Origin of the sequence: Parasphingorhabdus sp. (assembly GCF_036963805.1) — a bacterium.
Taxonomy (GTDB): domain Bacteria; phylum Pseudomonadota; class Alphaproteobacteria; order Sphingomonadales; family Sphingomonadaceae; genus Parasphingorhabdus.
The window spans coordinates 113,613-228,955 of record NZ_JBALUN010000001.1; the positions used below are offsets into that span (position 1 = coordinate 113,613).

The following is a 115,343-nucleotide window of genomic DNA, read 5'->3' on the forward strand; positions in this document are numbered from 1 at the left end:
CCATCCCCCATAGGCTTTCGCGAGCATGGCAAAATCAGGATTTTTTAAGGAGGTGGCGGATAACCGCGCCGGATATTCGCGTTCTTGATGAAGGCGGATCGTCCCAAAGCTGCCATTGTCGATGACAAGGACAAGTAGGTCTGCTTCATATTGGACTGCGGTCGCCAGCTCCTGTCCGTTCATCATGAAGTCGCCATCACCGGCTAGCGCGACCACTGTCCGGTTTTGGAAGCGCAAGGCCGCCGCGACCGAGGCAGGCACACCGTATCCCATAGCGCCGGAAGTTGGCGCAAGCTGGCTCGGGAAATCGCCATAGGTCCAATAGCGATGCCACCAGCCAGAGAAATTGCCCGCCCCGTTACAGATAATCGCGTCGGCAGGTAGTAACTCCTGCATCACCGCCACACAGGGACCAAGGTCAAGCTTGGCCGCGGTCGGCCTAACCGTTGTCCACGCCTGATATTCCGCATGGGCTGCTTGACCGGCATCAAATTCCAGCAAATCATCGTCCCACAGAGCGGCCTGTTCGGCAAACTCGTGCATTTCTGCACAGATGGGCAGGTCAGTGCGATAGACATGGTTTAGCTCGTCGGGATCAGGATGGACGTGGACCAATATCTGGTTAGGGTGATCTGGCGTTATCAGCGTATAGCCATCGGTTGTGGCTTCCCCCAGCCGGGCACCGACAGCTATTATGAGATCAGCGGCCTTGACCCGCTCAATCAGCTTGGGATTGGGGCCATAGCCAAGATTTCCGGCATAGACCGGACTGCCATTAGGGAAATGATCCTGTCGGCGGAAAGCACAGGCCACGGGCAAGCCGATACGCTCTGCATATTGGGCGAAATTTTCGCGGGCACTGGCACCCCATCCCGCGCCGCCGATTATGGCCATCGGGTCGGTCGCGTCGCGCAGCAGGTCGGTGAGGGTGGTCATGGCATTGGCGCAGGCGGGTTGTACCGGCGCGATCACTTTCGGGCGATCCAACGCCTCGACTTCGTCGCGCAGCACATCTTCTGGTAATGCCAGCACGACCGGACCAGGGCGACCGCTGCTGGCGGTGTCAAAGGCGCGTGCAATATATTCGGGGATGCGGGCGGCATTGTCGATCCGCGCTGCCCATTTAGCGAGCGGCGTGAACATGGCGGTGAAATCGACTTCCTGAAAACCTTCGCGGTCGCGGTCACCGCGAGCAACATCGCCGATGAACAGGATCATCGGGCTGCTGTCCTGCATCGCGGTATGAACGCCGATGCTGGCGTTGGTTGCACCGGGGCCGCGCGTGACAAAGGCGATGCCGGGTGCGCCGGTCATCTTGCCATCAGCCTCCGCCATGAATGCGGCGCTGCCATCTTGTCGTGTGGCGACGGTTTGAATGGACCCGCAATCGTGCAGCGCGTCGAGAACGGAAAGAAAGCTTTCGCCCGGAACGGTGAAAATCCGGTCTGTTCCCTGAAGGACTAGTTGATCAACGAGAATTCGCGCGCCGGTTCTTTTCGTCATATTGCGTGTCCTCAACTCTGATGAATAGCTTTCGTTACCATATAGGCTTTCAAGCCGTCGGGGCCATCTTCCGACCCATGGCCTGATTGCTTGACCCCGCCAAAGGGAGCATCGCCGGGGCTGACGGTCAAATTGTTAATGGCGACCATGCCTGCTTCAATCTTGTCCCCAACAATATTGGCCGTGCGCAGGCTATCGGTAAAGGCATAGGCGGCAAGACCGAGGGGCAGGCGATTGGCTTGTTCGATGGCTTCATCCAGCGTATCAAATGGCCGCATTACAGCGACAGGGCCAAAGGGTTCGTTGTTCATAATATCCGCGTCGAGCGAGACATTGGTGAGCACAGTAGGCCGATAGAAATAGCCGTCACGGTCCATAGCTTCACCACCAAGGCGCACGTCCGCACCCTTGGCCTTGGCATCGCTGATCAGCCTTTCCATGGCTTCGGGACGGCGCGGATTGGCAAGCGGGCCCATGCCGATATTATCGATAAAGCCATCGCTCACCGTTATTCTTTCGGCGCGCTTGGTGAATTCCGTCGCGAATTTCTCATAGATACCGGACTGCACATAGAAGCGGGTAGGGGAGACACAGACTTGTCCGGCATTGCGATATTTTTGAGCGACCAACAGGTCGAGCGCCTTGTCCAAATCGCAATCTTCAAACACCAATACCGGCGCGTGACCACCCAGTTCCAAGGTGGTGCGTTTCAGACCTTCTGCGGCGAGTTTCATCAGATGCCTGCCAACAGGGACTGATCCGGTGAAGCTGATTTTGCGGATAACATCCGATGCGATTAAATGGCTGGATACTTGGGCGGGATCGCCAAAGACAATCTGTGCCACGCCGGACGGCAGGCCGGCATCAATTAAGCAGCGGACCATCTCGATCGGGCTGGCGGGTGTTTCTTCCGCTGGCTTCAGGATGATCGAGCAACCGGCTGCAAGAGCGGCTGCCAGCTTTCTAGCTGGTGTAAATACGGGAAAATTCCAAGGGCTAAATGCCGCAACCGGACCGACGGGCTGATATTTGACGAAGCTCTGTTGGCCGGTAGGGCGCACAAGGACGCGGCCATAGCAACGCTTTGCTTCTTCCGCCATCGTATCGAATAAATTAGCGGAACCGCTGACTTCGCCAATGGCTTGGGCAAGGGGTTTGCCTTGCTCGGCCGTCATCAAACGGCCGATTTCCGGCGCACGTTCGCGCATCAAGGCGGCTGCTTTGCGCAGGATGGTTGCGCGTTCGCCCACCGGCGTGTCGCGCCAGATCGGGAAGGATCTATCTGCTGCATTTAGCGCGCGGTCGAGATCGGCTATGCTTGCTTTAGGAAGATCGGAAATTGTCTTGCCGGTGGAGGGGTTGATGACATGACGAACATCGCGGTCTTCCACATCAAGCCATTCGCCATCAATATGAAGTTGTAGTGATTGAGGGTAGATGTTTGACATAGTTGCTCCTGTAACCGGTTTTATCAGCACTAGACTTGTCGCATCTTTCCCGCAATGATTGCAAAAAATAATAAGCGGAAAAAATGGAACTTGTCACCGATGGGCTGTGCCTTTCCGCATCGGGCAGACTTGTTAAAACCCGTTGGAAGCGTCCCGGCCTGAAACTGGAATATTTAAACAAATGAAATATGATACTGTAATTTTTGACTTTGGCGGTGTGATTACCAGCTCCCCTTTTGACGCGTTTAACCGGCTGGAGGCAGAAAGCGGCGTACCGATCCATAGCGTGCGTACAATCAATAGTGCCAATCCGCATGACAATGCTTGGGCCAAGTTTGAACGTTCCGAAATTGATGCGGCGGCTTTCGACATATTATTTGCTGAAGAAGCACAGGCTATCGGGATTGAACTTCAAGGGAGTGACGTGCTCGCGTGTTTGGCGGGTGATATCCGGCCCGCTATGGTCGCAATGCTCGACACACTGAAAGCCAAGGATTTCACGATAGGCTGCATTACCAACAATGTACCGTCCGGTAAAGGTTCCGGCATGGCGATGGATGACGAAAAGGCAGCGTCTGTCGCTGCGATCATGGCGCGGTTTGATCATATAATTGAAAGCAGCAAGGCTGGCATTCGTAAACCTGACCCGCGTATTTATCAGATGATGTGTGAGGCGCTAGATGTGCAGCCCGATCAATGTATTTATCTCGATGATCTGGGCATCAACTGCAAACCAGCCGCGGCGCTCGGCATGGCGGCGATTAAGGTAACGGGTGAGGCTCAGGCGTTGAAAGATTTGCACGAATTGCTGGAAATGCCGTTTGGATAAGCTTCCGTTTGGTGCATTTTTTTTCGACTATAACACATTGAAACTATGATATTTCTATCAGGAATGGCGGTTTTTCGGCCTATCTCAATGACTCTTTTATGAGATTATTATTACACTTATGTTGCAAGATTGGTCATAAAAGTGTAATAATAATAAAAATATATAGGAGAGAGAATATGAAAACGATAAAAAATATCGCGATTGCTGCAGGCCTGACGATTGCCGCTTTGCCTGCACTGGCGCAGGCGCAAGACGGCGAAATTGGTTATGCCAAGGGTAGTTTGGCTTATGATGCGTTGGTCGCTGGCGACAATGAGGCTGCCGTTCAAAAACTGGAAGGCGAGCGGCTCACAGATCCTGCGGTTATGATTAATCTGGGTCAGGCTTATGCCCGTACCGGCCGCCCCGGCGATGCTGCCAAAATGTTCATGGCCGCTATGAATAGCAATCGCAGCTTTGATCTCGTCTTGGCTGATGGTCAGGTGGTTAATTCCCGTAAAGCTGCAGAAATTGCCCTGAATAGTCTCAACGGACGGTTGGCTTCCCGCTAAACCCATATATCCGGTTTTATTAAGAGGCGGTCGTTTATGCGGCCGCCTTTTTGTTTTGTTAATATTTACCATCTGCATTGTTGCACTGCAGTATTGAAAACCGAGCGCTTCGGCGGCTCGCCAGCCTGTTGCAATATTTCTGAAATAATAATGACTCCAAAGAGTCACACCAACAGCATCGCGTCGTCATTTGCCGGGCCTAGTGCCCTTACCGAAGGCGATGGGGGCATCTGTGATTCGTTTCCACATCATCTGATCTGACGTTTTTTTAAATCAGTAATCTGCGGAGACTTTGATCCATGTTGAATAAGCAAATTCGTTCTGTACTATTCGCTGGCGTTGCAGCGCTTGCGGTTACCGCTTGCGGTGCCGATGACGTTGCATCCCCTGGTGAAGGCGTGATCGTACTGCCAGCACCGACACCCACTCCAACACCTACTCCAACACCAACGCCTACACCTACGGGTGGCCCAGCTGCTGATTGCCCAACAGGCACGGCTAATGTTGGAACGATTACAACGGGTACTAGTCAAGTGGTCCGCAATTGTCAGGTATCTGGCGTTATCACTGGAAATCTTGTTGTTCCAAAGCGTGATGGCACGATCTATTCGCTGTCCGGCGGTGTTCAAGTCGGCGTCGACGGCGGAACCAGCGGCATTTTGACCATTGAACCAGGTGTTGTGCTTTTCGGTTCATCAGGCGGTGACTTTCTTCTGGTCAACCGAGGATCGCAGATTTTTGCCGAAGGCACTGCTTCTGCTCCCATCATTATGACATCACGTCAGAATATTTTGGGAGATTCTACCGACAATAGCATCGGCCAATGGGGCGGCGTGGTTATACTCGGCCGTGCACCGATTTCGGATTGTTCCACAGGCGGTGCATCCAATCCGAATGGTGCGCGTACCGATTGTGAAGCCATTGTCGAAGGCCCCGCTAATGCCGTCTACGGGGGTGCTTTGCCAGCGGATTCCAGCGGGCGTCTGTCCTATGTTCAGGTCCGTTATCCCGGTTTTGAAGTTTCACCAGGTAACGAACTTAACGGCATCACCTTGGCGGGTGTGGGCAGCGGAACATTCTTCCAGAATATTCAGGTGCATAATAGTTCGGATGACGGCGTTGAATGGTTTGGTGGCCGTGTAAACGGTAAGAACCTTGCTTTTACCGGCATTGACGATGACTCGGTCGACTCTGACTCCGGTTTTCAGGGTGCAAACCAGTTCGTACTGGCCGTGCAGCGTGCCGGCGGCGGTGATAAAGTCATGGAAGCAGATTCCAATGGCGACGAAGATGCAGAACCACGTCAGCGTCATAAACTGGCCAATATTACTTTCGTATCCAATGGTGGCGATGAAGTTATCCATCTTCGTGGTGGCGGTGATTATGAAATTTATAACGCGGTTCTCACCGGCCCGGATCAATGCATCAATATTGATGTCGGTGCATTTGGTGAAGACTCGACAATTCAAGCTGCTGGCGCTGGACCTGACGAAAATGGCCCTCCCGTCTTTGAATCAACATTCTTGAGCTGTGGCACGCCGTTTAAAGCTGACTTCTTCAAGGATGCGAACGGCAATAATATTCCAGGCCAACCAAACATCACCGAAGCGCAAATTCGTACGATTTTTACTGCCGGTACGAATAACACCGAAGCTGGAACGTCAACATTGACGACAAGTGCATCGACGCTCGCATTCATCAACGGTGCGAACGAAAATGCGGTGACACCATTTGCAGCTAGCGGTGCCGATCCCTTCTTTGAAGATGTCAATTATATCGGTGCGGTCAAAGATGCCAATGACACGCGCTTCCAGGGCTGGACTTGCGGTCTTTATGCCAATGACTGCTTAGTCGCTCCCACAATTGGCTAAATGGAAAAATGAGTATGGGATGGCGGCCGGAATGGGCTGCTATCCCATTTTTTGAATAAAAAAAAGGAAAAATTCCGATGACGAAGCGGGCATCTTTGGTCACAAGTCTATTTTTGAGCACAGCATTATTTTCTCCTGCTGCATTGGCACAGGTGGCTGCTAATGATGCGGAAACCCAAGCGGATCAGTCTGATGATGCGTCAGAAAAGGATGTTGATATTTCCGCTCCGGGCGGCGATTTCGGCGGTGATATCATTGTTCGCGGCAAATTTATCCCCAATCCGATCCGTGCGACATCGGAAGTTGTTTCTGTTCTTGGTGCAGAGGAAATTGCCCGTGCGGCAGATGGTGATATTGCAGGTTCGTTGCAGCGCGTTACCGGTTTGAGCGTTGTTGGCGGACGCTTTGTTTTCGTCCGTGGTTTGGGTGAGCGCTATTCTTTGGCCCTCCTCAACGGTTTGCCTTTGCCATCGCCCGAGCCTCTTCGTCGTGTTGTTCCTCTCGACCTGTTCCCGACCAGCGTGATCGCTTCGACAGTCGTTCAAAAAAGCTATTCGGTCAATTATCCTGGTGAATTTGGCGGTGGTGTGATCAATCTGACAACGAAATCGACGCCGGAAGAGCCATTTTTGAAATTTAGCTTCAGCTTGAGTGGCGACACGGAAACGACAGCGGATCTGGGTTACACCTATGATGGTTCAGATTCTGATATTGTGGGCTATGATGATGGTACGCGCAAAATTCCCGGCGGCTTAGCTGCGGCTATTGGTAAAAATGTTCCAATTTCTGTCGGTAACGAATTTACCAGTCAAGACTTGCAAAATTTTGCAGCGAGCCTGACCAATTCGCAAACGGCTGTTATCCAACGCAACAATGATATCCCAGCGAACTTCTCGGCCGAAGTGACGGGCGGCACGACCATTGATGTTGGCGATGCTCTTGTCGGTATCATTGCCACCGCCGGTTATGAAAATAGCTGGAGGACGCGCAGCGGCGTTCAGCAAGCAGCGCAGGGTATCACAAATATCGATGGCGTTGACGGACTTGCCGCCGATCAGAATTTTAGATTTTTGACCACCGAAAACCGGATAGTTGTCAATGGCTTGCTCGCGTTATCGGCTGAGTTTGATGAGCATAAAATACGGTTCACAAATCTCTATATCCATGACACGGTTAAAGATGCCAGTATCAAACAGGGCATCGATGCGATTAATGTTGATGCAGGTACCTTGCTGAACCAGAGCCGCACCAGCTGGTTTGAACGACAGCTATTTACGACCCAATTTGTTGGCGAATTTAAATTTGATCAAATTTCTGTCGATCTGCGCGGGAGCTACGCCAATTCCAAGCGTGACGCGCCGTATGAGCGCACATCAAGCTATGCGTATGACGATCAATTTGCGAATGATTTTGTTAACGACCTAACATCACCGGGAGAGTCCGCCCGTATAAGATTTAGCGAATTAAACGACGATGTTTATGGGGCCGGACTGGACCTCGGTTATGAAACTAACATCGGTGTGCCGGTTAATTTAACAGCGGGTTACAGCTATTATCTGAATGATCGTAGCGCCCAGCGCCGCGATTTCCGCTTTGTACCAACCAACGGCATCGCAAGTCCCTATGACCAGCAGCGGATTGATTATCTGTTGTCCGACTTTAATATTTTTACGCAAGGCATAGAATTACGGGAAGTGGCGGCGCAGAGCTCGGTCCCTGCTTATACGGCGGAACTCGAAATTCATGGTGGTTATGGACAAATTGACGCGGAATTGGCTGATGGCCTTCGCCTCAATGTCGGTGTCCGCTACGAAACGGCCAAGCAGGAAGTTGTGCCCATCACTTTAGCTGGCGGCCAAGTTACCGTTCCAACCGGACTTGATAATGACTATTGGTTGCCTGCCGGTACGGTGACATGGAATTTTGCTGACGATATGCAATTCCGTTTGGCAGCGTCCAAAACTGTTGCCCGCCCGCAATTTCGTGAATTGGCACCGCAACAATTTCTTGATCTCGATACAGACAGAACCTTCATTGGTAACCCGCTGCTGGAAGATAGTGAGCTAGTTAATCTGGAAGGCCGTTTTGAATATTATATTGGCCGTGGTGAACGGATCACGCTGGCCGGTTTCTATAAGGATATCGATAATCCCATCGAAAATGTTGCCTTTGTTCAGGGCGGCGGTACTTTGTTTACCGGCTTTTCTAATGCGCCCAATGCGACGCTTTATGGAGCAGAAGTCGAACTGGTTAAATATTTCCCGCTGAATAATGTATTTGGGGGCAGTTTCTTTGAAGATCGTCGTCTGCTTCTGGCGGCGAACTACACCTATACTAAATCCGAGATTAATGTGGCTGACGGAGATGTTGCGGTCAACCCGGTGACACTCCTACCCACAGCGGCGGCGAACCTATTTGATGATGGCGATCGTTTGACTGGTCAATCATCCCATGTTGCCAACCTGCAATTGGGATTGGAATCAGAAGAAGGTCTGTCACAGCAGACATTCTTAGTTACCTATAACAGCCCCCGGGTTACGGCACGCGGGCCTCAAGGTCAGCCAGATCTTATCGAGCGCACCGGTTGGCGACTGGATTTTGTTATGCGCGAGCAACTGGAAATTTCCGGACAGGAATTTGAAGTGAAGTTTGAAGCCCGTAACCTTTTGGGTACGGACTATAGCGAGACCCAGACGCTCAATGATACGAAGATCATCAACAACGGCTATGACATTGGTACGCGTCTGTCGATGAGTATCGGCATCAACTTCTAAGTTCTAGTCGCGAATATATGAGAAATGACGGAGACCGCTTGACGGTTCCTGTCATTTTTTTGTCATCAATGAGTCGCGGGTTGGTCACCAAACCGTTATAGATACTGCACAGCAGCAGGGTGCGGGGATTCGTGGATATTCAACCATTTAACAGATTATTTGATAAAGGGCGGGCGTTGCGAATGCCCGGTCTTTATCCTGTCCTTCTGGCAATATTGCTGGTTTTACTGGTGATACAGGCGTTCAGGTTGATCTGGCTGGTTGCCACGCCGCTGGGGCCGGTTGGCGATTGGCATGGGCGGGAAGTGCAAGTGCTTTCGCCGCAATCCCGCTGGTCCTTGTTTAACAGTTTTGATCCGTTTTTCCGCGCGGGGCCAGCTGCGACTGCCAATGTCGTGACTTCGCTGCAACTCACATTATTTGGAATTAGAATGAATGAAGGCTCCGGCCTTGGCTCAGCCATATTGGCGGGACCGGACGGTGTGCAGGACAGCTATGCCGTGGGCGACGAGATTATGTCGGGTGTGAAGCTGGATGCGGTCCAATTCGATCATGTCGTGATTGATCGCGGCGGCGTTAAAGAAAGCCTGTATCTGGACCAATCGGTGCCAGCGGAAACTGTTGGTGCAGAGGATGATGTTGAAACGGCGGCGGGTTCTGGCTTGCCATCGAACGGCGCTCTCGCAGCAGCAGATATTACCAATGCGTTCGATCTGGCTCCGCGCAGCGCGAACGGCAAAGTGACGGGAATCGTCGTTTCCGGACGCGGCGATGGTGCATTATTTAAGGCTGCAGGTTTCAAGGACGGCGATATCATCGTGTCGGTAAACGGGCAGCCGGTCTCTTCGGCTGGCGATATTTCCACATTAAAAGGTCAGATCGCTCCCGGTGCGCGGTTATCAGTAGAAGTGGAGCGCGGTGCAAATACTGTTCCCATTGCGATTAACATGGGGTCTCAGTAATGACGCATATATTGACGAAAATGGCTGTTAAATGGACGGTCTCTCTGGCCATATTGGGTCCAGTGGCTATGGCTCCGGCCTTTGCGCAGCATAGCCTGAATGTTCGTGATGCTGATATCCGGGCATTTGTTCGCGATGCGGCCCGGGTCACTGGCAGTACCTTCATTGTCGATAGCCGGGTGCAGGGCAAAGTATCGGTCGTGACGGACCGTCCCTTGTCCCGATCCGAATATTTTGAGATTTTTCTGTCGACGTTGCGCGCCAATAATCTGGTCGCTATCCCGACAGCGCGCGGTGCCTATCGCATCCAGCCCGCCGACGGTGCCGCGACCCAGCCGACACGCATTGGTAATCGCCAGTCTGCTGCCAATCAATTTGTTACCGAGGTTGTGCGGCTTAAATCCATTGAAGCGACAGCCGCGTTGGAAACTTTACGTCCGTTGGTGAGTAAGCAGGGCTCGATCACGGGCAACCGCAATGCAAACAGCCTAGTGATTGTCGATTATGCAGATAATATCCGCCGAATTCGAGAATTAATCCGCCAGATTGACCGGGACAGTTCTGCCTCGACTATTGTGAACCTAAAAAATGCCGGCGCGCGGGAAATTGCGACTTCCTTGCAGACTCTAGCGCAACAGGGCGGGGAAGGTGCAGTTGCGCCAGTAACCGTCGTGTCGATTGACAGCAGTAATAGTATTGCGCTGCGCGGTGATCCGGGAGCAGTTGCCAAATTTGCGCAAATGGCGCGGGAGCTTGACCAGCGTGCAGAAGCTGGAACAGAAATCCGCGTGCATCAACTTGATTATGCCAATGCCGAACAATTATTGCCGGTGATCGAACAACTTATCGGGCAGGGTGGAGGCGGATCGGCGCCAACTGTCACGACATCGACCAGCACAGTGGGTGGTGGTAGCAGTGCCACGCCAGCTCCGGCGCCAGTATCCACCTCATCTAATTCAGGGGGCGGCATTTCTCGGCATGGGCCCGCTGTTGTGACCCGTTATGAAGGCACAAATGCCATTATCGTAGCCGCCAATCCGGACGTTCAGCGTATGGTTGGAGAATTGATCCGGCAGTTGGATACGCGGCAAGAGCAGGTATCGGTTGAAGCGATTATCGTGGAAATTTCCGACACTTTGGCGCGCGAACTGGGCGTCCAGTTTTTGCTTGGCGGCAAAGATACGCCCTTTGCGGTTACGAATTTTTCCAATGCGTCCCCGAATATCGTCGATCTTGCGGGCGGGTTGCTGGCCGATCAGTTTAATACATCGACCACAACCACCACAGACACGGCGACCACCACGAGCACCAATAGCGTCGTCGGAGACAAGCTGTTAGGAAATGCAGCAGATGCGGTGCTGGGCGCACGCGGTGCTTTTACCGGCTTCGCAACGACGCTGGGCGGTGATGTCATTCTAGGTTCCATCATCAACGCGGTGCAGCGCGATTCTGACTCGCATCTGCTTTCGACACCATCGCTGACGGTGAATAACAACCTGAAAGGCAGCATCCTTTTTGGTCAGGAAATACCTGTTTCCACCGGAGAGGCTTTGTCGGGTAATTTTGACAATGCGTTCCGCACGATCCAGCGGCAAAATGTCGGTATCGAACTGGAAGTCACGCCGCAAATTAACGCTGGCGATGAAGTGCGGCTGGAGCTTCGGCAGGAAGTCAGTTCCATTGCGGGTCCGGTTTCAAAAGATTTCAACGAGCTGATCATCAACAAGCGCGAGATTAAGACTACGGTGACCGTGGGGGATGGCGAGATTATCGCATTGGGCGGATTGCTGGACGATAATGAGCGTCGCACAATAGAAAAAATCCCCTTTTTGGGGGATATTCCAATATTGGGTGAGTTGTTTAAATCACGCGGAAAATCACGGATAAAAACCAATTTAATGGTCTTCATCCGGCCCAAAATAATGAGGAACCGTGCTGATGCACGCGCTTATGCGGCCCGCCGCTATGGCTATGTCCGGGACCGCCAGTTGCTCCGTGATCCAGAGCAGGAGCCTTCACTTGATGTGTTGGTCCGGGATTATATCGGCGGTGTTCCTCCGGTAGTTCAGGCGCGTCCGGATGACGAGATTATCTATGCTCCCGGAATGATTGGTGCACCGCCAAATGGCGGCCTTGTAGAAGATGTACCGGTCACGCCCAGCAACCTCGATACAGAGAGAAATGACTGATGAAAATCGCGAAAGGAACTGAAGTGGACCGTTCCGGCGATGATATTAAACCTGTTGAAGAACAGGCGTCATTTCCATCCCTTCTAGATATTCCTTACGCATTTGCGCGAGATCATGGCGTGTTGATGATGCGGACCGATGGCGAGCGGCAGACTGTTGCTATGCGCGAAGGATCCGATCCTCAGGCGCTGCTTGAATTACGCCGGTATCTGGCAATGCCATTTGATGTTGATCTATTGGCTCCAGAAGCATTTGAAAAAGCGCTTTCCGAACATTATGCCATGGACGGCAGCGCGGCGGCGATGGCCGGTGATATGAGCCTGAGCAACGACGCACTAGATGATATAGCCGGAAATATTCCAAGCGCAGAAGATTTGCTCGACAGCGCCGATGATGCCCCGACCATCCGGTTGATTAACGGAATTATTGCCGAAGCGGCGCGGCAGGGCGCTTCGGATATTCATATCGAACCCTATGAGACCGGTCTGGTTGTGCGCATGCGGGTGGATGGCGTGCTGATGGAAAAGCTGCGTATGCCGCCCCATGTCGCATCGGTTATCGTCAACCGGATCAAGGTCATGGCCAGACTGGACATTGCCGAACGGCGGATTCCACAAGATGGCCGGATCAGCTTGACCCTTGGCGGCAAGATGCTGGATGTGCGCGTTTCGACCTTGCCCAACCGGTCCAATGAACGGGTTGTGATGCGGATTTTAGATAAAGAGAGCGCGGCGATATCGCTGGATCTACTCGGCATGTCTGAAACGACCCATGAGATTTTGACCGAGGCCTTGGCTGAGCCCAATGGTATCATATTGGTCACCGGTCCCACCGGTTCGGGTAAGACAACTTCGCTTTATGCGGGTCTGAAACAGTTGAATGACGGCAGCCGCAATATCCTGACGATCGAAGATCCGGTGGAATATGCCATTGAAGGTATTGGCCAGACACAGGTAAATGCCAAAGTCGGATTGACGTTCGCCGCCGGATTGCGAGCGATTTTGCGCCAAGATCCTGATGTTGTGATGATCGGTGAAATTCGTGATCGGGAGACGGCGGAAATTGCCGTGCAGGCCTCTCTGACTGGTCATTTGGTGCTCTCCACTGTCCATACCAATGATGCAGTGGGTGCGATTACCCGTATGCGCGATATGAAGATCGAACCATTTCTGCTCGCCTCTACCTTACGGGCGGTGGTCGCCCAGCGGTTGGTGCGCAAGCTGTGTCCACATTGCCGTATTCCTATCCAGGCCGATGGAAGCCTCGCGTCGTTGCTCGGTTTTGACAATGGCACGGTGGTGTACCGCGAAGTGGGTTGTGACGAGTGCAATCATACCGGTTTTCAGGGCCGGATCGGGGTGTTCGAAGCGATCCGTGTCGATGAACAAATCCGCAAACTGATTAATGATGGAGGCGATGAAGGACGCATCACTTCCTATGCCTTCCTCAAAAAACCAAATCTGGGCTCTGCCGCACGCTCGCTGGTGCGCCAAGGGCTGACAACGGCGGAAGAATGTATCCGCATTTCGCGCCGCGAAACTGTGGATGAACAGGTCAATGCCTGAATTTTCATATACTGCTATAGACCCAAAAGGCCGGGAGAAAACCGGCCGGGTTGCGGCCGACAGCAATGAAGAGGCACGTGCCAAGCTGACCGAACGCAAATTTTATGTGGTGAAGGTCGAACATTCGCACAAGCCTTCGTCAAAGCGGGGCCGGTCACTTTTCGGACCCAAGAAACTCGGTTCGAAAGAATTGACTTTATTTACCCGCCAACTGTCGTCGCTGGTGCAAGTCAGTCCGCTCGAAGAAGCCTTGCGGACCATCGGTACCCAGAATGAGAAAGAATATGTCCGCGACCGGATCGCGTCTGTCCATTCCGGTGTCATTGAGGGGCAGCGGCTTGCCGAGGCGATGCGCCGCGAACCGGCGAGCTTTCCGCCGCTTTATCGCGCGATGATTTCGGCGGGCGAAAGTTCCGGTACATTGCCCGATATTACCGAGCGCCTGGCCGGGCTGTTAGAACGCCAGGCAGAGATGCGCGGCAAATTGATCAGCGCACTGGCCTATCCGATTGTACTCGCGCTGGTGGCGATATTGGTTGTCGCTTTGCTGATGATCGCGGTTGTCCCCAAAGTGGTCGAGCAATTTGATGATGTGAATCAGCAGCTTCCTTTTGTGACGCGGGTGGTAATAGGCATTTCCGATTTTCTGGCTAGCTGGTGGTGGGCCATAGCCGCCTTGTTGGTAATGCTGGCCGTTATCGGCTGGCGCGCTTTGAAAGAACCAAAATTCAAATATCGCTTTGACGGTTTCATGCTGCGCACCCCTTTTCTGGGGCGGCTTTTGCGGGATTTAAACGCGGCACGATTGGCCAGAACCCTGTCGACCATGGTGGCGAGCCGTTTGCCGATATTGGAAGGGCTGCGGTTGACGACGAGTACGATCAGCAATGCGGTACTACGCAAGGCGTCAGAAGATATGGTCGAAACTATTCGCGGCGGCGGAAGCCTGTCCAAGGCGCTTAAAAATACCGGCGTGTTTCCACCAATGCTGGTCTATCTTACGGCCAGCGGAGAGGCCTCGGGACAACTGGATGATATGCTGGCCCGCGCCGCAGATTATATGGAGCGGGAATTTGATAATTTCAGCTCGACCGCCTTGTCATTGTTGGAACCGTTGATCATCGTCCTGTTGGGGGGTGTGGTTGCTGTGGTGATCTTGGCGATATTATTACCGATATTACAGCTTCAGAATCTTGCTGGACTGTAGGGCGGGATTTACAGGAGAATATATGCTTAAAATTCTATTCAATCTCCTCACCGATATGGGGCGTCCACCGGTTCGCGATGACCGAAAGAAGCCTAAACCCAATGGTTTCACGCTGGTTGAACTGATGGTGGTGATTTTCATTCTTGGCCTGCTGACGACAATTGTCGTGATCAATGTACTCCCGAGTCAGGACCGCGCCATGGTTGAAAAAGCACGAGCGGATATTGCTACATTGGGGCAGGCGCTCGAAATGTACCGGCTTGATAATTTGAACTATCCGGCATCGTCCGATGGGTTGGCGGCGCTGTCGAGCGCTCCGGCAACCTTGTCGCCATCGGCCCGCTATCGGCAAGGGGGATATATCAAGAAGCTTCCTGAAGATCCGTGGGGACGCCCCTATCAATATGACAATCCAGGACGCAAGGGCCCCGGATTTGATCTTTACTCATTGGGGGCCGACGGTGCACCGGGCGGGGAAGAAGATAATGCAGATATTTACGCTGAATAGCCCGATTGCCATAGGTGACAAGAAGCCTAAAAGGCACTAGCAAACCGCTATAGTAGAATAATTATTTTAGCCGACTCGGGGAGGCCAAATTGGAACAAAATCCGTTACTGCCTCTTATCCTTTGTCTATTGAATCGGACCGCTGAGGGCTAATGTCGTCATTTCAATCCTTGATTACGGTTTTCCCGACGGTGGAGGCGCAGGCTCTGCAGTGGTGGCTTGTGACCGACGGTGCTGTAGAAGCCAAAGGCACCGACGCAGACCCGATGTTCGCCGCCGGGTTGAAACTGCTGTCGGCCGAGAATGAACCGGTAACCCATATTGCATTAATGCCGTCTGCGCTGACCACGGTGCGCTGGCATGCGCCGCTGGATGATATAACTCCGCAGCAAGCATTAGCAGCTGCGCGGATTGCGGCCCAAAAAAGCAGCCTTGGTCTGGAAAACCTCCATATTGCGGCAGTCGTTGATGCTTCGGGACAGGCGGCGACTGCAGGTGTTGGCAAAAACATTATGGCTAGCGGATTGGTGCAGCTCAAAGCGCTAGGCATAGATCCGGATAAAATTATTCCTGTGGGCTGGCTGATCGCGCCAGAGGATGACGGCGTTGTCGAGGCGGATTTCGGTTTCGAAACCGTGTTGCGGGGGGAACAAATGATCATCCCCGACGAGCCATCTTTGCGCGCGCATCTGATTGGTGAGAGCAGGGTGACCGTTTTGCCGGAATCTGTGGTTGATCGGGCGCTGGTCGATGCGGCGGACAATGAAAGTTTAAACTTGCGCTCGGGTGCCTTTGCTAAAAAGTCATATAAGCTCATGACCACCAAGCAAAAGCGGACATTGGGCTGGTTGGCGCTGGCCGCAATTGTGGTTTCGCTTTTGATTCCGGTCATTCAATTGGTGAAATATCATTGGGCAGCAAGAGATGCAGATGTTGCCGCTTTGGCCGCCGCGCAGCCGGTTATTGGTTCGGTGGATAACGTGGAAGAGGCCGATCGTCGGTTGAATGAACGATTGATCAGCGAAAATCGCGGCAATATTGCTTTTTCCGTACCTGCATCGGCGCTATTTTCTGCCCTTCAACAAACGCAAGGCGTGTCGATCGAACGGATAAGCTATCGCAAGGATGGCACAGTTTCTGCTGGTCTGACGGCTGCCCGGAACGAGGATATAAATCCGGCGTTGCTTGCCATCCAAAATGCTGGATTTGTAATCACAGCAACCCCCCGCACGGATGCAACCGGATCGTCCAAAGCTGATATAACGGTGCGCGCGCCATGATAGACATGATCAAAGACTGGTTTCTGGCGCTGAGTCAGCGTGAAAAAATATTAATTAGTGTGATGGGTGTGCTGATCGCTTTGCTGGTCGGGTATTTTGCAATTATTGCGCCGTTCATCGGGGCTTTTGACGCGGCCGAGAAGCGCTATGGGCAAGCGCTGGATAGTCAGGCGCGCATTGAAGCCAAGGTCGATGCGCTAAAGGCACCGAAGGACAAGACGGTAAAGCTGATGGCTGGCCCGCTCGATATCTTTATCAGTCAAAATGCCGGGGAAGCCGGCTTTGCTGTCGGACGGCTGGACCCACAGAGCAATGGCAGCGTTCGACTGGCGATTGATTCCGCAAAGCCAATGGCTTTGTTCGGCTGGTTGGCTACGCTGGAAAGACGCGGCATTTCGGTCGAAGAGCTTTCGGTTAATCCGGGCGCAAACGAAACGGTCACCGCGACGATGATATTGCGGTCAGCTAATAAATTAAACTAGGCTCTCAGCGCGCGTCGGCAGCGGCCGTTAAATCCTCTATTTCCGCATCTATCGTCTCTGCGGTCTTGGGGAACATGATCCCGCCATCGTCCTCAGACATGATTTCCGGACTGAGCGGTTCAATCGTTGATGCCAGCTTTTTCTCTTGCACCCATAAGCCTTGAGCATCGCGCACATATTTCGGTGCGCGCCGGACGTTCCAGACGAGGCCCATTTTCTCCCATAGTGAGATAATATAGCCGTTCACATCGACTTCCCACCACATCAGGCCTGCATAGGCCGAGCGGGGGTGCTGATGGTGGTTGTTGTGCCAACCATCGCCAAAGGTCATCCACGCCATGAACCAGTTATTGCGCGATCCGTCTTTGGTTTTGAAACGCTGTGACCCGAATACATGGCCGATGCTGTTCACACCCATGACGAAGTTGAGAAAGAAGAAATTGCGGAACAGCCCGCCGATCAGGATGGTTCCGATAATATGTTCAGGACCACCAAAAGCGAGCGCCCAGAGCGCAGGAAAGATAATGCTGGAGAAAATGGCAATAGCCCAGCGATGACGGTGACACCACAACACTTGCGGATCGTCGATCAGGCCTTTGCCATAGACGTTCATATCCGATGTTGTATTATCGAACAACCAACCGAAATGGGCGATTCCAAGCCCTTTTAGCCGCGACATTTTCTTGCCATGGCCGTCTATATAGGGGCTGTGGACATCACCGACATCATCCGAAAAAGCATGGTGACGGCGGTGGTCGGCGGCCCATTTCAGGACCGAAGCCTGACAAGCCATTTGCGCCATGATACCGATAGCAAGTCGCATTTTCGGGCCGGCTTGAAACGAGCGATGGGTATAAAAACGGTGATAGCCGATGCCAACGCCCATGTTGATCAGCACATAGCCAAACAGGAAAGCAGACCATTCGACCCAGCCAGTGGCATGGGTTAATGTCCAATAGAGCGCGCCGATTGAACCGAGCGTCATGGATGAAAGCAAAATCCCATATTCGATGCGCTTGGCACGCGCCGCAGGGCCGCCGATAATCACACCATGTTGTGGATGGATTTCTGCAGGTTCAAATTTTTCTGGTTGAATGTCCCGATAAGCCGTCGCCATAGTACAACCCCTGATACTAGTTACATCGTTGAAAGTACCGGCTTTGGAACATGATTACAATTCTCTTAACTATAATTAGTGGTGGATAGGCCCGATTTGGCTGCAATAGTTAAAAATTCGCCGGAAATCAGGTCAATATTACTGACGCAGCCATGGCTTTTATCGCATCAATGGTACGCCTTGTCCGACGATATCTCCTGTTCATGATCCCGAAAGCGAATCTCGTCTGTTCTGTGCAGGTCGAAATATCGATAAGGAGAATAACTATGAAGATCCGCAATATGATATTAACCGCCACCGGTGCGGCGATGATGATTTTACCGGCTGTCGGGGCAGCCGCCCATCCATCGCATGGCGGTGCGCAGCAAGAAATTCTGAGGCAGCCCATTGGCAATGTCGAGAATAATTACTGGTTCGACTATCTCACTGATATTCAGGAAGCCGAACACGAGTTGAAAAAGGATTTAGCCCGCGCGACGGATGATGAAGATCGCCGGGATGCGAAGGAAGAATATCGCAACGAAATCGCCGATGCGAACAAGGATTATAAGAAAGAAATGAAAGAAAAAGGCTATAATGTTGGCCGTGTGACCGTGGGACGGTAACGCTATCCGCACTTTATCCTGTTTGATCAAGCGGGGCCGCTCCATAAAATATGGGGCGGCCCCGTTTATATTTGTGAATCAGCCTTCGCCCCACGGGTACGTAGAACCGGACTTTTGCATATCGGTGAAGGATGATGTGATTAACATCATTGCCCAAGCGAAAATTTGTCCTAAACCCTTATAGGAGTTACGGAGAGGCCACCTGTATGTTTTTGCGCTTATCAATATTTTCCGCCGCCATTTTTATTCTGGGTCAAGTCGCTATCGCGCAAACCCTGCCCGATCAGGTGACGAAGGAGAATGGTGTCAGCGAGATTGCCCCACCTTCAAAAGCTACTGCTCCGGCTGAAAATATCCCCTATGATCTGACTGGATATTGGAAATATGGCGATAACCGGATATTATATCTCACCCAAAACGGTGTGAACCTTGAATCCCGTCATACAAAGCGAACAACGGATTTTGTCCATGAAGCTGACGAAGTAGACTTTACCGCGACCCTCCGCGGAAATCTTGTCTATGGGGCGCATCTCATCCGGCTATCATGGGCGATGCATAACATCTGTCCGGTCGATCTTTGGGTAGGCATGGGCCTTACCGTCAATGACGAGCAAACCAAGCTAACAGGATTCCGGGGGCACCGAACCGTCAATCTTAAAACCTGTAAGGTTGAGGATCAGCCGCCACGGGATTTTGTTTACACCAGAATGCTTGATGAAAAAGGCCATCCGCTAAAATAGCCAGCTCATCTTTCCGTCTTGATCAGTCCTTCTTGGCGTTGCGGCGCAATACTTCCATTCGAGAGTTGCCCTGAGCCGGACGTGATGTTGGTTGAGGGGCCGTGCGTGCGACGGGTTCTGGCCTTTGTTGTGCGGCTGGCTGGGCCGCGCTTTGGGGGCGTGCATCAGTGCCTTGACGGTTGCCGCGTCGGTTTTGCCGTGTTTCGCTATCGCGCTTGCCGCGTATGGCGCCATCGCGTAGCCCGACCCGACCGGTGCGCGCATCATTGGCTTGATTAGGAGTGGTTGCTCTTCGATCCGCACGATCAGACCGGCGATCCCGTCTGTCAGCGCGTTGAGCCGGAGTCAGGTCGCCGCGGCGTTCCCGCCTCTCAGCTCGCTGTGCCGGAGTTAGATCACGGCCGCGATCGCCGTTGCGCCAATCATTTCGTCTGTCATCGCGATCGCCCCGATGGGCATGGCGCGAACCATATTCGGCCCGCTGCCGCGCCCAATGTAGCCGGTGATTGCGCTGCATTGCATAACGTGATCCCCCGCGATCGAAAACGTAGAGGCCGTAGCCGGGATAATAGAAATTGTCATACCAGCCGCCGCCAAATCCGATATTGGCATAGCCATATCCGCTGTCGCAGGCATAATAATCATCAAAGGGGGCATAAGGATCGCAGGCATAGCCCGCGCCATTGACATAGCCGTCACCATAAGCGCCGCCATAGGCGCAGGCACTAAGGCTGAGCACCGCTCCGCCAAGCATTGCTGGCTTAATCAGCTTCTTCATCCAAAATTGCACCATGGTCTTACCCCTTGTTCAAGCCGGTCGCGCTGCATGGAGCCACGCCAATCGGTTGTATCGTTAATATAGACCTGCCTTTCTCGGCGAGTCCTGTTTCTTTCTATGTTGCTCTATTTTGTAACATTGATGGATTGAATTGAGAATGAACAGAGAAGCTTGCTGACATTAATGAAAGTAGCTACAAAGCATCAATAACATAAAGTTTTTCAGGAGTTTTTGTCTTGGCCAGCGCAGCACAATCCCACGGATACCCTTATACCGAGACCGCGAACCCGCATTGGGTGAAGCCACCAAGCAAGGCCGCGCTTGCCCATATTCCTGGCGAAGATGGGTTACCGATATTGGGTACAACCCTTCGGGTGATTAAGGATCCCATCAGTTTTAGTCGGCAGATGGTTGAGAAATATGGCTCGGTCTATCGGACTTATAATTTCGGCAAAGACAATGTCATGCTGCTCGGCGCGGATGCGACGGAACTGGTGATGTTCAATAAGGATAAGATTTTCTCCAATGAACAGGGCTGGGGGCCCGTGCTCAACAATCTGTTTCCTCGGGGGCTGATGCTGATGGATTTTGAGCGGCATCGGGCCGACCGCAAGGCGCTGTCGGTTGCGTTTAAGCCGGGACCGATGAAGCATCATTGCAAGGTTCTGAACGAAGGCATAGCGGAACGTGTGACCGAATGGAGCGGGACCAGCTTTGAATTTTATCCGGCGATTAAATCCCTGTCGCTCGATACCGCCGCAAGCGCGATTCTGGGCATTCCATGGGGACCAGAGGCGGATAAGATCAACAAGGCCTTTGTCGATGAGGTACAGGCTTCTGTCGGCATCGTGCGTTCACCGTTACCGTTCACCAAGATGTGGCGCGGCGTGAAGGCACGCGAATATCTGCTGAGCTATTTCACCCCGCAGGTGAAGGAGCGGCGCGAAAAAGGCGGCGAGGATATTTTTACCCAGATTTGTCTCGCGACCCACGAAGATGGCAGCTTGCTGACCGAGGATGAAGTCGTCGATCACATGAACTTCCTGATGATGGCGGCGCATGACACGATTACCTCTTCTGCGACCAGCATGATCTATTTGCTCGCCAAACACCCGGAATGGCAGGATAGGTTGCGCGAAGAGTGCCTCCGCGTTGCGCCTGCCGGCCAACCACTATCTTATGACGATCTCGGCAAGTTGGAACTGACCGAAATGGCATTTAAGGAATCCTTGCGCCTGATCCCGCCGGTTCCCAGCATCCCGCGCCGTGCGATCAAGCAATTCACCTTCCGCAACTATACGATTCCGGCTGGAACGAATATCGGGATTAGTCCGCAATTTGTGCACAAGATGGAAAAACATTGGCCGAATCCGAGTAAATTTGATCCGATGCGCTTCACAGCTGAAAATAGTGCCGGTCGTCACAAATATGCATGGGTTCCTTTTGGCGGCGGCGCGCATATGTGTCTGGGGCTGCATTTCGCCTATATGCAGATCAAAATCTTGATGCATGCCATATTGACCCAGAACCGTGTGGTGCTGAGCGGTGGGCCGGATTATGAACCGAAATGGCAGGTTTTTCCGATCCCGCAGCCAAAAGACGGTTTGCCAGTTAGGTTGGAGGCGCTTTAGCAGACGGGAGCAAGTTGTTCCAAACGGCGCGATTAACTTGTCCCCACTGACTCTACATCATTACCGAAAAGCACAATCACTGTGCCCAAGACGGCCAGTAGAATGAATCCGGCCTTCTGATAAAGCGTGCCGCCAACCAGAAATGCCCTCCGGGCAGCGATGGCGGACTGCAAGCTGTAGTAAATTGCAAAGGCACGCGACGCATAAGCGATGATCTGGAATATATTGGCCTCCCAAGTCAGGAACAGGCCGACGGCTACAAGCAGAGCATAGCCGTTGCGTGCACTCATGCGCCCACGCGTCAGTTCTTTCAGCAATCCGCCAGAACCACTGGTGTCCGCAATCGCGGCACTGAATTGCGCTGCTAGCGCCGCCGCGACGAGCAGCACCGGCAAGATTGGTGTAATCAGACTCATCATGTCGATAATCGCAGTTTCGCTGAGTTGAAACTGGCTGCGGTCAAAGGAATAGGCGAATAAGCTGATATAGAGCATGTAGATGACCGCACAGACGGCCTGCGCAAGCCGCATCGACTTGATCCGCGTTGCCGGATCATAGTTATGCCCCAGATAGCGTGAGGTTTCGAATCCCTGAACGGTGATAATCAGCCCGAAGGCCAGAGTGAAAGCGGGCCAGCCGGATAATTCCGGCGCGTGGAAATAGAGGCCGGAACCGCTGGCTTTCTGATAGAAATAGTAAGTCAGCCCGACCAGCAGCCCCACGATGATCGCCAGTTTTAGCGTCACTGCGGCATATTCCATTCTTTCCAGCGCCCTGAAACCGCTGGTCCAGCCAACGATCAATATGAGGATATAGACCGCCGATGTCAGTAGCTTGGCATTGATATGGTTGTCGAACGGCGTCAGGCTGACCGCGAAGGCCCCGAGCAGGTTGAGATAATAGGCCACCGAAATCATGAAGGCGAATACCAGTGACCAGGATGCGGCGATTTCGAGACGCTCGACTGCAATATTTTCCAACGGCTCGGGCACATTGCGCCAGAAAATATTAAATCGGATCGCTGCCCCGAACAGATAGGCACCAAGACATAGTCCGGCCATTATCAGCGGCGCATTGCGACCATAAGCCGATACCAGAATCGGTGCGAGTACCAGAAACCCGCTACCGATGATTGAGGCTAGCGGCGTAACGGTTGCCCGCCAGACACGGGATTTGGATACTCGCGGGGAGAGGAGATAGATGCTCGCCAAAATTGCTGATCCTATGATCGCGATATTCAATAGCAAAAAAGTTTCCGATCAAGCGCAAGAGACGATGAGATAATCTAAACTTATCTGCTGCAGCTGTCGAAACAAATGGTCATGACATTGGGAAAGCTAGCCAATAAATAATGAGCTTTCTCGAGTTTGGCATCAAAAACCTCTATTCCGACTATCATCCATTGCGGCAGCAACAAATTCTGGATTGACCCGAAGTTCGCGCATTACCATTGTCATCCGGCGGATATTGACTTACAAAAATGTCAATGACTGACATCCCCGAAATACAATCACCTGCTGATTCCGCCCCCATCTGGAAATCGCGTTACAATCATCCCACTGATTGGGACCAATTTTTTTCGCCGTTGTCGATGCCCGGCATGTTCTTTCGCTCGGCGGGGCGCCGGGGGGATGCCAATCTGCTCGACTTTATGGGGCGGAAATATAGCTATGCAGAAGTCGCTGCCGGTGTCGTTCGGGTTGCCAAGGGCTTGCAGGATCTCGGCGTCAAAAAGGGTGACCGGATCGGTTTGTTTCTGCCCAATGTGCCGCATTATGTGACGGCTTATTATGGCGCGATGGCCGCTGGTGCGACGGTGGTCAATTTCTCTCCGCTCTATACTGTGGACGAACTCAACCATCAGGTTGAGGATAGCGGGACGAAAATTCTTTTCACTCTGTCGGCTAGTGCGGTTTTTCCCACGGCTTATGAAGTGCTTCAGCAATCGAGTTTGGAACGATTAGTAGTTGGAAGCGTCGCAGGCGCATTGCCGGGGGCAAAGGCGCTGTTTTACCGCCTGTTCCGGCAAAAGGAAAATTCGGTTCAGCCGGATGATGACCGGATCACACCTTTTGCGGATCTGACCAATAATGACGGCAAATATATCGCGCCCAATATTCACCCGGAAAAGGATATTGCGCTTTTGCAATATACCGGCGGCACAACCGGCACGCCCAAAGGAGCGATGCTCAGCCATCAGAACCTGACCGCCAATGCCCGGCAGATTAATAGCATTGATCCGTTTATTGACGAAGATGACCGGTTGATGGGCGTGCTGCCCTTTTTCCATGTCTTCGCCAATAGCGCGGTGCTCAACCGGACGGTGCACAGAGGTGGAGAGATTGTCATGTTGCCGCGGTTTGATGCGAAGCAGACATTGAAAGCCATTACGCGTAATCAGATTACGGCAATGCCGGGCGTACCGACCATGTATCAAGCGCTGCTGGATCATCCCGATATCGACAAGACTAATTTTTCTTCCTTGAAAATATGTGTGTCCGGCGGAGCGCCACTGCCGCAGGAGCTTAAGAAAAAGTTCGAAGCCAAGACCGGAGCGAAGCTTGTCGAAGGCTATGGTTTGACCGAAAGTTCGGGTGTGGTCAGCGCCAATCCTTATGCTGGCTTGAACAAATCCGGGACGATCGGACAGCCGGTGCCGGGAACGTTTGTCAAACTTGTCGATAAGGAAAATCCGAAAAAACCGGTCCCCAAGGGCGAACCGGGCGAGCTGATTTTCTCTGGCCCGCAAGTCATGCAAGGCTATTGGAACCGTCCAGAGGCGGATGCAGAAGTGTTCGTCGATGGTTTCCTGCGCACCGGTGATGTCGCGGTGATTGACGAGGATGGCTATATCAAGATTGTCGACCGGCTAAAGGATATGATCGCCGTTGGTGGTTTCAAAGTCTTCCCCAGTCAGGTTGAGGAAGTGCTCTACAAGCATGAAGCTGTCAAAGAGGCGCTGGTCATCGGCGTGCCGGACGATTATCGCGGCGAGAGCCCCAAGGCCTATGTCTCGCTGGAAGACGGAATGGATATCGATGGGGCGGCGCTTAAAGACTGGCTCAATCCGCAGTTGGGTAAACATGAGCGGGTTGTTGATGTTATCGTGCGGGAGAGCTTGCCAAAGACGATGATCGGCAAGCTGGACCGTAAAGTGCTCCGTGCTGAAGAGTTAGGTAGCTAGACGTTAGAAATTAATCCCGACTTTGACATTTATATGCGGTTTCTTGTTGCCGGAGTGCTTGCGATCACGATTGACGGGAAGCGCGGTTTCGAATTCGAAATCCAACGGTCCAACGGTCCCGCGAATGCCGGGGCCAGCGGAAATCAATGTACCTTCGCTGCTATTATTGCCGAGATCGTTGACATAGCCGATGTCGCCAAATCCATAGAGTTGTATGCTCTTCAACCAGGCAAGACGGGATTTCAGATTATACTGCAGTTCGGCCATGGCGTAAAAGCCGTCGTCACCTGAAAGTTCGCTGAAATCATAACCGCGTACGCGATAAGCGCCGCCGATGCTCAGCTCCTGTGTCGCGAGCAAGGGTTCGCTCGCAATTTGGCCGCGAGCAGCAAGATAGATGTTGATATCTTTGGCTAAGCCGGTTCTAAAATCAGCCCAATATTCGCCCTTTGTAAAAACTCCATCTCCGTCTCGCCGGGATGCCATTGGATCTCCCAACCGGGTCGCGCCGAAAATATCGAAACCGTGGACGATGGATGCACCGGCCCGCAACTTACCGCCAGCAAACGAGATTTCGCTTCTAACGCCCACTGACACCGTGACTTCTGTATCTTGACGGATCAAAACATTCATGGCGTCATTGTCGATGGAAAGATAAGCAGCCTGTGTTTCGATCCACAGGCTGCCCGAGGTGGACCGGACAAGGGGATAGCTTGCGAAAAGCCCCAGATAGCGGCTTTCGCCGGTGATATTGGAACTTGCTGCGGTGCCGCCGGGTGCGTTTTCACCCACTGAACCTGCAATGCCGGCCCTGATTCCGTCTGTGCCGAGGGCGGTTTCGTAATAGGCGCTGACGGAGAGTATTTCCTTAGGTTCAACCGGATTGGCCCGTATCGCCGTGCCGAGAACATCAGAATCATGGATTTTCCCCCGCAGATCGCCGGAGAGCCGCGCCCTTGCCGGGCCGTAACTATGGCTGCCGTAATTATCACCTTCTATACGGAAACTGTCACCGCGTTCGCGAACCGTGACCTGCAGGATGTTTTGACCATTTTCTTGTCGGAAATCTGAAGAGACCACCACGATGTCGGGTATGTCGCTGGCGAGCAATAATTGCCGTTCAATTTGGGGCCGGTGCGCAACTTTACCTTCCAGGGAAGACAGGATTTTCCGTAAATGCCGATTGTCTGAACCGATAATTTGCACCGCATCAATAGTGCCTTCAATCAGCTTTATTTCCAGCACACCCATTTGAACCGACTGTTCCGGTATATAGGCTGAGGCCAGTATATAGCCTTCTTCCCGAGCAATATTTGCAATTTGCTGTGTGAGCGAGGTCAGCTCCTCTGTGCTTGCCTCATGTCCAATAAAGTCCTCAACCACGGATGAAAATATTTCGATGTTCATCGCCTCGGCTCCCACAACGCCAATGGCACCGATGCGGAAATTCTCTGGCCCCTCATTGACGAGCTGTGCCTCATCAGGCGTTTGAAGCGATGAAAACGCGATATCGGAGATATCTGATGATAGCGGGACAGGCCGTGATGACAGCTGTTCTGAAACGTCGGGATCTGGGATGCCAGCCGTCCAGACAGCTCCGTCAAAAGCAGCAAATTCGCTGTCTTGCGCTATTTCAATCTGCTGCCCCAGTGCCGGGGCATGCAATACTAATAGGGAAGGGATTAAAGCTATACGCAACAAAAACAACACCAATACTTGTGAACACCTAATTTGATTAACGGTATATATTGATGGTGTTAAATGTTGGTTATCGAGGGCGGGGATAAAGTTTTTTTAACCAGCCCTCTTCTTCATATCTTTAAAACCCTGCCGTTAAAGACGAGGCATAGTAATAGTAGAGAGTTTTGAACATGATCCGTCCCGTTACCAAATCATTCCTTATCGCGGCATTATTGTCGGGCAGCGCAGCCTATGCTGGCACACCCGGCTGGCAAGTGTCTGAGATTAGCGGAAATGTGACGATAGCGCGCAAAGGGGTTGTGAAAATCGCGGAGCGTCAGACTAAATTGGCAGCCGGCGACGTGATCAAAACAGGGCCGAAGGGGCGGGCTGTATTGCTACGCGGCGGCGAATATCTGGTGGTATCGCCCGCAAGCCATATCGAAATTGCAGAGCCTGCAGCAAACGGAAAAGTTACGCAGATTATTGAATATCTCGGCAACGTCCTGTTCCGGATCGATAAAAAGGCAACGCCGCATTTCGGCGTAAAGACACCCTATATGGCGGCTGTGGTCAAAGGTACGACATTTAGCGTTTCGGTGAGCGCCGAAGGTTCAGCTGTGCAGGTCACAGAAGGTGCTGTGCAAGTATCGACACTGGATGATGGCGCATCCGAATTGGTGACCCCTGGTGTGATCGGCATGATCAATGCCAATGACCCATTTAGTCTGGTTGTTGTTGATGGTGAGCGGCGGACCATTGTATCGCCTAATAAACCGGCGACGACCGATGGCGGGAATGTGACTACGAAAGTGACGCAACCTGTGAAATCGACGGACGTTACAACAGTAAAAACTCCATCTTCCAATTTGTCGGGTAAAGTCGCTGCGCCGATTGGCGAGCGAGGCATTGTGCTGGCGGCTTTGACTAAGGGGCCTGTTAGCGGCGGCGTTGACTATAATAAATCGATCACAATTGAAAATGCGGAAGGTTCGGTTTCTGCTGTTGAAGACGCAAGCCAGAATCAAGCGATGAATAATATCGTCGACAATAATGTTAATCTCGGCCTTGGAATCGAAACCAGTAACGGTAATGGAACCAGCAACGGCAACGGTCTCGCGCTTGGTGTCGGCAACGGCAATGGCAATGGCGGATCTGCTGTAGTTACGCCTCCCGTCGTTGATATCGAGACCGGTAATGGTAAAGGAAACGGCCTCGCGCTTGGTGTTGGCAACGGCAATGGTAATGGCGGATCTGCTGTAGTTACGCCTCCCGTCGTTGATATCGGAACCGGCAACGGTAATGGAAACGGGCTCGCGCTTGGCGTCGGTACTGGAAATAACAATAATAATAATAATAATAATAATGATGATGATGATGATGGCGGGTCTGCTGTCGTTATTCCTCCCGTCGTTGAAATCGAAATCGAAATTGGCAACGGTAATGGCAATGGTCTCGCACTCGGCGTCGGTAATGGAAACGGCAATGGTCTCGCACTTGGCGTCGGTAATGGAAGCGGCAATGGTCTCGCGCTTGGTATCGGTAATGGAAACGGCAATGGTCTAGCACTCGGCGTCGGAAACGGTAACGGCAATGGTCTCGCGCTTGGTAACGGTAACGGTAACGGCAACGGCAACGGCAACGGCAACGGCAACGGCAACGGCAACGGTAACGGTAACGGTAACGGTAACGGTAATAACGAGGACTGACATCTAGCGCCAACAAGGTTAACTTAAAATAGAGGCATCTGCGTTAAAAAGATTTTCAGATCGTTTCACGGAGATTTTTTGAAAACCCCTTTTACTTCTTACCGGGCGGATGCCTCGTGGCGCTTTTTTCTGGCTTTGGCGCTTGCGCTGTTGGGCGCGCTTGTGTTGCCGTTCGTCGGTATTGGCGGTGAGGTTGAGCGGCAGTTCCATAATCTGCGCTCTGACATTCTGGAAAAACCTGCATCCGGGGAAATAGCCATTGTCGAAATTGACGCAAAGTCGATCCAGTCTCTGGATCGCTGGCCCTGGCCGCGCAAATATTATGCTGAACTGGTTGAACAATTGTCTGCGGCAGGCGTCACGCAGATTGCGTTTGACGTTGATTTTTCTTCACACTCCACGGTTGAACAAGACGGTCTATTTGCCAGTGCGATTGAAAATTCTAACGCGACGGTTATTTTGCCTACTTTCAAACAGGAACAAAGCTCGATCAAAAGCGGATATGTTGAGAGCTTACCGATAGAGCCGCTTCGCCGGCATGCATTTCTCGCTTCGGTCAATGTCCATCCCGACAAAAACGGACAATTGAACGATTATAGCTATGGCACGGTCACCGCCGATACCGTGCGGCCATCGCTTGCCAGTATGGTGGCGGAAGCATCCGGGAGTATCGGTAAAAGTTTTGCAATCGATCGGTCGATCAATCCAGCGACTATCCCGCGCTATAGCTTTGTCGACATATTGCAGTCCGAGCAGCCAGATCCGACCCTGAAAGGCAAAAAAATAGTGGTCGGGGCTACGGCGATAGAGCTGGGTGACCGGTATTCCGTCAGCCGACATGGCATGATGCCCGGCGTGGTTATTCAGGCTTTGGCTGCCGAGACACTTTTGCAAGGTAGCAACTTGGCAAATATCGGTTATCTGCCTCCGCTGATTTTTGCCATCGCTGCATTACTGGCTTGGTTCTGGCGACATCCTGTCCGCGACAGAAGCGTTGCATTGACGGTTGTTTCGATTGGCGTTTTCTTGTTCGTGTTTAACTTGGTTATTGAACATTTGAACCTTTTTACTTTTTCCGGTGTCCCTGTACTGTTTTTTCTCGGCATTTTTCTAGTGATTGAGAAATTCCTGAGAACCAATTTGGCGCTGAACCTCAGTCGGTTTTCCAATACAGATAGCGATCTACCAAATGAAGCGGCTTTGTTACAGTTTCTCCATGGTTACGAGAAAAAATATATTGCGGTCGCGCGCCTGTCAGATTTTCGTGAACTGCTGGTTGTGACTAACAAAGACATGCGCATTGACCTTTTTAAGAATCTTGCCGAGCGGCTGAAATTTCTGGCGGAGGGGGAGCGTATTTTTCACCTCGACACCGATATAATTGGTTGGGTGCTTAAAAAAGATTATGCCAATGATATATCCGGCCATTTCGATACGGCAGCGGCGTTATTTCAGTCTCCGGTCATGGCCGGCGACACTAAAATCAAGCTGAACGCGTCCTTTGGCATCAGCGTCGAATCAATTGATAAAGCGAAAGTCGCTACTGAGCAGGCGATAGCTAAAGGTAGGCGCTGGGCATTGCATGATGACGAGCTTTCCAGCGCAATGGGCCAAAAGCAGAACCTGCTGGTTGAGCTGGAACATGCCATTGATAAGGGCAATATCTGGACAGTATATCAGCCGAAGTGGAACTTGCCGCTGAACAAACTGGATGGCGCAGAAGCCTTGGTTCGCTGGGAACATCCGGAAAAAGGAATGATCAGTCCGGAAATTTTCATTCCGATATTGGAAAAAGCAGGCCGGATCGATGCGTTGACACTCCACGTCCTGCGGACCGCGCTGAAGGATCTTTCGTTTTGGTGCACGCGCCAATCAGACTTAAGTTGTTCAGTTAATATTTCGGCACAACTACTTGGTGATGAAGTATTTATTGATAAAGCAATCGCTTTGGTTCGTGCAGCCAATATCGAAAACGGGCATGTCGTGTTTGAAGTGACCGAAACAGCCGCTCTGGCCGACTTGGAGGTGTCTATCCTGGCGCTTGAACGGATTAGGGCGGCTGGTATCAGCGTTTCCATTGATGATTATGGCACAGGTCAATCAACGATGAGCTATGTGCAACGCCTCCCCATCGACGAAATTAAAATTGACCAGAGCTTTATCAAAACCATGATTACCGACCGTTCCAACCATCTGATGGTAAAGTCCACCATTGAACTTGCTAAGGCGCTGGGCCTGAGGGTCGTGGCCGAAGGTATTGAAGACAAACCCTGTATGGATATGTTGAAATCACTGGATTGCGATATCGGCCAAGGCTGGCATATCTCGAAACCTGTCTCATCGGAAGATTTTGCAGCAAAATGGTTGGGGCCAGATTTGGCGCGCAAAACCGCTTAGGTGCTTTAGGCCTCATAGCGGCGGCTCAACTTTCTTCGACCCATTCCTTTTGCAATGGCCGCGCTGCCAAGGCCATGAAACCCGCTGCGAAAATATAAAATATCAGCGATATCAGCATGGAATAACGCAAGGCGTCCTCGCCATAAATGGGAGTCAGGCTGTCTGATAGCGCACCCAGAAAAAATATCCCGCCGCCGATGCCGACGAGATTATTGATCAGCAGGAATAGGGCGGAAGCGGTGGCGCGTGTCTCTGCCGTCACCAGATGCTGTACGGCCGATAAAACGGGACCAAGCCAGATATAGGCGAGGCCTTGCGGGATCAGGAACAGGAAGAAGGCTACCGTCGCTGATCCACTCATGATACCTGCTGCAAAAAGCGGAACCGCGAGCAGGAAGGCAATCGCAGGGACCAGCCCGTAAGCAGCTTTGTTTCTGTTGCCCAACCAGTCGCCCAATATACCGCCGCCAATAACGCCCGCGACGCCGCCGATCAGCAAAATTGATCCGAAGAAGAATGATGTTTCAATAAGGTCCAACCCAAAGCTGCGTTGCAACAGGCTCGGCAGCCAAAAGGCTATGCCATAACCCAGCATGGAACTGGAGGCCGCGCCCAATGCGAGAAACCAGAAGGCGCGCTTTTTGGACAGTACCTTAAGTATATCAACAAAGTTGGGTTGCAGTGTTTCAGTCCCAGAAGCGACTGGCGGTTTTACCGGATCGCGTACGAAATATTTGAATAGCGGCGCGAGGATGATGCCGGATAGCCCGACAGCAAAAAAGGCGAGGCGCCAGTCGACCGTTGCGGCAATATATCCACCTGCTATCACGCCTGTCGCAGATCCCAACGGGATACCAAGGGAATAGATAGATAAAGCTCTGGCTCGTTTCGCGCTGGGGAAATAATCCGATATCAGCGCATAAGATGGCGCGACGCCGCCCGCTTCCCCAATGCCAACACCCAATCGGGCAAAGAAGATGGACCAGAATCCCTGAGTGAGGCCGCAAAGCGCTGTAAACCCGCTCCATATCCCCAAAGAAATGGTGATTACCCAGCTGCGGTTGGTTCGGTCAGCAATCCATCCCAAGGGGACGGCCAAAGTGGAATATAGTAAAGCAAAGGCAATGCCGCCCAACAGGCCCATCTGGGTGTCGTTAAGTCCCAGATCAGCTTGAATGGGGCCAGCAAGTATCGCCAATATCTGGCGATCGACAAAATTGAAGATATAAACGAGCAGCAACATGCCGAGCGCAACATGGGGAGAAGTGGTGCGCGGTAGAAGGGTTGCTTTGCTTGCCATTTATCTCTCCAGATTCTGTAAAAAGGGATCAATGGCAGCTAATGCTGCAGGCTCATCAAGCATCGGAGCATGTCCTCGGTCCGGGACTGCCGCAGTGCTGATCGGACCGGAATGGCGGCGCTGCATTTCTGCTATAGTAGTGGGGGATATAATGTCGGACAGCAGCCCGTAAATGATCAGGGTCGGGATAGTGTCCAATTGATCCCATACGGGCCAAAGGTCGGCAGGGACAACCGTCTGGTCGTCACCGGAAAGACCTTGGGAAATTGCTGGATCATAAGCGAATGCAATCCGGCCATCCGGTAATTGCTGGCAGGTGTGCCGGGCAAAGTCCATCCAGTCTTGATCGCCATAGCCGACCATCGCATCACTATGAACCTCGCGGCAATGTTCTGCGGCTTGTTGCCAGTTCGCAAATGGAGCAATTTCGCCCACATAGTTCTGGATACGGTCTAGGCCATCTTGTTCCACGACCGGACCTATATCATTCAGGATCAGACTGTTAAAGCGCTGCGGCTCTGCTGCGGCCATCATCATCGCCATAAGTCCGCCCATAGACGTGCCGATCAGCCCAACTTTGCTTAATCTCAAATCATCGAGCAGCGCCATCATATCATCGACATAGACGGCTGGAGTGTAATTTTCCGGCTCCGGGTCATAGTCCGAACGCCCGCGCCCGCGCTGGTCGGCGATGATTAACCGGTATTCTCCCGCCAGATGTGCCGCCAGCCCTTCAAAATCGGCGCTGTTACGGGTTAAGCCATGCATGAGTAGTAGCGGCGGGCCGTCTCCTTCGTAGATGCGCGCGTAAAGCGTCAGCCGGTTATCACTACTGCGATAAAAATGGTCGTGATAGACAGGCGGATCACCCTGTTTGCGATCCGCCCGCCATTCATGTTTCGACATTATTGGGCGCCCTAGAACCGAATGCCGGCGGTAACGAATACTTGACGCGGGTTACCGTAGAACGCGGTCAGCGTACCTTCTTGACCAAGCGAAGCGACCGGAAGGCCGTCCGCACCAGGAATGATCACGCCGGTAGTTTGATCAGCAGCAACAAAGGTATAACCAGACGTTTTGTAGCGTTTGTTGGTCAGGTTTTTGCCGTGCAATCCGATGCTCCAGGCTTTGTCGGGCGCGTTGTAAACAAGATTGGCATCCCAAAGGGCAAAACCCTTTTGATCGATATAGGGGTTAGCAATCTCGAACTGGTTTGTCTTGCTGCGATAAGATAATGTGGTCCCGAAATAGAGATCACCTTCTCCAACCGGAGTAGAGTAAGAAAATGTACCACTGGCGGTCCATTTCGGCGTATTCTGCACCGAACGGAAATCTGCAACGTCAGTTGGAACGTTGCCGATGTTGGTGATATATTCGTCATATTGCGCATCAATATAGCCAAGCGAACCGGAGAGCATCACCCTGTCACCACTAGCAACCAAATCCTCGCCAAGCCGCGCAGATGCTTCCAGCTCAACGCCCATTAGAGTGGCCTTGCCGGCGTTGTTTATCACACCGCAGAAGGAAGGCGCTCCTCCATCTACACAGGCCACCGAGCCCGGGATTTGGACATCAGTATAATCGGTGTAGAAACCGGCGAGCGCGACATTCAGAGCGCCGTCGAGAAGGCTGCCCTTATAGCCAACTTCATAGCTGTCTACCTGTTCCGGACGGAAGCTGAGGAAAGAGGCTACTTCACTATCGCTCGGGACGCCATTGGCATTGGTGGTCGGCGCATTCGTGCCTACCCCGCGTGGATCAAATCCGCCGCCTTTGAAGCCCTGCGAATAGCTTGCGTATATATTGTGATCGGGGGTTGGCTTGAAGCTCAATGACGCGCGAGGCGTAAATTTCTTGAAATTCGTACTGCCTTTAAAATTGGTGCTAGGACCGCCCAACGGTATGCCGTCACCGCCAAAAAAGGGAGAGCCTCCAACCGTTCCTGCAAAATAGTTCTGTCGCAGAATTTCCGCAGAGCGTTCATCCCACGTATATCGACCGCCGACTGAAAGACTGAGCTGGTCGGTAAAGTCATAAGTGAAGTCACCAAACACGGCATAAGTCTCTGTATCCACGCCCGCGAAAGTGAAGGCGGCAAGGTTTGAAAAAACGGCATTTGATGTGAACAACCGGACATCGAAAGCGGTATCTGCTTTGGCATCAAGATAATAGAAACCAATCAGGCCGTTAAGTTTGTCGCCTTCATACAGCAGCTGGAATTCCTGACTGATCTGTTCGTTCCGGTAAATTCCGGGCACGTCGAGATCAACCGCTGGTAGTGCATCAAAATCTATTGGCGTAGCGGTGTCATCTTTGCGCCAGGCGCTGATTGATCGCAATGTAACTGTATCGCTGAGATTGGCGGTGATATTCATCGCTAATCCATAGGCCTCGATATCCTGTAGGGGATCGTTGAGGCCGCCGCGGGTGTCAAACACATCGTCAAGGACAGGCGCACCGGAAACGGCACCCGGGATTAACCGGTGACCGCCGCGCGGATTGCTTTTGTCTTTAGTATAATCGCCTGAAATACGGATCAGTACGGGTTCGCCGTTGCCACCTATTTCAAGGGTGCCGCGACCAGCCCAAATGTCCTTGTTATAATTTTCAAGTCCGGTGGTCAGATTGTCGCCGAAGCCGCCGCGCGAGAGCCGCGCACCCGATGCGCCGATACGAACAAGATCGGAAATCGGCATGCTGGCGGTGACGACTGCTTCCGCCTGATCATAGGTTCCATATGTTACGCGCGCCTTGAACGAGGGGTCTTCCGGCAGGCCCTTAGTGACATATTTGACGGCTCCGCCGATGGTGTTGCGACCATAAAGCGTGCCCTGTGGGCCGCGCAATACTTCGATGCGTTCAACATCATAGATGTCCAGCACAGCGGCTTGGGGACGATTGAGATAGACATCATCAAGATAGATGCCAACGCCTTGCTCAAAACCCGAAACCGGATCCTGCTGGCCAATGCCGCGGATGAAGGCGGAGAGTGTGGAATTTGTACCGCGAGACGATTCCAGCGTTGTATTAGGTGTCGTCAAACCAATATCGGTAATATCGATTGCGCCCTGCTGTTCCAGTTTTTCCGCCGAATATGCGGTAATCGCAATAGGAACATCAATCAGCCGCTCTTCGCGGCGGCGGGCGGTGACGACGATAACACCGTCGTCTGTACTTTCGGACGCTGCTTCTGTCTCTTGTGCATGAACGGCTGCCGGAGCGATGATGCCTGTCGCTAAGCTCGTTACCAAAGCCGCATAACTAACATTGTGTTGAAATCTCATATGAACCTCCTCCTAATTGTAATTTCTTGCCTGAAAATTTCAGGTCGTTGATCTTGCTATATTGAAACATGAACCATATTTCAACTTCGAAATTTGCTAATTGTGGGAAATGTGGTTAGCCGTGACTATATGGCCACAGAATATTCCGATCATGTCGAGTCTAAAGACAAGCAACCCCGCACGGCACGGGGACTAAAAACAAAACGCAAATTACTGGACGCTGCGGCTTTGGAATTTGGTGAAAAGGGCTTTCATGAAGCATCAATCACCGGAATTACACAAAGGGCAGGCACAGCCTTGGGTAGTTTTTACACCTATTTCGATTCGAAGGACGAGTTATTTACGGCTCTGGTCAAGGATATGAGCGCGCGGGTGAAAAGCCATGCATCCACGGCTATGACCGAATGGCGCGATGCATTTGAACGGGAAAAGCTGGCGTTAAATGCTTTTATGAGCTTCGCCCGAGAGCATAAGGAAATTTACCGGATCATCGACGAAGCTGAATTTGTCGATCCGGCAAGCTACCGGACCCATTATCAAGAAACCGCAGCGCGCATTTTCGAACGGCTGCAAGAGGGCAGTGCATCAGGCGATTTTCGCAATGGTCTGGATGAGGGCCATGCATGGGCTATCATGGGCATGAACGTCTTTCTAGGATTGCGCTATGGCATCTGGTCCGAAGATAAATCCGTCGATGAAGTCGCTGCAATAGCTAATGAGATTCTCGCAGAAGGGATTGCGGCCAGAAAAACCTAGCGTGGCTTTACGCAGATGACAGCAACTGATTTTACTATTAGCATGTGCTGATGTTGCCATCCTTGTTAATCATCGATGATTTTCTGTGTGATCCTATGCTGGCGCGTAAAGCGGCCTTGGCACTCGATTATGATCCAAACTATAAACAGGGCAATTACCCCGGTCATATCTCGACGACAGCTCTCTACATTCAGGGTCTTGATGAGCGGGTGTCAAAGGCGATAAACGCGCCGGTCAAAGCAGCTACTGGCACTAGCCATTGTCATTGCCGGATAACGTTGAAAGGCGACAAGGGGCGCAGCGGCGTCCATATTGATCCCGCTTTCTATTCCGGCATTTTATATCTGTCGCTGCCGGAACATTGCAAAGGCGGGACGGAATTTTTCCGGCACAAGCGGACCGAACTGGAACGGGTGCCGAGCGATCCCCGTGGCATCACCAGTGCGGGCTATGCTGATATTAATGATCTGATCGACGATGTTGTGAACCGCGACACATTGCATAAAGCCAAATGGGAACGGACTATGTTGGTGCCGATGCGGTTTAATCGCCTGATCTTGTTTAGCCCGTGGCTGTTCCATAATAGCGGCGCGGCCTTTGGAAATTCACCCGAGACCGGACGGCTGGTACATTTGATGTTCTTTGCCAAGGCCGATAGATGAGTTACAAGGTAATAGATTTTAGGAGATGCCCCCGATGAAAAAAATACTGTCCCAAACCATGTCTATTGCCCTTTTGGCGGCTTCACCGTTGGCACTGACCGCTTGCGGGCAAAGCAATGCGCAGGAGGCAGATCGCTTTGCCAAGGTCGAGATTAAGACGGAACAATTGGCAGACGGGGTGGCGGTGCTATTTGGCGCTGGCGGCAATATCGGCGTTTCTTACGGACCGGATGGCACTGTGCTGATCGATGATCAATTTGCACCGCTTACGCCGAAAATTCAGGCGGCTATCGCAGCGCTGGGCGCGGAGCCGGTTAAATATCTGATCAATACCCATTGGCATGGCGATCATAGCGGCGGGAATGAAAATTTCGGCAAGACGGGCGCGCTGATCATGGCACATGACCATGTCCGCGAACGGATGATGGGCACCCAGAAAAGCGGAAAAGGCAATGATCCTGCATCGCCAACCGAAGCGTTGCCGGTGGTGACTTACCATGATGGATTGAAGCTGCATCTGAACGGCGATGAAGTGCAGGTAAAACATATGAAACATGCACATACCGACGGCGACAGTATAATTTTTTGGAAGAAAGCCAATGTCATTCACATGGGCGATACATTTTTCAACAAGGTGACTTTGCCATTCATCGACATTGAAAGCGGGGGAAATGTAGCAGGCATATTGGCAGCGGCTGAGACGGTGCTGACGATGGTCGATGATGAAACGAAGATCATTCCCGGTCATGGTCCGATGGCAAACAAAGCGGATCTCATCGCCTATCGCGATATGTTAAAAAGCGTCATTGGCACAGTGGAAACTGCGCGCACCGAAAGCAAAACTCTGGCACAGATTCAGGCAATGAAACCGGCAGCCCGATGGGACACGAACAAGGACGCCTTCATAAAGGGCGATGCGTTTGTTGAGGCGGTATATAAGAGTTTCGAGAATCCGGCTCATAAAGAGCATGACCACAAACATTGAGGCCCGATATTCTTAGGGCGTAGCGCGTTCAATTTCTTTGCGTAGTGAGGTGATGAGCGGTGCCACTCTGGTTAGCCGCCCTTCTTCTTCATCCAAAATCGCGCGGAAGATGGTTTTTTTAAACTCCAGCGTTTTAACCTCGTCGGGGCGTTTGGATTCGACCACGGTAGAGAGCAGGATATCGATCATCCGTTCTGCTCCGTGAAGCCGACCCCAGAGATAATCATTCTCCCGATAAGATCTGCTAAAAAATGCACCAAAGTTATTGAATTCAATGCCTTTTAATGTTGATGCAACGCCGCCCTGACGGATGGATTTGGCGTCTTCGGGCGAAATTCTGTCGACCTTGATTGGGTCAAATTCGTCGAGCCCTTCGCCTTGGAGAAGGGGCAGGGTGGCGATATCGTAAAAGGGAAAGCCGAGAAATGCGAGCAGCATGGAGCGCTTTTCTGCCTTAGGCAGACTGGCCATGGCGTCGGCTAGCTTCTTATCTACCAAGGCATCGGCAGAGCTAAGGTCACGGGCTTTGGCGAGGCTGGCCAACATTGCTGACGGCTGGCTTTCGGCATGTTCGGCCAGCGTGACAAAATCATCGCCGAGATATTCGATGGTCTCACGCTCGATATAGATAGAAAGACAGTCATAAATCACGTCATGCATCTGCTCGATAACGGCATATTCTTCGGGGTGGGCGCTATCCAGATCCTCGGCAAACCGCCGCGCCAGAAAACGCAATCGCCGGATGCGATAGCCCAGATCTTGTTCACGGAAGAAATCGGCGGCGAGCTTTGATGGACCAGCACCACCTTTTTTTGCAATATTTTGAAATCCGCGCCGACGCAATTCATCCCATAATACCCCGCGCAATGCTTGATGATTGTGGACATTCGCGTCAGCGGCGGCGCGCTTTACCGTATGGGCGATATCTTCAAGGACGGTCGACAGTTTTAGGTGGCCGTAGGCGCTGTAAGAGAAGCCAGCCAGTTTGCTGGCCTTGTCTCTTGACTTGCGCCGCCATACGGCCAGCCGCGCCGCCGTCGGCTTATCGAGAAACAGCGTCCTGCCGAAAATGGCCTCGACATTTTGTTCAACTTCACTGCGGAGATTTTCGGTGATCTGCCGCATCTGGATGATGCGGTTGGACCGGCGGGATATATCATCAAGATTATCCCGAATCGGTTGTTCGCGGGGGATATTGGATATGGCTCCAAAGATGGTGGAGAAAAACCCTGGAAGCTTGTCATCCTCCGCATCCTGTGCCGCTTGCAAGCGTTGCAGCGCCCGATCGCTTTTTGCGACTTCGAGATCGGGCCGTGGGTCAATATAAACAAACCGCCGGTCCACCTCACGCTTTGCTGGCCGGTTTTTTAGTGCCTCGATAGCTTGGGCAAAGGGGGCATTGGCCAAAACGGAGCCGTCAATAAGGATAGTATCATCAGCCGTTCCGGCGCGGGTTTGATTGGGCAAAATCCGTTTGAGGAAATTGGCGCGATTGGGCCAAGCCTGATCACGTTCGGCCAATACGCGATCCAATTCTGTCACGGTGAAAGGCGGAAATGCGCCCGGAAAGCTTGCGGTGGCGCGGCCGGCAAATACCAATTCTGCCGGATCGGCAATATCATCGCTATATTTCTTGCGTGTGGAAAAGCTGATCGTGATCCTGTGCTCCATCTCCAAAGCCTCTGGCGGGCTGTGCAGTTGCAGCTTTTCCGGATGACCCACGAAATCCGTGACCGTCACATATAAATCCAGCGGTTGCCCCGGCGGCAGCAATTTGGGGCCACGCTCGGTTTTCTTCATGGTCGCCAGCGCATCCAGTATCAGACCGGAAAATATTTTGCCGCCAAAGGGAGGCGCAAACCAGCGCGCACGCACAAATCGGGAGAGTTTCATCTTCACTTCTTCGCGCGCTTCTTTCGAAACCGTTTGCTCAAGAGCGCCGCCTTTACGGCCCAGCGCCATCCACGCAATCGGCTCTGCCCAGAATTTCGAAAACCGCGACAAAGGCCGGGCATCGGGGTCAAGCAATGTGTCGACATCCGCCGTTTCAAGCCACATTTCGGTTAGCGGTTCGAGCGATTCTCCAGATATGATCGCTTGCGACAGAAAAATCCCGTTTATACCCCCCGCGCTGGCACCGGCAATAATATCGGGCAGGACGCGCAGTTTGACGCCGGTTTCCTCCGCCATCCATTCCAAAATATCATAATAGGTCGCGCGGCTGCAGCTATTGTCCCTTGTGCCGTCATGAAAATCCCGGCTGGCCTTGGCGAGTTTCCAGACTTCCTTGGTGATGCCGTGCATATATATGGCGAGACTGACGCCGCCGTAGCAAATAAGAGCGAGTCTGAGTTCCTTCTGGCGCATTGATCCAAGAGTGGCAGGATGAAGCAAATCGCGCAAGCATGAAAGCAGTTGAAAAAGCCATGAAAAACTATAATGTTCTTTTTTTGTTCCACTAAAGGATAGCAATGGCCAAGCCGAAGAAAAAATATGTCTGTCAAAATTGCGGTTCGATTTCACATCGCTGGCAAGGGCAATGTGCGGATTGCGGTGAATGGAATATGCTCACTGAGGAAGCAGGGGAAACTGTATTCGCCTCCAAACATAATTTGCAGACTGGAGGCCGCGAGATTCGGCTGGTCGGACTAGATTCTGAAATTGCACTGCCGGAGCGCAAAAAAACGGGAATTGACGAGTTTGATCGCGCTGTTGGCGGGGGGCTGGTGGCTGGGTCCGCGACTTTGATGGGCGGCGATCCCGGTATCGGAAAATCAACTCTGCTGCTTCAGGTTTCGGCGCGGTTAGCCCATGCGGGCTGTTCGGTGGCCTATATTTCTGGCGAAGAAGCGGCCGATCAGGTGCGGTTGCGGGCGCGGCGATTGGGATTGGGCGATGCGCCGGTAAAGCTCGCTTCGGCAACGTCTGTGCGCGATATCTTGACCACATTGGGCCGCGATGCACCCGATTTTGTGGTTATCGATTCTATTCAGACCATGCATAGCGATCTTATCGAAGGCGCGCCCGGAACGGTCAGTCAGGTGCGGGCTTCGGCTCAGGAAATCATTAAGTTCGCCAAGGAGCATGGCACTATGGTCATGCTGGTCGGCCACGTCACAAAGGATGGCAATATCGCTGGCCCCCGTGTGCTGGAGCATATGGTGGATACGGTAATGAGCTTCGAAGGGGAGCGTAGCCACCAATATCGGATATTGCGTGCGATCAAGAACCGTTTTGGCGGTACGGATGAGATTGGCGTGTTCGCAATGGAAGAGTCCGGGCTGACCGAAGTTCCAAATCCTTCCGCTTTGTTCTTGACCGACCGCACCGAAGAAGTGACCGGCGCAACGGTTTTTCCTGCGCTAGAGGGAACACGGCCCGTATTAGTTGAAATTCAGGCTTTGACTGTTCGTTTGGCAAGCGGAGCAACGCCGCGGCGATCGGTGGTGGGTTGGGACAGCTCACGACTGGCGATGATATTGGCGGTTCTGGAAGCGCGATGCGGCCTAAGTTTTTCGGGTGCTGAGGTCTATTTGAATGTCGCGGGTGGCTATCGCTTGACAGATCCGGCCGCCGACCTTGCCGTCGCGGCTGCGCTTATTTCCGCCCATGCCGAAAAACCAATGCCTAGCGATGCCGTGATTTTTGGAGAAATTGCACTTTCCGGAGAGATTCGGCCAGTATCTAATACACCACTGCGGCTCAAAGAGGCTTCGAAACTTGGCTTTGGCCGCGCGCTCATTCCGGCATCCAAAGACAAAGCGGCAAAGGGTGTTAATTGTGTGAACTTTGCTAATCTTGCCAATCTCGTTGACCATATGCTTGGCCGCGATTAGCAAGCAATTATGACAAGTCTCGATATTTTCGTTCTGCTGCTTATGGGCGGCGGTGCCATATTCGGTTTCATGCGCGGATTTGTGCAGGAAATGCTGTCTATGATAGCGTGGGTATTGATTATTTTTGCGGTCCGTTTCCTGCATGGGCCAGTGACCGATTTTCTGATTGCACCTGTCGGGACCGAAGGCGGCGCATCCGTGCTGGCTTTTTGCTCGATTCTCATCGTGACCTATGCCTTGGGTCGCTGGATCGCCCAATCCATTGGACGCCGATCGCGCAAATCTATGTTGGGTCCCATCGACCGTGTGCTTGGTTTTGGTTTTGGTATGGTCAAGGGACTAATTGGCGCGACGCTCGCCTATTTGCTGGTGATACTTGTTTACGACAGCGTCTATGGAGCCGCCGAACCCCGCCCTGAATGGATTGCAGAATCCCGGACTTATCCTTTGCTCAATGCCAGTGGAGACTCTTTGGTCGAATTCGTTGAAGAGCAGCGGGAACCTGCTGAAAATTCAGAATGAGCGCGGCGCTTTATACGCGCGATATCCTGCGGCTGGCTGTATCAATTCCACATCAATCCAGACTCTATAAGCCCGATGGAACGGCCGAATTGCGGTCCCGCACTTGCGGCAGCCGCGTGATTGCAGATGTCATATTGTCGGATGAAAAAGCCATTGCCCAATTGGGTATAGAGGTGAGCGCTTGTGCCTTGGGTCAGGCGTCCGCTGCTATTCTGGCAGCAGAGGCCATTGATAAATCGATGGACCAAATTGCCGAGGCAAAAGACCAGCTCGCCGGTTTCCTAACCGGTTCGCGTGAGACCCCAGGCTCGTGGGATAATATGATCCATCTGTGCGCCGCGAAAGACCATCCCGGTCGTCATGCTGCGATCCTGTTGCCCTATGAAGCGGTATTGGCTGCCTTTGAAGCGGCTGTAACTGCCCGCGAGGCCGTTTAGGCTATGGAGGGCGCAGGAACCCATATGGGCGACGTGCTTCTGGGTGGGTTCATCATGTTGGGTGCCGCGCTGATATTAGTGCTTATATTCCGCAAATTCGGAATTGGTGCGGTTCTTGGTTATCTCATCGCCGGTATAATCATCGGCCCGCAAGGCTTTGGGTTGATTAGTGAAGGCCAGACGATTCTCGATTTTTCCGAAATCGGTATCATTTTGCTGCTGTTTTTAGTGGGATTGGAGCTCTCGCCTGCCCGGCTTATGCGATTGCGCAAAGCAATTTTCGGCTTGGGGATGACCCAAGTCGCCTTTTGCGGACTGGCGCTGTTTTTGCTTATTATGGCCACGACGAATTTTACCTTTGGAGCGGCCATAGCACTGGGACTGCCGCTTGCGCTGTCATCAACCGCACAGGTTTTGCCCATGCTGCAATCGTCCGGACGGCTGAACACGCCGACCGGTGAAAAAGCATTCTCCATATTGCTGTTTCAGGATTTGTCGATCATTCCGCTTCTGACGATTATCGGTGTTTTATCCCGCGCACCCGCTGAGCCCGGAGAAATATCGGGATGGATGACGGCGATACTAGGCGTCGCTGCAATTGGCGGCCTGATATTGGCTGGCCGATATATATTGCAGCCGGCTTTGGAGTTGATTGGCAAAATCGCTGAACGGGAGTTGTTCATCGTTGCGGGACTGGTGGCCGTATGCGGCAGCGCCGCCTTAATGGAACTCATTGGTTTATCGCCTGCTCTAGGTGCCTTTATCGCTGGCGTGATGCTGGCCAATTCCCCTTATCGTCACGAGTTGGAAGCGGACATTGATCCTTTCAGGTCTTTGCTCTTGGGACTGTTTTTTCTCGCCGTTGGCATGATGCTGGATATTGGCGTGATCGCCGATAATACCGTATTTGTGTTCGGCGCCGCCATCGCGCTGGTTGTCACCAAAATTGCTATAATATTCGGTCTGGGAAAGCTTTTTGGCATGGATACATTGCCTGCTTTAGGCATGGGAATGCTTCTGAGTCAGGGCGGCGAATTTGGTTTCGTGTTATTTGCAGAGGCAGAGCAAGCCTTGCTGATCGATCCGGAGGCGAGCAGTCTTTTTGGCGCTGTGATTACGATTTCTATGGCAACGACGCCGTTGTTGATGCTGTTGGTTGAGCGGTTCACCGTTAAGCGACAGGACGATGATGTCGAACTAGACAGTCCTTCAGAGGCCGGTAAAGGGTCCGTTATTGTGGTAGGTCATGGACGGTTTGGGCAGACAGTGGCCCAGATGATAAGTGGCGCGAAAATTCCAGTGACTATTATTGATATCAAGCCACAGCAAATCGGCCTCAGCCAGAAATTTGGTCGCAAGGTTTTCTATGGCGACGGGACACGAGTGGATCTTTTGCGCGGGGCAGGGGCGGATGAATGCGCGGCGATTGTATTTTGCATAGACGGGCAGGAGCTCGATGCCGGATCATTGGAGATGATCACAACCTCCTTCCCGAACGCCAAGTTATTTGTCCGCGTTTTTGATCGGGTCCATTTGCTGGAAGTTAAAAAGGCCGGAATTGCGGGTGCAAAGCGGGAGGTTTTTGAATCCGCAATCCATCTAGCCCGTCAAACAATGATCGGGATTGATGTTGATGAATCGGCTATTGATGCAGTCGATCGCGAATTTAGGCAGTTGGATTGCGACCGCCTAGAAGCGCAGCGCGCTGCTGGCGACATGCACGCGGGGAAGCATTTGGGCTTTGGACTTTCCGGTGCCAATAAACGCGGCGACTGAACCAGCGCAATTATTCCGCTTGATCAAGAAATGCAGCAACGTCTTCCAAATCAACGTCATCGGCGAGAAATGTCTCCCCAATCGCATTGCCCAACAGAAACGGGAGATTTCCTCCGGTCATTTTCTTGTCATGCAGCATATGTTGGACCAGCCGTTCGCCTGAGGCCTTAACTGAGGCACTGTCGAGGCTGTGCGGTAAACCTGCTTGCGCTAAATGGCGTTCGACGCGGGCTGCGTCGGTTTCAGTACAATGGCCGCGGCGGGCCGAATAGTGAAAGGCCAGCGCCATGCCCGCTGCAACAGCTTCACCATGGACCAAATCGCTCGAATATCCTGTTTCTGCTTCCAGTGCATGGCCAAATGTATGGCCAAGGTTCAGCAAGGCGCGGCGACCGCTCAGTTCCTTTTCGTCTTCCGCAACTATACCGGCTTTGGCCTTCACACTTTCGGTGATGGCATAGCTTAGCGCGTCGGGATCGCGACCTAATAGCTTGTCACTATTCTCCTCGCACCATTCGAAAAACGGGGCGTTGTTGATCAAGCCGTATTTCACAACTTCCGCATAGCCAGCCCGCAATTCACGGTCCGGCAAGGTCCCCAGCACGAGCGGATCAATCAAAACAAATCTGGGCTGATTAAAACGGCCGATCAGGTTTTTTCCTGCGCGGCTGTTGATCGCGGTCTTGCCGCCGACACTGCTATCCACCTGCGCCAAGAGGCTTGTCGGTATTTGGATGAAATTGCAGCCGCGTTTTAGGATAGATGCTGCAAAGCCGGTGAGATCGCCGATTACGCCGCCGCCCAAAGCAATTAATATATCCGACCGTTCCGCGCCTTCGTCTAACAGCCAGTCGGTCAATTGTTCCAGAACGGCCCAGCTTTTTGTCTGTTCGCCAGCGGGAAGCACGTGACTGATCACCTTGATCCCGGATTTCTCCAAATCCGATTCTAGTGGTTGCCGCCACTTTGCCGACACGTTGGTGTCAGTTACCACGAACACCCGATCGTTTTTGACATGGTCTTTGAGGTGCTGGGCCGCGTTGTTTAACGCGCCCGATTCAACTAATATGTCATATCCGTTGCCGGCAAGGTTTACGGGAATTAGGGTCATTTTTGTAGTGCCTTGATGATATTATCGACGGTAATGTCATGCGGCGCATCATTGCTGGTGACATGAAGGTGGGCCTGCGCATATACAGGATTTCTTTCAGCGGCTAGCTCGCGCAATATTGTTTCCGGATCACCATTTTTAAGCAACGGTCTGGTATCGCGGCGCCCCACGCGGTGGACCAATATTTCTATGTCGGCGTTCAGCCATATGGCTGTCGCCTTAGATAAAATTAGTTCCCGGGTTTCTTCGTTCATGAATGCGCCGCCGCCGGTTGCGATAACTTGTGCGCCGCCTTCCAATAGGCGTGCAATCACCCGTCTTTCACCATCGCGGAAATAATCTTCACCGAAACGCTCAAAAATCTCGGAGACTTTGAGGTCAGCCGCTTTTTCAATCTCTTCATCAGCATCAGCAAATGGCAAATGCAGCTTTTTTGCCAGTCTTCGGCCAACGGTTGTTTTCCCCACACCCATAAGTCCGATTAAAACCAGTGGCTTTTCGGTCGATATGACAAACTCTTCACCGGAATCTTCGGTGGATTTATCAAAAGGGTCTTTCATGTTTTTGTCCATTGAGGCAAAGGCTATACATAGGATGCTTGCGAGTGCAAAACGCAATGCGTTTGCAGATGTAATTTTGATAAATAAGAAAGATTGTGGAATAAAGATGCCGCGTAATTTGGTTTTTTTGATCGTCTTTCTGGTTGCCATTATTGGGGCCATGTTTCTTTTGGCATCAATGGATGTCGAACAGGAGTTAAAACCTGTTGAAAAACCGGTCATTGGCGGAGCATTGAAATAAGCGATGCGCTTTCGCAGGAAACATATTTCACTAGCGACGGTTGGCATTGCTGCTCTCGCTTTGTCTTTGCCGGTTTTAGGTCAGAGCGCGCCTGAGTCTCTATTGCCTCCCGGTTTCGGTGACCCCGCTCCGGCACCAACGCCAACCCCAGCTCCACGTCCAACCCCAACTCCCCGTCCGACACCGGCACCTGGTCCTGTAGCTAGCCGTCCATCGCCGCCTTCCGGCGAATCAATTGTAAGTGGCACGCCTTCAACGGCAGATGTCGCTAGTCGGCCCTCATCGTCGATTTTGGATGTGACCGATGACGGTGATTTGAACGCATTGGATGATGCGTTGCAGCCGCAATATTATCTGACGCCTGTTGCTGCACGGTCGATGGCGCAGATCGGGGTTTTGACCGAAAGCTCGGGCGGCATAGCGACGGATGGTTTTGGCGAAGAAGGCGGTCAATATCTGACCAATCTCATCAAAAATCTTCGTGGGCCGATAATTTCACGCTGGGGTTCGATATTGCTACGCCGGACGTTGCTCAGCAAGGTGGACAGTCCGGAAAATGTAAATCCAGCCGATTGGGTCGCCGAACGTGCATGGCGTTTGCTGTTGATCGGGGAAGCGGATGCTGCGCGCGCGCTAGTATTGAAAGTCGATGCGGCTAATTTTACGCCCCGACTATACACTGTCGCGATGCAGGCTCATCTGGCAACGGCTGATCCTGCCGGAATTTGTCCTTATGTCGATGGTGGCGTTAGAGCCAGCGATTCACCGACCTGGGTTTTATTTCGTCCGATTTGTGCGTCATTCTCGGGTGAACAGAGCCGAGCTACGGTGCTTTTGCGAGAAGCGCGGCGAAAAAGCAGCGCGACTGGTATTGATTACTTGCTTGCAGAGAAAGCGGTTGGAGCGGGCTTCGAGGGACGGCGCGCCGTTACGATTAAATGGGACGACATCGAATATTTTAACAATTGGCGCTTTGGACTGGGTACTGCAACCGGCGTGGAGCCTCCTGATAAACTATACGAACAGGCGGGCCGGCATGTGCAGGGCTGGCGTGTCCGGGCCCCCATGCTTTCCAGAGATTCACGTATGAAAGCGGCGGATACAGCCGCAGCAATCGGTGTATTATCGAACAAGGCGATGGTCGATCTCTATGGCGCAACCTATGAAGACCCAGAGGCTAGCGATGATCTGAAGGCGCAAGCCTCGACACTGCGTCAAGCCTATACCAAGCCAACGGCTGCGGGGCGTATTGAAGCGATGCGCGCGCTTTGGGGGCGAGGTAATGGTGCACTGATTTCTTATTCTTCAAAAATTCTAACGGCTCGCGCGGCTGCCAAAATTCCGGCATCGGCTGATTTGGTAGATAGTAGTGCAGATTTAATCGCATCCATGCTGTCTGCTGGATTGGACCGGAGCGCCGCGCGTTGGGCAAAGCAAGTCGAGGCGGGTAGCAATGGCTGGGCTTTGCTTGCAGTAGGAGCGCCTAATAAAGCGGTTGCTGTTGACTATAGCGCGCTGGATGATTTTGCGGACAATGACGAAAGCGCTGGACAGTTAAAGAGCAAATTTCTTCTCGCTGCATTAGCGGGCCTTGGCCGCGTTGACGCAGAGGCTAGTCAGGACTTTGCATCCGATCTTGAGCTTAATCTCAACAAAACCACAAAATGGACCGGCGCGATCAGATCGGCTGCACAGCGCGGGCAGGGCGGTACTGTGGCATTGTTGACTGCGGTTGGGATGCAAGGGCGCGGGTGGAAGGCGATGTCGCCGCTGCATCTATTCTACATCACCCGCTCGTTAAAAACAGTGGGCATGGAAGCCGAAGCACGCATGATTGCTGCTGAAGCATTGATGAGAACATAAGCTCGGCGAAATCACCCAAGGCTTTCCAATTGAGCCCGCCGCCGTTATCCTTGCTTCACCATGAGCAATGATCCTGCCTATATTGATCGGTTTTTGGAGATGATGGCCGCTGAAAACGGTGCATCCCCAAACACGCTGTCTGCTTATCGTTCTGATCTGGAGCAAGCATCCGGTTTTGCGAAAGGCGCGTTGTCGGAGGCTGACCGTGGCGCGTTGGAAAATATTGCCCATGAATGGCGCGATCTGAAAAATAATAGTGTGTCTCGCAAATCCTCTTCTTTGCGCCGGTTTTTTGGCTTTTTGGTCGAAGAGGGATTTCGCGAAGATGATCCATCCGACGCTTTGCCGCGACCCGGCGGGCAGCGCAATTTACCAAAAATCCTCTCCCATGAAGAAATTGCCCGGCTTTTCCAAACGATCGAAGCCAAATTGAATTCGCCAACGGCAAAACCAAATGACGCAAGGTTATCCGCCTTGATTGAATTGCTTTACGGTTCCGGATTTAGGGCGAGCGAACTTGTTTCTTTGCCGCGAAAGTCAGTTATGATTGACCGTCCGTTCCTGATTGTGCGCGGAAAAGGCGGAAAAGAGCGGCTCGTTCCTATTTCGGACCGTGCGCGTGAGGCTGTCAACAGATGGGCAATATTTGTCGACGCTGATGAGAAATATCTGTTCCCGTCACGCACCGGACATTTGAGCCGAATTCGCTTATTTCAGATTATCAAAGATTTGGCCGCTAAATCCGACATTAATCCCTCGAAAATTAGTCCCCATGTCCTGCGCCATGCTTTTGCCACCCATTTACTGGAGGGCGGCGCTGATCTTAGGGCGTTGCAGACATTATTGGGCCATAGTGATATCAGCACGACGCAAATATACACACATGTCGACAGTGCCCGACTGGTTGAACTGGTGAATAATCGCCATCCGCTCCGTCAACATGATCTGACGCGTTGACGTTTTTGTCTAGCGGTTCTAACCGAATATTATGACATCCTTTCTTGATTTTGAAAAACCGATAGCAGCTCTGGAATCGCGTATTATAGAGCTTAGAGAAACGGCGGACGAAGGTTCGTTGGATATCGAAAGTGAAATTGCAAAATTGCAGGCTAAATCTGCAAAAATGCTGAGCGATACTTATGCCAAATTAACTCCGTGGCAAAAAACGCAGGTGGCGCGGCATCCAGAACGGCCGCACTTTAAGGATTTTGTTGCCGGGTTGTTCGATGAATTCATCCCGCTTTGTGGTGATCGTAATTTTGGCGATGACCGAGCTATTATCGGCGGCTTTGCTAAAAGAGGCGATATGCGAATGATCGTGATCGGCCATGAAAAGGGCGATGACACCGAAACCCGTCTGCGGCATAATTTTGGAATGGGAAAGCCTGAAGGTTATCGCAAAGCCATCAGGTTGATGGATATTGCCGACCGTTTTTCGTTACCAGTTCTAACCTTGGTCGATACCTCCGGTGCGTTTCCCGGAGTTTCTGCGGAAGAACGGGGACAGGCTGAGGCGATTGCCCGGTCTACTGAAAAATGTTTATCGCTTGGCGTGCCGATGGTGGCTGTTATTGTCGGTGAAGGCGGATCGGGCGGCGCGGTAGCACTGGCGGCCGCCGAACGCGTATTGATGTTGGAACATGCGGTTTATTCGGTTATTTCTCCCGAAGGCTGTGCATCTATATTATGGCGTACCGGGGATAAGGCTGATGTCGCGGCGGATGCGATGAAAATCACCGCGCAAAACCTGCACAACCTAGGCGTAATAGACCGTATTGTTGAGGAGCCAGTGGGCGGCGCGCATCGTGATCGCGCTCTGTGCATCGCGACATTGGGTAATGCCATTGTTGAAGAAATCGGTGCATTGCAGAAACTCGACCGCCAAGCATTACGTACCATGCGCCGAGAGAAGTTCCTAAAAATTGGAACGATTTAGCTACTTATCCGTTGCTTAAGATAATGGGAACCGGCTGAACTGGCCATAGGCTACGCTATTTTACAAGTGCTGCCCTTTCGCTGGATTGTTCTCTAATATAGACTGGCGCGTAAGGAGAGTTTGATGAGTATCATATCCAAGAAATTGCTATCTACTGTTGCATTGCTGTCATTGGCAGCATGCGGCGGGTCGGGAGCCGACGCTGGTGCAGTGGAATCTGCAGGCAGTAGTTCATCCGGACAACAAGGCGAAGTACGCACTATTTCGGCGGCGGACAAACGCTCGGGTGCAGAAGCGCATCCCCAATTATTACAGGAATTTGGCGGAGCCTATACTGGCCCCCAGAGTGCGTATGTCGTCCGTATTGGACAGGACATCGCGGTACAATCCGGTTTGGGAGATGCGCGCAGTGACTTTACCGTGACGCTGCTGAACAGTCCCGTGAACAATGCTTTCGCGATTCCCGGCGGCTACGTTTATCTGACGCGTCAATTAATGGCCTTGATGAATGACGAGGCCGAGATGGCCGGTGTTCTGGGCCATGAAGTAGGCCATGTCGCGGCGCGTCACGGAAAGAAACGGCAAAAAGCTGCTCAGCGCAATAGTATTTTGGGCGCCTTAGGCCAGATCGGCGCTGCCGTTCTTTTGGGCGATTCGGCACTCGGTAAGTTGGGGCAGGAAGTTTTCGGGACCGGCAGTCAATTATTGACGCTGAAATATTCACGGAAACAGGAATATGAAGCAGATGATCTTGGTATAAGATATCTCGCATCTGCTGGTTATGCTCCAGCAGCTTTGTCGACAATGCTCGAATCACTGGCGGCCCAATCTGCGATTGATGCGCGCGCAGCGGGGAGGGATGCACGAGGTGTACCGGAATGGGCAAGTACCCATCCCAATCCTTTGGAACGGGTATCTCGGGCTGCAAAAAATGCTGGAAAACTGGGAGTCGTCGGCGGAAAGCGTAATCGCGATGTGTTCCTGCAGAATCTTGATGGCGTCTTATATGGCGATGATCCGAAGCAAGGTGTGATCGAGGGGAATAGTTTCCTGCATCCGGACTTGAAGCTAAAATTTACGGTCCCAAGCGGTTTCGCGATGCAAAATGGTACGAGCGCGGTAACGATTAATGGTTCTGCTGGCCAAGGGCAATTTACTACCGGTCCTTATACCGGCAATATGACGACCTATATCGCATCTGCTTTCAAAGCTTTGTCGGGCGAGGGGGCGGATATTCCCTATGGAGATATTCAGCGCACTACCGTCAACGGCTTGCCTGTTGCTTATGCCACCGGGCGGGCAAAAAGTAGCAGCGGCGAAATTGATGTCACAATATTCGCATATGAATTTTCGAATAGCAGTGCCTTCCACTTCGCGACATTGGCGCCGGTGGGGAAGGCAAGCGTCTTTTCACCGATGTATCAAAGCATGAAGCGGCTAACATCCAGCGAGGTCGCTGCCATTAAACCGCGGAAAATTGATGTCGTGACAGTAAGAGTTGGCGATACAATAGATAGTATCGCGCAGAAAATGGCATATTCCAGCTATCAAAAGGATAGATTTCTGGTTCTGAACCGTCTGAGCGCGTCTGATGTGCTTCAATTGGGGCAGAAGGTAAAAATAGTCATCTACTGATTTTAGTTAGTCGCACCGCAAACAAAAAAGACGGCAGCCTTTTCAGGTTGCCGTCCTCTTTTAGCTTTAAAAAGCTCAACCGTTAACCGGCGTTGTTGCCTTTGGTCATTTCGGTGTCAACTTTGTTGAAGGTGTTCTTCAAGGTGTTACCCAATTGACCCATTGCAACGATAGCTGCAACAGCGATCAGAGCAGCAATCAAACCATATTCAATGGCGGTCGCGCCTTCTTCGTTCTTAAACATTTTACGTACTAGTTTCATGTCTGGTCTCCTATATTTGACAAACTTCACTTACCCAATCAAACCCAAGTTACGGGCTGATGTTATTCACATTAAATCAGAAAACTTTATAAATGTTTAATGCACTACGGCCGTTTATGAATTTTCGACGACTTCATCAGCAACGAAATTCCACATGTTTGCGTTTGACTTTGCTAGCCCGCTAATCGCCGCAAGTGCGGAAATAGCGATCAATGCTACAATCAAACCATATTCAACGGCCGTTGCCCCCTGTTCCGAGCGATATATTTTTTTAATTAGACTCACTATATCCCTCTCAACACATTTAAATGTTTACTAAGTTGCGAACGATCCATTTTTCACAGAAAGGGATTAACAAAACCCTTACATCGGAGGAAAAAGTGGAAAATAATCCGACATATTTATTCGTCGTAGCCGCTGCATTGATTGATCAGGATCAGAATATTCTGGTGCAAAAACGTCCCCACGGCAAGCCGATGGCAGGCCTATGGGAATTCCCTGGAGGTAAGGTTGAAGCTGGGGAAACGCCAGAATCGGCACTTGTACGAGAATTGGAAGAAGAACTAGGGGTGGTAGTCGAAATTGCCGCCTTGAGTCCCATTGCTTTTGCTAGCGAATCGCTTGGGGGCAAGCATCTGGTGCTGTTGCTATATACGTGCCGTGATTGGGCTGGTGAGGCTCAAAATTTGGAGTCAGCCGATATGAAATGGCTCCCTTTGGCGGAGTTGCAACATCTTGAAATGCCGCCAGCAGACGTGCCGCTGGTGTTACAATTAATGGCGGCCCTTTGAACCGCTGTTAATCTGCTGCGGGTTTGTTCAGAGCATCCTTCAGGGACATTTGACCGCTTCCGCGACGGGCAGCGACCGGTTGATCGGGATGGGGCGCCCAGCCGCATAAATATATCAGCTCAATCTGTTCTGTTGTCCTGCCGTCATCATCCGCTTTATTGTGAAAGCTCAGTTTTGTTTGCTGGTAAACATCTCGGGACAGCGGCTTGATTTGATCCTTCAACATATTGCCGCCACCGATATCCCTGATATCGCTCACTAGCTTGGCAAGACTTGTATAGCGTAGGCGTAGGCAATCGCTGTCTATTACCGGCAGTGCAAATCCGACGCGAGACATTAGGTCACCGGCAGTGCGAATATCTATTTGGGGGTGGATATGTGCCGATACACGGTCCCCTTCTGCTTGCATCAAGATTGATTTCAGCGTGGTGAGACTCTCCGCCCCGATGAACGAGGCCAGCAATAGTCCGTCTGGTTTCAATATGCGGCGGGCCAAAGCCAGTGCTCCTGGCAGATCATTCACGCTATCTAGTGTGTCGAGATTGATTATGAGATCGAAGCTATGATCGGCAAATGGCAGGCGATCCTCATCGCATTGAACACCGTTGAGTGAAGCCGCGACTTTGAAGCTCGCATCGGCAGCGACAGTATCAATGCCCAAATCATTTAGCACCGACCGAAGAAAATGCCCGGCCTGTCCAATCAACAGGCATTTTTTGAAATCCCGCTTCACCAACGATAGCCGATCCAATATTTCTTCAGCCATGATTTGCCCGATAAAATCCGTGCCTTGGGACCGATGATAAGCGCGGTCTCGAAAGCGGCGCCTTCGTTCGCGGTCAAATAATTCTATAGGGCCGTTTTTGCTGTTCATACCGTCTTGTGCCTGTCGTCGGAACGAGCGACAAGAGCAAATGGAGATTTTGTCTGCTCTGTTCAAACCTGTATTGGATTTCGCGCTTCCGCCGCGCTGTCCGATTTGCGGCGTCACGGTTGAGGCCGATCATCATTTCTGCCTGTCCTGCTGGCAAGACCTAGTGTTTTTGATCGAGCCATGGTGTGCTTCATGCGGAAAACCCTTTGCTTTTGCACAAGGCGAAGGCGCGCAATGCGTTACTTGTCTACAGAATCTTCCTGATCATGATGGTGTCAGGGCGGTTGTCGCTTATGATGATAAAAGCAGCTTGCTGGCTATGCGGTTAAAATATGGAACCCGACTGGGGTATGGGGAATTAATTGCACGTCAGTTGGAGCGCTTTTTGCACGAGGTTCCTGCCGACGCGCTGATCATTCCCGTACCACTTCACCGTTGGCGTTTGTGGTCGCGGGGCTTTAATCAATCGGTACTTATCGCCCGTGCGCTGTCAAAACGAAACGCTATTGCAATGGACACCGGAATATTGTCACGTAAAAGTGCAACTCCGCCGTTGCGGTTTATGTCCGCGAAACAGCGGCGGAAGTTGGTCAAAGATGCGTTTCTATTGTCAGGAGATGCTAGGTCAAAAATTGACGAAAGAACGATCATATTGGTCGACGATGTTTATACGACGGGAGCAACTACTAATGCTTGCGCCAGATTATTGAAAAAATCCGGCGCTGATCGGGTACTTGTTTTCTGTTGGGCGCGGGTGCTGATCGATTATGAACAAAGTTAAATGGTCGAGAGTTGAATTGCGAAGCCATTGGGTCCATCTGCAATGATGAAAGAAACATATTAGGAAGCTGCGATGGCAAAAGTTGAGATTTATACCAAATTTACATGCGGGTATTGCTTTCGGGCGAAGAAATTGTTGGAAAGCAAGGATGTCACCATAGAAGAGACCGATATCACCATGGGTGGAGCAAAACGCGAAGAAATGATCCAGCGGTCCGGCGGGCAGACAACTGTTCCTCAGATTTTTATCAATGATCAACATATTGGGGGCTCCGATGATCTTGCATCTTTGCAGGATGCGGGGAAACTGGACGCATTGCTGGCAGTCTAATTGGTGACGTGTATTGCCTTGGCGCAAATGTGCAGTGGGATTGATCCCGTCGCTAATGCACAAATGTTGCGAACCTATATTGATGAAGCAGCAGCTAAAGACGCGGATATAATTTTTACGCCGGAAATGACCGGGTTAATTGACCGCGACCGAAGCCGGGCGACCGCCAATATTCGCACAGAGCAGGAAGACCCTGTTTTGAACGAAGCTTGTGCGGCCGCAAAACATGGAAATATTTGGGTTGCCCTTGGTTCTTTGGCGATAAAGCCAGATGGTGAAGAAACAGGGAAATCAGTCAACCGGTCTTTTCTGATAGACCCATCGGGGGAAATTGCGGCGCGTTACGACAAGATCCATCTTTTTGATGTCGATCTGAGCACCGGGGAGACTTGGCGGGAATCTGCGGCCTATGAGAGTGGGTCAGAGGCGGTCACTGCAAAAGTGATGGGGGCTACGCTTGGTCTGTCGGTTTGCTATGATCTTCGATTTCCGTCACTTTACGCAGCACTGACAGGCGCTGGCGCCGATATCCTATCTGTACCAGCCGCTTTCACGGTGCCGACCGGAGAGGCACATTGGGAAATATTGCTTCGCGCCCGGGCCATCGAGGCTGGTGTTTTTGTCGTCGCGGCTGCGCAATCGGGCGTGCATGAGGATGGCCGCGCAACCTATGGTCATTCGATGCTAATTGATCCGTGGGGTCAAGTGCTGCTAGACATGGGGACGGATACTGGCGTAGCGACGTGCGACATTGATTTGCAAGATATAGCGAAGGTTCGGAGCCGAATTCCAGCAATTGCCAATCGCCGGGAATTTGCTTTGCCAAAGGTTTCTACATGATAGTATTTGATCTAATTTGCCGTGACGGCGGCCATAAATTTGAAGGCTGGTTCGGTTCCTCGGGAGATTTTGATTCACAAAAGGCAGCGGGTTTAATTGATTGCCCCAGTTGCGGCTGTAGCGCCGTAGATAAAGCTGTCATGGCACCCAATGTCGGCATCAAGGGCAATCAGCGCTCCAGCCGCTCATCGACTTCTATCGAGCCGTCAAAACCGCCGCTGCCGGTCGAGGGAGAACGTCCGATAACCAAGGCCGTTGCGGTTCCAGCGGAGTATCAGGAACTAGTCGCGAAACTCGCGAAGGCGCAAGCGAAGATGCTGGAGCAGTCAGAATGGGTCGGAAACGATTTTTCCGAGCGCGTCCGCGCAATTCATTATGGCGAAAAAGAAGCCGCTCCGATTCATGGCACAGCTTCGGCAGACGATGTGGCGGAGCTTGAAGACGAAGGTATCGATGTCATGCCGCTTCCGCTTCCCGTAATGCCGCCAGAGGCACAAAATTGACGCTGGTCTATATGGCAAGCAGTCGTTAAATGAAGCTGAGGCGCCCGTAGCTCAGTCGGATAGAGCATCAGATTCCTAATCTGGGGGCCACAGGTTCGAATCCTGTCGGGCGCACCATTATTTCCATTTAATCTTTCCTTTTCAAGTGGTTGGTGGGTTTTTTTGTCTAACTCTGTTGCAAGGTTCGCCAAAAGTTTCTTGCCCGCTGCATCGGAAAGCAGGATATTGCTAGCGCCTTTTGTATAGCGCGCAACTTCGCTGTCGGTCGTGTGTCCGGTCCAGCTTTTTATCTCGGCATTGGTTGCGCCTGATAGTGCCAGACGCCGTGCAGCGGCCTTGCGCAGTCCATGGGCGCTGCAATGGGGCAGGCTAGCTTGTCGGCAATATTTGCGCACTAAATTGCCCAAACTCTGGCTTGTGTAAGCCGTGCCCTTGCTGCTGATAATAAAGCAGAATTGCCCTGTTTTGCTCGCCAGAATCGTTTCTGCTAATGGAGCCAGCATCGGGATGGACATAAAGACTTTGCCCTTCCGCTTTTCCTGATAAAATTCGAGCCGTCCGTTCTGATAATGCCTTGGCCCTAGGGTGCGAACGTCACCTAATCTTTGCCCGGTAAATAGGAATATATTCAATATCAGGCGGGCTTGCGTGCCAATCGGGTGCCGCGCCTCATATTGCACTATTTCGTCCTCAGTCCAGCTGTGGTGGCCGTCGCCTTCAATCTCATAAGGTTTGATTGACGGCACCGGGTTGCGGTCTGCTAGTTCCATTTGCACTGCGAAGCGCATAAGCTGGCCTAGGCGCTTTCTAAGGTTGTTTGCAGACGTTTTGTGCGGCATCCGCTCTTGCATGGCCTTCTGGACGTCCTGCGGCCTTAAATCGCGCACGTAGGCCTTGCCATATTTGGCCCGCCATCTTTCTAGGTCATTGCGGTAAACGTATCGTGTCCGCGCTCGCAGCGCCTCAAATTCACTAGACGCATACCATTTGGCTATCAGGTCATCAAAGGTGCCCGCCATGTATCTATCTGCACCGGGCTTAATGGCGGGCGCTTCTATGCCATCCGTGCAGCGTTTATATTCTTCCAGAAATGCAGGGGTGCCGGGTGGATTTACAAATTCATGGCTTTTGAATCCGGTACGCCGGAAACGATAGCGCGCCTTGCCGTGTCGGTCGGCATATTCCCGTCGAAGGGGGTTGCTGCGGTCGCGCATAGTGCTCGAGATTAAATCGCTAAATTTCTCTAAAATATCGGGATTCATTGATTCGGCTGGATCAGCAAGCTTGCGTTCGAGAATTTCGATGTCAGCGGTTATAGCTCGTTTTTGAGCAGCAATCTGACCAAGTTCCTTTTTGATCTGAGGATCATCCGGTGACACAAGTTCATTCCGGACCAGCTTCATGACAGCGGCACTTTCGGCGTCAAGCTTGGTTTGACGTGTGCGGAGACCTTTGAGTTCCTTGCGATCAGTGGATTCACCCAACGCACTGCGATCAAGCCAAGCTTCGAGAAGCTTGGACAGGCGTTCAGGGGCCAGCACTTTTTCGATGACGCTTTCAACAACGAGGTCGTCAAGCTTATCTATTGGGGTCCATCGTCCCGGACAGATGCTTTTTGGACTTGTAACGGTTTTGCACCGGTCATTTGAGAGTATAACACTCATACAAGGAGACCGACGAGATGAAGAAGCATACAGAAGATTTCAAGCAGGAAGCGGTACGGATTGCGCTGACCAGCGGACTGTCGCGGCGGCGTGTCGCTGCCGATTTGAGTGTTGGGTTATCGACGCTGGGCAAGTGGGTATCGCAGTATCGACCTTCTGATCTGGTATCAGCACCGCAGGCAGATTTGGCCCGCGAGAATGAACGGCTGCGCCTTGAGAACCGTATCCTCAAGGAGGAGAGGGAGATTCTAAAAAGGCTACACAGTTCTTCGCGAGCCGGCGGTCGTGAAGTTTGTGTTTGTGCATGACCATCGCGACATTTGGCCGGTCGATATGCTGTGTCGTGTAATGCAGGTATCGACACGCGGCTATCGTTCCTGGCGATCACGGCCGATGAGTTTGCGGGCTCGTAGCGACATGAAGGTGCTGGCGCACATTCGCGAACAATATGGACTCAGCCTTGGCAGCTATGGACGCCCTCGCATGACAATGGAGCTTAAAGAGGCGGGGCTCGAAGTTGGCGAGCGCCGTGTTGGCCGGCTGATGCGGATAAACGGGATCAGACCGGTTCGCACCCGCAAGCATAAGGTTACCACCAACAGCAACCACTGTCTGGGCATTGCGCCGAACCTGCTGGATGGTAACTTCATTGCCAGTGCGCCTAACAGCAAATGGGCTGGTGATATCAGTTATGTGTGGACTGCAGAGGGGTGGCTCTATCTTGCCGCCATTCTTGATCTGCATAGCCGCCGCGTTGTGGGCTGGGCGGTCAGTGATCGGATGAAGACCCGAAGGGCGGCGTAGCCAACGATCTGGCGATCAGCGCATTGGATATGGCCGCAAACCTTTGGAAACCCTCATAATTCTGTATCTTCCACTCAGATCGTGGCAGCCAATATTGTTCCTATGATTATCAAAAGAAGCTGCAGGCCTACGGCCTGCGTCCATCGATGAGCGGCAAAGGCAATTGCTACGACTGTGATTATGTTACTGCGGTTTGATGGTCTGACCCATGCTACGATTGACCTCGTGTCATCGCGTTGACGTGTCGACCATCAAGCCGCCCTGGCAACGGGCGAGATGTGACTTTATAGGAGCCTGACGGGTTCGTCCCTTCACAGTCCTGTCCTCTCTAAACGATGCCCGGGCATCGTTTAGAGAGGACAGGACATGACCGATATCAACATCAGTGGCGTCATTATCGGCGTTGATACCCATAAATCAACCCATGTTGCCGTGGCCATTGATTTACATGGTGTTAAGCTTGGCACCTATTCCGCCCCAGTAAATACCAAAGGCTATAGCGCCCTTGAAGGATGGGCATCATCGATAGGCATGGTCGAGGCCTTTGGAATAGAGGGAACCGGTTCATACGGCGCCGGCCTATCGCGGTATCTTCACGCACGGAATTATCGTGTAATAGAAGTGACACGGCCCAATCGGCAGTTGCGTTATCAGCATGGAAAAAGCGACAGCCTTGACGCCGAGGGCGCTGCACGGTCCGTTCTCAGCGGCCAAGCCATTGCCGAGCCAAAAACCCAGAACGGCTCGGCTGAGATGATCCGTCATCTCAAGATCGCGCGCGACACTGCCGTAAAAAGCAGGTCGCAGGCAATGATAACCCTCAAAACGTTGATCATCAACGCACCGGCGACTTTACGCGATAGTCTTGATCAAATTAAGGGTAAAGTGGTGCTGATCCGCCATATTGCGGCTTTCCGGCCCGGCCCCATATCATCGACAACAGCATCGGCTAAATCGGCGATGCAAGCGCTGGCTCGGCGCTGGTTGATGCTGCACGAGGAAATACAGGTGCATGATCGACAGTTGAAAATGCTGGTAGAAGCAGCAGCGCCTCAGTTGCTTGAATCGCACGGGATCGCAACAATGACTGTCGCGGAGATACTTATCCTCGTTGGTGATGAACCTAGCCGAATCCGCTCAGAGGCCGCTTTAGCCAAGCTCTGCGGTGTCTGCCCTATTCCGGCATCAAGTGGCAAAACCAATCGGTTCAGACTTAATCGTGGCGGCAATCGACAGGCTAATGCTGCCCTTTACCGTGTCGCCATCGTCAGAATGAGAAATCACCCGCCAACGCTTGCCTATGTCAGCAAACGTATCAAGGAAGGAAAGAGCAAAAGCGAGATCATACGATGTCTCAAACGCTACATTGTCCAGGAAATATTTGCCAAATTGTGCAAGCAGAAAAACCCAGTTTCCACCTCTTGACAAATATAAGAGCTTCAATGCTTCGGTTGAGACGTTCTTCAAAAGCCTGAAGGCCGAGCTAATCTGGCGGCATAAATGGCAAGCCAGACGCGAAACAGAGGTAGCCATCTTCCAATACATCAACGGCTTCTACAACAGCCGTCGTCGGCACTCATATCTGGGTGGCATCAGCCCGCTGGCGTTCGAAGCAAAGGTGGCTTAATGAAGTTAAGTGACCGGCGCAAAACCGATACAAGTCCATTGTGTGGAAGACAAATAAATCATCATCCTAGAGGCCCATACCGATCCTGGCTTTCTCCCAGTGCCTGCGTAGCATGTTGGCAGCGGGCATTTCTCCGCAAGCTAACTCAGTCGCCAGTTGAACCGTACCTTTGGTTCTGGGACTGTCGGCCTTAGTCTTCCAGAGGTGGAGCCGGTTTCGCTAACCCAATTACGGTTGGGTACATCAGCGCCGAAGTTACCATCCAGCACATTAGCTACGATCCCTAGGCTATGGTTGCTTTTGGTCGTAACCTTATGCTTGTAGATGTGAAAATTCCTGCAGAAAATAACCTCAAAACCAAATAAAAAAGGGCGGAATTGGGAAACTCGGTCCTTTTCTATTATTGATAATATAGCCTAGGGAAGTTCTTCGTAGGAAAGAAATTTCTTCAGGTTTATCGGCAGAGGAGTTTATTCGATGCCGATATTTCGGGTAAATCCGGTATAAATGAAGGAGCACTGCAAGAGCCGCAGTCCTTCTACATATCCGACGTTTACAACGGACAGCGCGTCAGGCGACTTCCTGTTTTTCCTCTGGTTTACGGTCATCAAATATTATGGTGAGTTCTTTCGCCCGCTCTTTGCTCAATACCTTCTTCGCGGCGGCGAAAATCTCATCTTCTTCTTCTTCCATATGGTGTTCCAGCTTGTGCTTCAGCGTCTTGAAACGAGTTAGCCAGCCGGTATCGTCAAATTCCTTGTCGACCAATTCTTCGAAAATATCTTCTGCTTCCTTATGCTCGGCGACGGAATGGCGGCCTTTATCCTGTAACTCGGGCACTGCAAGCATTTCAGCATATAGCGACTGTTCTTCGGCGTTGGCATGGGCGGAAACATCTATGCGCAACTGCTCGAACGAATCTCTGCGTTCCTTGGTATCGCCGCTCGTGTCGGCTACGTGATCCAGCATTTTCCGGTGTTTGTCGTGGTCTTGTTTCAAGCGGGAAAAAATGTCGGTCATAGAATCTCCATAGGTGAATGGGTTTCCTGCACAACGCGCGGTGAACTATTTGGTTGCATATCCCAGAATTTGAATGGTAATTTTAGGGGATGGCCCCTTAAAGATCAAAGTCGATCCGGGACATGATTTCAACGGTTTTATCAGAAAATACCGCGTCATCCAATTCGGCTTTTTTTTCAGCCAGCAATTTATCGCGCTGTTTCAGCATATCGATAATCGGGTCGTGGAAAACCTCTACTGCGGCGGTGAGCCAGTCATTGACGAGAGGGTCGCCTGGCGCATTTTTCATGGAAAAATGCTTGAGCCGTGATGCGATGGCATCGGCGGGCATAAAATATTCGTAGGTGACCCAATAGTTGGTCGTGAACCAGCTGAGCGGCATGCCATCAATGCCAAAGCTAAGGGCGCCAAAATGGACGACGCCTTGGGTGGCTTTGCCATTAGGCAGCTTTTTGGGAGGTTCGTGAAGGGCGTTTATGCCTTTGAACAATTCCAGCGGCAGGAACATATGAAAATGGCCATGCTCGCCTTCCTCGCGTTCCTGGGGTTTGTGCGCATGGTAAAACCAGCGAGACTTGTTGCCGGGTGCAACACAGTCGCCCTTCGGATAATGCTGATATTGAACGAAAGGGGCGTCTGCCGGTACCACTCTGGGTACTAGCGAGACGCCCTCTTTAGCTATTTGGCCCGTAAGCTCAAACAGCCTTTCTAATGCATTTTGCAATGCCAAATAAGCTAAGCTTACTCGGTAACTGCGTCTGTAGCAGCTGCAGCGGCATCGCCGGTAGCTTCTGCGGCATCACCAACAGCTTCAGCAGCAGCACAGCCAGCTTCAGCAGCAGCACAACCAGCTTCTTCAGCGGCACAGCCAGCTTCAGCAGCAGCATCGTCAGCTACTTCAGCAGCACATTCAGCTACTGCAGCAGCGTCGTCAGCTTTTTCAGCACATGCAGAAAGAGCAGGTACTGCGAGCGCAAGGCCACCGACTACAGCGAGCATTTTGCGGAAACTTGTTTCGTTAGACATTAAATATCCCCTTTGGAATGAACTAGACTTTTCCCTCTATCTGCAAAGGGGCCGTTATGGCAAGACTATTTATCTTATATTCATAAAAAACCGCCTATAACGCCGCTGTTTTTACGATAAAAATGGTTAAAGCATTCGGAAAAGTGGTGAAGGATCCCGTTTCGGTGTTTTAATCGTGGCTGATTTGCGCGCTATTTATCGCCATTGCGGCTTTTTCCCCACTGGCGTGCGACCGTGTAGCCAAGATATCCCGTGCCAAATAACGCATATAGGGGTTCTGGAATGCCGGCGAGATAAGCGTTCATCCCGCTGGCGATATTCAGAGCGACTTGCGGCCGGACGGCGGCAATCAGGCCCATGGGTATCGACCATAAGAGCAGTAAGTACATGACATAAAGAAAGCTGGGCCGCGCGCGGCTAGTCCATGGATCAACCGATTGGGTTTCGGCCAAAATGGCTGACATCTGGATACGGACTTGATCCAGTTCCTGACCATTTTCCAGTTTTAACAATTCCAGTTTCGCCTGCTCGCGGGCTTGTTTGTCCGGAATAATCTTGTCGATGATTTTTGAAATCGGATCGATAAGGGAAGAGAGTGGGGACATAATATCGGTCTTTCTACGGGAATATTGGTTGATTGGGTGGGGTAAACTTCGCATTCTTCACACCAAGGAACTTTAAATTTCCGGCATAATTGTCGCTGGCGGGTTTGGTGCAATCGGGAAAGCTGCCTAAAGCTGTTTCAGCTGATGCGATTTGCGAGCCAGCCGTACAGAAAGGCTTCATTGGCAGGGCGCTGTTCGGCAAGTTTTATATAGCGTTCGCCTTGCAAGGCTTCGACGGCTTTTAGCAGCACCGTTTCGCCGCTTTTGCCGCGCTTTGTCAGAATCTGTTTAAGGGCGCCGACAGTTGCCGGCCCGATCTTGCGGTCTACTTTAATGTCAGAAAAATCCTGACCATTGCGATTCAGCGCGTTAAGGGCCCGTTGCAAAAAGCCGATTGCAACAGGCGATCCCATATTGATGCCGGTATCGAATAATTCTTCAGCCAATCGCGGTGCATGCTCGTTAATCTTGTCAAAGCCGGGGTGCTGCCAATAGTTGCGCTTATATATGGCGACCGCCTGGTGATGCGGAAAATGACGCATTTCACCGGCATAGCCATTGCTGCGCGCCACTGCCTCGGTGATGCCCCAGCGGGTGGGCCCACCGCGATCCGCCGGATGGTTGGAATAATTGCCTTCGATCGCGATTACATTGTCGATTAGCTGTTCAATAGTCATCATCATTACCTTTGATGGGAAGCAGGGGAGATAATGAAGTAACCTATTTGGTTATATGTAGGAAAGCGCTGAATGCTCGATATGGAATTTAATTGACTGATTAACTTTCATGGGGCCTATTCTCTCCATGGTTTGGTGATCCGATTCGCTGTTATAAAAATAAAAATTTAGGAGCTGGTAGATTGAACTTTGATTTTTCTGATGATCAGAAATTCCTGCGCGATGAAGCGCGCAAATTTCTTGAGGCCCAGTGTACCAGCGCGCATGTTCGTGCGGTCCTTGATGACGATGCGATGAGTCATAATGACGAGGTCTGGCAGAAAATTATCGACATGGGCTGGCTAGGCGCTGCGATTCCAGAGGAATTTGGCGGGCTAGGCCTTGGCATGTTGGAACTTTGTGTCATTGCAGAGGAATTGGGCAGGGTGCTCGCACCTGTGCCTTTCGGCTCCTCGGCCTATTTTTTTGCAGAAGCGATCAAGCTGGCGGGAACCGAGGAACAGAAAGCCGAATGGCTGCCTAAAGTGGCCGATGGCAGCATTGTCGGATGTTTGGCGACCACCGAAGGCCCCGGTGCGCTGTCCGCTTCTTCTGTTCAGACGACTGCCAAGGATAGCACTCTGTCGGGCACTAAAGTGCCGGTTACCGATGGAGATATTGCAACCCATGCCGCCGTACTTGCAAAAGAGGTTAGCGGTGCGGGCCTTTATATAGTGGCGCTAGATCAGGATGGGGTTTCGCGCAAATCCCTGAAGACCATTGAGCCTACCCGCAGCCATGCCGAGATTATTTTCACCGGCGCATCGGCGGTTAGATTGGGTAATGATAGTGGCAATGGCATGGCTGTGCTCGACAAGGTCATGGACCGCGGGGCGGTGTTGCTGGCTTTCGAACAACTCGGCGGCGCGTCGCGCTGTCTGGAAATGGCCATTGCATATGCGAAGGAACGCCATGCTTTTGGTCGACCCATTGGTGGTAATCAGGCGATCAAGCATAAGCTGGCCGATATATATGTGAAAAATGAAGTGGCGCGTTCAAATGCTTATTACGGGGCATGGGCGCTATCAACCGACGCGGCGGAATTGCCGCAAGCGGCAGCGGCGGCGCGGGTCGCTGCATCGGAAGCCTTCTGGTTTGCGAGCAAGGAAAATATTCAAACCCATGGCGGCATGGGCTTTACGTGGGAGGTGGACTGCCACCTCTATTATCGCCGCGCGAAATTGCTGGCGGTGCAGGCAGGCAGTCCGGCGGTTTGGAAAGAGAAGCTTGTTTGCGCGCTGGAAGCCAAAAACGCGGCTTAACCGGGAAAATACTCGTCATCCTGAACTTGTTTCAGGATCTAGGCGGGTTTGGCGCTCCTTCGAGGAGATCCTGAAACAAGTTCAGGATGACGTTCGGGGATGACGCTTTAGGAAGAAGTTTTAGAAAAAGGGCCACAGCAATGGATTTTAACGACTCACCCGAAGAAGCGGAATTTCGCACAGAAGCCAACGCTTTCCTGAGCCAGCATCTGGAACCCAAAAAGGCGCAGGGATTGCGGTCCGGCGATCGTGCCGATTTTCTGAAGCGCGCCAAACAGTGGCAGAAGGTGAAAGCTGAAAACCGCTTCGCCCAAATAACATGGCCGGAGGAAATGGGCGGGCGCGGCGGCTCTACCATGCAGCAGGTCATATGGAATCAGGAAGAAGGCAAATTTGATGCGCCGACCGCCCCCTTTGCCATTGGGCTGGGCATGTGCGTGCCGACCGTCATTGCTTTCGGGTCTGACGCGCATAAAAAACGTTATGTACAAAAAGCGCTGTTCGGTGAGGAAATATGGTGCCAGCTTTTCTCTGAACCCGCTGCGGGGTCCGATGTCGCGGGCCTGAAAACCAAAGCGGTCAAAGACGGCGATGATTGGGTGATTAATGGCCAGAAAGTCTGGACATCCGGTGCCCATTATTCGGACTATGGCATCGTGCTGGTCCGCACTGATCCCGATGTGCCCAAGCATAAGGGCCTGACCATGTTCATCGTCGACATGAAGCAAGAAGGCGTCGATGTCCGCCCGATCCATCAGGCTTCGGGGGGCAGTGAGTTTAACGAGGTTTATTTTACCGATGTGCGAATTCCCGACAGCGACCGGCTGGGTGAACCCGGCATGGGCTGGAAAGTGGCGCTCGTCACGCTGATGAACGAACGGCTGGCGGTGGGCGGTTCTCCCGGACCGGACTGGGCGGAGATTATGGATTATGCGCGTTCGTCCGGTTCGATGAGCGATGCTGCATTTCGCACGAAGCTGGCGGATTGGTATGTCGCGGCGCAGGGATATAAGCTGACCAAATTCCGTACCCAGACAGCCTTGTCAAAAGGTGAGACACCGGGACCGGAAAATTCCATCGGTAAGGTTATCTCTGCCAATCATCTGCAGGATATTTGCAACAGCGCGATCGAGATGCAGGACCATTACGGTATTATTTCCGACAAGGACCACGCCCCGGCAGATGCGATTTTTCAGGAAAGCTTTTTATGGGCGCCCGGTCTTCGTATTGCCGGCGGCACGGATGAGATCCTGAAAAATATTATTGCCGAACGGGTGCTTGGCCTTCCGCAGGATGTGCGGGTGGACAAGGATAAGCCATTTTCCGCATTTTAGGTCAGTATTTTACGCCCACGTTTCAAGCAGCAATCAAGTCCCGGACTTCGGCGGCAAGGCTATAGGATTTGTCACGCGCGACCTGATCAAAGATTGATCCGGTGATGATCAGTTCGTCCGCCTGTGTGCGGTCGAGAAATGCGCGCACGCTGCTGAGCACGGTATCGGGGGATCCGATGGCGCTGGCTTGCATGGTTTTGGCCAGCATGGATTGCGCTTGCGGCGGTAGGTTCTCACGATAGCCTTTGACTGGCGGCGCCAATTTCCCCGGAGTGCCGGTCCGAAGAGCCACGAAACTTTGCATCATGGATGTCGCGAGATATTCCGCTTCGTCATCGCTGTCGGCGGCAAATATGTTAAAGCCGCACATGGCGTACGGCTCTGACAATTGGGCCGAGGGTTTAAAATCGCGGCGGTAAATCGCCAGCGCTTCATCCAGGGCTTGCGGAGCGAAATGCGAGGCAAAGGCATAGGGCAGACCCAAGGCTGCGGCGAGCTGCGCACCGAACAGGCTGCTACCCAATATATAGAGCGGAATTTTTGTGCCCGCGCCGGGTGTCGCCAGAATGCCCAGACGTTCGTCACCTTCCAGAAATGCTTGCAGTTCGAGAACATCGCGCGGAAATTCGTTCGCGTCGGTATTGAGGTTACGCCGCAGGGCCTGAGCCACCCGTTGATCCGATCCCGGTGCGCGGCCAAGTCCCAAGTCTATACGTCCTGGGAAAAGCGCTTCCAATGTTCCGAATTGCTCGGCAATCATCATCGGTGCATGATTGGGCAGCATGATCCCGCCAGCACCAATACGAATGGTTTTTGTGCCGCCGCCGATATGGGCGAGCGCAACCGATGTGGCCGCGCTGGCAATTCCGACCATGCCATGATGTTCGGCCATCCAGAACCGTTCAAAGCCCAAGGCTTCGCCATGTTGCGCGAGCGCGAGCGAACGGTCAAGCGCGTTTCGGACGTCCGCGCCCTGCAGTACTGGCGACAGATCAAGAATGGAAAATTTCACAGCTTTACTCATATACTACCTCTTTTGACCCAGCTGTCCCGCCACTTTAATGGCGTAGCCGCTGGGCACTTTTTGAAAACCTAATGTTGGTAACAGCAATGTCCACGCCCGTTCACTTCCGTTCAGGAACAGCCGCGCGGTGTAAAAACCATTGCCTTCCAGTTTCATCGTCAGCTCTTCCATGCCGGACCCACTGTTTAGTGGCAGCACAAGCACGCCGTCTTCGCATACCGCATTACCGAGCAAGCCCTGTTTCAAATCCAGCCCCGGAATATTGGCATCCAGCGATAGCCGAACTTTCCCGCTAGCAGACTGACAGCGCCCACCACCGAAGGCGACGCTGACATCATCCAATTGGATATTGGAAGCGGGAAGCGGGGCCAGTTGCTGGCCAACGCTCAATGTCGTGGTTGCATTTTCGACAATCAGGCTATTGCCTTGTTTGCCAATGGTCGCCGTCAGGCCGGTATCTCCTGCAACAGCTGGTCGCTCCAGATCCATCTTCACTTTGCCGGTAAGCAAGGGAAAAAGATGCACGGCTGCGTCCAGATCACCGAGGGCAAAAGGCCCAAGCTGTGCCTGTTCGATGCGTCCGTTCCAAATGCTGCCACTGATCTCCCGCGCAGAAAATTTGGAATTTTCCAACCCAGCCATGCTGACTGCCAGCTTGAGCGGCATGAGGGTGAGTGCCAAAATTATCAGCCCAAGGGCAATTAAAATATAGATCAAAGCGCGCGGCACCTGCTTTCTCATTTTATTTTTGGCCCATTTAGTGTCTGATCTATGGCTATAGTTCAGGTGTGAATTGATCGAAGTAGACGAAGATATCCTCTTCGTCACGGCTTGCGGCGTTACGCCAACTAGGCGCGGAAGCAGGGTTTAGCAATGTGCCTTGCGGATCAAGTACCAAAACCGTTGGCGTGCCGGTAATCGCCTCAATTCCAAAACGCTGCGCAATATCAATATTGCGATCCCGGTGGCCGACATCGACATAGACGGTCTCATATTTGGACGAGAGCATGTCCGCAAAACGCGGCTGGGAAAACCATCCAGCCAGCCCGCGGCTGTCGTGGCACCAGTTTGCGCCCATGACCAGCAACACGCGCTTATTGGTCGCGGCGGCCCGTGCCAAAGCGATATCGAGATCTTCGGAGGCTTTGGATGATTTCTTAAAGGGCTTGGCCTCGGGATGTTCGGCCTGCAAATTGTCACCGCTTACGGTTGCAAAAGACGGCACAGCGAGCAACACCCCCAAGGCAAAGATAAAATATTTCATCTAAGCTTTGCCATAGTGTCAAAGCGCAACGGCTGGGCCAGCCAATGGTCATAATTTTCCATCACCGCTTTGGTATAGGGCTTGGCATGATGCTGCTTCAAAGCATCCTCGTCCTGCCATTCTTCGAACAGGAAAATATCGCCTTGATCCGTATCGGCCAAGACAATGAACTGGATGCAGCCCGGCTCTGCGCGGGTGATGTCCACAATATCTAAAATAGCGTCCTGCGCATCGGTATAAAATTCTGGTTTGGGAGAGATTTTGGCGAAACCGAAAAGTGTTTTTGTCATAAATTCCAGACTTCCTGTCCGACTTGGTAGTCGCATTCGTCATCCTGAAACAAGTTCAGGATGACGAGCTTTGATTTTATTCCCCGACTTCAACCTATTCAGCGGCCTCAACCTGCGCAGTATCTGCCTCAATCTCTGCTGCCTTGGCCTCGACCAGCTTCACAATATGATTGACCATATCGTTATCCGTAACATGATGGTCGGTGACACCGGACAGATAAACCATATGTTTGCCTGCCCCGCCGCCGGTAATGCCGATATCGGTTTCGCGTGCTTCGCCGGGGCCGTTGACGACGCAGCCGAGGATGGAGAGCGATAATGGTGTGCGGATATGCTGTAGCCGTTCTTCCAGCGTCTGCACGGTGCGGATTACGTCAAAGCCTTGGCGCGCGCAAGATGGGCAGGACACCACACGCACGCCGCGGGTTCGCAGGCCCAATGCCTTGAGCATTTCATAGCCGACGCGCACTTCTTCTTCCGGTTCGGCTGACAGGCTCACGCGGATGGTGTCGCCAATGCCGGACCAGAGCAGATTGCCCATGCCGATGGAACTTTTCACCGTGCCGCCGATCAGACCGCCAGCCTCGGTAATGCCGAGATGCAGCGGGCAATCGACGGCTTCCGCCAATTGCGTATAGGCAGCCACAGCAAGGAACAGATCACTGGCCTTCACGGCAACCTTATATTCGTGGAAATCCTGATCCTGCAGCAGCTTGATATGGTCTAGCGCACTTTCGACCAGTGCATCGGGACAGGGTTCGCCATATTTTTCGAGTAGGTCTTTTTCGAGGCTACCGCCATTCACGCCGATGCGGATGGCGCAGCCATTGGATTTGGCGGCATCAACCACCTCTTTGACCCGCGCTTCGCTACCGATATTGCCGGGATTAATCCGCAAGCAGGCGGCGCCAGCGTCGGCGGCTTCCAATGCGCGTTTATAATGGAAGTGAATGTCCGCGATAATCGGTACGCGGCTAGCGCGGACAATTTGCTTGAGCGCTGCGGTGCTTTCCACATCGGGGCAAGACACGCGGATAAGGTCCGCTCCTGCCTCTTCACAGCGGCGGATTTGATCGATTGTCGCCTTGGCATCGCTGGTCAATGTGTTGGTCATGGTCTGCACGGTAATTGGCGCATCCCCGCCCACCGGCACGTCGCCGACCATGATCTGGCGGCTCTTGCGGCGTTCAATATCGCGCCACGGACGCAGGGAGGGATTATCGGCTGTCATGATATTTGCTCTATATTTACTCTTGTCAGAAGGGCCACTATATTGAGCTATATAAGCCCTTCGCCGTCAAATGATAAGGGTGAATTGGGGGAGTGTTGGAATAGTCGGTTTTCTGAGCATTTATCGTCACTCGTCATCCTGAACTTGTTTATCTGCGATGGCCTTCGGCTCAGGATCTAATTACGCAACTATGGGAGATCCTGAAACAAGTTCAGGATGACGGCCATAAGTTCAGGATGACGACCATCAATTCAGGGTGACGAACTGGTTATCAGACTCCTGATTTACAGGGCACAGCAATTCCCGCTTCCCCTTGCTTAATCACTCGGTTAAACCCTTCGCATGACATGGAAACCGGAAATCGAAGAACTGCACGAGCGTGAGCGTCTTGCAGAAAAAATGGGCGGCGAGGAAAAAGTCTCTCGCCAGCATGGGCGCGGCAAGCTGGATGCGCGGGCTCGCATTGCGGCTCTTGTCGATGAGCGGTCTTTTCGGGAAATTGGCAAAATTGCCGGACGCGGCAGTTATAATGACAAGGGAGAGTTTGAAGACTTCGCGCCGAGTAATCTGATTTTTGGCCGTGCCAATATTGAAGGCCGGCCGGTGGTCGCCTCTGCGGATGATTTTACAGTGCGTGGCGGGGCGGCGGATGCGGCGCTGCACCGCAAGTTCGTGCAATGCGAGAAAATGGCTCATACGCTAAGCATTCCGATGATCCGGATGATCGACGGCACCGGCGGCGGCGGATCGGTAAAATCGCTGGAGGATATGGGGTTCACCTATGTCCCGGCGGTTCCCGGCTGGGGCGATATTATCAAGAATCAGGAGACTGTTCCAGTCGTCGCTCTCGCGTTGGGGCCGACGGCGGGAATGGGCGCGGCGCGCACGGTGGCGAGTCATTACTCCATCATGGTGCGCGGGCTGTCGCAATTATTTGCTGCCGGTCCCGCTGTTGCAGCCGCCATTGGTGATAGTCTTACCAAGGAAGAATTGGGCGGCAGCGAAATCCATACCCGCAACGGTGTCGTGGATGAGGAGGTGGCCAGCGAGGCCGAGGCCTTTGCCACGGCGCGTAGATTTCTGTCCTATTTGCCCAGCAATATCAATCAACGCGCCGCTCGGGTGATGAACGGTGATCCTGCTGGTCGCCGCGACAATGGCTTGCTCTCTGCGGTTCCGCGCGGCGACAAAGAAGTCTATTCCATGCGCAAGATCATGGATGTAGTGTTCGACAAAGGCACCGTCTTTGAAATGGGCAAACGCTGGGGCCGAGCAGCGATTACCGCCTTTGCACGGCTGGATGGCTATCCGGTGGCTGTATTGGCGAATGATCCCAGTTTTCTGGGTGGAAGCTGGGAAGCCAAATCATCGGAAAAGGTCGAACGCTTTGTGAAATTGGCGAACCAGTTTCGGCTACCGGTCGTCCATCTGGTCGATAACCCCGGTTTCATGATTGGCGAGGAGGCCGAACGCACTGGCACAATCCGTTACGGTGTGCAGGCGATGAACGCGGTCTATAAGGCGACCGTCCCTTGGGCCAGCGTCATTGTCCGCCGCGCTTACGGGATTGCGGGAAGCGCCATGTCTAACGCCGAAAATTTCCAATATCGCTTTGCATGGCCGAGCGGCGACTGGGGATCGCTGCCCATCGCGGGCGGGCTGGAAGTGGCCTATAAGGCGGATATCGAGGCATCAGAAAATCCTGCGGCGCGGCTGGAAGAGATAAAGGCGAAGCTTAATCTGGTGACATCACCCTTTCGAACCGCAGAACAGTTTAGCGTAGAGGATATTATCGATCCGCGCGAAACCCGGCCCTTATTGTGCGAATTTGCTGATCTGGCATGGCGGCAACTGGACGCCGAATAGATGGCGTCCAATAGATAGGGCAACCATCGCTGCGCTTAAATTTCTTCCAGTTGCCGGTCCTCGGCCTGCCGTTTCCACATGTCGGCATATAGCCCGCGTTTGACCAATAATTGCCGGTGGCTGCCGCGTTCGGCAATCCGGCCTTCGTTGAGCACGATAATCTCATCCGCATGGGTGATCGTCGATAGCCGGTGCGCGATGATCAACGTCGTCCGCCGCTCCGATATTTTTGCCAATGTCGACTGAATTTCATCCTCGGTGCGGCTGTCGAGCGCCGATGTCGCTTCATCCAATATCAGGACAGGCGGGTTTTTCAGTAACGTGCGGGCAATGGCCACACGCTGTTTCTCGCCGCCCGATAATTTGAGGCCGCGTTCACCGACCTGCGTATCATAACCGTCGGGCAGCTTGGCAATGAAACCATCCAGTGCAGCGCCCCGTGCGGCCTCTTCGATTTCCGCTTGCGATGCACCTTCGCGGCCATAACCGATATTATAGCCGATCGTGTCGTTGAACAGCACGCTGTCCTGCGGAACAATGCCGATGGCCCCGCGCAGGCTGTTCTGGGTGACTTCCGATATGACCTGACCGTCGATTAATATCCTTCCGGCCTGTGGATCATAGAAACGGAACAAGAGCCGCGCGATGGTTGATTTGCCTGCGCCGGATGGACCCACAATGGCCAGCGTGCCGTCATGCGGGACTTTAAAGTCCAGGCCATGCAAAATCCGGCGATCATCGTCATAGTTGAACACGACATTTTCAAATTCCACCACGCCGTCGGATACGCGTAGTGCTGTCGCTCCCGGTTTGTCGAAAATCTCTTGCTTGGTGTCGATCAGCTTGAACATCGCATCCATATCCACAAGGCCCTGACGGATCGTGCGATATACCATGCCCAGCATGTCGAGCGGCCGAAATAGCTGCATAAGCAGCGCGTTAACCAGCACCAGATCACCGACCGTTAAATCGCCCTGTTTCCAGCCATAGACAGAAAAGGCCATGGCCCCGATCATCGTCAAATTGGTAATGACCGATTGGCCAATATTTAGCAGGCCGAGCGAATTTTCGGATTTTACCGCAGCACTGGCCCAATCGCGCATCGCCTTATCATAGCGTTTGCTTTCGCGCTCTTCGGCGGTAAAATATTTGACAGTCTCATAATTGAGCAGCGCATCGACAGAGCGACCAATCACGCGTGTGTCCATGTCGTTCATCTGCGCGCGCAGAGCATTGCGCCAGTCTGTCACCTTGCGGGTATAGATGATATAAATGGCTACCATCGCCATTGTCGCGGCGACCAGCCCAAAGCCGAATTTAACTTGGAATATGATCAACACGGCGGCCAGCTCGACTATGGTGGGCGCGATATTGAACAGCAGGAAATAAAGCATCACATCAATGCTTTTTGTCCCGCGTTCGATCACCTTGGTGATTTCGCCGGTCCGGCGACCCAGATGGAATCGTAGGGACAGGCTATGGAGATGGGTGAAAACATTGGTCGCCAGGCGCCGGGCGGCCTCTTGCCCGACCTTTTCAAACACGATGTTACGCATATTATCGAACATCACCTGTCCGAACCGCGCGAGCCCATAAGCTGCGACAAGCGCCAGTAATACAGTCAGTTCTGTATTCAGCGCTTCATTCGACATGCCATCGATAATCGCCTTATACGCGAAGGGCATGGATAATATGGTGGCCTTGGCACAAAGTACCAAAAATCCTGCGACAATGATCCGCAAACGCAGAGCGGGTTCGTCCTTTGGCCAAAGATAGGGCAGAAAACGCTTAAGCGTAGGGATCATCGGAGGATCAATCTGACCCTTTGTGCTGTAATCTGGCGGCATCCGATGGATGTAGGGACGCGGGCTGCAATTGTCTATGCGCGCGGTACAGGAGTTGTATCTATTCTACTTAATGTCTGTTTGAAAACAGGACGTAAGCGCCCGCACCATTGGCCAGCGTATAGATGCTGTAAAAAATAACCGCAGTAAGCATGCCCATATTGGCAAACACTAGCGCAGCGGCAAGCATCGCGAATTCCAATATATAGCTGCCATAAGGGCCAAGAAGTTTGGAAAAGCTTCCCCGCGCTTCGCTGACCATGGGGTGATCGCTTTCCATCATCGCCTTGTGCATGGCGAAATTACCGATCCCGCAGATGAAAATGATGAATACATACATCATGTCTATATAGAGCCTATTGCAACATTTGTCATTTATCTCCGCCGATATATTGACAAAGATCGATCAGAGGCTGGACGCCATTGCCATGATTACGCCGATCCCTACCAGTATTATGCCGATGAGCTCGCTGCGGCCAAGCGGTTCTTTCAGATAGAAACGCCCAAAGCCCAGCGTATATAATATCTGCGTCTGTCCTAATATTCCGACCAGAGCAACGGGCGCATGGGCATAGGCAATGAACCAGCCTGCCGAAGCGGTCGCGGCTAGCAGACCCACTTGTGCGGTCACTCGCCAGCGGACCAGCATGGCCCGAAACTGGTCGGGTTCGCGTAAGATGACATAGGTGCCTTGCATCAACGCTTGATAACCGAGGACGGCCGTAAGCACGATCAAGCCCGCATAAGTGCGCTCGATATCGACTATGGCATTGGCTGATTGCTTGATAAAAATTGCTGTCAGGGCGAAGAGAAACCCTGCGCCAAGCCCCGTTAATGCTGCCGGTTGGCGCAGGCCGCGTAGCCAGCGCCATAAACCTTTGGCGCCGCCCTCGACCGAAACTGACAAGATTCCGACAAAGGCAATGGCGATACCGAGCCATGCCAGAGGTGCGAGTGTTTCGCCAAGGATCAACCAGCCGAGAAGGGCGACGATTAATGTCTCTACCTTCATATAGGCCGTGCCGCTGACAAGATTGCGATAGCCAAAGGACATGATGATCAAATTCGTGCCGAGCATCTGGGCAAATCCTGCAGCAAAGGCATAGATCCAGAAACCTGACTCAAGCGGGGGCAGGGCGGTCCGTCCGGTGGCGAGCATATATCCTGCCAGCAGGGCACCAGCGATTGGCCAGCCGAAGAAAAAGCGCGACAGGGCGGCGGCGTTGACCGACATTTCCGCGCGAATGCGTTGCTGTATCGCCATGCGCCACGCTAAAAACAGGGCGGCCAGCAACGTGGCAGGAATCCAGATGGGAATGTTCAAATGGGCCGCGCGTCGACGGTTTCGGCTAGAAAGTCGAGTATATGTTGCGGCGTACCGGGGTCTTCGCGAATCTGTTTTCTGGAATGTGCCGCTATACGAAGGCCAATGAAGAACATGAACGTGGGAAAGCTCAGGAATATCAATCTGGCCAATAGCGGCGTGTCTAAAAACCATAAGGACAGCGCAAACAGGTAAAATACCCCCACACCGACGAACCAATATACCCAGAACGGGATCGCTATTTTGCTCTGCGACAATTTTCCGGTTATCAAAGTCCCTTCACCGTGGCTTTCCATCACAGCGTTGAATTTCGGTTCAGTGCCCAAGTCCTGACTGGGTTTCATATAGGTCAACGACATGTCAAATTGAGTGCCTTTGCCCCGAACGTGCCAGTCCGTGCGTTTCCCATTGACCTCCATCACCGCTTTTAACTTTGTCGCCAACGCAACCGGATCGAGCGGGGAATAGAGGGTGACGGACTGGGCCATATCATTCTGCGGGTTGCAGCAATCCCTCTTTCTTGATTTTTTCCTGCCATACCAGAGGCGCAAGATGGTGGACGCTTTGTCCGTCCGAATCGACAGCAACCGTGACCGGCATATCCTGCACTTCAAATTCGTAAATGGCTTCCATGCCCAGATCTTCAAAACCGACGACTTTCGATCCCTTGATCGCGCGGCTCACCAGATAGGCGCTGCCGCCAACGGCCATCAGATAGGCGCTTTTATGCTTTTTAATCGATCCGATTGTGTCGAGACCGCGTTCCGCCTTGCCGACCATGGCGAGCAAGCCTTGTTCCAGCATCATGTCGGTAAAACTGTCCATCCGCGTCGCGGTGGTCGGGCCAGCGGGACCGACGATTTCTTCGCCGACAGGATCGACCGGACCGACATAATAGATCACGCGGCCTTTAAATTCGACGGGCAGCTCTTCGCCCTTGTCGAGCATGTCCTTGATTCGTTTATGCGCGGCATCGCGGCCGGTCAGCATCTTGCCGTTGAGCAGCAAGCGGTCGCCATGTTTCCATGTCGCCACTTCTGCGGCGTCGAGCTCGTCGAGATGGACGCGTTTGGCTTCGGATGATGGTGTCCAGTTCACGTCAGGCCATTCGTCGAGCTTTGGGGCTTCGAGATAGGCCGGGCCGCTGCCGTCCAATGTAAAATGCGCATGGCGGGTGGCGGCGCAATTGGGGATCATCGCAACCGGCTTGCCTGCTGCGTGGCAAGGCCAGTCGTTGATTTTGACATCAAGGATGGTGGACAAACCGCCAAGTCCCTGCGCGCCGATGCCTAGGGCATTGACCTTGTCGAAAATCTCTATGCGCATTTCTTCGATGTCGGTACGCGGGCCGCGCAGTTTCAGCTGGCCCATATCAATCGGGTCCATCAAGGATTGCTTGGCGAGCAAAACGGCGCGTTCCGCCGTGCCGCCAATGCCAATGCCGAGCATGCCGGGCGGGCACCAGCCAGCGCCCATTTGCGGGATCATGTCTAAAACCCAATCGACGATATTGTCGCTCGGGTTCATCATTTTAAATTTGGATTTATTTTCCGATCCGCCGCCTTTGGCTGCAACATCGACAGACACCGTGTTGCCGGGAACCATTTCAACGTGGAGCACGCTAGGCGTATTATCCTTGGTATTGCGCCGCGTAAAAGCGGGATCGGCAAGAATGGATGCGCGCAACTTGTTTTCGGGGTGGAGATAGGCGCGTCTTACGCCTTCATCGACAATTTCCTGCATCGATTGGGATGTTTCATCGAGGCGGCAGTCCATGCCCCATTTCACAAACACGTTGACGATTCCGGTATCTTGGCAAATCGGACGGTGCCCTTCGGCGCACATCCGGCTGTTGGTCAATATTTGTGCGATCGCATCTTTGGCGGCCGGAGACTTTTCCGCCTCATAGGCCTCACCCAGCGCCCGAATATAATCCATCGGATGATAATAAGAGATAAATTGCAGGGCGTCGGCGACGCTTTCAATCAGGTCTGCGGTCTTAATAGTGACTGTCATTTTGGCTCCGGAAATAGTCTATAGGTGCGATCCGGATGCCTTTTGGCTGATATGATGAAAGTCGGCAAGTTTTTGTGTGCTTTGGCGACAAAGTTGCACGCTTGCCGGTGCAAATCTGCCTAAGCGGGGATCAGCACCCCTCGATAAAGCGGATCTTCCATGGCCCGTCCTGCTCCATTGGCAACACAGGTCAGCGGATCATCGGCAATCGTGACGGCAAGTCCCGTCTGTTGCGCGATATATTCGTCAATCCGGCCCAAAAGCGCGCCGCCTCCGGTCAGGACAATGCCCTGATCGACAATATCGGCGGCCAGTTCTGGAGGCGTATTTTCAAGCGCCGTGCGAACACTGTCAATAATCTGACCCACTGGTTCTGCAATAGCATAAGCAATTTCAGCTTCGGTTATGACGATTTTCCGCGGCATACCCTTTACGAGGTCACGGCCTTTAATATGCATGGTCCGTCCGTTATCGACTGGACTCATCGCGCTGGCCATTTCATGTTTAACCATTTCGGCCGTGGTTTCGCCAATCGCGAGATTATGTTTGCGGCGAATATGGGACGTAATGGCATCGTCAATTTTGTCGCCGCCCATTCTGCCCGACGTGCTGTAAGCCAGCCCTTGTAAGGACAGCACCGCGACTTCGGTTGTTCCGCCGCCAATATCGACGACCATCGCGCCAATCGGTTCTGCGACGTTAATACCGGCGCCGATTGCCGCGGCCATCGGTTCTTCTACAAAGAAAATATTCGTGCCGCCTGCATTGGAAGCGGCATCCCGAATGGCGCGGCGCTGAACATTGGTCGAACCCGACGGGATGCAAACCGCGATATCAAAGCGCCGCAGCAGGTTGGTTTTCTTTTCATGCACTTTCTGGATGAAATGCTTGATCATCAGTTCCGCGACGTCAAGATCGGCGATAACGCCGTCTTTTAGTGGACGAATGACCTTCAGATTATCAGGCGTTTTGCCCATCATCAGCTTTGCGTCGGCACCAACGGCACGCACTTTTGTTACGCCATTTATGGTTTCGAGAGCCACCACTGATGGTTCGTTAAGTACGATTCCACGGTCACGCAGATATATGAGTGTGTTGGCCGTACCCAAGTCGATCGCAATGTCATGCGATTGGAGTTTAAAAAAACTACGCATAAATAATGAGTTACTTCTAATTAAAAATTGAGGTCATATCCTAGACATGATCTATTAGTGAAAGCGGGCTCGCTATGGGCTAAGGAACCTATTCTGTCTAGTCAGGCACGGCCTTTGAGACGAGCCCATGCTGGCGAACGGTCGGTTGAGAGGTTAATCGTAATTTAGGTCAATATCCCAGAAATAATATTTCATGGTGTTGAATCGATCCAACACCATATCTTGTGTCATAAATCATTCACATACACCTGTGCATGAATTGTGGATAAAATTAATGTAAAATTTCATAGACCCTCTTGCGTAATGCCGAAGACTTAGCAGGTCCACGCGTCGCGGCACTATGGCATGATTGGACCGTCGATGAAGCGATTCATTTATGCGATGAACGGAGTCGTTAAAATGTCATTTACCCTCTTGCATATAATTTTGATTCAGCCACTATGGGTTGTGGTTAGGCCAAGGGGGCACACCAACTTATAGTATTGCACGTCAGTAACACCGACTCGGTGGACGGCTCCCTTTTGGTCAAATCGCAAGTGGTTTTTCGGGTTTTTAGGGCAAAATTAATTGCCCGTTGGGGCTGTAAAAATGTTAGGCTTATGGGCTTCGGCCTAGCGGATGTGTCCGAGTCGAACAAGACGTGAACATATAGCCCGAACGAAAGCCCGTAGTAGCAGCAACCTGATGGTTGTTGTTGTTGTTGGCTTTGCAGTTTGATTGGGGGCTTTTGATGGATTTTAGAGATAGCCGGGATGATTCCGGGAATAGTGATATAGATATGAGTGAGAGTGAAATGGGCGCTGAAGTATTAGATGGTCCGAAAGACAAAATCAAAAGCGCGGAAAAAGGTCCGGTGAAAGAGCCTGAGATCAGCAAGAAGGCTGAGGCAGAGGCGGCTGCGACCAAAGAAAATGACGAGAAAGAGCTGAAAGCCGAACGCGACAGCCACAGCGTGGAGAAGCGCCGATTCAAGATCGTGCAGGATGATTCCCGCGATGCGTTGCTGACCGACTTTGGTAAAGAAACACTGGAAGACCGTTATCTGCTGCCCAATGAAAGTTTTCAGGATCTCTTTGCCCGCGTGGCCGATGCCTATGCGGATGATCAAGAGCATGCACAGCGGCTCTATGACTATATCTCGAAACTCTGGTTCATGCCGGCAACCCCTGTATTGTCGAATGGCGGTACCGGTCGCGGGCTGCCTATCTCCTGCTATTTGAACAGCGTGGATGACAGCCTTGGCGGGATTGTCAAAACCTGGAACGAGAATGTCTGGCTGGCGTCCAAAGGCGGCGGCATTGGCACCTATTGGGGCAGCGTGCGCGGCATTGGCGAACCTGTTGGTCTTAACGGCAAAACATCTGGCATTATTCCGTTCGTGCGGGTGATGGACAGCTTGACGCTTGCGATTTCGCAGGGGTCATTGCGGCGCGGTTCTGCGGCTTGCTATCTTGATGTGGACCATCCGGAAATTGAAGAATTTCTTGAAATCAGAAAGCCTTCCGGTGACTTTAACCGTAAAGCTCTCAACCTCCATCACGGCGTTCTGCTGACCGACGAGTTTATGGAAGCGGTGCGCGACGGCACAGAATTTAATCTGAAATCTCCGAAAGACGGTTCGGTACGCGGCACAGTGGATGCGCGCTCGCTGTTCCAGAAACTGGTCGAGACCCGTCTCGCCACCGGTGAACCTTATATTATCTTCAACGACACAGTGAACCGGGCAATGCCCAAGCATCACCGCGATCTGGGCTTGAAAGTATCAACATCCAACCTGTGTTCCGAAATTACACTGCCGACGGGTCGCGATCATTTAGGTGAGGACAGGACGGCAGTGTGTTGCCTGTCCTCCCTAAACCTCGAGACGTGGGACCAGTGGAACGGGGACAAGGATGTTATCGAAGATATCATGCGTTTCCTCGACAATGTCCTGCAGGATTATATTGACCGCGCACCCGATGAAATGGCGCGCGCCAAATATAGCGCCAGCCGCGAACGCAGTGTTGGCCTTGGCGTCATGGGCTATCACAGCTTCTTGCAAGCACGCGGACTTGGTTTCGAAAGTGCACTGGCAAAATCGTGGAATATGAAGATCTTCAAGCATATTTCAGCCAAAGCTTCTGAGGCCAGCATGATGCTGGCCCATGAACGCGGACCGTGTCCCGATGCTGCGGATCAGGGCGTGATGGAGCGCTTCAGCTGCAAAATGGCCATTGCACCCACCGCGTCGATTTCGATCATTTGCGGCGGCGCGTCTGCCTGTATCGAACCGATCCCGGCGAATATCTATACGCATAAAACGCTCTCGGGCAGCTTTGTCGTCAAGAACCCGCATCTGGAAAAATTGCTCGCGGAGAAATCCAAAGACAGCAATAATGTCTGGAACTCGATCCTTGAAAAAGGCGGCAGCGTCCAGCATCTTGATTTCCTCTCTGCCGAGGAGAAAGACACCTATAAAACCAGCTTCGAGATTGACCAGCGCTGGCTGCTGGAACTCGCGGCGGATCGCACCCCCTATATTGATCAGGCACAGTCGCTGAACCTGTTCATTCCGGCGGATGTCGATAAATGGGACTTGCTGATGCTGCACTACCGCGCATGGGAACTGGGCATTAAATCGCTCTATTATCTGCGTAGCAAATCGATCCAGCGGGCCGGCTTTGCCAATAACGAAGAAGCCGTTGCTGGCGGCGTTGAAGCGGACAATACGCTCGACCCGAAAAAGGTTGAATTGATGACGACGGCCGGCACCACCGACTATGATGAATGTCTGGCCTGTCAATAAGTAGGGAGTTTTCCCACTGCCTCCTCCCTTTCGCTCCTTTTGGGAGGAGGCTATTTTCTTCAGTTATTAAAGGCGCAATATTTCCTCACCCCTGAACGGGCGAGGAGTTAGTTTGAAAAGCGGAGTTCGTAAAATGTCACTTCTGGAAGCACGCAAAACCTATAAGCCCTTTGAGTATCCATGGGCCTATGATTTCTGGAAGCGTCAGCAACAGATCCACTGGATGCCGGAAGAAGTGCCCTTGGGCGAGGATTGCCGCGATTGGGCGCAAAAGCTGACCGATCACGAGCGCAACCTGCTCACGCAAATCTTCCGCTTCTTTACGCAGGCCGACGTCGAGGTGCAGGATTGCTATCACGACAAATATGGCCGTGTGTTCAAACCGACCGAAATCAAGATGATGCTGACTGCGTTCTCCAATATGGAAACCGTCCACATCGCCGCTTATTCGCATCTGCTCGATACGATCGGCATGCCCGAATCCGAATATTCGATGTTCCTCGAATATGAAGCGATGAAGGACAAGCATGATTATATGGGCACATTCGGCGTTGATAATGACGAAGATATTGCCAAGACGCTGGCGATGTTCGGCGGCTTTACCGAAGGGCTGCAACTCTTCGCCAGCTTTGCGATGCTGATGAACTTCCCGCGCTTCAACAAGATGAAGGGCATGGGGCAGATCGTCACCTGGTCAATCCGCGATGAAAGCCTTCACTGCGAAGGCATTATCAAAATGTTCCACACCTTTGTACAGGAACGCGACTGCCTGACCAAATCGGTCAAGGAAGATATTATCGACTGCTGCCAGAAAACCGTGCGGCTGGAAGATGCGTTTATCGATCTGGCGTTCAGCGACGGTCCGGTCACCGGCATGACCGCCAAAGAAATTAAGCGCTATATCCGCTATATCGCCGACTGGCGTCTGGCACAGCTTGGCTTCCAACCCATCTATATGGTCGAAGACCACCCGCTGCCATGGCTCGCGCCGCTGCTCAACGGTGTCGAGCACGCCAACTTCTTCGAAACCCGCTCCACCGAATATTCCAAGGGCGCGACCAAAGGCGACTGGAACGAAGTCTGGACCAGCTTTGACCAGCGCAAAGGCAAGAAGATCATCGGCATCGAAGCGCCGAATAATGATGAAGATGGCGAAGATATGTTTGAACAGGCTGGGGTTGCTGCGGAGTAGGGGGTAGTGGTAGACATTTCCAAAATTGATGACTCTGCCTTAACTCAGGCTCAAAACTCTTTGAAGCGAGTTCAAAGTTTTGACGTTAACAGCTTAATACGAAGCGAAGAGTTAGGAAAATACGCTTTTCGAGGCGTGGCTGATCCAGCGCAGAAAATTGTGAATCTTTTTCAGATTCTATCCGCCGAGCATCTCGAGTTTTTTCCGGAACAACAACTAGATATTATAAAAAACACTGCCGATGATTTCCACAAGCTTCTAAGCAGCTTCTTGGAATTTGATGTTGCTCACGCAACTCCAAGCGTGGATGAAGCGCAAACAGCGCTCGTTGAAAGTCTGAAAAATAAATATCAAAAAGTGTTCAATCAACTTTTGCCCTTAATCTCATTTGCGGCAGCTCGGTCCCAAGACTACGCAGCATTAGCTCAACAGGCCAAAAAAGCTTTCGATGACACGACAACCAATGCGACCACACTGATGAGCGAATTGAATAGCCACAACGAGGCTGCCGAAACAACCCTGCAGGAAATTCGGAATGTTGCCGCTGAACAGGGGGTCGGCAAGCAGGCAATTCACTTCAAAAATGAAGCGGATGACCACGCGACACAGTCACGTATTTGGATGAAAAGGACAATGTGGGCCTCGCTTGTATTAGGACTTTATGCAATCGCTTCGCTATTTATACACAATATTCCGGGAACCTTGACGGGAGAATATGGGGCTTTTCAACTCGCAGTTAGTAAAGTTCTAATTTTTGGCGTAATCACCTACATTGTTGTTCTTTTCTCACGCAATTTTCTTTCACATGAGCATAACAGAATAGTAAATAAGCATCGTCAAAATGCACTCGCAACTTTTACGGCATTAGCTGAGGCTACTTCTGATGCTGCAAGTTCTGATATAGTTTTAAGCCACGCGGCATCGTGTATTTTTTCACCACAAGAAACAGGCTACACTAAAGGCGGTGGCGAAGGTTCAGAAAAAGTACCGGGGCTACAAATTATTCCTAGGATTGGTGCTTCATCGTCCTCTAGCCTTTGAGTAGAATTTCGCTGATAGTGCATTGTTTTCCCCTTCCTTCGTCATCCTGAACTTGTTTCAGGATCTCTTGGGTTTGGTGCGTTGTTTGGGGATAGATCCTGAAATAAATTCAGGATGACGAGGTGGTAGTTCAGGACGACGAGTTTTGGGGCCGTTTTCTGTTATCCGAGCGGCGTAAACCCCAAATCCTCGGCGAGATCGCGCCATTGGGGATTGGCGGCTTCGATCAAATTGATCTTCCATGGTCGGTGCCAATTTTTCAATTGCTTCTCTCGCGTAATGGCCAATTCCATTGTGCCGAGCTGTTCGAAATAGACCAGCCGCTTCAGCCGGTATTTCTGGGTGAAGCCGGGGACTACGCCTTCGCGATGCTGATGGATGCGTTGCATTAAGTTCGAAGTTACACCGATATAGGGCGTACCGTTGGGCCTGTTGGTGACGATATAGACGGTGGGTTGGAAGCTCATGGGTTTAGGGTTGCGCTATTTGGATCCTGAAACAAGTTCAGGATGACGAATGGGGTGGGGGTGACCGTTTCTGTCAATTCTCGCTTTTACTGTATTTTAATTCCCAATCACCAATATTCATCCCATGCTGAAAGACTATTTCTTGTTAAAAACCGTGTTGCCGCTGGCAGCCTTGACTTTTAGCGGCGTCTATACGCTTTCTGCTCCGCGCTATACGGCGCCGGTTGAAGAACCGAAGGCGGTTGAACGCTCGGTATTTTATTCGGGGTGCAACGAAGTGCGCGCAGCCGGAAAAGCGCCGCTTTATCGCGGCGATCCGGGCTATCGCGAAGGTATGGACGGAGATAATGACGGCATCGCGTGCGAGCCCTATCACAGATATTAATCTGGGCCCGTCACCGCGCGTTTTCCCAACACACCAAAAAACCGCTTTCCTACACGCGCCGCTTTATGCCTTAATCCGCGCCATGAAAAACAACCCACATCCCAAATCCGACCCGCGCAGTGCCGCTGTCCAGAACCGTCGTGTCTCGCGCATTCCCGCCTTTACTCCCGTTGAGCTGCGCGCGCGGCATGATGGGTGGACGCCGCTGCGGCAGGCGGAGTTTCTGGGCTATCTCGCCGAAACGCGCGGGGTCAAGCAGGCGGCGGCGCGGGTGGGGAAGAGCCGGGAGAGTGCCTATCGGCTGCGCCGCAAGCCGGGGGCGGAAAGTTTTGTTGCGGCGTGGGACTCCATATTGGGCGTGCAAAATACACCCCCGCCAAAGGTCACACTAGAAACGGTGTTTCAGCGCATCCGCATGGGCCGATACCGCCCCGTGATGCGCGGCGGGCGCTATGTCGGGACGCTCGAAAAACCTGACAATAGCGCGCTTTTGACCGCCTTATCACATCTCGATCGCGTGGCTCCACCGGAAGAAGAGATCGGCCACGGCGCGAAAAGTAAGAGCAAATAAAAAGGGGCTTCGGTGTGAACCGGATATTTTGGTTAGGCCGAAGAGCCTATCACAGCAAATCAGAACTGTTCGGCATTATATTAGCATCCGTATTGGGTTTTCAACTATATCACGAAATGCCGCCATAAATTGCGCAGCGGTGGAGCCATTAATAGCCCGGTGATCGAAGCTTGCAGTAGCGGCCATAATGGTCGCAAGGCCAATTTCTCCGTCGACTCTCCAAGGCTGCTCTATCCCTGCGCCAATTCCCATGATGAGCGCTTGCGGTGGATTAATCACAGGAAACATTTCGTCGATTCCGAACATGCCTAAATTGGATATTGATGCAGTACCGCCGTGATAATCTTCTGGCTGTAACTTTCCGGAACGGGCTTTTCCCGCCAGTTCCTTGCTCTGCAAAGCCAGTGCGGAAAGAGAAATTCCACTGGCGTTACGGATTATTGGAGTAACCAGACCGCCATCAATTGCCACTGCCATTGAGATATCTACACGCTTAAACTGGTAGATATGTTCCTCGTTGAATTGGACATTTATTTCCGGTACTTCGGTCATAGCGATCGCTAGTGCTTTGATGAGCAGGTCATTGATGGATAATTTTATGCCTCGCGATTCTAGCCTGCCATTAAGCTCGCTACGTTGTTTAATCAGCCTGTCGAGACAGCAGCGAATTGTAAGGTAAAAATGGGGGATTTGTTGTTTAGATTCGGTTAGTCGGCGGGCGATTGTTTTTCGCATGGACGTCAACTTAACTAGCTCGAAGGGAACATCGGCAGGGGGATCATAAGTAGGGGCCGATGAAGTTACGTGGAGCGAGGGGGTATTGGCTGATATGTCAGGCAAGGATAATATGTCAGGCAAGGATAAATCGGCCTTTACAATACGGCCATTTGGGCCGCTGCCCTTTATATTCGAGACAGAAATTTTCCGGATGGCCGCGATACGGTTTGCCAAAGGAGATATTTTTATATTCTCATCAATTATCAGCGGCTTATGCTCAACGGAGATATTCGCTATGCCTGATGTTGATGTTGCAACGCTCATCGGTTCAGGCAAATTTTCTTTTGAAGCAGGTTTTAAATCTTCTTCCCGAATAATTGCCGTGTCTACGACGTCCCCTTCTTCGGCTAACCGCGCGATAACGGTACCGACCATGACATCGTCGGTGCCCTCTGCTATTAACAACTCAGCAATAATACCTTCATCGATCGCTTCAAATTCCATGGTTGCTTTGTCGGTCTCGATCTCAGCAATCATGTCGCCCGGCTTGATGGCATCTCCCGCCTCTACAAGCCATTTGGCAAGCGTGCCTTTCTCCATGGTTGGGGAAAGAGCAGGCATTTTCAATTGTATGGCCATATTAATTTCCTATAAAAAGTTCCGCAGCAGCGTCGATAATCGCATCGCTATCGAGCCGGTATGTGCGATATAGATCAGATAAATCACCGGTTTGACCAAAGCGGTCTGTTCCAAGTGGGCTGACGCGCATGCCTGAAACAGCGCCGAGCCATGATAGCGCAGCAGGTGATCCGTCCAATATAGTTACCAAACCGGCGGATGGGGAAAGTCGTGAAAGTAACGTTTCCGCATGACAGGGTTCGGCACGCTTGTTTTCCCACCGAGCCGCCCGCTGCGCCGACCAGTCGCGATGGAGAAGGTCAGGGGAGGTCACATTCAATAACCCTAATCCCGGTATATCTTCCGCTAAAGTATCGAAGGCGGCAAGTGCTTCCGGCGCGACTACACCGGTGAAAATAATGGCCGCTTCGGCGCCGGGGGCCGGTTCGCGTAACCAATAACCTCCTTTTAGGGCATTAACTTCCCATGCCTCATCCTCGCGCACTATCTGGGAGATGGAACGGGTGCTTAATCGAAGATATACTGACGATCCGTCTGGAGCTTGCAGATGGCGAAATGCATGCGCCATCATCAGGGCAACTTCATCTGCAAAAGCCGGCTCATAATAATCGAGATTCGGTTGCCCCATCCCGATCAGCGGCGTGTTTATCGATTGATGCGCACCACCTTCTGCGGCTAGCGTTAGGCCCGAAGGCGTGCCGACAAGTAAGAAGCGCGAATCCATATAGCAGCCATAGTTAAGCGCATCGAGCCCGCGTGCAATAAAGGGGTCATATACTGTTCCTACGGGAATTAGGCGTGTTCCAAAGTGGGGAGAAGCCAAGCCTAGCGAGGCAAGCATCAAGAAGAAGTTGTTTTCGGCAATACCAAGCTCAATATGCTGTCCCGCTTCATGCGCGGCCCATTTTTGAGCTGAGGGAATTTTCGCCTTTTGGAAAACATCGATAAGTTCACGTCGACGAAATAGGCCGCGTTGATTGACAAATGCGCCGAGATTGGTGGTCTGTGTTACATCGGGGGCAGTGGTAACGATATGATCTGCAATTTTGGCTCCTGATTTGGAGAGGTGCAGCAAAATTCGCCCAAAGGCTGCTTGCGTGGATTGTTCTGCATTGTCGGGTACAGGAAGCCGATCGGGAACAGGGATTATAGGGCCTGGCTTTTCTGCTTTCTTTTTTGTGAGCGGAGAGTTTTGAATAAAAGCTTGCAGTTGAGCTGCCATATTCGCCCCCAGTCCGCTCCACGGCTCCCATTCTGTTCCTTCAGCGATGCCTAAAGAATCGCGCAGCCCTTCGATTTGCGGCGTGTTCAGCATGCCGGAATGATTGTCTTTGTGCCCAGCCAACGGTAGGCCATAGCCCTTCACAGTATAGGCAATGAAAATTGTTGGTGTTTCATCCTGTGCGCTGTCGAACGCATCCATTAGGGTCTCGATGCAGTGACCACCTAAGTTGGTCATGATATCAGCGAGGGCAATATCGTTGTAGCTTTCTATAAGTTTTTTAACCCCTGACTTGTTACCGATATCCGCCATCAAACGTATGCGCCAGGCCTCACCACCTTGATAGGTGAGTGCTGCAAAATCCGCGTTAGGACAATTGTCTATCCAATGTTGTAGTGCCTTGCCGCCCGGGCGCGCGAAAGCTGCAAGCTGCCGCTTGCCATATTTGAGGTTTAACACTCGCCAGCCACAAGTTTCAAAAATATCATCAAAACGGGAAAACATTCGATCTGCTGTAGTACTATCAAGTGACTGTCGGTTATAATCAACAATCCACCAACAATTGCGAATGTCATGTTTGTAGCCTTCTATAAGGCATTCATAGATGTTACCTTCATCAAGCTCGGCGTCGCCCATCAATGCTATCATCCGCCCGCCATCCTGTGCGGCCAGCTGACCATGTGCAATCAGATAATCTTGTACCAAGCTACTGAAGGCGGTGATCGCGACACCTAATCCGACGGAGCCCGTAGAGAAATCGACAGGGATGCTGTCTTTAGTACGCGATGGATAGCTTTGAACGCCTCCGAAGGCGCGAAAGCGCCGTAATTTATCGAGGCTCTGATTGCCCAGTAAATAATGAATTGCATGGAGTAACGGACCCGCATGGGGTTTTACTGCAACCTTGTCATTCGGACGAAGCCCATAAAAGTAAAGCGCCGCCATTATCGCAGTCATTGAGGAACAACTTGCTTGATGGCCGCCCACTTTCAAGCCGTCGCGTTTTGGCCGAAGGTTGTTCGCGTTGTGCACTGTCCAAGATGAAAGCCAACGTAGACGGGTGTCTAACGCTTCGAGTTTTTTGACGATATTCTGTCTGTTTTCATCCTGCGTATCAGCTGAACTTATAGTGTCTATAGTCATCATGTATCCCTCAGTTTTAAGCATTTTGTAGAATAAATACGCAGGAATGTAATTGCGTTGTGAATGAATTAGAGGTAGCAATTTGGCATATTATGCCAATTTTTTTCTGAAAAAGAGTAATTTATGCTTAATTATAACATTGATGATATTGATCGCCGTATATTGATTGCGCTTCAAGAAAATGGCCGTGCAACTAATTATGAGTTATCTGAACGTGTTGGATTATCGCCCAGCCCCTGTTTGCGTCGCATCAGAGTATTAGAAAGTACCGGAGCGATCGAGCGCTATACCGCACTTGTAAATCCTGAATCTTTGGGTCTTTCTGTCACTGCTTTCGTAAGGGTAAGGCTCGGAGGGCAGGACGACCGTCATCTAGAAGAATTTGAAAATACCATCGCAGATTTTCAAGAAGTTATGGAATGTTATCTTATGACCGGGGAGGCTGATTATCAGTTGCGTGTTCTGGTATCATCACTTGCTCATTTTGAGGATTTTTTACGTCAAAAATTGACGCGAATTGATGGCGTATCTCAAGTTACAACCAGCTTTGGTTTGAGGCCAATCGTCTATCGTACCGCCCTGCCTATTTCTTGATCCCACATGGATTTCCGGTGTAATTTGGTCACGATCCACATGATCTCATTGCAATCGCAGTTGCCAGAATTTCCGGCTCAGTTGTAAGGCTAGCCGGGCGACGCTATCTTCTCGATGAATCGCGTAGCGCAGTGTTAGAGACCTGCCACTGGGGCGGTTGAGTTCCTGCTACGGATCGGCCCGGTCAAGCTCGATCCACGCTAAATCGTACCGACGCAAACAGATCAAATACTTGCCAAAGCAAAAAGAGCCCTCATGCCGGTGGACCGGATATAATTCTCCACCGCTCTCGCCAATGCTTTTCTTGTTTAAGATCGGCAAAGAGCCGCCGCCATTCACTAAAGGCGATACGAAATGGATTGTTTGAATGCTCGCCATGCACCAGCCCGTAATCAAGCTTCCGGCCCCGGGGTTCGGCCACAAATGTCCCGAATATCCGGTCGAAAACAATCAATACTCCGCCAAAATTGCAATCAAGCCATTGGGTTTCGCGGCTATGATGGGCGCGGTGGTGCGACGGCGTGTTCAGTACCCATTCCAATGGACCTAAATGCCTGATGGCTTCGGTATGCAGGACATATTGATAGGCAAGGTTGATACCGTTAAGCGTTACCACAACGATCGGTGGAAAACCCACAAGGACCAGCGCAGCAAAAAATAGCCAGCCGCCGGAAATCAGCCCCGTCCAGCCTAAGCGGATTGCGGCAGGCAGCACCATCTGCGTTGCGCTATGGTGCACCGCATGGGTCGCCCAAAGCCAGCGCACGCGGTGACTTGTGCGGTGGAACCAGTAATAAGTGAATTCCAGAACGACAAAACCAACGACCCATGTCCGCCAGTCATCGACAGGAAATTGCCACGGCGTTATGCGCCCGAACAGCGACATTACAGCCAATATCACAACAGCCGAAAGTGGTTTGATCACTGCTTGTCCTAAGGCGATACCTAGGCTTGCCATGACCTCACCCCGATCATACCCACGCACAGTGGCGTGTTTGCGCCAGAGATATTCAACGACACCAAGCGCGACAAAAATTAGCGCAAGCCAGGGTCGTTGAAACATAAATTCCATGGCATTATCTTCCTTGCCGCAACGATTTGATGGTTGCAGCAGCAAGCTCGATTTCTGACCGGGTTACGACGTTATCGTTGTTGCTGTCTGCCCGGTCGAACATGGCCATGGGACTGTTTATGAATTCCGCGCGGCTGATACGTCCATCATGATTGTGATCATATATTTTGCGCATTTCTAAAGGGCGGCCATTGTCCCATTTCGCACGCGCAAATCGGGGCAGATCTTCTTTGCTGAAATAGCCGTCATGATCGCGGTCCATTTTTGCCCATTGCGTTTTGCGCCAGACCGACATTTCTTCACGAGAAATCTGGTTATCTCCGTTTGCGTCGGCTTCCATCATCCGGGCCGCAAATTGATCGAAATTGGGCTGGGCCAATGACGGCGTTGCAACCGTGATAAAGGCCAAAGCGGCTATATATTGAACAGTTATCTTCATGTCTTCATCCTTTTCGAAAGTTTCGCGGAGCCATGTCGGGGGAACATGGCTCCGCGAGGGTGCGTATTATCGCGGGCAAGCGATGACCGCACCCGAAGCATCGGCGCAACTACCGCTATGCACGGGCTTTCCTGTTGCGGGGTCGATCGTTGTCGATCCCTGATAGCTATTGCCGGTGGTCGCATTGGTTGCCGAGGTCGTACGACCACCGCTCCAATTCCCATTTGCGTCGCGTGCGACCGCACTGTCGCTGTTCACGCTTCCGCGCGCTCCACTAGCGGCATAGCCGCTGTTGCGGGCCGCGCTGCCATCGGGATTAACTGTCGTGTTGCTGCCGCGCACGGACGTCCCACCATTAGGCGTGCGATAGGCACCGCCGCTGGCCCGGGTGACTGATCCGTCCGTATTTTGCCGTGTACCGCGGGCACGAACGGCGCTGCCACCATTGGGGCCCTTGGCCGCCGTTACGCCGCCATTAGCGCCGCGCGCTTTGATTACACCTGATCGTGCTTCGGCGGCACCAGTTGCCATTACCAAGGAAGACGCCAATATGCCGATGATAATTTTCTTTGAATTTTTCATGCTTAAATCCTTTCAAAACAATCCGGCGGACAGTGGGAGGGGATAGTAGTGTCCGTCCGGTGAAGACTGTTCTGACAAGAAAATGCAACATGGTGATGTCGTGAAAGTGGGACTATGTTGCAAATAGTGACGTGGGCGCCCTGTTGTCACAGTTTGTCACATATTCCATACTGGTAGCGAATGCGGCTGCATGGCAAGTAGGCATTATGAGCAAAAAGCAACTTTCCATCCTTGTGGTCGATGATGACCAAGAACTGCGTGCATTATTGCAGCGTTTCCTTGGCGAGCATGGGTTTCAGGTCCGCACAGCGGAAAACGGCGTGATGCTGGACAAGGCGCTGGAGCGCGAACCACCTGATCTGATCGTGCTTGATCTGATGATGCCCGGGGAGGGTGGGCTGTCCATATGTCGGCGGTTGCGTGCCGCTGGCGAAACAGTCCCCGTCATCATGCTCACCGCAAAGGGGGATCCGGTAGACCGGATATTGGGGCTGGAAATGGGCGCGGATGATTATCTTGCCAAACCCTTCACGCCGCGAGAATTGGTTGCCCGCATCGCGGCGGTGCTCCGCCGGCTTGACCCTGATCGTGCCATGGGGCGTGATGAGCTTGTTGAAATCGGTCCGTTCTCGATCAACTTCTCTGCCATGTCGGTTGCGCGCGGGGGGCAGGCACTCACTTTATCCTACCGCGAATTTGCCTTGCTGGCGGCGCTTGCGCGCAGTCCGGGCAGGCCGCTTAGCAGAGCGCAGCTTATCGACCGGGCGATGGGCCGCGATGCCGAGGTGACAGACCGTGCGATTGATGTGCAAATTGGCAGGCTGCGCAAGGCGCTGGGTGATGATCCGCAATCGCCGCGTTATGTCCGCACAGTTTGGGGGACCGGCTATGTGCTGGCCAATGGCAGTGAGCCATGAAAAGGTGCGGGTTATGAAAAACAGCCTGCTACGCCGCAACATCCGTTTGCTGGTTGGCGTCGTTTTGGCGGGGCAATTGCTGGCGGGCGCGATGGTGCTCGTTCTGGTGCTTCGTCCGCAAACTATAAGGGTTGCCGATATTTCCGCGCATATGCTCAACACCGTTTCGTTGGTCATGCAAGACCAGCCCCCGGCCGAACGCGCGCGTATTGTGCAAAATATCAATGACGATGCAAGCATTAGCCTGCGCCGTGCAAGCGATCCTCCCGGCGCTGACGGGCGGGCATTTCCCAATTTCCTTGAGCGGATGTTCATGCGTGCCTTGGCGCAGCGGCTTAGCTCGCAAGACGCAATCCAATGGCGGACGGATGCCGAACGGCATTTGTGGATGGAGGTTGATCTTGGCGGGGAGCCCTATTGGGTCAATATCACGCCGCCGCGCATTGCGGGGCCGCTGCTCAGTCTTTTTATCGCTATGTTAATTGCATTTTTGGTGGCGGTTGCTGGCGGGCTATTGTTGCAAAGGCGGCTTGATCGCCCGCTCCGCGCATTGGTACGGGGTGTCGCATCTTATGTTCCGGGATCAAGCCCGCCGCGTATCATCATTGATGGGCCGCAGGAAATCACTGATGTTGCCCATGCGTTTAATGACATGGCGAACCGCATTGATACGCATGAACAGGAACGTACGATGATGCTTGCAGGAGTTAGTCACGATCTGCGCACTCCGCTGGCCCGTCTGCGTTTGTCGGTTGAAATGATGCCCCACGATGATGAGGTTTTACGCGAAAGCGCCCACCGGCAGATAGAACAGATTGACCATATGCTCGGTCAGTTTCTAGACTATGCCCGCTCCGGTGGCGACGAAGCGCCGCAGCCTGTCTACCTCTGCGATTTGCTGGCCACAGCAGCGCAAGATGCGGGGATGGCAGATGTTTCAATCGATGCCGAGCCTGATCTTACCTTTATGCTGCGTCCGTTTGCGATCAGACGTGCGATAAAAAACCTGCTCGAAAATGCCGGGCGCTATGGGGTGCCGCCTGTTTCATTGCGCGCGCGCAAGGGTCCGGCTGAACTGGTCATCGAAATTATCGATCAGGGGGCCGGGTTTGATCCTGCAATGACAGAGCATTTTTGTAAGCCCTTTACCAAAGTGGACACAGCGCGCAGCAAGCAAGGCACGGGCCTTGGGCTAGCGATTGCGCACGGCCTTATTGAGCGCGAAGGCGGTGGTTTAACATTTAGTCGCTCTGAGCTAGGCTTTGTAGCTCGGATCACATTTTATACAGGAAACTCATCCGCTGTTCCGGAGTGCGGTCGCAATGGCGTTTAGCGACAATTGTATTCCTTCCCCAATTCTGGGATCCTCTTCACCGGCGCGTAGGCGTTTCATTAGCTCAATCTGTAAATGGTTGAGTGGTTCGATATAGGGAAGGCGCAGTTCAATGCTATTAAACAAGGATGGGTTTTTTGCCAGCAGGTGCGGCTGATCAGTAATTTCCAGTAATATATCACGGGTTTGTTCCCAGCCGGATTTGATCCGACCAAACATGCTATCGCGAAGGCCCTTATCCTCGACGAGTTCAGCATAGCGTGCCGCAATGCCCATGTCAGATTTGGCCAATACCATTTCCATATTGGATAGGCTGGATTGAAAAAATGGCCAGATTTTTGCCATGTCTTTTAGCTTTTCGACATCATCAAAAGCGACCAGCGCTTGCCCGACGCCATACCAGCCAGGCAGCATCACTCGGGCCTGTGCCCAGCTGAATACCCATGGAATCGCGCGTAAATCTTCGATTTTGTCGCTTTTGGTCCGGCTAGCGGGGCGCGATCCTATTTTCAATTTTGCGATTTCGGTTAATGGCGTCATTTGGCGAAAGAAGGTCCGGAAACTATCATCGCCATAAACCAAATCACGATATTCCGCGAAAGCAGTTTGGGAAATCTGATCCATCGCATCGGCAAAACCGGCCTGAACTTTTGCGTCGGAAGAATCGGGTTCGAGAGAACGGAGCAAGACCGCTGATGTCATCGCTTCCAAATTGGTCTCTGCCACTTCCATCGTGCCATATTTGGCGGCAATCACTTCCCCTTGTTCGGTAATACGAATACGGCCGTCTACCGTGCCCTTGGGTTGAGCTTTGATCGCGCCAAAAGCAGAGCCGCCTCCGCGTCCTACGGCACCACCGCGTCCGTGGAATAGCTGCATTTTAACGCCAGCCTTTACGAATACGGGTGTCAATGCCTGGCTAGCCTTGAACAAGCTCCAAGTGGAGGTCAGATAGCCGCCATCCTTGTTGCTATCAGAATAGCCGATCATCACTTCTTGAGCGCCGCGAGAGCGGGTCAGGGCTTGCATTTCCGGCAGAGCAAAAAAATCGGTCATGACTTGGGGAGCATTCTCTAAGTCAGCAACCGTCTCGAACAAGGGTACGGCCATGATCGGGCAGGTCGGCGAAGCTTCTTTGTCGGCGGGCGCGTGATACAGTCCAGCTTCCATCAACAGAACATAGACTTCCAATATGTCGGAGACAGTCTCGCCGTTGCTTATATTATAATTCACGATCACTTCCGGACCATATTGATCATGTGCTTGTGCAGCCGCGCGTAGGATGGACAGCTCCTTGGCCGTTTCCTCGCTATAGTTGATCCATGGACTAACCAAGGGCCGATTATTCGCTAATTCCTGACGCAGGATTTTGACGCGAGTTTGTTCGTCCTGTGCGAGATAGTCAGCCTCTACGCCTGCCTCCGAGAGCAGTTCTGCTATGACCCGTTCATGGATGCGGCTATTTTGGCGCATGTCGAGCGTGGCGAGGTGAAAACCGAAAAGCTCCACCGTGCGGATAAGCCGCCCCAAAGCTCCTGAAGTTGCAAATACACCCTTGCCGCCAGAGCGCAGTCCATGAGCTAGGGTTGCAAGATCCTCCCGCAATTGCTGCGGATTATCATAGGCCTGGGCGATGATGGAGGAGGGACGTCCGGGGACATGGCCGCACAGCTTAAAATGAGTTGCAGACAGTCGTGCATAGATGCCGGAGAGTGCCCGGCGATATGGTTCATCCTTGCGGCTCGGCGCATTGTCGCCGCTGGTTTCCGCCAAAGTGATCACTTCGTCCGGAACATCCGCGAGCTCAGTCGAGATGCTCAATTCGGCACCCAAAGCATGAATGCGCGCCAGATAATAGCCGATTACCGTCTCGGCCGCGCGTGATAGTGCCTCTCGCATCGCATCAGCATCGACGAAGGGGTTGCCGTCACGGTCGCCGCCGATCCAACTTCCCAATTTTAGGAAGTTGGGAAGCCGTGCACCGATCACTTTTTCCCATTTACCGTAAAGTTTGGGCAGAACCGGCAAGAAGACGTCGCGCATATAGCTTTGCGAGATTTGCACCTCATCGGTTACAAAAAGACGCTCGCGGCGTAGGGGACGGGTTTGCCATAATAAAGCGATTTGCCGCATGATTGCTTCGTCAAGCATGTCGCCTTCGGGCGTACTAATGGCCCCAGTATCTTTCATGAGCAATAATTCGGCAATACGTGATTTATGGTCTATCATGCTCTTGCGCCGAACCTCTGTGGGATGGGCGGTCAGCACCGGCGCGATCAGCGCATTGTCGAGCAGGGCCAGTATCGCTTTTTTGTCGACGCCTTCACTAGCAAGCTTTGCAATAGCTTCGGCAACGCTGGCGCCTTCTTCTGCCGCTACACCTTGCCGGTCCTCCGCAAGATTGGCGAGTAATGAAAAGAGCATGAAGCCGCGCACAAAGGCTGTAGTCTCGTCCAGCGTCAGCGCATCAAGGCCGGGGTCAATCGCATCGGCATCAGCCAAACCGCGGTGCCGATCGACACTGTTTGAGCGGATATATTCGGTGCGGCGGTATAATTCCTCTCCGCCATACGATCGGATGACATCCCCCAGCAACTTGCCGAGATATTTTATATCGGGATTTTGACGAACAACTAGAGCAGGTGTCGCCGACGAGTCTTTGGGGCTGATATCATTCATGCCGCAATGCTGCACTGCAACGACGAGGTGGTCAAGGCAATCTCAGGCTGAAGGGAGAGAAATTAAGGGGTGGGGGGAGTACGCTCAACCCTCTAATTCTACATCCCAGTATAGCCAATCATGCCAGGTATCATGCAGAAAATTAGGCGGAAAAGCGCGGCCATATTCCTGGAGCTGCCAGTTGGTCGGTTTAATCGGTCGTGCCGACAGCTGCATATGGGCCTCTTTAGGGGTGCGTCCGCCTTTTTTCAGGTTGCACGGTAGGCAAGCGGTGGCGACATTCTCCCATGTGGTACGCCCTTTCTGACGGCGCGGGATAACATGGTCAAAAGTTAGGTTATGAAGACTGCCGCAATATTGGCACGAAAATTTGTCACGCAAGAATAGGTTGAATCGGGTGAATGCGGGATATTCCGACGGCTTCACATATTTCTTTAGGGCGATGACCGAAGGAATTTTCATGTCGAGATTGGGGCTATGAACTTCGCGTTCATAGCTGGAAACAATATCAACCCGATCCAGAAACACTGCCTTAATCGCGGTTTGCCAAGGCCACAGGCTTAATGGATAATAGGATAATGGCGTATAATCAGCGTTCAGCACCAGCGACGGGCAACTTTCGGGATGCCGCAACAGGTCGGGGTGATACATAGTATAGCTACTCCCTTAGTCTTTGACTGTCTGTCCTATATCCGCAAGAACATGACATGGTCATTACAACCGACAACAAGACAACATTATCTTCGCTATGAGGTCAAGTGGAGATGTTCGCCCAGATGTTGTGGTGCGCTTTGCGCCTAGCCCCAATGGATGGCTGCATTTAGGGCACGCCTATGCTGCTTGTATAGCTTATGATTATGCTCGGGCACATAGCGGGTCATTGCTGTTGCGGATCGAAGATATTGATATCGGCCGTAGCAAACCCAGATTTGTCGAAGCGATATTGGATGATTTGCTTTGGCTGGGCCTCGATTGGGACGGAGATGTGATTTTTCAATCTAAGCGGCTGGACAGTTATGCCGAAGCGGCTGAGCGGTTAAAGAGCTTAGGTTTGCTCTATCCTTGCTTTTGTTCCCGATCAGAAATGCGCGCGGTGCAGGAAAGCGAAGGGTTAGGCGAGGGACCGGACGGCCCGATCTATCCCGGAACTTGTCGTGATCTCGATCATCAGGTCGCGCGTGCAAGAATGACGGATGAGGCATATAGCTGGAGACTGGATGTTGCAAAGGCGGTTCATTTAGCTGGCAAACTGACTTGGCACGATGAACGGCATGGCGAGCAAATTGCTGATCCGGCCTCCTTGGGAGACGTCGTATTAATCCCCAAAGACACACCGGTCAGCTATCATCTCGCCGTTACATTGGATGATGCGCGGGATGATATTACCCACGTCGTACGCGGTAATGATTTATTCCCCTCGACCCATATCCACCGATTGCTGCAAGCGTTGCTGGAATTGCCGACACCGAAATATGTTCATCATCCGGTGTTGCTCGATGAAACGGGCCATAAGCTCTCGAAGAGCCGGGGTTCTGATTCATTGGCCTTCTTGCGCGAAGCGGGTAAGAATGGCCGTGAACTGGCGGAAAATTTACGAAAAGGCATTTTCCCGGTTGGAATTACTCTGTCGAAGGACTAGTTAAGAGTCATGAGCTATATATTGATATTATTGATCCTGGTAGCCGCGGGCGCCGTTGTTTTTGCGTTAGCGCGGGGGCTGATCGCTTTTGCGAATATGGAACCGGAAGATGTTGATGCTGATGGCGTGACGGCGTCGCATAAAAAGCAAAACCAGATGATGTTTGCTCGGGTAAAATATCAGGCTATTGCAGTGGTTTTGGTTGCGTTGCTGTTGTTGTTGGCTGGCGGCCAAAGCTAAAATCTATCCTGGATGGTCAAGCTCAATAAGATATATACAAAGACCGGTGATGACGGAACTACCGGCTTGGTCGATGGATCGCGTATTGCAAAAAACGATGCGCGCATGGCGGCCATTGGTGATGTGGATGAACTGAACAGTGCGCTTGGCGTCGCGATTTGCGAGGTTGCAGATGCCCCATTGGTCAAGTCGCTGCGTGTGATTCAGAATGAATTGTTCGACCTTGGCGCAGATTTGGCTACGCCGGCAAGTGAAGGCGACGATTTCGCGCCATCGGAAATGGTACTTCGTGTCACACTATCACAGGTAGAACGACTCGAAGGAGAGATTGACGCCGTCAATGATCATCTCGATCCGCTGACTAGCTTCATTCTGCCAGGCGGTGACAAATCCGCAGCAGCGATCCATTTGGCACGTGCAATTGCGCGCCGGGCGGAACGGACTGCCGTGGCGGCGGCACAGCTCATGGCAATTAACCCTCAGGCCCTCGCCTATATCAACCGGCTGTCGGACTATCTTTTTGTCCTTGGCCGGATGCTTAATGAACACGGGAAAGCCGACATATTATGGGTTCCCGGCGCATCCCGCTAACAAGTAGGTCCATCGCTTAAATGCAACGCGACTAGAAAATGTGCAACCTGCAGGCGCAAATATAGGTGGTTGACCCCAAGGTCGTTCGCGCTATGTTCTATATATGATGAACGGACGGAGTAGGACCAATCACTCGCCAAGCCGAAACTAGAACGACGTATTCGGGAAGTATCGAGAAATCCCCGAGAAAAAAGGATTTAGCGGACAGGTTTGAGTCCATAAGATCCCATAGTGCGTTGCTGATCACCGGATTGAGCGACGCTGATACTACCGCCCAGTCGATGGATGATGCTTCTCCAGCTAAATGGCATTTGGCCCATACCACTTGGTTTTTTGAAACCTTTCTGCTGCGCGACAATGTGTCGGGCTATGGCGTGTTCGATGAGGCTTATGCCTATTTATTCAACAGCTACTATGAAGCAGAAGGTGCGCGACATGCGAGGCCAGAGCGCGGCCTGTTGACTAGGCCATCACTGGAGGACGTGCTGAATTACCGGGCTCATATAGATGCGGCTATGATGTCGGCGATAGAAGGATTTTCGGACGCTTTGCTGGATCTGGTTGAACTCGGTTTGCATCATGAACAGCAGCATCAGGAATTGCTGCTGACCGACATATTGCACTTGTTTTCATGTAACCCGCTTGGGCCAGCTTTGCTTGAGCCAAAGCCACGGCCTGCGATTATCGAAACCCCGATTGGATGGATTGAAGGCGCAAATGGTTTGCAATCTATCGGCCACGACGGAGTGGGGTTTGCCTTTGATTGTGAAGGCCCACGCCATGAAGTTATGCTGCATCCCCATGCGATCGCCGATCGTCCGGTGACCAATGGTGAGTGGCAGAGATTTGTGGCGGATGGCGGATATGCCGACCCGCGACATTGGTTGTCCGATGGCTGGTCTTGGGTACAGAAACAAAAAATTGATACACCGCTCCACTGGCGGGGGCGTGATGGCGTGACCGAAGAATTTACCCTGCAAGGCTGGCGTGAACTGGTTCTATGCGCGCCGGTTCGCCATATTAGTTTTTATGAGGCTGATGCCTATGCCAGTTGGGCGGGAGCAAGGCTTCCGACCGAGCAAGAATGGGAGGTCGCCAAGCAAAATAGATTACCCGCTACCGGCAGTGTTTGGGAATGGACCGGTAGTGCCTATCGCCCTTACCCCGGATTCAAAGCAGCTGAGGGCGCAGTCGGAGAATATAACGGCAAATTTATGTCAGGCCAATTTGTACTCAAAGGCGGAAGCGTCGTGACTCCTCCGGGCCATATCCGGGACACATATCGCAATTTCTTTTACCCCCACCAACGTTGGCAATATACCGGCTTGCGGCTCGCCAAAGATCTTTAATCGCGCAAAGGACGCTCTTATCCATGGATATGACTACCAGCCGCGTTGACTCGGCTTTCAAAGATGATGTCTTGCGCTGCTTTGAGCGTGAAATTTATGCAATCCCTGCGCGATGGCTTTATGATCGGCAAGGGTCGGAATTATTTGAACAGATTACCGATCTTGCGGAATATTATCCGACACGTACAGAAACCGACTTGTTGAAACGCTATAGCGCCGAAGTTACCGAAATGACTGGTAGCAATCGCGCGGTGATAGAATTTGGTTCCGGCAGTTCGACGAAGACCCCGCATTTGTTGCGCGCGGCTGACCCCGCCGCCTATGTGCCGATTGATATTTCTGGTGAATTTCTGGCGCATAGTGCTGCGCAGTTACAGCAGCAATTTCCTGATCTGGCTATTTACCCGCTGGAAGCAGATTTTATGCGGCGATTAAATTTGCCGGATGAAGTGAAAGATATGCCTAAGCTAGGCTTCTTTCCTGGATCGACGATTGGTAATATGATTGCCCGGACATCGGTCGACTTGCTTCGTTTCATGCGAGAGACACTAGGACTTGGTTCTCAGCTTTTGATTGGCTTTGACCGGGTTAAAGATACGGATACGCTCGTTGCGGCTTATGATGATAGTGCCGGGGTGACGGCAGAATTCTCGCTGAATTTATTGCATCGGATCAATCGCGAATTAGACAGTGATATTGCTGTAGATCAATTCCGTCACGTCGCTGTCTGGAATGACTTGTTTGCGCGGATAGAAATATATCTGGAAGCCCAGTCGGACGTCTGTTTTTCAATTGATAATCGCTCGTTTAATTTAGCAAAAGGTCAGCAAATCCACATTGAAAATAGCCATAAATATGGTTTGCGCGATGCGCGTTTGATGCTTCGGGCTGGCGGCTGGTCGCCGGTCTGTGAATGGAGCGACGAACGGGATTATTTCTCACTGGTTCTGGCAAAGGCGGATGCATTCAAGCACGCACCATAGGAGAGGGTCTACTGCTTATTCGGGCGAGTGAACCTGTTTTGCTGGACCCTTTTTAGCTGGTGCTGCCGCCTTCTGATATTTAGCGCGCCATGTGGTAATCCATTCATAGGCGCCGCGACATTCCTCCATACTGCTGGCTTCGATTAGGCGAAATTGCTCGCCATCCCAGACAAAACTTTCGGCGCTTCCGCAATCGCCCAATCCTCTGCCCTTGGCGTGACTGCTCAATATCTGGTTTTCTGCATCCCAATGCGCATTGACTAGCAAAGGAGCGCGACCCTCTCCGCCCCATCCGGGTTGTAGATCAAAGGTTGCAGGACGGAAGGCCCAACTCGCTCCATCTTTCTCATTGCCTTTAATTTCACCGATATAGGGCGCGCTTGAAAAATTATAGGCTCCGGAACCGCAGGATATAAGTACAAGCGCGCGATGGCGGCCGTCTTTTTTACCCATCGGATAGATTTGATCCTCGACGACACCAAAACGTTCATCTTTGCAAACCGAATTCTCCACCAGATCGACAATCTCGGTGGTTGCGGGGATACGTTTTGCTGTTTCCCATTGCTTTACCGATATTGTTGGAATCTCAATCTGAAGCGGCTTAAACGTGCGGCGACCCTTGGATACCAAAGCGGTTCGAGTATATGCGCGTTTTTGTTTGGCATCCATATAGCGCAGGGCGGCTGTGGAGCCGGCAAGCGATATTTTAGTTAAATTTTGTCCATCCGGACCGATTATTTGCAACTTTTTGCCTTTTATAATGGCACTCGTCACTTTTGCCGCGTCTGTGCCGACAATTTCTATTGCATAATCGCCCTCAATAAGCGGGCCGGTATCAACCAAACGGCCATCAACAAGCATCTTGAAGCGGTCAATATTCCCGTCCTGTAATAGCACTACGACTTTTAGAATATCTTCATCATCGGGCGTGCGGGTAATTGAAATTGGTCCGCCCCAGTCATCATAAGCGCTGCCAGACATGTCGGCTACCAGAGAAACCGCCTGACAATTGCCGATATTGTCGCATCCGACCGACCAGTCTTTGAAGACTTTTATCTCACCGGGTGCGGGAGTGGGTTGCGGGATCGGCGACGACACACTTGCTGTCGCCGCAGCTAAAAAGGCAAATAAGCCAATAGTGGAAATAATAGGGGGCATATTTGTAATCTAGCCAGTTTGACAGACAATCGCTAGTGCCTTCTGGTGTCAGCATTAACAACTCGGTAATGACAAAGAAAAGGGACTATAATGAAATCAATCGGTATCATCGGATCAGGACAAATGGGTGCTGGAATTGCGCAGGTTTCCGCGCAGGCGGGCTATCATGTTTATTTGTCAGATATGAACCAGGAGATTGCGGAAAAGGGCAAGGCAGGAATTGCCAAGCAATTAGCGCGGTTAGTCGAAAAAGAAAAAATCGAGCAACAAGCGGCAAAAACCGCGCTGGACCGGATAGAAACGATAGGGACTCTGGACCCGATGGCCAGTGCCGATATCATCATAGAGGCCGCGACCGAGCGTGAAGATGTCAAGCGTCAAATTTTTGGAGCCGCGTCCGAAATTTTGGGCCATCAAGCGTTGTTGGCGACCAATACGTCTTCCATATCAATCACACGGCTGGCGCAGTCCGTCAAAGATCCATCCCGGTTCATTGGCGTGCATTTCTTCAATCCGGTTCCGTTAATGGGCTTGGTTGAAGTTATTCGCGGGCTTGCGACCAACGACCATAGCGTTGCTATGGCGAATGACTATGTGATGGCGCTCGGAAAGCAGGCAGTACATGCAAAGGACTCGCCGTGTTTTGTGGTTAATCGTATTTTGTTGCCGATGCTCAACGAAGCATTTTTCGCTCTAGGTGAAGGGACTGCTTTGATGGAGGATATCGATCGCGGCATACAATTGGGACTGGGGCATCCGATGGGCCCGATTACCTTGGCTGATATGATTGGTCTTGATACGCTGCTCGAAATATTGCGGGTTCTGCAAAATGACTTTGGTGATCCCAAATATCGTCCTGCACCAATATTGATGAAATATGTCGAAGCTGGCTGGCTGGGGCGCAAAACCGGTAAAGGTTTTTATGACTATTCGGGAGAAACGCCGGTGCCAACGATGTAATCCAGACGGCGAAGGAGATGATGCGATGAGTGATACGATCAGAGACTTTCAGATTGATATTCCGCAATCTGCTTTGGACGATTTGAACACACGGATTGACATGACACGTTGGCCTGATCCGGAGCCAGTGGGCGACTGGAGTCAGGGTATCCCGCTCGATTATGTTCAGAAAGTCGCTGACTATTGGCGGGATAGTTATGACTGGCGCCGGTGTGAGGATATGCTCAACCAATATCCGCACCATATGACGGAGATTGACGGGATCGATATCCATTTCATGCATATCCTGTCCCCGGAAGCTACTGCCCGCCCCCTCATAATGACACACGGTTGGCCGGGTTCGATAATTGAATTTATGGACGTTATCGGACCGCTGACTGATCCTGTTTCCTATGGTGGTAAGGCAAAGGATGCCTATCATCTGGTTGTTCCATCACTACCCGGATATGGATTTTCTGGGAAACCAACCGAAACCGGATGGGGCGTGGAAAGAATTGCAAAGGCTTGGGATATATTGATGTTGCGGCTGGGCTATGATCGCTATTTTGCACAGGGCGGCGATTGGGGCGCGCTCGTCACCTCGGCTATCGGTGTCCAAAACCAGGGTCATTGTGCCGGTATCCATATTAATCTCGTCGTCGCTGGAGCACCGCCGGAAGAGGTGCTCCAAAATCCGACGCCAGATGAGCAATCTTCGCTCGCACGTTTTGGGGCTTATCAAACACAGGGGGGAGGCTATGCTGAAATTCAGCGCACCAAACCACAGACTTTGGGCTTTGGACTTGCTGACTCTCCAGTGGGCCAAATGGCTTGGATTCTTGAGAAGTTTCAAGGCTGGTCCGATGGAGCAACAACGCCGGATGACAGTTTTGATCGCGATCGTCTGCTCGATAATATCATGCTGTATTGGATCAATAATACAGGGGCGTCCTCGGCCCGGCTCTATCGAGAGAGCTTTGGTAGTCCCGATTTTGAACCGGTTCATTTGGCAACGGGCTGCAGCATTTTTCCTAATGAAATTGTAGTACCGTCCCGTCGCTGGGCTGAACAACGCTTCAAAAACCTTCGATATTGGGGAGAACCCTCAAAAGGAGGTCATTTCGCTGCTATGGAAGTGCCCAAATTGTTTCTTCACGAAGTGCGCAGTTGTTTCGGTGGTATGGACCTGTAACGCTAGATGTTAGCACTAATCGCAAGGCGGTTAATGACAGCGGTTCCGACGCTGCTTGCGATTATAGTGGCATCCTTTTTTTTGATGCGTGTTGCTCCCGGCGGTCCATTTGACGGAGAGCGACCGTTATCGCCGGAAACACAGGCGGCGTTACAAATCGCTTATGGTCTCGACAAACCGCTTTGGGAACAGGCGTGGCTTTATCTCTCTCGACTTGCTCAAGGCGATTTCGGGCCCTCACTGGTGTATCGCGATTTTACGGTGACAGAATTGGTGGCGCAAGGATTGCCATTATCACTAATGCTGGGAGGGTTGGCTATAATATTGGCTTTGTTCGTTGGCATTTCGGTGGGTCTTTTTGCTGCGGTTAAGGCGGGCAAGACAGCGGACAAGGCCATGATGATAATGGCAACGGTGGCGACCGCATTGCCGACATTTGTCACGGGGCCTGCTTTGGCTTTGTTTTTTGGATTGTGGCTTGGTTTGTTACCGGTTTCGGGTGCTGGTGAAGGTTTGTCGTGGTTGCTCATGCCTGTCGTAGCGCTTGCACTTCCGGTATCCGGTGCCATCGCCAAATTGACGAGAGCTGGTCTGGCCACGGTGTTAAAACAGGATCATATCCGCACCGCCAGAGCTCGCGGATTGCCGGAAATAAAAATCCTGTTCAAACATGGCTTGCGTCCCGCACTGGTACCGGTAGCTAGTTATCTGGGACCGGCGGCAGCGAGTTTGCTAACGGGCGCGGTGGTGGTGGAAACTGTTTTCGGATTGCCCGGATTAGGGCGCTATTTTGTACAAGGTGCGCTGAACCGGGATTATCCTTTGGTGCTAGGCGTGGTTACGCTTTATGCGGCGCTCATAATATTGTTCAACCTATTTTCTGACCTGATATACGGCTGGCTGGATCCGCGGATGCGTGAAGAATGAAAGTGTTGTTACAGCGCAGCCATTGGCCTCTTTGGATTATATTGTTGCTGATTATATTAGCACTGATCCTACCAACAATCTTGCCATGGACTTATGATCAGGTCGACTGGGATGCCGTGCGCGCGCCGGCGTTTAGTGGAACGCATATTTTCGGTACAGATGAAATCGGTCGCGATCGCCTCGCACGTCTCGCGGCGGGAACGCGAGTAACTTTGATGGTCGCGATTGCCGCTGCTTTGGTGTCATTGTTTGTCGGCATAGCGTGGGGCGCGACGGCAGGCTGGGTTGGCGGAAAAGTTGATGAAGCGATGATGCGCTTTGTCGATGCGCTTTATGCACTACCGTTTATGTTCATTGTGATCTTGCTGATGGTGATCTTTGGCCGTTCGATCCTGCTGGTATTTATTGGTATCGGATTGATCGAATGGCTTACAATGGCCCGTGTGGTGCGAGGGCAGGTAATGGCACTGAAACAGCGGCCATTTATTTTGGCAGCCGAGGCTGCTGGTACGCCTTCGCTTAGGATCATTCTTACGCATATCCTGCCCAATATTGCGGGCGTTGCTCTTGCCTATCTGATGCTTACAGTACCACAAGTGGTGATGGTCGAGAGCTTTCTGTCCTTTCTTGGTCTGGGTGTGCAGGAACCGCTGACTTCCCTTGGCATATTGGTCAAGGAAGGCGCTGACGATATGGATATGACCCCGCTCGGCCTTTTCTTGCCGGGCGGGCTGCTGGTAGTGATTCTAGTTTGTCTGACCGTCGAGGGCGAGCGATTAAGAGACATATATTCATGAGCCTTTATGAAATCCGGAATATGGCCATCGAAATTGATGGCAAGCGTCTGGTGGAAGGTGTGAATATCAATGTGGAGCAGGGCCAATGCACTGCGATTATTGGAGCATCTGGATCAGGCAAAAGCTTATCTTGTCTTACGCCCTTTGGTTTGACGCCCGGGAAACTGTCCGGTTCGGTAATACTCGACGGAATCGATTTGGTCCGGGCAGATGCGGTCCAGAGGCGAACGGCGCGTAGCCGATCGACCGGCTTTATTTTTCAACAGCCATTGACGGCGTTGACTCCCCATTTGACCATCGGGGCGCAGCTTCGGGAAGCGGCTGCTCAGGCTGGCCCATCGGTTTTGTCAAAATACCAACTTATAGAGAAATTGGAACGTGTCGGACTGTCGCGGCCGGACGAGCGGCTGGATCAGTTTCCCCATCGGCTATCCGGTGGAGAACGGCAGCGGGTCATGATCGCAGCCGCCATTGCCCATCATCCTAAATTGCTGATTGCTGATGAACCAACCAGCGCACTCGACGCAAATTTGCGCGGCGAAATCATGGAGCTGCTCGATGAACTGCGCAGAGAACAGGGGCTTGCGATGTTGCTGGTTAGCCATGATCTTGCCTCGGTTGAGGGACATGCTGATCATCTGATCGTGATGGACCAGGGCAGGGTGATGGAAAGTGGCCCCACAGCGCAGCTCATCGCCAATCCGCAGCAAGACTATACAAAAAGATTGATCGCTGCCACCCCGCGCCTCGATGAACCTGCGCCTGACCTACCGGCAGTTGGTGATATTCAGATGGAAACAAAGGCTGCGACCATTAGTTTTCCGCGGCCCGGCTGGCGGCGCGGGAAAATAAATGCTGTAACCGCTGCCTGTTTGCATGTTCATAAGGGTGAGGGGTTAGCTATTGTTGGGAGCTCGGGATCAGGCAAATCGACTCTGGGTAGGGCGATAGCCGGTATTGGTCCACTGACTTCCGGATCGATAAATTGGCAAGATAAGGCCTTGCCTGAACATCGTGCGCGAACTCTGGCTATGCGGGCCTTGATTCAGCCGGTATTTCAAGATCCGGTGGCGAGCTTAGATCCACAGTGGAAGGTTCACGATATTGTGGCGGAACCGCTAAAAAGCCTGCGGCCTGAGATTGGCCGAACAGAGCGCGAGGAGATGGTGCTAAAAGTGCTTGATGATGTGGGGTTAGGTGAGGCCTATCTTGATCGTTCCCCGAAAAGCTTATCGGGAGGTCAGGCGCAGCGTGTTGCTATTGCCCGGGCTATCATTGCCGGTCCGCAGCTATTGGTGCTCGATGAAGCGACATCGGCGCTTGATCCCTTGGTTGGAGCTTCCATATTGGAACTGCTGGTAAATTTGCGAAAAGCCAATGCGCTTAGCATCATTTTCATCACCCATGATATCGCCATTGCCCGGCGGCTTTGCCATCGCATTGCGGTGCTGGAGGAAGGCCATATTGTCGAAATGGGAGATATGGAATCGGTTATTAATAACCCGCAGGCACTGGCCACAAAAAAAATGATCGCGGCTAGCTAGATAGGGCTAGCGGTCATAAAAAAGGCCGCTCTTCCCCAAGAGCGGCCTCTTCATGTGTGACGAATCCAAGAGTGAATTCAAAACCTATAAGGCTTAGAAGGATACGCCGAGACTGAACACAACAGCACTGTCTGTGAACTTGTTAACCGCAGGCGCATCGGTATCTGTATATGCGATGCTGGCGGTCAGATTCTCGGTGACTGCCCAATCGGCGCCTAGTTTCCAATCGATGTAATTGTCATCGCCGAGGACGCCAACTGGATTACCCAATGAGCCATCATTAATGCCGATATTGGCATTAAGAGAAATTGGCGTATTCGGAATGCCGCCGGAAACACCGGTGTAAATATAGACGTTGTCGTCATTGCCAAGGGAAGACTGATCCCAAGCATAGGCGATACCGGATTTCCATTCAACTGGACCAATTGTCGTTGAAACAGAAGCATAAGGCTCAAAATAGTCGCTTGGACCTGCGCCGTTCTGACCGTTTGGATAGACATAGTAAAGCAAGCCAACATCGACGGTTAGACCTGGGGTGACTTCACCGGACCAGCCGCCATATACGTCGAGCTCGGTGTGGCCGTAGGTTGGGCTATCTTCGATGGAAGAGGCCCAAGTACCAACATAGAAACCGCTTTCATGAGCAACATCAATGCCGCCTTGAATTGCGATATCACCGTCGGATAAAGACAGGCCGCGGAAGCGGTAATCAGATGTCAGTGTGGCATTACCAGAAACTGTAAGACCGCTGCCTTCGATTTCTTGAGCGAAAACAGGTGCTGCGGTGGTTGTGAATAGGACGGCCGAAAGACCGATAATTGCGGATTTGGCTTTGATGCCAAATGTTGTTTTGGACGTGCGCATAAAGATTCCTTTTTGTTGATGCGAGTCGCCCCTCCTGTAATTTGCCCCCCCGGTTGTCTTTTTATTGCGCCAACAAGGCTGGCGACAGACAATCTCTAAACAAGCGGGTAAAAGTTGCAGCATAATGCTGCGTCGCACAACCGGTAAAAGACAGTGATGGTGACATATTTTTTTAGTGTTGCAATAATGTTACAAAGTGCCGGTGCGCCACAAACCCCTTTGTTGATCACTTGTTAACTATGGCCCTTTATCATCGCAGCATGTCAAAAATTGATTCCATAGAAAAACCAAATGCTCATAGCGGCGATTTTGCTGAGAGCTTTGAGCGTTTACAAGCGGTGGAATCGGTCGCCGCACTTATGGCGCATATGGCGGGATTGTCAGAACCGGCGTCGCTCGTACTCAATGATCAAGCGGCAATGGAATCTTATTACCATAATAGCCTTCCAATGACTCAAAAGCGGTTTGATCGTGGATGTGATGAACTGGCTGTTATGGCGCAGTCAGGGGCAAAGGCTCTGTTCCAGCTGAACTCAGCGGGACGAAAAGGCATTGATACCGCCACTCGGCGACTGATGCAGGAAATCCAGATATCTGGTCAGCGGACATTGGGCCTGCTCCGCAAATAAACTGTTAATCGGCAGGTAAATCACTCTTATCTTGTGTAGTATGCGTTCTGATATGCACATCGCGCTGCGGGAACGGTATTTCCACACCATGTTCCTTGAACAGATCCCATACGCGTTTCAATACCGCAGCCTTGAAGTTACCCACGCCTGATTGCGGGTCATTGATCCAGCATCTAATTTCAAAATTCACACTATTGTCGCCAAATTCAAGCATCCAGACTACTGGCGTGGGATGGTTAAGGATGCGCGGAACGTCGACACAGGCTTGTTTCATTAACGCAATGACTTGATCCATGTCGCTGTTATAAGATACGCCGACGGGTATGCTGATCCGTACATTTTTATTCGAATAGGACCAGTTTTCAACTTCCTGCGTCATCAGATTTTCATTAGGAATCAGATGTTCTTTTCCCTCGCGTGTGAGAACTGAAACTGCGCGAACACCGATCTTGTTCACCCAACCAAAGCTATCTCCCACCGCGATCACATCACCGGGCTTGATCGATCTGTCCATCAATAGGATGATTCCGGCAATGAGGTTACCGATAGTCTTTTGCATACCGAAACCTATCGCGAGACCAAATGCACCCGAGAAAACGGCTAATGCAGTGAGATCAATACCCAATACGTCCAGCCCCAGAATGAAGGCTGCGCCGAGAATTGCGACAGTAGATAGTTTCTGCCCAAGTAGTTTTTGGGCACCGTCGAGTTGACTGTTGGAAATTACATGACTCACCAGTTTCATCAACACGCGCGCGAGCGCTAATAGAATGACCGCGGTCATGATGGTCGTGACGACGGCGAGCAGCGAGATACGATGAGTGCCGACGTCGATACCCACCCGTTCAAGCGCAATGGTGATTCTATCAATATTCCCGACAAGGCCAAGAGCGGCCGATATACCGACTGTCAGTCCCATGACCGTACCAAGCCAATCTGGCATTCTTACGCCCCTGATCAGGTCGTTGGTAAACAGTCCCATTGTTATTGCGATGGTGAGAGCAAAAATCACCTGCGAGATCAGTAGCCAATCCCAGATCGACAGGAGAAACCCGCATAATATAAAAGTAGTCGCGCGCCGCGTCATATCGCGGATGCGCCTGCCCGCTAATTCGCTCTCATAGCCAGCGCGCACTTCCCAGATATGGCGTAACTTGGGGCCAATATATTTGCTAAGGAACCAGCCCGCAACAAGCGCCAATATAACTAGTCCCGCCGCTATGGCGCTCTCTAAAAATTGGATGTTATTCGGTGTATCAGGAGACAATGACTCAAGATAACCGATAAATTTCTGCTTCATAATAAGCTATTGTTATAGTGTTCAAAAGCTTTGGCAAGGTCATCGATTAAATCATCAGGGTCTTCAAGACCGATATGAAGTCGCACCAATGCGCCTGTCATAGTCCAATCGGTCGCGGTGCGATGCTTGGCTGGGTCGACAGGAAGGGCAAGGCTTTCAAACCCGCCCCAACTATAGCCAATGCCAAATATGGTAAGCGCATCTATAAAGGCTGCGCGCGATTGTTCGTCTCCATCTTTAAGCTCGAACGAAAAGAGGCCGGTCGATCCTTTGAAATCCCGTTGCCAAATGTCATGTCCTGGGCAATCAGATAAGGCGGGGTGCAACAGCTTCCCGACTTCCGGTCTAGCTTTGAGCCAATGGGCAATTTTTAATGCGGATTGTTCATGCTGTTTCAGCCGAACCTCCAGCGTTCTTAAGCCGCGCGCGGCAAGATAGGCGTCATCAGGTGATACGACCTGGCCCATTTGCTGTGCGGTGCGCCGCAGCGTCGTCCAATATTTTGCGTGGGTCGTTGCGGCACCCATCATGACATCGCTATGCCCCACAATATATTTGGTTGCGGCAACAATGGAAATATCAACGCCATTTTCCATCGCGGGGAAAAAGCGGGATGTTGCCCAAGTATTATCGAGCAATGTTACAATACCGGCTTTCTTAGCCGCTGCGCATATGGCGGGAATATCTTGTACCTCAAAAGTCAGACTTCCGGGACTTTCGAGCAATATGGCCTTGGTTTTCTCCGTGAACATCTTGCTAATCTCAGCGCCGATCAGCGGATCATAATAGCGGGCGGTGATGCCCATTCGCTTCAGGAACGAGTCAGCATAGCTGCGGCTGGGATCATAGCTGCTATCGGTCAGCAGGATTTCATCACCGGGTTTAAGAACCGCCAACATCGCACAGGCAATAGCGGCAACACCCGATGGATAAAGCATGGTTCCAGCAGCGCCCGGCTCCATGATTGTGAGCGCCTCAGCCAGAGACCATTGGGTAGGCGAACCGCGACGACCATAGAAAAAATGACCATCTGCGTTGGACGATAGGCCTGACCTTAACGCCGCAACGCTATCATAAAGATGGGTACTGGCGCGCCAAACCGGCGGGTTGACAACTGCGCCTGTCCATTCCTTTCGCCTGCCGCTTGTGACAGCCTGCGTCGCCGGTTTGTTTGAGCTTTCGGGGCTATCGGTCAATCGTTGGTCCAATAGCTAGCAATGATCAGGCCGTGGCTTTGGGCGTATCTTTATCAGCACCCCATTCGGACCAGCTACCGTCATAAAGTGCTACTTTTTCAGCGCCTGCCATGGCTGCTGCGAATGAAACGACTGCCGCCGTCATACCGGACCCGCAAGTTGTCACCAAAGGCTTATCAAGATCAACTCCAGCACCCTCGAATAATGCTTTCATTTCGTCAGCATTTTTCCATGTGCCATCGGCATTAAAAAATTCGCTATGTGGAATGTTGACGGAACCCGGAATACTGCCGGAACCCATGTCGGGACGCGGTTCTGCTTCCGCACCGGAGAAACGTCCCGCAGAACGTGCGTCGACGACTTGCTCGGCCTTGCTATGGAGGTTGGCAAGCATATCTGCCTTTGTGCGAACATCCTTATCGTCTTTCCAGACGGTGAAATGACGGTGCCGGAGCGCTTCCTTACCAGTTTCAAGCGGACGGCTTTCGGCTTTCCATTTGGCAATGCCGCCATCCAATATCGCAACTTCATGCGCACCAAATATGGTAAGCATCCACCATGCGCGGGCTGAGGTTTTCATCGGGCTGTCATCATAAAGCACAATGCGGCTACCATCGCCGAGGCCCAATGATTGCATGCGGCTGGCAAATTTTTCCGGTGGTGGAAGCATATTGTCAATCGCGCTATTCGTGTCTGTGAGCTCGCTCAGGTCCATGAAAACTGCGCCGGGAATGTGGCCTGCTTCATATTCAGCCGCTGCATCGCGCCCCGCATCGGGCATGAATTTGGTGGCATCAACAATGCGCAAATCCGACGCGCCTAGTTCATTTGCAAGCCAGTCGGTTGTTACCAGCAGTTCCATTTTATGCTCCTTAGTGCAAGCAGAGGGTCTAGATGCCTCAACTTCAAATATGACAAAATTTATCGATTCGTGTTCAAGCCCTTGAATCTATATCGCATTGCTTATCAAATCCACCGCTTATCTCATGTTTGAAACAGTTCATGTTTCGTTCGCAGATATCAGGCTTGGTAAGTCTAAGCGTTGTTCAAGGTCCGTTGCCCGACCCGCGCAAAATTGCGGGGGCCTTGGTCAAGCCGAAATGGTGCCATTTTCGGGCGTCGTGGTTCATATTCCCGCCCGACAATATAGGAGGAAATATGCTGATGCGGCGAACCTGTGTCATCTATATAATCAACGCCAAAGCGCGCCAAAGGTATAAACAGCGCCTGTGATTTGAAAATAATGGGGCGGATGGAATTTAACGGCACGCGAATGTCTCCGGTTAGGGTTACCGCTTCGCCAGCGGATAGTGTCTCCACCTTTTGAAGCGCACCATGAAGCTGACCAGTTAACTCGCTAGCGCCAGATTTAGCGGATTCTGCATCTGCCTGTGTCATTGTGCCGGACAAGCGAATATTGCGCAAATCCTGCTCAGATATATTGGACAGTTTGAGGGTATAGTTAAGCACCGCATTTAACAAAGTGGATGATGCACCCGTGGCGATAAATTCGATTTGCAAATGTTTAGCCGAGCTTGTCATTGAAACGGTTTCGCGCTTTGGAGCCACTGGTGGCGTAGCCATGTCCGTGCGCGGCCTTTGAGGCAGGATACCAGTTTTAGAGGTTATAAAACCATCTGATGAGACAGGAGATGGGTTTCGAGGCGTCGAAGGTTCGGCCGGCTCAGACGGGTTCGGCGGCGAATAGATTTTCGGCGCTGGTTTTCTGGGCTTTTGCGCGGGAATGGGTAGCGCTACTTCCGCTTCGACTAGTTCTGTCTCCTCTTGGGATGGCAGTGATGATTTGCGTCTCCAGAAATAGATACCGATGCCGCCGAGCAAAAGAAAGGCCAGGGCCGCGCCAACATAGATTGCTATATTCTGACCCTGTCCGGTTTCTGACATGCTGCTAGAAGCCATCGGTTCCGGTTTGGAGTTGGGGAGGGGAGTATCGGATGCTTCGGACGGATTGGATAAATCGCTGGAAAAACCCGGCTGTGATTGATCTCCGATCTGCGGGCTTTCGCTCACTGACGAAGTCGTAGCGGGGCCGCTTGATGGCTCTTCAGCGGGGTTGAAGGATAAATTGGGCGGCGTGTTGTTTTTGGGGGCAGGTCGGCCTTCACTGGCATTTGGTTGCGCATTACCGGTTCGCGGCAAGCCATTGTTAGGAACCGTACGGATGATAGGCGGCGCGTTAGGTGCTTTCGGAGCGGTGGTATTGCGGCTGGGTAGGGCGCTTGGCTGGGATATATTCTCCTCGGTTGGGCCTTGTGCCGGATTGGTTACGGGTGCTTGGCTGTCACCCGGCGGTAGGGAATATTCGCTTACGGACGGTAATTCCGGCAGAGGGCCGGGCGGTAATTCTCGTGGTACCGCTTGGCCCATTGCTGGTGCAGAAATGGCCGCAAATAGACCGACTATACCGGCGACGATCATTGCCAGCGATCTTGCGCGCATCGTTATTATCATGTGGTTTATAGCCATTGCCCTTTTCCACCCTTAATTCCGTTTTGTGGCTTTATTTAGTGAACCGCCAATGAATATGCGCGCGGGGATGACATGAGCCGCCCCGTGCATTAGATGATCTGCATGACCGATACTGATATGACAAAAAATGCGCCACGATTTTTAGGGCAAGATAGCGTTTTACCGAATTCACCCGAAGACGCGATTCTCGATTATGTACCAAATCCACGGGCGGGGGAGCTTTATCTCACGCGTTTTGCCGTGCCGGAATTCACATCACTTTGTCCGGTCACTGCACAGCCTGATTTTGCCCATCTTGTAATAGATTATGCGCCGGATGAGACAATTGTGGAATCCAAATCACTGAAATTATTTCTGGGTTCTTTCCGCAACCATGCTGCCTTTCACGAGGATTGCACGGTGGGTATTGGGCGCAGGCTTTTTACCGAGATGAAACCAAAATGGCTACGCATTGGCGGCTATTGGTATCCGCGCGGGGGTATTCCGATTGATGTCTTCTGGCAATCGGGCGAACCACCCAAGGGGCTATGGATACCGGAGCAAGGCGTTGCCTCTTATCGGGGACGCGGTTGATTTAGGTGATATGTTGGCGTCAATCTGCCACCTTTATGCTTTTATCCTGTCAATCGGTCGTTGCCGACATTATTGTCAATAACATGACAAATATTCCCCACCATCATAATATTGCCATTTTGCCCGCTGATATCGACTTTATGGGCCATGTGAATAACGCCAATTATCTAAAATGGGTGCAAGATGCCGTGGTCTCTCACTGGCAGAAAATTGCTCCTTCAGAAGCATTGGCTACCCATCTCTGGGTAGCCTTGAAACATGAGATAACCTACCGGAAACCAGCATTTTTGGATGATGATGTTATCGCCGAAGTATTGCTCGAAAAAATCCACGGCGCGCGTGCCTTCTACAGTACGATCATCCGCCGGGGTGAAGATGTTCTGGCAGAAGTGCAATCAAGCTGGTGCTGCATTGACGCCGATACGATGCGACCGATGCGAATCGCAAAGGATATTGCCGCCAACTTTTTTGGTAATAAGGGCTGACCTATATATCTTGGCTATCGTGCGGCACTTTTGCAAACTTAACGCATTAATCCACCGATTAGGTTTCGAACAAAACGCCCAGCAACCGGTCCGGCAAGATCCGTCACAACCGAACCGACAGCGGACGTCACGCCGGAACGCATCGGGTTTGCCCGGGATTTCTTCCCCAGCATTGTAGAGGCGGCAATCCCTGCGGCAGACCCTACGGCGACTTTTGTACCGCGACTAAATGCCTTTTCCCAGATGCTTTTGCTTTTACGTGCGCGCTTGCCAACCTCGGTTTCGCCTTGTTCTTCTACCTCTA

At 52.1% G+C, this 115,343-nt stretch carries 105 protein-coding genes, 1 tRNA gene and 3 pseudogenes (2 of these 109 cut by a window edge); 62 read left to right on the forward strand and 47 right to left on the reverse strand.

Annotated elements, in window-relative coordinates:
• A protein-coding gene (locus V7676_RS00600; RefSeq protein WP_335657720.1) for a thiamine pyrophosphate-binding protein crosses the window boundary here: on the reverse strand, positions 1–1,503 show its 5' portion. The gene continues 153 nt to the left of window position 1, outside the view; only the first 1,503 of its 1,656 coding nucleotides appear in the window; its start codon is at positions 1,501–1,503; its stop codon lies off the left edge, out of view.
• 11 nt (positions 1,504–1,514) lie between these two features.
• Positions 1,515–2,951, reverse strand: a complete 1,437-nt coding sequence (locus tag V7676_RS00605; protein WP_335657721.1) for an NAD-dependent succinate-semialdehyde dehydrogenase — start codon at positions 2,949–2,951, stop codon at positions 1,515–1,517.
• A gap of 181 nt (positions 2,952–3,132) precedes the next feature.
• Between V7676_RS00605 and V7676_RS00610 the strand changes: the two genes are divergently transcribed.
• The 11 genes from V7676_RS00610 to gspM all read left to right on the forward strand — a co-directional run bounded on the left by V7676_RS00610 (position 3,133) and on the right by gspM (position 17,168).
• Entirely contained in the window at positions 3,133–3,780 is a 648-nt protein-coding gene (locus V7676_RS00610; RefSeq protein WP_335657722.1) for an HAD-IA family hydrolase, read from the forward strand.
• A 176-nt stretch (positions 3,781–3,956) separates the two neighbouring features.
• Positions 3,957–4,331, forward strand: a complete 375-nt coding sequence (locus tag V7676_RS00615) for a hypothetical protein (protein ID WP_335657723.1) — start codon at positions 3,957–3,959, stop codon at positions 4,329–4,331.
• Between the two features lie 299 nt (positions 4,332–4,630).
• Positions 4,631–6,202 (forward strand): hypothetical protein, encoded by a 1,572-nt coding sequence (locus tag V7676_RS00620; RefSeq protein ID WP_335657724.1) that lies wholly within the window; start codon positions 4,631–4,633, stop codon positions 6,200–6,202.
• A 77-nt stretch (positions 6,203–6,279) separates the two neighbouring features.
• Positions 6,280–8,976 carry a TonB-dependent receptor domain-containing protein gene (locus V7676_RS00625; RefSeq protein ID WP_335657725.1) on the forward strand — a complete coding sequence of 899 codons (2,697 nt, stop codon included), beginning with the start codon at positions 6,280–6,282 and terminating at the stop codon, positions 8,974–8,976.
• Between the two features lie 182 nt (positions 8,977–9,158).
• Positions 9,159–9,938 (forward strand): type II secretion system protein N, encoded by a 780-nt coding sequence (locus V7676_RS00630; RefSeq protein ID WP_335657726.1) that lies wholly within the window; start codon positions 9,159–9,161, stop codon positions 9,936–9,938.
• The gene (gene gspD / locus V7676_RS00635; RefSeq protein ID WP_335657727.1) at positions 9,938–12,127 is read left to right on the forward strand and encodes a type II secretion system secretin GspD; all 2,190 of its coding nucleotides are present in this window, start codon (positions 9,938–9,940) and stop codon (positions 12,125–12,127) included. Before V7676_RS00630 ends, gspD begins: the two co-directional genes overlap by 1 nt.
• Positions 12,127–13,692, forward strand: a complete 1,566-nt coding sequence (gspE, locus tag V7676_RS00640) for a type II secretion system ATPase GspE (protein ID WP_335657728.1) — start codon at positions 12,127–12,129, stop codon at positions 13,690–13,692. Before gspD ends, gspE begins: the two co-directional genes overlap by 1 nt.
• On the forward strand, positions 13,685–14,899 hold the full coding sequence (gene gspF / locus V7676_RS00645; RefSeq protein ID WP_335657729.1) for a type II secretion system inner membrane protein GspF: 1,215 nt from the start codon (positions 13,685–13,687) through the stop codon (positions 14,897–14,899). The genes gspE and gspF overlap by 8 nt, the downstream gene beginning before the upstream one ends.
• Before the next feature lie 55 nt (positions 14,900–14,954).
• A complete protein-coding gene (gspG, locus tag V7676_RS00650) occupies positions 14,955–15,407 on the forward strand; it encodes a type II secretion system major pseudopilin GspG (RefSeq protein WP_335658873.1) in 453 nt (150 codons plus the stop codon).
• A gap of 151 nt (positions 15,408–15,558) precedes the next feature.
• On the forward strand, positions 15,559–16,686 hold the full coding sequence (gene gspL / locus V7676_RS00655) for a type II secretion system protein GspL (protein WP_335657730.1): 1,128 nt from the start codon (positions 15,559–15,561) through the stop codon (positions 16,684–16,686).
• Positions 16,683–17,168 (forward strand): type II secretion system protein GspM, encoded by a 486-nt coding sequence (gene gspM / locus V7676_RS00660; protein ID WP_335657731.1) that lies wholly within the window; start codon positions 16,683–16,685, stop codon positions 17,166–17,168. Before gspL ends, gspM begins: the two co-directional genes overlap by 4 nt.
• A gap of 4 nt (positions 17,169–17,172) precedes the next feature.
• Here gspM and V7676_RS00665 read toward each other — a convergent pair whose 3' ends face one another.
• Positions 17,173–18,285: an acyl-CoA desaturase gene (locus tag V7676_RS00665; RefSeq protein ID WP_335657732.1), complete on the reverse strand. Its 1,113-nt coding sequence runs from the start codon at positions 18,283–18,285 to the stop codon at positions 17,173–17,175.
• A gap of 266 nt (positions 18,286–18,551) precedes the next feature.
• Between V7676_RS00665 and V7676_RS00670 the strand changes: the two genes are divergently transcribed.
• Together V7676_RS00670 and V7676_RS00675 are read left to right on the forward strand one after the other, a co-directional pair.
• The gene (locus V7676_RS00670) at positions 18,552–18,890 is read left to right on the forward strand and encodes a hypothetical protein (protein WP_335657733.1); all 339 of its coding nucleotides are present in this window, start codon (positions 18,552–18,554) and stop codon (positions 18,888–18,890) included.
• A 206-nt stretch (positions 18,891–19,096) separates the two neighbouring features.
• On the forward strand, positions 19,097–19,630 hold the full coding sequence (locus V7676_RS00675) for a hypothetical protein (protein WP_335657734.1): 534 nt from the start codon (positions 19,097–19,099) through the stop codon (positions 19,628–19,630).
• A gap of 22 nt (positions 19,631–19,652) precedes the next feature.
• Here the strand turns inward: V7676_RS00675 and V7676_RS00680 are convergent, their stop codons facing one another.
• Positions 19,653–20,423, reverse strand: coding sequence for a hypothetical protein (locus V7676_RS00680; RefSeq protein WP_335657735.1), 771 nt, complete (start codon positions 20,421–20,423; stop codon positions 19,653–19,655).
• 221 nt (positions 20,424–20,644) lie between these two features.
• Here V7676_RS00680 and V7676_RS00685 point away from each other — a divergent pair, with 221 nt between their 5' ends.
• Complete coding sequence (locus V7676_RS00685; protein WP_335657736.1) at positions 20,645–22,039, forward strand: cytochrome P450; 1,395 nt, start codon at positions 20,645–20,647, stop codon at positions 22,037–22,039.
• 32 nt (positions 22,040–22,071) lie between these two features.
• Here the strand turns inward: V7676_RS00685 and V7676_RS00690 are convergent, their stop codons facing one another.
• Positions 22,072–23,286 carry a hypothetical protein gene (locus V7676_RS00690; protein ID WP_335657737.1) on the reverse strand — a complete coding sequence of 405 codons (1,215 nt, stop codon included), beginning with the start codon at positions 23,284–23,286 and terminating at the stop codon, positions 22,072–22,074.
• Between the two features lie 239 nt (positions 23,287–23,525).
• On the opposite strand from V7676_RS00690, the gene V7676_RS00695 reads away from it, so the two are divergent.
• Positions 23,526–25,223 (forward strand): long-chain-fatty-acid--CoA ligase, encoded by a 1,698-nt coding sequence (locus V7676_RS00695; protein WP_335657738.1) that lies wholly within the window; start codon positions 23,526–23,528, stop codon positions 25,221–25,223.
• Positions 25,224–25,226: 3 nt separating this feature from the next.
• Here the strand turns inward: V7676_RS00695 and V7676_RS00700 are convergent, their stop codons facing one another.
• On the reverse strand, positions 25,227–26,924 hold the full coding sequence (locus V7676_RS00700) for a ShlB/FhaC/HecB family hemolysin secretion/activation protein (RefSeq protein ID WP_335657739.1): 1,698 nt from the start codon (positions 26,922–26,924) through the stop codon (positions 25,227–25,229).
• Between the two features lie 170 nt (positions 26,925–27,094).
• Between V7676_RS00700 and V7676_RS00705 the strand changes: the two genes are divergently transcribed.
• Positions 27,095–28,612 (forward strand): FecR family protein, encoded by a 1,518-nt coding sequence (locus V7676_RS00705; RefSeq protein ID WP_335657740.1) that lies wholly within the window; start codon positions 27,095–27,097, stop codon positions 28,610–28,612.
• 78 nt (positions 28,613–28,690) lie between these two features.
• A complete protein-coding gene (locus V7676_RS00710; RefSeq protein ID WP_335657741.1) occupies positions 28,691–31,009 on the forward strand; it encodes an EAL domain-containing protein in 2,319 nt (772 codons plus the stop codon).
• Between the two features lie 25 nt (positions 31,010–31,034).
• On the opposite strand, the gene V7676_RS00715 is transcribed toward V7676_RS00710, so the two are convergent.
• From V7676_RS00715 to V7676_RS00725, 3 genes are read right to left on the reverse strand one after another with little or no spacing between them, the layout of a single operon-like run.
• On the reverse strand, positions 31,035–32,309 hold the full coding sequence (locus V7676_RS00715; protein ID WP_335657742.1) for a spinster family MFS transporter: 1,275 nt from the start codon (positions 32,307–32,309) through the stop codon (positions 31,035–31,037).
• Positions 32,310–33,215, reverse strand: a complete 906-nt coding sequence (locus tag V7676_RS00720; protein ID WP_335657743.1) for an alpha/beta fold hydrolase — start codon at positions 33,213–33,215, stop codon at positions 32,310–32,312. It abuts the gene before it with no gap.
• An 11-nt stretch (positions 33,216–33,226) separates the two neighbouring features.
• A complete protein-coding gene (locus V7676_RS00725) occupies positions 33,227–35,593 on the reverse strand; it encodes a TonB-dependent receptor (protein WP_335657744.1) in 2,367 nt (788 codons plus the stop codon).
• Between the two features lie 129 nt (positions 35,594–35,722).
• Here V7676_RS00725 and V7676_RS00730 point away from each other — a divergent pair, with 129 nt between their 5' ends.
• The 3 genes from V7676_RS00730 to V7676_RS00740 are packed head-to-tail and all read left to right on the forward strand — an operon-like array spanning position 35,723 to position 37,996.
• Entirely contained in the window at positions 35,723–36,349 is a 627-nt protein-coding gene (locus V7676_RS00730) for a TetR/AcrR family transcriptional regulator (protein ID WP_335657745.1), read from the forward strand.
• A 50-nt stretch (positions 36,350–36,399) separates the two neighbouring features.
• Positions 36,400–37,011 carry a DUF6445 family protein gene (locus tag V7676_RS00735; protein ID WP_335657746.1) on the forward strand — a complete coding sequence of 204 codons (612 nt, stop codon included), beginning with the start codon at positions 36,400–36,402 and terminating at the stop codon, positions 37,009–37,011.
• Positions 37,012–37,045: 34 nt separating this feature from the next.
• Complete coding sequence (locus tag V7676_RS00740) at positions 37,046–37,996, forward strand: MBL fold metallo-hydrolase (protein WP_335657747.1); 951 nt, start codon at positions 37,046–37,048, stop codon at positions 37,994–37,996.
• Between the two features lie 12 nt (positions 37,997–38,008).
• On the opposite strand, the gene V7676_RS00745 is transcribed toward V7676_RS00740, so the two are convergent.
• Positions 38,009–40,363, reverse strand: a complete 2,355-nt coding sequence (locus tag V7676_RS00745) for a patatin-like protein (protein ID WP_335657748.1) — start codon at positions 40,361–40,363, stop codon at positions 38,009–38,011.
• 104 nt (positions 40,364–40,467) lie between these two features.
• Between V7676_RS00745 and radA the strand changes: the two genes are divergently transcribed.
• From radA to V7676_RS00765, 4 genes are read left to right on the forward strand one after another with little or no spacing between them, the layout of a single operon-like run.
• Positions 40,468–41,832: a DNA repair protein RadA gene (gene radA, locus V7676_RS00750; protein ID WP_335657749.1), complete on the forward strand. Its 1,365-nt coding sequence runs from the start codon at positions 40,468–40,470 to the stop codon at positions 41,830–41,832.
• Between the two features lie 9 nt (positions 41,833–41,841).
• Entirely contained in the window at positions 41,842–42,354 is a 513-nt protein-coding gene (locus V7676_RS00755) for a CvpA family protein (RefSeq protein WP_335657750.1), read from the forward strand.
• Complete coding sequence (locus V7676_RS00760; RefSeq protein WP_335657751.1) at positions 42,351–42,791, forward strand: iron-sulfur cluster assembly scaffold protein; 441 nt, start codon at positions 42,351–42,353, stop codon at positions 42,789–42,791. Before V7676_RS00755 ends, V7676_RS00760 begins: the two co-directional genes overlap by 4 nt.
• A gap of 24 nt (positions 42,792–42,815) precedes the next feature.
• Entirely contained in the window at positions 42,816–44,567 is a 1,752-nt protein-coding gene (locus tag V7676_RS00765; protein ID WP_335657752.1) for a monovalent cation:proton antiporter-2 (CPA2) family protein, read from the forward strand.
• 10 nt (positions 44,568–44,577) lie between these two features.
• Here the strand turns inward: V7676_RS00765 and aroB are convergent, their stop codons facing one another.
• Together aroB and V7676_RS00775 are read right to left on the reverse strand one after the other, a co-directional pair.
• Entirely contained in the window at positions 44,578–45,678 is a 1,101-nt protein-coding gene (gene aroB, locus V7676_RS00770) for a 3-dehydroquinate synthase (protein ID WP_335657753.1), read from the reverse strand.
• Positions 45,675–46,238, reverse strand: a complete 564-nt coding sequence (locus V7676_RS00775) for a shikimate kinase (RefSeq protein WP_335657754.1) — start codon at positions 46,236–46,238, stop codon at positions 45,675–45,677. Before V7676_RS00775 ends, aroB begins: the two co-directional genes overlap by 4 nt.
• Between V7676_RS00775 and V7676_RS00780 the strand changes: the two genes are divergently transcribed.
• The 5 genes from V7676_RS00780 (at position 46,237) to V7676_RS00800 (ending at position 51,913) form a co-directional block, all read left to right on the forward strand.
• The gene (locus V7676_RS00780) at positions 46,237–46,479 is read left to right on the forward strand and encodes a hypothetical protein (protein WP_335657755.1); all 243 of its coding nucleotides are present in this window, start codon (positions 46,237–46,239) and stop codon (positions 46,477–46,479) included. The genes V7676_RS00775 and V7676_RS00780 overlap by 2 nt on opposite strands.
• 3 nt (positions 46,480–46,482) lie before the next feature.
• The gene (locus tag V7676_RS00785; protein ID WP_335657756.1) at positions 46,483–48,342 is read left to right on the forward strand and encodes a hypothetical protein; all 1,860 of its coding nucleotides are present in this window, start codon (positions 46,483–46,485) and stop codon (positions 48,340–48,342) included.
• Positions 48,343–48,402: 60 nt separating this feature from the next.
• Positions 48,403–49,299, forward strand: coding sequence for a tyrosine recombinase (locus V7676_RS00790; protein WP_335657757.1), 897 nt, complete (start codon positions 48,403–48,405; stop codon positions 49,297–49,299).
• A 31-nt stretch (positions 49,300–49,330) separates the two neighbouring features.
• Entirely contained in the window at positions 49,331–50,278 is a 948-nt protein-coding gene (locus tag V7676_RS00795) for an acetyl-CoA carboxylase carboxyltransferase subunit alpha (RefSeq protein WP_335657758.1), read from the forward strand.
• 123 nt (positions 50,279–50,401) lie between these two features.
• A complete protein-coding gene (locus V7676_RS00800; RefSeq protein ID WP_335657759.1) occupies positions 50,402–51,913 on the forward strand; it encodes a M48 family metalloprotease in 1,512 nt (503 codons plus the stop codon).
• Positions 51,914–51,995: 82 nt separating this feature from the next.
• On the opposite strand, the gene V7676_RS00805 is transcribed toward V7676_RS00800, so the two are convergent.
• Complete coding sequence (locus tag V7676_RS00805) at positions 51,996–52,175, reverse strand: Flp family type IVb pilin (protein ID WP_335657760.1); 180 nt, start codon at positions 52,173–52,175, stop codon at positions 51,996–51,998.
• Between the two features lie 114 nt (positions 52,176–52,289).
• Positions 52,290–52,460 carry a Flp family type IVb pilin gene (locus V7676_RS00810; protein ID WP_335657761.1) on the reverse strand — a complete coding sequence of 57 codons (171 nt, stop codon included), beginning with the start codon at positions 52,458–52,460 and terminating at the stop codon, positions 52,290–52,292.
• A gap of 95 nt (positions 52,461–52,555) precedes the next feature.
• Here V7676_RS00810 and V7676_RS00815 point away from each other — a divergent pair, with 95 nt between their 5' ends.
• Entirely contained in the window at positions 52,556–52,966 is a 411-nt protein-coding gene (locus V7676_RS00815; protein ID WP_335657762.1) for a (deoxy)nucleoside triphosphate pyrophosphohydrolase, read from the forward strand.
• Between the two features lie 7 nt (positions 52,967–52,973).
• Here V7676_RS00815 and V7676_RS00820 read toward each other — a convergent pair whose 3' ends face one another.
• Positions 52,974–53,840, reverse strand: coding sequence for a methyltransferase domain-containing protein (locus tag V7676_RS00820; RefSeq protein ID WP_335657763.1), 867 nt, complete (start codon positions 53,838–53,840; stop codon positions 52,974–52,976).
• Between the two features lie 40 nt (positions 53,841–53,880).
• On the opposite strand from V7676_RS00820, the gene V7676_RS00825 reads away from it, so the two are divergent.
• The 5 genes from V7676_RS00825 (at position 53,881) to V7676_RS00845 (ending at position 56,411) form a co-directional block, all read left to right on the forward strand.
• Positions 53,881–54,621: a ComF family protein gene (locus V7676_RS00825; protein ID WP_335657764.1), complete on the forward strand. Its 741-nt coding sequence runs from the start codon at positions 53,881–53,883 to the stop codon at positions 54,619–54,621.
• A gap of 72 nt (positions 54,622–54,693) precedes the next feature.
• Positions 54,694–54,951: a glutaredoxin 3 gene (gene grxC / locus V7676_RS00830; protein WP_335657765.1), complete on the forward strand. Its 258-nt coding sequence runs from the start codon at positions 54,694–54,696 to the stop codon at positions 54,949–54,951.
• Positions 54,952–55,791, forward strand: coding sequence for a carbon-nitrogen hydrolase family protein (locus tag V7676_RS00835; protein ID WP_335657766.1), 840 nt, complete (start codon positions 54,952–54,954; stop codon positions 55,789–55,791).
• On the forward strand, positions 55,788–56,294 hold the full coding sequence (locus V7676_RS00840) for a DUF1178 family protein (RefSeq protein WP_335657767.1): 507 nt from the start codon (positions 55,788–55,790) through the stop codon (positions 56,292–56,294). The genes V7676_RS00835 and V7676_RS00840 overlap by 4 nt, the downstream gene beginning before the upstream one ends.
• A gap of 40 nt (positions 56,295–56,334) precedes the next feature.
• Positions 56,335–56,411, forward strand: a tRNA-Arg gene (locus tag V7676_RS00845).
• A gap of 131 nt (positions 56,412–56,542) precedes the next feature.
• On the opposite strand, the pseudogene V7676_RS18810 reads toward V7676_RS00845, so the two are convergent.
• A pseudogene (locus V7676_RS18810) lies at positions 56,543–57,313 on the reverse strand (tyrosine-type recombinase/integrase); the annotation flags it as partial.
• Between the two features lie 662 nt (positions 57,314–57,975).
• Here V7676_RS18810 and V7676_RS00850 point away from each other — a divergent pair.
• The 3 genes and pseudogenes from V7676_RS00850 to V7676_RS00860 all read left to right on the forward strand — a co-directional run.
• Positions 57,976–58,935, forward strand: a pseudogene (locus tag V7676_RS00850) (IS3 family transposase); the annotation flags it as partial.
• Positions 58,936–59,128: 193 nt separating this feature from the next.
• Positions 59,129–60,187, forward strand: coding sequence for an IS110 family transposase (locus V7676_RS00855; RefSeq protein ID WP_335657768.1), 1,059 nt, complete (start codon positions 59,129–59,131; stop codon positions 60,185–60,187).
• 16 nt (positions 60,188–60,203) lie between these two features.
• Positions 60,204–60,389 (forward strand): annotated as a pseudogene (locus tag V7676_RS00860) (IS3 family transposase); the annotation flags it as partial.
• 570 nt (positions 60,390–60,959) lie between these two features.
• Here V7676_RS00860 and V7676_RS00865 read toward each other — a convergent pair.
• From V7676_RS00865 to V7676_RS00885, 5 genes are all read right to left on the reverse strand, one after another.
• Positions 60,960–61,409 (reverse strand): hemerythrin domain-containing protein, encoded by a 450-nt coding sequence (locus tag V7676_RS00865; protein WP_335657769.1) that lies wholly within the window; start codon positions 61,407–61,409, stop codon positions 60,960–60,962.
• A gap of 97 nt (positions 61,410–61,506) precedes the next feature.
• A complete protein-coding gene (locus V7676_RS00870; RefSeq protein WP_335657770.1) occupies positions 61,507–62,139 on the reverse strand; it encodes a DUF6969 family protein in 633 nt (210 codons plus the stop codon).
• An 11-nt stretch (positions 62,140–62,150) separates the two neighbouring features.
• Entirely contained in the window at positions 62,151–62,435 is a 285-nt protein-coding gene (locus V7676_RS00875; RefSeq protein WP_335657771.1) for a hypothetical protein, read from the reverse strand.
• A 191-nt stretch (positions 62,436–62,626) separates the two neighbouring features.
• Positions 62,627–63,040: a holin family protein gene (locus V7676_RS00880; protein WP_335657772.1), complete on the reverse strand. Its 414-nt coding sequence runs from the start codon at positions 63,038–63,040 to the stop codon at positions 62,627–62,629.
• A 137-nt stretch (positions 63,041–63,177) separates the two neighbouring features.
• Positions 63,178–63,717: a glycoside hydrolase family 108 protein gene (locus tag V7676_RS00885; RefSeq protein ID WP_335658874.1), complete on the reverse strand. Its 540-nt coding sequence runs from the start codon at positions 63,715–63,717 to the stop codon at positions 63,178–63,180.
• 182 nt (positions 63,718–63,899) lie between these two features.
• On the opposite strand from V7676_RS00885, the gene V7676_RS00890 reads away from it, so the two are divergent.
• Together V7676_RS00890 and V7676_RS00895 are read left to right on the forward strand one after the other, a co-directional pair.
• Positions 63,900–65,018 (forward strand): acyl-CoA dehydrogenase family protein, encoded by a 1,119-nt coding sequence (locus tag V7676_RS00890; protein ID WP_335657773.1) that lies wholly within the window; start codon positions 63,900–63,902, stop codon positions 65,016–65,018.
• A gap of 140 nt (positions 65,019–65,158) precedes the next feature.
• The gene (locus V7676_RS00895) at positions 65,159–66,352 is read left to right on the forward strand and encodes an acyl-CoA dehydrogenase family protein (RefSeq protein ID WP_335657774.1); all 1,194 of its coding nucleotides are present in this window, start codon (positions 65,159–65,161) and stop codon (positions 66,350–66,352) included.
• Positions 66,353–66,374: 22 nt separating this feature from the next.
• On the opposite strand, the gene V7676_RS00900 is transcribed toward V7676_RS00895, so the two are convergent.
• The 5 genes from V7676_RS00900 to ispG form a co-directional block, all read right to left on the reverse strand.
• Positions 66,375–67,376, reverse strand: a complete 1,002-nt coding sequence (locus V7676_RS00900) for an LLM class flavin-dependent oxidoreductase (RefSeq protein WP_335657775.1) — start codon at positions 67,374–67,376, stop codon at positions 66,375–66,377.
• Between the two features lie 3 nt (positions 67,377–67,379).
• Positions 67,380–68,117, reverse strand: coding sequence for a type II secretion system protein N (gene gspN, locus V7676_RS00905; RefSeq protein ID WP_335657776.1), 738 nt, complete (start codon positions 68,115–68,117; stop codon positions 67,380–67,382).
• Positions 68,118–68,151: 34 nt separating this feature from the next.
• Complete coding sequence (locus V7676_RS00910; protein ID WP_335657777.1) at positions 68,152–68,640, reverse strand: thioredoxin family protein; 489 nt, start codon at positions 68,638–68,640, stop codon at positions 68,152–68,154.
• Positions 68,637–68,930, reverse strand: coding sequence for a putative quinol monooxygenase (locus tag V7676_RS00915; protein WP_335657778.1), 294 nt, complete (start codon positions 68,928–68,930; stop codon positions 68,637–68,639). Before V7676_RS00915 ends, V7676_RS00910 begins: the two co-directional genes overlap by 4 nt.
• Before the next feature lie 94 nt (positions 68,931–69,024).
• Positions 69,025–70,161 (reverse strand): flavodoxin-dependent (E)-4-hydroxy-3-methylbut-2-enyl-diphosphate synthase, encoded by a 1,137-nt coding sequence (gene ispG, locus V7676_RS00920; RefSeq protein WP_335657779.1) that lies wholly within the window; start codon positions 70,159–70,161, stop codon positions 69,025–69,027.
• Positions 70,162–70,503: 342 nt separating this feature from the next.
• Between ispG and V7676_RS00925 the strand changes: the two genes are divergently transcribed.
• Positions 70,504–72,027 (forward strand): acyl-CoA carboxylase subunit beta, encoded by a 1,524-nt coding sequence (locus tag V7676_RS00925; RefSeq protein WP_335657780.1) that lies wholly within the window; start codon positions 70,504–70,506, stop codon positions 72,025–72,027.
• A gap of 35 nt (positions 72,028–72,062) precedes the next feature.
• Here the strand turns inward: V7676_RS00925 and V7676_RS00930 are convergent, their stop codons facing one another.
• The 6 genes from V7676_RS00930 to V7676_RS00955 form a co-directional block, all read right to left on the reverse strand.
• On the reverse strand, positions 72,063–73,874 hold the full coding sequence (locus tag V7676_RS00930; RefSeq protein ID WP_335657781.1) for an ABCB family ABC transporter ATP-binding protein/permease: 1,812 nt from the start codon (positions 73,872–73,874) through the stop codon (positions 72,063–72,065).
• A 67-nt stretch (positions 73,875–73,941) separates the two neighbouring features.
• Positions 73,942–74,214: a hypothetical protein gene (locus V7676_RS00935; RefSeq protein ID WP_335657782.1), complete on the reverse strand. Its 273-nt coding sequence runs from the start codon at positions 74,212–74,214 to the stop codon at positions 73,942–73,944.
• Positions 74,215–74,277: 63 nt separating this feature from the next.
• On the reverse strand, positions 74,278–75,195 hold the full coding sequence (locus V7676_RS00940; RefSeq protein WP_335657783.1) for a DMT family transporter: 918 nt from the start codon (positions 75,193–75,195) through the stop codon (positions 74,278–74,280).
• Positions 75,192–75,683 (reverse strand): hypothetical protein, encoded by a 492-nt coding sequence (locus V7676_RS00945; RefSeq protein ID WP_335657784.1) that lies wholly within the window; start codon positions 75,681–75,683, stop codon positions 75,192–75,194. Before V7676_RS00945 ends, V7676_RS00940 begins: the two co-directional genes overlap by 4 nt.
• A 1-nt stretch (position 75,684) precedes the next feature.
• The gene (locus tag V7676_RS00950; RefSeq protein WP_335657785.1) at positions 75,685–77,211 is read right to left on the reverse strand and encodes a fumarate hydratase; all 1,527 of its coding nucleotides are present in this window, start codon (positions 77,209–77,211) and stop codon (positions 75,685–75,687) included.
• A gap of 119 nt (positions 77,212–77,330) precedes the next feature.
• Complete coding sequence (locus tag V7676_RS00955) at positions 77,331–78,365, reverse strand: rod shape-determining protein (protein WP_335657786.1); 1,035 nt, start codon at positions 78,363–78,365, stop codon at positions 77,331–77,333.
• A gap of 730 nt (positions 78,366–79,095) precedes the next feature.
• Between V7676_RS00955 and V7676_RS00960 the strand changes: the two genes are divergently transcribed.
• The 3 genes from V7676_RS00960 to V7676_RS00970 all read left to right on the forward strand — a co-directional run bounded on the left by V7676_RS00960 (position 79,096) and on the right by V7676_RS00970 (position 83,383).
• Positions 79,096–81,150, forward strand: coding sequence for a ribonucleoside-diphosphate reductase subunit alpha (locus tag V7676_RS00960; RefSeq protein WP_335657787.1), 2,055 nt, complete (start codon positions 79,096–79,098; stop codon positions 81,148–81,150).
• Positions 81,151–81,283: 133 nt separating this feature from the next.
• Positions 81,284–82,342: a ribonucleotide-diphosphate reductase subunit beta gene (locus V7676_RS00965; RefSeq protein ID WP_335657788.1), complete on the forward strand. Its 1,059-nt coding sequence runs from the start codon at positions 81,284–81,286 to the stop codon at positions 82,340–82,342.
• 6 nt (positions 82,343–82,348) lie between these two features.
• On the forward strand, positions 82,349–83,383 hold the full coding sequence (locus V7676_RS00970) for a hypothetical protein (RefSeq protein ID WP_335657789.1): 1,035 nt from the start codon (positions 82,349–82,351) through the stop codon (positions 83,381–83,383).
• 161 nt (positions 83,384–83,544) lie between these two features.
• Here the strand turns inward: V7676_RS00970 and V7676_RS00975 are convergent, their stop codons facing one another.
• Entirely contained in the window at positions 83,545–83,850 is a 306-nt protein-coding gene (locus tag V7676_RS00975; protein WP_335657790.1) for a GIY-YIG nuclease family protein, read from the reverse strand.
• 124 nt (positions 83,851–83,974) lie between these two features.
• On the opposite strand from V7676_RS00975, the gene V7676_RS00980 reads away from it, so the two are divergent.
• Together V7676_RS00980 and V7676_RS00985 are read left to right on the forward strand one after the other, a co-directional pair.
• Positions 83,975–84,235 carry an excalibur calcium-binding domain-containing protein gene (locus tag V7676_RS00980; protein WP_335657791.1) on the forward strand — a complete coding sequence of 87 codons (261 nt, stop codon included), beginning with the start codon at positions 83,975–83,977 and terminating at the stop codon, positions 84,233–84,235.
• An 82-nt stretch (positions 84,236–84,317) separates the two neighbouring features.
• The gene (locus V7676_RS00985; protein ID WP_335657792.1) at positions 84,318–84,806 is read left to right on the forward strand and encodes a hypothetical protein; all 489 of its coding nucleotides are present in this window, start codon (positions 84,318–84,320) and stop codon (positions 84,804–84,806) included.
• Positions 84,807–84,881: 75 nt separating this feature from the next.
• Here V7676_RS00985 and V7676_RS00990 read toward each other — a convergent pair whose 3' ends face one another.
• Positions 84,882–86,162, reverse strand: coding sequence for a dihydrolipoamide acetyltransferase family protein (locus tag V7676_RS00990; protein ID WP_335657793.1), 1,281 nt, complete (start codon positions 86,160–86,162; stop codon positions 84,882–84,884).
• Position 86,163: 1 nt separating this feature from the next.
• Positions 86,164–88,341: a transketolase gene (locus tag V7676_RS00995; protein ID WP_335657794.1), complete on the reverse strand. Its 2,178-nt coding sequence runs from the start codon at positions 88,339–88,341 to the stop codon at positions 86,164–86,166.
• Between the two features lie 309 nt (positions 88,342–88,650).
• Between V7676_RS00995 and V7676_RS01000 the strand changes: the two genes are divergently transcribed.
• Positions 88,651–89,121, forward strand: a complete 471-nt coding sequence (locus V7676_RS01000; RefSeq protein WP_335657795.1) for an Lrp/AsnC family transcriptional regulator — start codon at positions 88,651–88,653, stop codon at positions 89,119–89,121.
• A gap of 253 nt (positions 89,122–89,374) precedes the next feature.
• Here V7676_RS01000 and V7676_RS01005 read toward each other — a convergent pair whose 3' ends face one another.
• The 3 genes from V7676_RS01005 to V7676_RS01015 all read right to left on the reverse strand — a co-directional run bounded on the left by V7676_RS01005 (position 89,375) and on the right by V7676_RS01015 (position 91,214).
• A complete protein-coding gene (locus V7676_RS01005) occupies positions 89,375–90,193 on the reverse strand; it encodes a sterol desaturase family protein (RefSeq protein ID WP_335657796.1) in 819 nt (272 codons plus the stop codon).
• 4 nt (positions 90,194–90,197) lie between these two features.
• Entirely contained in the window at positions 90,198–90,632 is a 435-nt protein-coding gene (locus tag V7676_RS01010) for an EF-hand domain-containing protein (protein ID WP_335657797.1), read from the reverse strand.
• Positions 90,633–90,698: 66 nt separating this feature from the next.
• Entirely contained in the window at positions 90,699–91,214 is a 516-nt protein-coding gene (locus tag V7676_RS01015) for a hypothetical protein (RefSeq protein ID WP_335657798.1), read from the reverse strand.
• Between the two features lie 206 nt (positions 91,215–91,420).
• Here V7676_RS01015 and V7676_RS01020 point away from each other — a divergent pair, with 206 nt between their 5' ends.
• Both V7676_RS01020 and V7676_RS01025 read left to right on the forward strand, forming a co-directional pair.
• Positions 91,421–92,131, forward strand: coding sequence for a response regulator (locus V7676_RS01020; protein ID WP_335657799.1), 711 nt, complete (start codon positions 91,421–91,423; stop codon positions 92,129–92,131).
• 13 nt (positions 92,132–92,144) lie between these two features.
• Positions 92,145–93,464, forward strand: a complete 1,320-nt coding sequence (locus V7676_RS01025) for an ATP-binding protein (protein WP_335657800.1) — start codon at positions 92,145–92,147, stop codon at positions 93,462–93,464.
• On the opposite strand, the gene ppc is transcribed toward V7676_RS01025, so the two are convergent.
• Positions 93,426–96,143: a phosphoenolpyruvate carboxylase gene (gene ppc / locus V7676_RS01030; protein ID WP_335657801.1), complete on the reverse strand. Its 2,718-nt coding sequence runs from the start codon at positions 96,141–96,143 to the stop codon at positions 93,426–93,428. The genes V7676_RS01025 and ppc overlap by 39 nt on opposite strands.
• Positions 96,144–96,227: 84 nt before the next feature.
• Entirely contained in the window at positions 96,228–96,794 is a 567-nt protein-coding gene (locus V7676_RS01035; protein ID WP_335657802.1) for an HNH endonuclease, read from the reverse strand.
• Positions 96,795–96,891: 97 nt separating this feature from the next.
• On the opposite strand from V7676_RS01035, the gene gluQRS reads away from it, so the two are divergent.
• From gluQRS to egtD, 5 genes are all read left to right on the forward strand, one after another.
• Positions 96,892–97,782 (forward strand): tRNA glutamyl-Q(34) synthetase GluQRS, encoded by an 891-nt coding sequence (gene gluQRS, locus V7676_RS01040; protein WP_335657803.1) that lies wholly within the window; start codon positions 96,892–96,894, stop codon positions 97,780–97,782.
• 9 nt (positions 97,783–97,791) lie between these two features.
• A complete protein-coding gene (locus tag V7676_RS01045; protein WP_335657804.1) occupies positions 97,792–98,022 on the forward strand; it encodes a hypothetical protein in 231 nt (76 codons plus the stop codon).
• A 12-nt stretch (positions 98,023–98,034) separates the two neighbouring features.
• Positions 98,035–98,613: a cob(I)yrinic acid a,c-diamide adenosyltransferase gene (locus V7676_RS01050; RefSeq protein ID WP_335657805.1), complete on the forward strand. Its 579-nt coding sequence runs from the start codon at positions 98,035–98,037 to the stop codon at positions 98,611–98,613.
• Positions 98,614–98,783: 170 nt separating this feature from the next.
• Positions 98,784–99,962 (forward strand): ergothioneine biosynthesis protein EgtB, encoded by a 1,179-nt coding sequence (egtB, locus tag V7676_RS01055; RefSeq protein WP_335658875.1) that lies wholly within the window; start codon positions 98,784–98,786, stop codon positions 99,960–99,962.
• A gap of 23 nt (positions 99,963–99,985) precedes the next feature.
• Positions 99,986–100,945: an L-histidine N(alpha)-methyltransferase gene (gene egtD / locus V7676_RS01060; RefSeq protein ID WP_335657806.1), complete on the forward strand. Its 960-nt coding sequence runs from the start codon at positions 99,986–99,988 to the stop codon at positions 100,943–100,945.
• Positions 100,946–100,960: 15 nt separating this feature from the next.
• On the opposite strand, the gene V7676_RS01065 is transcribed toward egtD, so the two are convergent.
• Complete coding sequence (locus V7676_RS01065) at positions 100,961–102,103, reverse strand: DUF1176 domain-containing protein (protein WP_335657807.1); 1,143 nt, start codon at positions 102,101–102,103, stop codon at positions 100,961–100,963.
• A gap of 90 nt (positions 102,104–102,193) precedes the next feature.
• Between V7676_RS01065 and V7676_RS01070 the strand changes: the two genes are divergently transcribed.
• From V7676_RS01070 to V7676_RS01090, 5 genes are read left to right on the forward strand one after another with little or no spacing between them, the layout of a single operon-like run.
• Positions 102,194–103,063: a 3-hydroxyacyl-CoA dehydrogenase NAD-binding domain-containing protein gene (locus V7676_RS01070; RefSeq protein ID WP_335657808.1), complete on the forward strand. Its 870-nt coding sequence runs from the start codon at positions 102,194–102,196 to the stop codon at positions 103,061–103,063.
• A 25-nt stretch (positions 103,064–103,088) separates the two neighbouring features.
• Positions 103,089–104,234: an epoxide hydrolase family protein gene (locus tag V7676_RS01075; protein ID WP_335657809.1), complete on the forward strand. Its 1,146-nt coding sequence runs from the start codon at positions 103,089–103,091 to the stop codon at positions 104,232–104,234.
• A gap of 6 nt (positions 104,235–104,240) precedes the next feature.
• Entirely contained in the window at positions 104,241–105,161 is a 921-nt protein-coding gene (locus V7676_RS01080) for an ABC transporter permease (RefSeq protein WP_335657810.1), read from the forward strand.
• The gene (locus V7676_RS01085; RefSeq protein WP_335657811.1) at positions 105,158–105,958 is read left to right on the forward strand and encodes an ABC transporter permease; all 801 of its coding nucleotides are present in this window, start codon (positions 105,158–105,160) and stop codon (positions 105,956–105,958) included. The genes V7676_RS01080 and V7676_RS01085 overlap by 4 nt, the downstream gene beginning before the upstream one ends.
• Positions 105,955–107,502, forward strand: coding sequence for an ABC transporter ATP-binding protein (locus V7676_RS01090; protein ID WP_335657812.1), 1,548 nt, complete (start codon positions 105,955–105,957; stop codon positions 107,500–107,502). The genes V7676_RS01085 and V7676_RS01090 overlap by 4 nt, the downstream gene beginning before the upstream one ends.
• A gap of 93 nt (positions 107,503–107,595) precedes the next feature.
• Here the strand turns inward: V7676_RS01090 and V7676_RS01095 are convergent, their stop codons facing one another.
• On the reverse strand, positions 107,596–108,366 hold the full coding sequence (locus tag V7676_RS01095) for a TorF family putative porin (RefSeq protein ID WP_335657813.1): 771 nt from the start codon (positions 108,364–108,366) through the stop codon (positions 107,596–107,598).
• Positions 108,367–108,626: 260 nt separating this feature from the next.
• On the opposite strand from V7676_RS01095, the gene V7676_RS01100 reads away from it, so the two are divergent.
• Positions 108,627–108,995, forward strand: a complete 369-nt coding sequence (locus tag V7676_RS01100; RefSeq protein ID WP_335657814.1) for a hypothetical protein — start codon at positions 108,627–108,629, stop codon at positions 108,993–108,995.
• 4 nt (positions 108,996–108,999) lie between these two features.
• Here V7676_RS01100 and V7676_RS01105 read toward each other — a convergent pair whose 3' ends face one another.
• From V7676_RS01105 to V7676_RS01120, 4 genes are all read right to left on the reverse strand, one after another.
• A complete protein-coding gene (locus V7676_RS01105) occupies positions 109,000–110,295 on the reverse strand; it encodes a mechanosensitive ion channel family protein (RefSeq protein ID WP_335657815.1) in 1,296 nt (431 codons plus the stop codon).
• Positions 110,292–111,491, reverse strand: coding sequence for a cystathionine beta-lyase (gene metC / locus V7676_RS01110; RefSeq protein ID WP_335657816.1), 1,200 nt, complete (start codon positions 111,489–111,491; stop codon positions 110,292–110,294). Before metC ends, V7676_RS01105 begins: the two co-directional genes overlap by 4 nt.
• Before the next feature lie 25 nt (positions 111,492–111,516).
• On the reverse strand, positions 111,517–112,353 hold the full coding sequence (sseA, locus tag V7676_RS01115) for a 3-mercaptopyruvate sulfurtransferase (RefSeq protein ID WP_335657817.1): 837 nt from the start codon (positions 112,351–112,353) through the stop codon (positions 111,517–111,519).
• Positions 112,354–112,526: 173 nt separating this feature from the next.
• On the reverse strand, positions 112,527–113,978 hold the full coding sequence (locus V7676_RS01120) for an LPXTG cell wall anchor domain-containing protein (RefSeq protein WP_335657818.1): 1,452 nt from the start codon (positions 113,976–113,978) through the stop codon (positions 112,527–112,529).
• A gap of 105 nt (positions 113,979–114,083) precedes the next feature.
• Between V7676_RS01120 and queF the strand changes: the two genes are divergently transcribed.
• Positions 114,084–114,554 (forward strand): preQ(1) synthase, encoded by a 471-nt coding sequence (queF, locus tag V7676_RS01125; protein ID WP_335657819.1) that lies wholly within the window; start codon positions 114,084–114,086, stop codon positions 114,552–114,554.
• An 83-nt stretch (positions 114,555–114,637) separates the two neighbouring features.
• On the forward strand, positions 114,638–115,039 hold the full coding sequence (locus tag V7676_RS01130; protein ID WP_335657820.1) for an acyl-CoA thioesterase: 402 nt from the start codon (positions 114,638–114,640) through the stop codon (positions 115,037–115,039).
• Positions 115,040–115,077: 38 nt separating this feature from the next.
• Here V7676_RS01130 and V7676_RS01135 read toward each other — a convergent pair whose 3' ends face one another.
• Positions 115,078–115,343: the final stretch of a helicase HerA-like domain-containing protein gene (locus tag V7676_RS01135; protein WP_335657821.1), read on the reverse strand. It continues 1,315 nt past the right edge of the window; the window shows 266 of its 1,581 coding nt (coding positions 1,316–1,581); the start codon falls outside the window, past its right edge; it ends in the stop codon at positions 115,078–115,080.

Bases quoted from the DNA above. Each gene is read 5' to 3' on its own strand.
- V7676_RS00605 (WP_335657721.1), bottom strand. From the start codon at position 2,951: ATGTCAAACATCTACCCTCAATCACTACAACTTCATATTGATGGCGAA.
- V7676_RS00610 (WP_335657722.1), top strand. From the start codon at position 3,133: ATGAAATATGATACTGTAATTTTTGACTTTGGCGGTGTGATTACCAGC.
- V7676_RS00615 (WP_335657723.1), top strand. From the start codon at position 3,957: ATGAAAACGATAAAAAATATCGCGATTGCTGCAGGCCTGACGATTGCC.
- V7676_RS00620 (WP_335657724.1), top strand. From the start codon at position 4,631: ATGTTGAATAAGCAAATTCGTTCTGTACTATTCGCTGGCGTTGCAGCG.
- V7676_RS00625 (WP_335657725.1), top strand. From the start codon at position 6,280: ATGACGAAGCGGGCATCTTTGGTCACAAGTCTATTTTTGAGCACAGCA.
- V7676_RS00630 (WP_335657726.1), top strand. From the start codon at position 9,159: ATGCCCGGTCTTTATCCTGTCCTTCTGGCAATATTGCTGGTTTTACTG.
- gspD (WP_335657727.1), top strand. From the start codon at position 9,938: ATGACGCATATATTGACGAAAATGGCTGTTAAATGGACGGTCTCTCTG.
- gspE (WP_335657728.1), top strand. From the start codon at position 12,127: ATGAAAATCGCGAAAGGAACTGAAGTGGACCGTTCCGGCGATGATATT.
- gspF (WP_335657729.1), top strand. From the start codon at position 13,685: ATGCCTGAATTTTCATATACTGCTATAGACCCAAAAGGCCGGGAGAAA.
- gspG (WP_335658873.1), top strand. From the start codon at position 14,955: ATGGGGCGTCCACCGGTTCGCGATGACCGAAAGAAGCCTAAACCCAAT.
- gspL (WP_335657730.1), top strand. From the start codon at position 15,559: ATGTCGTCATTTCAATCCTTGATTACGGTTTTCCCGACGGTGGAGGCG.
- gspM (WP_335657731.1), top strand. From the start codon at position 16,683: ATGATAGACATGATCAAAGACTGGTTTCTGGCGCTGAGTCAGCGTGAA.
- V7676_RS00665 (WP_335657732.1), bottom strand. From the start codon at position 18,285: ATGGCGACGGCTTATCGGGACATTCAACCAGAAAAATTTGAACCTGCA.
- V7676_RS00670 (WP_335657733.1), top strand. From the start codon at position 18,552: ATGAAGATCCGCAATATGATATTAACCGCCACCGGTGCGGCGATGATG.
- V7676_RS00675 (WP_335657734.1), top strand. From the start codon at position 19,097: ATGTTTTTGCGCTTATCAATATTTTCCGCCGCCATTTTTATTCTGGGT.
- V7676_RS00680 (WP_335657735.1), bottom strand. From the start codon at position 20,423: ATGGTGCAATTTTGGATGAAGAAGCTGATTAAGCCAGCAATGCTTGGC.
- V7676_RS00695 (WP_335657738.1), top strand. From the start codon at position 23,526: ATGACTGACATCCCCGAAATACAATCACCTGCTGATTCCGCCCCCATC.
- V7676_RS00705 (WP_335657740.1), top strand. From the start codon at position 27,095: ATGATCCGTCCCGTTACCAAATCATTCCTTATCGCGGCATTATTGTCG.
- V7676_RS00715 (WP_335657742.1), bottom strand. From the start codon at position 32,309: ATGGCAAGCAAAGCAACCCTTCTACCGCGCACCACTTCTCCCCATGTT.
- V7676_RS00720 (WP_335657743.1), bottom strand. From the start codon at position 33,215: ATGTCGAAACATGAATGGCGGGCGGATCGCAAACAGGGTGATCCGCCT.
- V7676_RS00725 (WP_335657744.1), bottom strand. From the start codon at position 35,593: ATGAGATTTCAACACAATGTTAGTTATGCGGCTTTGGTAACGAGCTTA.
- V7676_RS00730 (WP_335657745.1), top strand. From the start codon at position 35,723: ATGGCCACAGAATATTCCGATCATGTCGAGTCTAAAGACAAGCAACCC.
- V7676_RS00735 (WP_335657746.1), top strand. From the start codon at position 36,400: ATGTTGCCATCCTTGTTAATCATCGATGATTTTCTGTGTGATCCTATG.
- V7676_RS00740 (WP_335657747.1), top strand. From the start codon at position 37,046: ATGAAAAAAATACTGTCCCAAACCATGTCTATTGCCCTTTTGGCGGCT.
- V7676_RS00745 (WP_335657748.1), bottom strand. From the start codon at position 40,363: ATGCGCCAGAAGGAACTCAGACTCGCTCTTATTTGCTACGGCGGCGTC.
- radA (WP_335657749.1), top strand. From the start codon at position 40,468: ATGGCCAAGCCGAAGAAAAAATATGTCTGTCAAAATTGCGGTTCGATT.
- V7676_RS00755 (WP_335657750.1), top strand. From the start codon at position 41,842: ATGACAAGTCTCGATATTTTCGTTCTGCTGCTTATGGGCGGCGGTGCC.
- V7676_RS00760 (WP_335657751.1), top strand. From the start codon at position 42,351: ATGAGCGCGGCGCTTTATACGCGCGATATCCTGCGGCTGGCTGTATCA.
- V7676_RS00765 (WP_335657752.1), top strand. From the start codon at position 42,816: ATGGGCGACGTGCTTCTGGGTGGGTTCATCATGTTGGGTGCCGCGCTG.
- aroB (WP_335657753.1), bottom strand. From the start codon at position 45,678: ATGACCCTAATTCCCGTAAACCTTGCCGGCAACGGATATGACATATTA.
- V7676_RS00780 (WP_335657755.1), top strand. From the start codon at position 46,237: ATGTTTTTGTCCATTGAGGCAAAGGCTATACATAGGATGCTTGCGAGT.
- V7676_RS00775 (WP_335657754.1), bottom strand. From the start codon at position 46,238: ATGAAAGACCCTTTTGATAAATCCACCGAAGATTCCGGTGAAGAGTTT.
- V7676_RS00785 (WP_335657756.1), top strand. From the start codon at position 46,483: ATGCGCTTTCGCAGGAAACATATTTCACTAGCGACGGTTGGCATTGCT.
- V7676_RS00790 (WP_335657757.1), top strand. From the start codon at position 48,403: ATGAGCAATGATCCTGCCTATATTGATCGGTTTTTGGAGATGATGGCC.
- V7676_RS00795 (WP_335657758.1), top strand. From the start codon at position 49,331: ATGACATCCTTTCTTGATTTTGAAAAACCGATAGCAGCTCTGGAATCG.
- V7676_RS00800 (WP_335657759.1), top strand. From the start codon at position 50,402: ATGAGTATCATATCCAAGAAATTGCTATCTACTGTTGCATTGCTGTCA.
- V7676_RS00805 (WP_335657760.1), bottom strand. From the start codon at position 52,175: ATGAAACTAGTACGTAAAATGTTTAAGAACGAAGAAGGCGCGACCGCC.
- V7676_RS00820 (WP_335657763.1), bottom strand. From the start codon at position 53,840: ATGAACAGCAAAAACGGCCCTATAGAATTATTTGACCGCGAACGAAGG.
- V7676_RS00825 (WP_335657764.1), top strand. From the start codon at position 53,881: ATGGAGATTTTGTCTGCTCTGTTCAAACCTGTATTGGATTTCGCGCTT.
- grxC (WP_335657765.1), top strand. From the start codon at position 54,694: ATGGCAAAAGTTGAGATTTATACCAAATTTACATGCGGGTATTGCTTT.
- V7676_RS00840 (WP_335657767.1), top strand. From the start codon at position 55,788: ATGATAGTATTTGATCTAATTTGCCGTGACGGCGGCCATAAATTTGAA.
- V7676_RS00855 (WP_335657768.1), top strand. From the start codon at position 59,129: ATGACCGATATCAACATCAGTGGCGTCATTATCGGCGTTGATACCCAT.
- V7676_RS00865 (WP_335657769.1), bottom strand. From the start codon at position 61,409: ATGACCGACATTTTTTCCCGCTTGAAACAAGACCACGACAAACACCGG.
- V7676_RS00875 (WP_335657771.1), bottom strand. From the start codon at position 62,435: ATGTCTAACGAAACAAGTTTCCGCAAAATGCTCGCTGTAGTCGGTGGC.
- V7676_RS00880 (WP_335657772.1), bottom strand. From the start codon at position 63,040: ATGTCCCCACTCTCTTCCCTTATCGATCCGATTTCAAAAATCATCGAC.
- V7676_RS00885 (WP_335658874.1), bottom strand. From the start codon at position 63,717: ATGACTATTGAACAGCTAATCGACAATGTAATCGCGATCGAAGGCAAT.
- V7676_RS00895 (WP_335657774.1), top strand. From the start codon at position 65,159: ATGGATTTTAACGACTCACCCGAAGAAGCGGAATTTCGCACAGAAGCC.
- V7676_RS00900 (WP_335657775.1), bottom strand. From the start codon at position 67,376: ATGAGTAAAGCTGTGAAATTTTCCATTCTTGATCTGTCGCCAGTACTG.
- gspN (WP_335657776.1), bottom strand. From the start codon at position 68,117: ATGAGAAAGCAGGTGCCGCGCGCTTTGATCTATATTTTAATTGCCCTT.
- V7676_RS00910 (WP_335657777.1), bottom strand. From the start codon at position 68,640: ATGAAATATTTTATCTTTGCCTTGGGGGTGTTGCTCGCTGTGCCGTCT.
- V7676_RS00915 (WP_335657778.1), bottom strand. From the start codon at position 68,930: ATGACAAAAACACTTTTCGGTTTCGCCAAAATCTCTCCCAAACCAGAA.
- ispG (WP_335657779.1), bottom strand. From the start codon at position 70,161: ATGACAGCCGATAATCCCTCCCTGCGTCCGTGGCGCGATATTGAACGC.
- V7676_RS00925 (WP_335657780.1), top strand. From the start codon at position 70,504: ATGACATGGAAACCGGAAATCGAAGAACTGCACGAGCGTGAGCGTCTT.
- V7676_RS00930 (WP_335657781.1), bottom strand. From the start codon at position 73,874: ATGCCGCCAGATTACAGCACAAAGGGTCAGATTGATCCTCCGATGATC.
- V7676_RS00935 (WP_335657782.1), bottom strand. From the start codon at position 74,214: ATGATGTATGTATTCATCATTTTCATCTGCGGGATCGGTAATTTCGCC.
- V7676_RS00945 (WP_335657784.1), bottom strand. From the start codon at position 75,683: ATGGCCCAGTCCGTCACCCTCTATTCCCCGCTCGATCCGGTTGCGTTG.
- V7676_RS00950 (WP_335657785.1), bottom strand. From the start codon at position 77,211: ATGACAGTCACTATTAAGACCGCAGACCTGATTGAAAGCGTCGCCGAC.
- V7676_RS00955 (WP_335657786.1), bottom strand. From the start codon at position 78,365: ATGCGTAGTTTTTTTAAACTCCAATCGCATGACATTGCGATCGACTTG.
- V7676_RS00960 (WP_335657787.1), top strand. From the start codon at position 79,096: ATGGATTTTAGAGATAGCCGGGATGATTCCGGGAATAGTGATATAGAT.
- V7676_RS00965 (WP_335657788.1), top strand. From the start codon at position 81,284: ATGTCACTTCTGGAAGCACGCAAAACCTATAAGCCCTTTGAGTATCCA.
- V7676_RS00975 (WP_335657790.1), bottom strand. From the start codon at position 83,850: ATGAGCTTCCAACCCACCGTCTATATCGTCACCAACAGGCCCAACGGT.
- V7676_RS00980 (WP_335657791.1), top strand. From the start codon at position 83,975: ATGCTGAAAGACTATTTCTTGTTAAAAACCGTGTTGCCGCTGGCAGCC.
- V7676_RS00985 (WP_335657792.1), top strand. From the start codon at position 84,318: ATGAAAAACAACCCACATCCCAAATCCGACCCGCGCAGTGCCGCTGTC.
- V7676_RS00990 (WP_335657793.1), bottom strand. From the start codon at position 86,162: ATGGCCATACAATTGAAAATGCCTGCTCTTTCCCCAACCATGGAGAAA.
- V7676_RS00995 (WP_335657794.1), bottom strand. From the start codon at position 88,341: ATGACTGCGATAATGGCGGCGCTTTACTTTTATGGGCTTCGTCCGAAT.
- V7676_RS01000 (WP_335657795.1), top strand. From the start codon at position 88,651: ATGCTTAATTATAACATTGATGATATTGATCGCCGTATATTGATTGCG.
- V7676_RS01005 (WP_335657796.1), bottom strand. From the start codon at position 90,193: ATGGAATTTATGTTTCAACGACCCTGGCTTGCGCTAATTTTTGTCGCG.
- V7676_RS01010 (WP_335657797.1), bottom strand. From the start codon at position 90,632: ATGAAGATAACTGTTCAATATATAGCCGCTTTGGCCTTTATCACGGTT.
- V7676_RS01015 (WP_335657798.1), bottom strand. From the start codon at position 91,214: ATGAAAAATTCAAAGAAAATTATCATCGGCATATTGGCGTCTTCCTTG.
- V7676_RS01020 (WP_335657799.1), top strand. From the start codon at position 91,421: ATGAGCAAAAAGCAACTTTCCATCCTTGTGGTCGATGATGACCAAGAA.
- V7676_RS01025 (WP_335657800.1), top strand. From the start codon at position 92,145: ATGAAAAACAGCCTGCTACGCCGCAACATCCGTTTGCTGGTTGGCGTC.
- ppc (WP_335657801.1), bottom strand. From the start codon at position 96,143: ATGAATGATATCAGCCCCAAAGACTCGTCGGCGACACCTGCTCTAGTT.
- V7676_RS01035 (WP_335657802.1), bottom strand. From the start codon at position 96,794: ATGTATCACCCCGACCTGTTGCGGCATCCCGAAAGTTGCCCGTCGCTG.
- gluQRS (WP_335657803.1), top strand. From the start codon at position 96,892: ATGAGGTCAAGTGGAGATGTTCGCCCAGATGTTGTGGTGCGCTTTGCG.
- V7676_RS01045 (WP_335657804.1), top strand. From the start codon at position 97,792: ATGAGCTATATATTGATATTATTGATCCTGGTAGCCGCGGGCGCCGTT.
- V7676_RS01050 (WP_335657805.1), top strand. From the start codon at position 98,035: ATGGTCAAGCTCAATAAGATATATACAAAGACCGGTGATGACGGAACT.
- egtD (WP_335657806.1), top strand. From the start codon at position 99,986: ATGGATATGACTACCAGCCGCGTTGACTCGGCTTTCAAAGATGATGTC.
- V7676_RS01065 (WP_335657807.1), bottom strand. From the start codon at position 102,103: ATGCCCCCTATTATTTCCACTATTGGCTTATTTGCCTTTTTAGCTGCG.
- V7676_RS01070 (WP_335657808.1), top strand. From the start codon at position 102,194: ATGAAATCAATCGGTATCATCGGATCAGGACAAATGGGTGCTGGAATT.
- V7676_RS01075 (WP_335657809.1), top strand. From the start codon at position 103,089: ATGAGTGATACGATCAGAGACTTTCAGATTGATATTCCGCAATCTGCT.
- V7676_RS01080 (WP_335657810.1), top strand. From the start codon at position 104,241: ATGTTAGCACTAATCGCAAGGCGGTTAATGACAGCGGTTCCGACGCTG.
- V7676_RS01085 (WP_335657811.1), top strand. From the start codon at position 105,158: ATGAAAGTGTTGTTACAGCGCAGCCATTGGCCTCTTTGGATTATATTG.
- V7676_RS01090 (WP_335657812.1), top strand. From the start codon at position 105,955: ATGAGCCTTTATGAAATCCGGAATATGGCCATCGAAATTGATGGCAAG.
- V7676_RS01095 (WP_335657813.1), bottom strand. From the start codon at position 108,366: ATGCGCACGTCCAAAACAACATTTGGCATCAAAGCCAAATCCGCAATT.
- V7676_RS01100 (WP_335657814.1), top strand. From the start codon at position 108,627: ATGTCAAAAATTGATTCCATAGAAAAACCAAATGCTCATAGCGGCGAT.
- V7676_RS01105 (WP_335657815.1), bottom strand. From the start codon at position 110,295: ATGAAGCAGAAATTTATCGGTTATCTTGAGTCATTGTCTCCTGATACA.
- sseA (WP_335657817.1), bottom strand. From the start codon at position 112,353: ATGGAACTGCTGGTAACAACCGACTGGCTTGCAAATGAACTAGGCGCG.
- V7676_RS01120 (WP_335657818.1), bottom strand. From the start codon at position 113,978: ATGGCTATAAACCACATGATAATAACGATGCGCGCAAGATCGCTGGCA.
- queF (WP_335657819.1), top strand. From the start codon at position 114,084: ATGACCGATACTGATATGACAAAAAATGCGCCACGATTTTTAGGGCAA.
- V7676_RS01130 (WP_335657820.1), top strand. From the start codon at position 114,638: ATGACAAATATTCCCCACCATCATAATATTGCCATTTTGCCCGCTGAT.